The sequence below is a fragment of the Stenotrophomonas sp. Steno-C18 genome (genome assembly GCF_056393195.1).
Map to the genome: position 1 here is coordinate 287230 of NZ_JBWJOX010000003.1, position 115343 is coordinate 402572.

A 115343-nucleotide genomic window follows, 5' to 3' on the forward strand; every position below is an offset into this window, starting at 1 on the left:
GCCAGCAACGGGCCGATCTACCTGCGCATCGTCGATACGATCGAGCGCACCGTGAACACCGGCGAGCTGGCACCCGGGCATCGCCTGCCTTCGCAGCGTGCACTGGCCAAGCAGTTGGGCATCGACCTGACCACGGTCACGCGCGCCTTCGATGAAGCGCGCCGGCGTGGCTTGATCGAGGCACGCGGACCGCAGGGCAGTTTCATCGCACCGCCCAAGGCCGCCTTCGGGCAGCCGGTGGACATGAGCATGAACGTGCCGCCGGTACCGGATGCCGCCGCGTTGAATGACGCGCTGCGCCGCGGTGCCGCCGCCGTGCTCGCGCGCAGCAATGCGCCCAACCTGATGACCTACCACCTCACCGGCGGCAGCCGCACCGACCTGCACGCGGCGACCGGCTGGCTGCAGCCGATGCTGGGCAAGGTGGATGACGCCCGGCTGGTGGTCGCCGAAGGCGCGCAGTTCGCCCTGGCCGCGCTGCTGGTCAGCCAGACCCGCGAAGGTGACGCGCTACTGTGCGACCGGCTGGTCTATCCCGGCCTGCTGCAGTTGGCCGACTCGCTCGGGCGCCGCCTGATCGCGGTCGATGCCGATGCCGACGGCATGCGCCCGGACCAGCTGGAGCGTGCCGCGCGGTTGCACGACGCACGCCTGGTGTACTTCAACCCGACCTGCAACAACCCGACCGCGCTGACCATCCCGCCGCTGCGTCGCGCCGAACTGGCGCGCGTGCTGCAGCAACACGACCTGCTCGCCATTGAGGACGACCCGTACTGGCACCACGATGCCAGCAAGCCGGCGCCGATCGCAGCCTTCGCCCCGGCGCACGTGCACTACGTCTCCACCTTGTCCAAGGCGATCAGCCCCGGCCTGCGCACCGCCTTCGTGCACTGCCCGTCGGCCGCGCACGCCGAAACATTGGCGCGCGTGCTGCGGGCGCTGTGCCTGATGGGGCAGCCGTTCGGCATGGCGCTGGCCAGCCAGCTGCTGCTGGACGGCTCGGCGCAGGCGCTGCTGGCGCAGGCCCTGGCCGAGGCACGCGAGCGCGCTCGCCTGGCCGATCACCTGCTCAGCCCGTACCTGCGTGCGCAGGTCGGCGGCCTGCATGCCTGGTGCACGATGCCGCCGCCGTGGACTGACACCGCGTTCGCACATGCCGCGCAGCTGCAGAGCCTAGCGGTCTCCCCGTCGTCCACTTTCAGTACCGTGGACCAGCCCCTGCACGATGGTGTGCGGCTCTCCCTCGGGCTGGCGCCGGACCGCCGCCAACTGGAAAGTGCCCTGCGCCGCATCAACCAGCTGCTCACCGACACCGCGCCGACACGCCTGCAGGGCTGAAACGCACGCCGCTCAGACCACCGCGTCGGCCTGCTGCAGTGCCTGCCAGGCGGCCTGCGTGCGCGCCTGCCAGTCCCCGTGCAAGGTCTGGTAGGGCACGCCGCGTGCGTCCAGCTCGCGCACATACCAATCGTGTTGCCACTGCCGGAATGCCGGGTCACGGCGGGTGCCGTCCTGCACGAACGGCACGTCCGGCCCGCACAGCAACACCAGGTCATAGCGGCGCATGGCCAGCGCGACCAGTGCCGGCTCAGCACGGTCGAACATCGCCTGCGCATACAGCAGCGTGGTCAATGGCGAGGTATCGCAGACCAGCCAGCGCTGCGCATCGGCCAGCAACTGCGTTTCACGCGCCACCTGGGTGCGCGCGATCCGTAGCAGGTCCGCTTCCTGTAGTACGCCCTCCTGCGCTTCCCACAGCTCGCGGCCGTACTCGGCGGCATGCACGCTGCCGCAGCGCTGGGCCAGATGGACTGCCAGCGTCGACTTGCCGGTGGATTCCCCGCCCAACAGCACCACCCGGCGCACGAAGTCGCCATACACCTGCGGTGCCAGCAGCTGCCGGTGCGCGTGCAGGTCACTGCGGATCGCGGTGCCCGAGGTGGGCACGCGCACGCGCGCCGGGTCCACCGCGACATGCACGACCGCGCGCCCACCGCGCTGTTGCTGCTTCTGCGACAACACCGCGGCGAAGCCCGGCCCGTAGGCCTCGCTGGTGAACACCGCATCGACGTCGCTCCGTACGATCTCGCGCAGCAGCCAGGCCACGAAATGGCGGTGGGTGGCATCGTCCTCGTCGTTGTGCGGCAGCGCCCGCACCGGCACGCCGCGTTGTTGGCAGAGCACGGCCAGCCGCGCGTCATCCAGCACCCAGTGCTGTGCCTGCGGATACAGATTGCGCAACCACTGCTCGCGCCGCGCCGGCCACAGGCCATCGAACTCGGGCCGGGTGTAGCTGACCACGACCAGCCGCTCGCAGGCGGCCTGCGCATGGTCCAGCAGCACCTGGTGGCCGCGGTGCAGCGGGCAGAACTTGCCCACCACCAGCCCCACGCGATGCGGCTTCACACGCGCGCTTCCTGTGCCCGCCACAGCCGGTGCCAATGCCGCCACGCCAGCCAGGCGTTGATCCAGTACGCGGCATACAGCACCGAGGTCAGGCTCAAGCCGCGCGAGGCGTACAGCGGCACGGCGATGCTGTTGACCAGTATCCACACCGGCCAGGTCTCCACCCGCCGCTGCATCAACAGCAGCTGCGCCAGCACCGACAGGCACAGCACCGCCGAGTCGGCGAACGGCGCATAGGCGTCGGTGAAACGGTGCAGCAGCGTGCCGTAGGCCAGCGCGGCCAGCACCGCGGCCACGCTCATCAGCGCAAAGCTGCGCAGCCGCGTGCGCTGGATCGGCAGCGCGGCATGGTTGGCGCTTGCATGCCAGTTCCACCAGCCGAACAGGCTGGCCACGACGAAGAACACCTGCAGCAGCACGTCGGCGTACAACTGGGTCTGCCAGAACAACAGGCCGAACAACGAGCAGCCGACGATGCCGGTCCACCAGGTGTGCACGCTGTTGCGCGCGGCCAGCAGGATCGAAGCGGCAGCCATCACGTTGGCGGCGATTTCAAGAACGGTCATGCGGTGAAGCCTTCCGGTAAGTCAGTGGTGTATTGCAGCAGCTTGTCTTCGGCATGCAGCCGCTGCACCTGCACGGCGCGTCCGTCCAGGGCCTGTTGCAAGCGGGCGACGGCATCGTCGGCCAACCCGGCTTCTGCCACCGGCAGGTGCAGGGTGATGCCCGCATCGGCGTGCTGGTGCACGCGGTAACGCGACAACGGCAACGGGGCCAGCGCGTGGCTCACGTCGATGTTGTTGATCCAGCGGCCGTTGGCAGTGAGGTAGCGCACCGGGCGCCGGCCCTGCAGGCCGACGATCATCGGCACCTCGCCGGCCATCGCCAGCGCGCCGCGGTCACCGGTGCGGTAGCGCAGCAGTGGCAGGCAGAAGTTGAAACCACCGGTCAGGGTGATCTCGCCTTCCTGCCCGGCCGGCAATGCCCGGCCCGCCGCATCCACCACTTCCACGTACATGCCCGGCTGCAGCAGCACATGGCCACCATAGGCATCGTCATGCACCGCCAGCGGGCCGGCTTCATTCATCGAATACAGGTCCAGCACCGGGCAACCGAAGCGCGCTTCAAGCGCGGTGCGCAGCCCGTTCGACAAGGCCATCGACACCGACAGCAGCACGCGCGGGCGGTGCGAGAGTGGCAATTGGAGCAGGGTGGCGAAGGAGATCGGGTCGCCGGCGATCACTTCCGGCTGCATCTGGTCGATGTAGCGCGCGCGGTCGTCCACGTCGCGCCAATCGTTGGGGTGCAGGTTGATCTTGGCCAGCCCCGACTCATCCATCGTCGGCGTCACCGACACATAGGTGAAGCAGCGTTGCTGCATGCCCAGCAGCATCACCCCCATCTGCCCGCGCCCATGTTGCAGGCCGATGCCGAACCGGGCCAATGCACGCTTGTGGTAAGCCAGGTAACGCGCGGCCACCACCGGGTGCGACGGCAGCACCAACGGATGGCCGGTGGTGCCGGTGGTACGGAAGTTCATCATCCGCTCCAGCGGCACCGGGTCGGGCGCGAAGCGGGCGATGTCGGCGGCCAGGTCGCCCCGATCGGTGGTCGGCAGCGCCTCGAACGCCGTGCCACGGCCGCGCGCACGAAAGTACGGCACCTGTGCATGCACCGCATCGAGGAACCCCGCCAACCACGGCGGCGGCACACCGGGCTGCCATTCAAACCGTGCCGCCATCACCTGCTGCTCATAGGCACGCAGCTGCGTCACCTCCTCGGCCAACAGGCGGTTGCCGCTCTGGTTGCGGAAGATCGGCGCGGCCGGATGCTCGCGCATCCGCTGCAGCAGGCGCCGGCCCTCCTCGCTCAGGGTCGGATAGCGCTCGGCATCGGTGGGCGCCTGGCTCACTCGCGCGTCCACTTGTCCGCCGATTCCTCGGCCGCCTTGCGCGCCAGGGCTTCACGGATGGCACGTGCACGCGCTTCGGCGGCGCGGCTGGCCTCGAGCAGGCGGCGCCGCTCCACCCCGCTGACGCTGGCCAGCCGGTCGGCCGCCTGTGCCGCGGTTTCGCCGGCGGGCAACAGGCCCAGCCGCGCGATGGTGGTACGTGCCAGCTCCTCGCGCCGGTCCGGCTCCAGCACGTAGCGCGTCGCCGCCGCCTCGGTCGCCAGCGCCGGCACCGCCTCGCTGAACAACGCCTGCAACTGTTCGCCGTCGCGATCGAACGACTGCCACGTCGCATCGGCCAGGAACCAAGCCATCACCGCCGACAGGCTCAACTGGTTCGCGTTGACCCCCTGCAATCCGCCCGACAAGGTCACACGCAGCGACGATGCCATCGCCGTGCCGTGCATCGCCAGCACGTCGTTGACCACGGCGGCAACGTGCAGCTGCCCTTCGCGGCCGCGCTGTGGCGGGTCGAGGAAGTCCGGAGGCGTGTCGAGCAAGCGACGCAACAGGACGTCGAGCGACGGGCCGGTGGTCATGGGCATGTCAGGCATGAAAACAGGTTTCCTATCTGCCGGCTCATCGCCGCGCCTCCTGCTGGTAGTGACGGCGGCTGAAATCGCGGGCGAAGGCCAGCAGATCGGCCATGTCGCGCACCACATGGATGTCCCAGCCGGCGTCGCGGGCGCGCAGCAGGTCGGCGGTCCAGCCCTTGGCACCGGCCAGGTGATCGGGCAACGGGCTGTACAGGTTCAGTGCCATCGTGCCGCCGGCGCGGCCCGCGCGCAGCGCCTGCGCGGCCACGTCCCAACCGCTGTTGCCGCGTTCGTCGTCCTCGAACATCGTGGTGATGCCGTCGTCGGAGATATGCAGGATGTGCACGGCGCGCCCGGTGCGGCTGCGTTGCGCGTAGGTATCGCGCAGGCGATGGATCGGGAAGGCCGTGGCGCCGCCGAAGTAGCCGACCAGCACCTCCAGGATCGCATTCTCGTCGCGGACGAAGCCCTCGGTGTGCAGGTACTGGTGCTTGCCACTCCACAAGGTCACCTGCACCCGTGCACCTGCGCGCAGCGCCGACAGCGCGATCACCGCGCCGGCCAGGGTCAGCCATGACGTTACCTGCTGGGGATTGGGCATCGAGCCGGAGCTGTCCACGTACAGGTCCAGGTCGATCGGCTCGGCCGCCGGCTCGTTGCCGGGAGCATCGCCATAAACGCGCCGCACCGTGGTCACGCCCGGCACCACCCGGGGCGACTGCATCAGCGTCTGCAGCCAGTCCACCGCATCGAGCGGGTCGCCCGGCTCCCACGGCTCCAGGCCTTCCATCTCCGGTTCCATCGCCTGGGGTTGTGCACGGACCGGGAAGCGGATCAGGTGCGGCAACGCACGTTCGCGGTAGTAGCGGATCGCCAACTGGCTGGGGTCCAGTTCCAGCCCCGCCGCGCGCAGGATCTCGCCATACTCGAAGGGCTCGCGCGCCTGGCCCACGCTGTGCGCGGTGGCCGGCTCGGCCTCGGGCTCGGCCCGGGCAGCGGCGTCCGATGCCTCGCCGGTGACACGCGGGTCGTGCGCCGGGTGCACAGGCGGCTCCAGCTCGTCTTCCTCCAGTCGGTCCAACCCGGACGGCTGGCTGCCACGCCCGGCGTGACGGGTATCCATCAACGCATCCACGCGCGCGTCGCTCACCGTCTCCAGCAGGTAGGGCAGCAGCAACGCCGAAAAGCGGCCGGCACCGATCATCCATTCGTTCGCATAAGTGCGGATCACCCGCGCGCCGAGCCAGGCATCGCCGCGCAGGGCCGCATCGTCCACCGGTCCGCCCAGGCTGCCGGCCGGCTGCTGCCAGAGCTGCTCGTAGATGCCCATGTACAGGGTCCACAGCGGGGTGCTGCCCTGTGCGCCGGCCGCCAGGCGCTGGTAGACCCCGGCCATGCGCAGGCCACACTGCCGCTGCAGGCGGTCGTTGATCAGCAGGTCGGTGTAGAGGTTGGCCACCATCGGCGCATGCGCCTCCAGCGTCGGCAACGCGCGATGGATGCGCGCCAGCAGGCGGGCATGGTCGGTGGCGGTGGCCGGCGCCAGGACGTGGTGGCCGATCTCGTGGGCGAGGATCTCGCGGGCGAACGCCTGCAAGCCGAGCTGCTGCACGCGCGGCAGGTCGATCACCACGCGCTGGTCGGCCAGCCGGATCATCGCGAAGCTGCCGGTCAGGCCTTCGGCGGCCGCGTCCACGCTGGAATCGCACAACCGTGGATCCTGCAGCCGGGTGAACCGGCTCCAGTCGGCCAGCGCCTGCGGCCAGGCGGTACGCCAAGCGGCCAGCAATGCGTCGTGATCAGGCGAATTCACGCGACCTCCGGCACCACGCGCACGTGATGCGAATACGGCGAATGGATCGCGATGCCGGCCGGCCCTGCCACCAGCTGCAGACCTTCGTCGGGTGCCGCAAACCGCACGTGGCGTGCGCCGACCTGCACGCCCTGCGCATCCACCACCGCGGCCCGTGCCGGCACCGCACTGGCCGCGGCGAACTCCGCCGCACTGGCGGGCAGCACCACGGCGCCGAAGGCATCAGCCAGCAACAGGTGGTGGCGCTCGCCGCTGCGCGCGATGAAGCCCAGCGCGCAGGCGCGCAGTTCCGGCGGCGCGGCGAACGGGCCGCCCAGGCCGGTGAAACCGCCCAGGAGTTGTCCCTGTGCCTCCACCGCCTGCGCGCGCGGGTTCCACCAGCGCTCCCGCTGCAGCTGTTGGCGCACCGCGTCCACCTGCCCGCCTGCGACGCCCAGGGCCTCGGCCACCAGGTCATCGTGCAGCTGCGCCGATTGCGCCAAGGCCGCCTCGCGCAGCTGCACCATGCCCGCTTGCCAGGCGCACAGCGCGCCGACAGCGCGCAGTTGCGCGCCGGAGGTGCAGCGCGCGGCCAACGGCTGCATCGCGGCGATCCATTCCGGTACGCGCACACCGGGCACGCTGTCCATCCGCACCACCGCATTGCTCAACGCGCCCAGCACCTGCAGCGGCGCGCGGGCAATCAGCGCCGCCGCCGGCGTGGCCAGTTGCTGCCAGGCCGCGTCCACCCACGACAGGCGTGCGGCCGGGCCGGCCAGCCCCTGCGCGACCAGTTCCAGCCCGACGTCGAAGCCGGTCTCAGCCACCGCCAACGTGGCCGCCGCATCAACCTGCGCGACCGCCACGCACACCGGGTCCAGCGTCTGGGTGATGAAGGCCGACAAGGCCGCCGCATCGAAGCCGGGCCAGCGATGCCGTGCCTCGGCCACGCGCTGGTTGAACAGGCTGCGCCGCGCGGCCAGTACACCGGCCAGTACCGACGACACCATCTCAGCGTGCCCGCAGCCAGTGCAGGTAATTGGTGTAGCGCTGGTGCAGGTACTTGAGCTTGAGCAGGTCGTCGTAGAGATGGCCGTACAGCTTGCGCCCCTTCACCCGCTCCTCGATCAACCGCTCGATGCGGGTCAGGCGCGCGCGCGTCTCGCGCTCGGTCACGCCGTCCAGCCCGCGTGCGAACTGCGCGGACAACTCCCCGACCGGATCGTTGCGATCCAGGTCCAGGCGGTCGTACTCGGCGTTGGACGCATCCAGCAGCCAGCGCAGCCAGCTCAGTCGGTCGCTGCGGTAGGCCGCGTTCTCCGGCAGCGCGAAGAACGGTGCGTCCAGGTCGGGCTGCAGCTTGTCGTTGAGCACGAACGGCAGCACCTGGCGCACGTCGTCCAGCGCCACCGCCTGGTTGCCGCGGAACCACGCCAGCGCCTTGGCGTATACCAGCAACGTGCCCAGGTTGCGCACCGACAAGCCGTTGCGGGTCTGGCAGCCCAGGTCCTTCATGCGGTCGCGGCCGCTGTCGGCGGCGGTGGCCTGCGCCCAGTCGGTGCCGGCCAGGCGCACGGTGTCCTTGGTCAGGTACTCGAACTGCGCGCCGGCGGTCTCCATCAGCTCGAACTGGCTGCTGAAGAACTCGATGCGGCGGCGCACGTCGTCGGGCACGTCCACCGCGCGGATCTGCGCCATCATCTGCTCGGACTCGGCCTCGCTGAAGATGATCTCGCGCGGCACCAGTTCCTCCGGCCGCAGGTTCTGCTCGATGCGCAGCAGCATCTCGTCCAGGAAGCGCGGATTGAACGCCAGCGCCTGCACCACCACGTCGATGCGGTCGCGCAGCGCCTCGATCACCTGGTAGGTGCCGCCGCCGCGGTCGTCGTTGGCGGTCAGGTACCACGCCGATTCCGGGCATTCGTAGACCTGGTTGAGGATCTCGGCGTAGTTGTCGCCCATCACCGTCAGCAGCGCGCTCTGGGTGCGGGTCGGGATGCGGTTGTACTCGTCGATGATCTTGACCCGCATGCCCAGCCAGTTGCGCCAGGCGATGCGGATCTGGCCCATGTCCTGCGCCGCCACCAGGTCCGCCGGCAAGGGGTTGCCGAGCAGGTCGGCGATGGTCATCTGCGGATGGCCATGCTGCATGGCGCGGCGCACCTCGCGCACCGGGTAGCCGGCCAGCACGCCCATCAGGATCGCGCTGGCGGTCTTGCCGCGGCCGGGGCCACCGACGAACAGGCATTTGCGCCGCGTGGCGAAGGTCAGCAGCGGCAGCAGCACGTAGCTGGAGTAGCTCTGTGCCGAGGGCAGGGTCAGGGTACGGCGGGTATCGCCGACGCTGAAGCTCGCCGATGGGCCATCGTGGTACTCGATGTCGTAGTGCGGGCTGATGATGGCGTTGTTGACGATCCAGAAGTACGCCTGGCGCAGCTTCTCATCCAGCGCCAACGGCGCGGCCTCGCCGGAGCCCTGCAACTGCACCGGCCCTTCGTACAGCTCGGCCACGTCGAAACTGCGCGCGACCGGCTCGGCGCGGGGGTTGGTGGGCGCCTGCGACAGGCGCTGGAACAGGTTGAATGGCGACACCGGGCATCCCTTCGACAACGTGCCCGGATTCTAGCGTGGCCGCAATGATCCGCCGGTCATGTCCTGCACGGCAGGCTGCCTGCCAGCGCCGAGCCCTGCCCGGCGAGGCATTCCCGCTCCCGCGCGGCACCGCCACGCGTTACCCGCACGTCACCCGCGCGGCGGGATCAGGGCATCATCCAGCGCCGTCGCACGCTGCCACGCCGCGCGCTCGCGCAGGCGCTGCCCGTACTCGGCGAAGGCCGTGCGCTCGGGCAGGGTCTTGAACATCTGCCCCCACAGGATCTGGCTGCCAACGTAGACATCGGCCGCGCTGAACTGCTCGCCGAGCAACCACGGCCGCGCATCGGCCGCCACCTGCTCCAGCGTGTCGACCACCTGCTCGAAGCTGCCATAGCCCACCATGCCCGACCGCTCGGCCGGTGCCAGCAGGCCCAGTGCCTTGGCGCTGACCGCCGCCTCCACCGGGCCAGCGGCGAAGAACAGCCAACGCAGGTAGCTGCCACGCAGTGGATCGTCATTGGCCGGGGCCAACCCGGCCTGTGGGAAGGCATCGGCCAGATAGGCGCAGATGGCCGCCGCCTCGGTCACCACCACGCCCCGATGGACGATGGCCGGCACCTTGCCCATCGGGTTGATCGCCAGGTAGGCCGGGGCCTTGATGCTGTCGCCAAAGCTCAGCACCTCGGCCTGGTAGGGCTGGCCCACCTCCTCCAGCATCCAGCGCACGATGCGCCCGCGCGACATCGGGTTGGTGTAGAAGACGATCTCGTCGCTGCTGTTGCCCATGCCGGTTGCTCCGCGAAAGGAATGCGGAGTCTAGCGCCGGGCCTGTGCATCCGCCGCGGCGGGCATCTCAGTCGCGCGGCGGCGGCGGGGGTGGCGGCTGCACGCCCTTGTCCTTCAGGCAGGCGTCCATGGCCTCGCGGTCATGGCCCTGCGGCGGTGCCGGCGGCTTGCCGCCCGTGTCACCGGGCTTGGGCAGCGTGATCCCGAGTGCGGTGGCGCATTCCTCCAGCGCCTGGGTGAATGCCGGATCCCGCGGCCGATGCCCGGGGGGCGGCGCACCCGGTGGCGGCTCGCGGTGTTCGCCCGGCGGGGCCTGGTCCGGCGCGCTGGCGCTGGCATCGTTCATCCAGGCACCGGCCACCAGCGCCAGCCCCAGCAGTGCGGCGGTGGCCGGTGCATGCCCGCGCAGGGTTTCCATTGGCTTCATCGTTGTTGTCTCCGTTGTGGGCTAGGCGGCCGCAGCATGCTGCAACGCGCCGGGAAGCGGCAGCAGGCGTGCGCGGATGCGGGCCTGCTGCCGTGGGGTGAACATCTGCTCGAACTTGCGGTGATCGCGCAGCGGGCCGGTGGCATCACGCTTCCAGGGTTCGTCGGCGCGTACCAGCGGCAGGCCGTGCGACGGGTGCCGCGGTGCGGCCGCGTCGCCGGGCAGGCCAAGGAAGGCACGCAGGCGCGCCAGCGTGGGGCCCGGTGCCTGCAGCACGTGCTCGTAACGCAGCAGCAGGTGGGCGGGATGTCCCTGCCAGCGCAGGCTTTCCTGCAGCGCGCGGTTCCAGCGGTCCACCGCCAGGTCCAGGTCGAGGAACGGTCGCCATGGCCGATAGCGGTGTGCGGCGGCATGCAGTGACGCCACCACTTCCGCGCCATCCCGCACCAGGTGGATCACCCGCGCGCCGGTGACGTGGCGCTGGATCTGCGCCAGGTAGAACAGGTGGTCAGGCGTCTTCTCCAGCCACGCACCGGCGCCGTGCCGCGCGCAGTACGCATCGAGCGCGGCCACGAACGCCTGCAGCTGCCGTTTCGCCGGCTGCCAGCGCGCCCTGGTGTCGATCGGACAGGCCAGCTCCGGGACGCCTTGCCATGCCCGCTGCACCTGGTGGCGCGGCACCCAGCCCAGGCCGGTCTGGCAGCGGCGGCGCAGCTGCTGCAGCTGATGCCACGGCGGCCCTGCCGCGCGCGCCTGCCTCCGGTGGTCCTCGCTGCGCAGCAGCCGCTGCACGAAATGCGTTTCAGGCAACGACACCACCTGCGCCTGGGTGGCCAGCAGGTGCTGCAGCAAGGTGGTGCCCGAGCGCGGACACCCCACCAGGAAGCACCGGCCCGGCACGGCCGCGCTCATCGCTCGACCTCGGCCAACGGCAACGCCGCCGCACTGCGCGTCCAGGCCAGGACCTCACGCTGGAAGCGCCGGGCGAAGGCCTGGTCATTGCACAGGTAGTAGCTGCGCGCGGCGTGCGAGAGCCGCGCCAGCGCCGCCGCGTCCAGGGCCAGTGCCTGCTCGACCGCGGCGGCGATGCCTTCGCCATCGACGAAGTAGCGGCGCGCCAGTCCGTCGGTCCGGCTGCCCGCCACCGGGATGTGGATGCCACGCTGCGCCGCCACCAGTTCGGCCATCGGCTCGGCGTCGGTCGTCAGCACCACCGCCCCCACGCTCAGCCCCTCCATCAGGTAGTGGCCGAAGCCCTCGGTCTCGGACGGGCACACATGGAACAGGCACTGGTTCTGCAGGGCCTGCAACGCGGCATCGTCGAGGTAGGCGATGCGGTGGTCGATGTTCGTCGCCACCACCTTGGCCGTGGCGATCTTCGGGTGCTGCACCACCACCAGCAGCGGCCAATGCGGATGCCGCTGCCAGGTGGCCAGCAGCGCCTGCGTACCCTTGGCCGAACTGCGCCCGGCCAGGTGCAGGAACACCCGCTGGCGTGGCACCGCCGCCTGCATCCGGTCCGGGCTGGTGAAGCCGATGTAGCGTGCGTCGCAGCCCAGCGCGTGGAAGATGCGTTCGGCATGGCGGGTCTTGCACAGCACCGCGTCGAAGGCCGGCAGCAGTGGCAGCCAGCGCTCCAGGAACCATTCCGGGTTGGGCACCAGCAGGTTGCGTTCGGCCAGCGGCAGGCAACGGCGGTAGACCCGCTCGGCGAACAGCTGCAGCGGCGCCTTGCCGTGCAGCAGCCGCCGACCCCACAGGCCCAGCTCCTGCAGCCGCATGCGACTGCGCCCACCGATGCCCAGCCGCTCGACCCGGGCCTGCCCGGCCAGCAGGCCCGCCATCAGGTCCAGGTCCCGGCTCAGGCCCACCCCGTTCTCACGGCTGATCAGGCGTACTTGCGGAAGCCCCATCGACTGCACCCGGCGAAAAGAGGGCGCAGTCTGCGTACCCCCGATGGCCATGCGATGGCCCGCCCCTGGCACCGGCCACAAGCACTGACAAGCATTGACAAAGAGCGGCGCTATGATCGGCGGTCCGCCATACCGGCGCGGATGCCGGCGCTCTTCCCTTCGCTGAAGGAACCCCATGTCCAGCCATATCCTGGTGGTCGACGATGATCCGGACCTGCGCCGCCTGATCGCCGATTTCCTTGCCCAGCACGGCTTCCACGTCGCCACCGCCGAGAACGCCGCCCAGCTGCGGCTGGCCGTGCGCGACCAGCGCCCCGACCTGATCGTGCTGGACGTGATGATGCCCGGCGAGGACGGCCTCAGCGCCGTGCGCCAGCTGACCAGCGAACGCAACCCCCCGCCGGTGATCATGCTCAGCGCGCTGGGCAGCGACACCGACCGCATCATCGGCCTGGAAGTCGGCGCCGACGATTACCTGTCCAAGCCCTGCAACCCGCGCGAGCTGCTGGCGCGCATCCGCGCCCTGCTGCGGCGGGCGCAGACCAGCGTGGAGCCGACCTCTTCGGCGCCGCACCCGATCTACGAATTCGGCGGCTGGCGGCTTGATGCCCTGCACCGCGACCTGCGTGACCCGGAGGGCACCTACATCTCGCTGTCCGACGGTGAGTTCACCCTGCTGCGCAGCTTCGTCGAGCATCCCCAGCGGGTGCTCAGCCGCGACCAGTTGCTCACCCAGGCCCGCGGCCAGGACTGCGAGGTCTACGACCGCGCCATCGACAGCCAGATCAGCCGCCTGCGCCGCAAGCTCAACGAGCGCGGCCACCCGGAACTGATCCGCACCGTCCGCAACGAAGGCTACCTGCTGCTGCCCACGGTCCGCCGTTTGTGAAGCCCCTGCCGATCTTCGCCCGCACCTTCCTGCTGCTGCTGGGCGCGCTGCTGGTGGCGCTCGCGCTGGGCTTCGGGTTGTTGCTGACCCGGCCGCCGGTGCGGCCGGTGGGCGTGCCGCTGTCCGAGGTGGTGGCGCTGCTGTCCAGCCAGTTGCCACCCACCAACAGCCGGCTGACCGTCACCGACAGCGCGCAACGCCCGGCCTGCCCGGATGGCCAGCAGGAAGACTGGTTCATGGGCCGGCGCCTAGCCGGCTGGATGAACGTCGACGTGGATGCCCTGCACTACTGCCGCGGCATGCGCCTGCCGGTACCGGTGGACGTCCTGCGCCAGAGCCGCCAATGGCAACGCCCGTTCGATCCGACCCGCCCGCCAGGACATGGCCCCGGGCCCGGCCCGGGTTTCGATCCGGACGACCGCCCGCCGCCGGCGGCCGGCCAAACCCCGCGGCAGCCGCCCTCGCCCGACGACATCCGTCGCGCCAACGCGCCGCTGTTCGGCGACTTCTTCGTGGCGGTGCGCAAGCCGGACGGGCATTGGCGCAGCGTGACCCACCGCATGCCCGGCGCGCTGCCCAGCGTGGCGCGCCACGTGCTGGTGCTGTTCCTGCTCGGTGCGGCGGTGATGCTGCCGTTGGCCTGGTGGTTCTCGCGCGCGCTGTCGGCACCGATCCGCCGCTTCGCCCAGGCCGCCGACCGGCTCGGCAGCCATCCCGGCGCGCCGCCGCTGGACCGCAGCGGCCCGGCCGAGCTGGCCCGCGCCGCCGATTCGTTCAATGCCATGCAGGCCCGCATCAACCGCCTGCTGGACGAACGCACCCGCACCATCGGCGCGATCGCGCACGACCTGCGCACGCCGTTGGCGCGGTTGTCGTTCCGCCTGCATGCGCTGCCGGACGAGGCCCGCGACAAGGCCAGCGCCGACATCGCCGAGATGAACACCATGATCACCGCCGCGCTGGATTTCCTGCACGGGCAGTCACAGCGCGGCCCACGCAGCCGCCTGGACTTCGCCTCGCTGGTGGAAAGCGTGGCCGGTGACCTGGCCGACACCGGCCACGATGTCACCGTCACCGCCTCCGAGCCGGCGCTGGTCAGCGGCGACCCGCTGGCGTTGCGCCGCGCCCTGTCCAACCTGATCGACAACGCCCTCAAGTACGGCCAGCACGCGCGGCTGCGCCTGCAGCGCGAGGGCTGCAACGTGGTGCTGGACGTGGACGATGATGGCCCCGGCATCGACCCCGCGCGCGAGGACGAGTTGTTCCTGCCGTTCGCGCGTGGCGAGGAATCGCGCAACCGCGATACCGGCGGCATCGGCCTGGGCCTGTCGGTGGCGCACAGCGTGGTGCTCGACCACGGCGGCACCCTGCGCCTGCGCAATCGCGACGATGGTGGGCTGCGGGCGACGCTGAGCCTGCCCTGCCTGTCGCCGGACCTGGCCAACGGCTGAGCCGCCCATCGCCGCGCTCAGCCGTGCACGGGAAGGCAGGGCTGCACCGGCAGGCAACGGTCGGAACGGAGCGGCGGCGGGAAGCGGATTGCGCCCCGCGCCGGCTCAATAGGCGAAGGTCGTGAACACCGGGTCGATGTTGCCGTTCCATTCCCCATGGAACAGTTCCAGCTTGCGCTCGGCCGCGGTCTTGCCGGAATCCACGATTTCCTGCAGCACATCGAGGAAACGGGTTTCATCCTGGCCATCGCCATTGAGCGCGGCACGACGGCGCAGGCCGTCGCGTGAGATCTCCAGTGCGCGGCGCGCCAGGTCACGCACCGTGCCGTCGCGGAACGGCAGGTGCATCGCGTGCTTCGGCACGCCGTCACGCAGCGCGTGGCGCTCGGCCAGGCTGAAATCCTTGACCAGGTCCCAGGCCGCGTCCAGCGCGGTCTGGTCGTACAGCAGCCCCACCCAGAACGCCGGCAGCGCGCAGATGCGGCTCCACGGGCCGCTGTCGGCGCCACGCATCTCCAGGTACTTCTTCAGCCGCACTTCCGGGAACGCGGTGGTCATGTGGTCGGACCAGTCGCGCAGGGTCGGCAACGCGCCCGGCAGCACCGGCAGCCTGCCCTGCAGGAAGTCGCGGAAGCTCTGCCCGCTGGCATCGTGGTAGATGCCGTCGCGGTAGGAGAAGTACATCGGCACGTCGAGCAGGTAGTCCACGTAACGCTCGTAGCCGAAACCGTCCTCGAACACGAAGTCGAGCATGCCGGTACGGTCGGCGTCGGTGTCGGTCCAGATGTGCGAGCGGTAGCTCAGGTAGCCGTTGGGCTTGCCCTCGGTGAACGGCGAGTCGGCGAACAGCGCGGTGGCGATCGGCTGCAGCGCCAGCGACACGCGGAACTTCTTCACCATGTCCGCTTCGCTGGCGTAGTCCAGGTTGACCTGCACCGTGCAGGTGCGGGTCATCATGTCCAGGCCGAGCGAGCCGACCTTGGGCATGTAGCTTTTCATGATCTGGTAGCGGCCCTTGGGCATCCACGGCATGTCCGCGCGCGTCCACTTGGGCTGGAAACCCATGCCCAGGAAGCCCAGCTGCATCTCGCCGGCCACCTGCGCCACCTCGTTGAGATGCGTGCCGGTTTCCACGCAGGTCTGGTGCAGGGTCTCCAGTGCCGCGCCGGACAACTCCAGCTGCCCGGCCGGCTCCAGCGACACCGACGCGCCGTCGCGCAGCAGCGCGATGGTGCGGCCGTTCTCCAGCACCGGCTCCCAGCCAAAACGGGTCAAGCCGGTCAGCAGTGCCTCGATGCCGCGGTCACCGTCGAAGGTCGGCGGGCGCAGGTCATCCAGCCGGAAGCCGAACTTCTCGTGCTCGGTGCCGATCCGCCATTGCGCCTTGGGCTTTTCGCCGGAAGCAATGCTCTGGACCAGTTGGTCGCGGTCAGTGATGGGGGTATCGGCGACGTGGCTGGGGCTCGACAAGGGCAGGCTCGCAAGGTTCTGTTCTGGGCGGGGATGTGGGGACCCGGCCCCGGCATCACAAGTGCGCACTATATCGCGGAGCCCGTTATCCACCGGTCACCGTGGCGGTTTTCAGCATCCCACCGGCAACGGCTTGACCGGCCCCTGCCGGCGCCCCGGACGCGCCGCCGGCACGGCATGCAGCTGATAACGCGTTTGATTCCGCTGGCCCCGGGCCATGCGTCCTACACTGCCCGGCATGACCCGCACCCCGCATCGCGAAATCCACCGTTCCGACCGCGTCGGCTGGCTGCGTGCCGCCGTGCTGGGCGCCAACGACGGCATCGTCTCGGTCGCCGGCCTGGTGGTCGGCATCGCCGCCAGCGGCGCCCCGGCCTCCACCGTGCTGGCCACCGGCGTGGCCGGCACCGTTGCCGGCGCGATGTCGATGGCCGCCGGCGAGTATGTCTCGGTGCAGTCCCAGGCCGACACCGAACACGCCGACCTGGCGGTGGAGCGCCGCGAGCTGCACGAGGACCCGCACAGCGAACTGCAGGAGCTGGCGATGATCTACCGCCAGCGCGGCCTGTCGCCGGAACTGGCCCAGCAGGTCGCCGAGCAGCTCACCGCGCACGACGCGCTGGCCGCGCATGCCCGCGACGAACTGGGCATCACCGAGGAACTGCGCGCCCGCCCGCTGCAGGCCGCGTTGGCTTCGGCCGGTGCCTTCATCGCCGGCGCGGCCCTGCCGGTGCTGACCACGGTGTTGGCCCCGCATGCGCACGTGGCACCGATCACCACCGTGGCTACCCTGGTCGGGTTGAGCATCACCGGCGCGCTGGCCGCGCAGGCCGGCGGCGCACCCGTGCTGCGCGGTGCCTTGCGGGTGATGTTCTGGGGTGCGTTGGCTATGTCCGCAGCCGCCGGCATCGGTCAGTTGTTCAATACTGCGGTCTAAGCCATGAACCTGCCCGCCGACCATGCCACCCAGGTGCTGGCCCAGTTTGCCTCGTTGGCCGACTGCCAGTTCGCCAATGGCTACGCCTGCATCACCGCCCGACGCGAACACGGTGCCAGCTCGGTGGAGATTCCACAGCCGCAGTTCGCCATCCTGCTGCAGGGGCGCAAGCAGGTCCGTACCGCCCAGCAGTCGCTGGATCTGGGGCCGGGGGATCTGTTCGTGGTCACCCGCCGCTGCCGCTTCGACGTGGTCAACAGTCCCGACCCCGACACCGGCAGATATGTGAGCGCCATCGTGCCGTTCTGTCCCGATGTACTCAGCGCCGCGCGGATGTTGTGGAACGAACCGCTGCCCGAACCCGGGCAGGCGCTGGCCGTACAGTTGCTGCACGAACACGCCCCGATCCTGCTGCAATGGCGGCAGGCATTGCGCGAAGCCCGTTACAGCGAGGCCCGCTCGGCGCTGGCCACCTTCACCCTGACCCTGTGCCGGCGCGGTCTGGGCGGCCTGCTGATTCCCCCCGAGCCCGGCCTGGGCGAACGCATCCGCGATCTGGTCGCCGCACAACCGGAACGCGTCTGGCAGTCGCGCGATTTTGAACAACACCTCGGCATCAGCGGCGCCACCCTGCGGCGACGTCTGGCAATGGAAAAACTCGGACTGCGCGAGCTGGTCGTCGATGCCCGTCTGGCCCATGCCATGCAGCTGCTTTACACCACCCGGCTGCCGCTCAAGACGGTGGCCGCACGCTCCGGCTACAGCTCGCTGGCCAGCTTCAACAAGCGCTTCGTCGACCGCTACGGCATGGAACCGGCAGACATCGGCAACGACTGAGCACCACGAGCGGTTCGCGCACCATTCTGAGCGGAACGCTCGCCGCAACCGACGCACCATGCAGACACCGCGGCGCCGCCGCAAACGGATGAAACCTGCATGTCCCCACGTTCAAAGCGCCCACTGACAGCTCTCCTGCTATTGGCCGCCACCTGCGCCGGCAGCGCCCAGGCCGGCACCTCGCACACCCCCGACCGACAGGTCCCGGGCGTCTATCACCAAACAATCGGCTCGCTGCGGATCACCGCGCTGTTCGACGGCACCGTGGCGCTGGGCCGACGGGAAATGGCCGGCGTGGACACCGCGACCGTCACCCGACTGCTGGACCACCGCTACGTCCCGGAGAATGATCAGGGCCTGCAGACGGCGGTCAATGCCTTCCTGATCCAGAACGGCAATCACCTCACGCTGATCGACACCGGCACCGCCCAATGCTTCGGCCCGGGGCTGGGCCAGGTACTGGGCAATCTGCGCGCCGCCGGTTACGACCCGGCCGAAGTCGATGAGGTACTGCTGACCCACGCGCACCCGGACCATATGTGCGGGCTGCTCGACGCCGACGGCAAACCGGCCTATCCGACCGCCACGGTCTGGCTGTCACGCGCCGATGCCGACTACTGGCTGGACCCAGCCAGCGAGACCGCCGCACCGAAGCGCGTGCAGGCCGCGTTCCCGCTCGCCCGCAAGGCCGTCGCCCCGTACGCGGCCAGCGGCCGCCTGCATCGCTTCGTACCGGCCGATACTCTGCCCGCCGGTATCAGCGCACTGGACAGCCACGGTCATACGCCCGGCCACACCTCCTACAACGTGGACGCAGGCAACGGCCAGCAACTGCTGGTGTGGGGCGATCTGGTGCATTTCCATGCCGTGCAGTTCGCCCGCCCCGACGTGTCCTTCGAGGCGGACAGCAATCCCGAAGCGGCCATCGCCAGCCGCCGTCGCATGCTGGCCGAGGCCGCCGACAAGGGATGGTGGGTCGCCGGTGCGCACCTGCCTTTCCCGGGCCTGGGCCACGTCCGCCGTGAAGGCGAGGCCTACGCCTGGGTACCGGCCGAGTTCTCGCCGCTGACGCCATGACAGACCGGCCCTGCCCCCTCGCTTCCGTACGGCGAGGGCCATGACCGGCCCCTCCCTTTCGCGCAGCGAAGGGGAGGGTCGGGGAGGGGCGCCTAGGCGGAAACCGCCGCCCGGCAGCACCGGGCCGCGCGGCGGCGGCCCTGCCGATGGCCTACGTGCCGGGCAGGGCTCAGCCCTGCGGGGCCGGCGCTTCCTCGGCCGGCGGGTTCAACCCCAGCCAACCACCGATGATCGTGCGGGCCTCTTCCACGCCCTGCTTCGACTCACCGGAGAACACCTGCACGCTGACCGTATCGCCGAACTTGGCGTGCAGCTCCTTGCGCACCTTCTGCAGCGTCTGGCCCTGCTGGCCACGGCCGAGCTTGTCGGCCTTGGTCAGCAGCGCGTGCGCGGGCAGGCCGCGCTGTACCGCGTAACCCAGCATCTGCAGGTCGTATTCCTTCAGCGGGTGACGGATGTCCATCACCACCACCAGCCCCTTCAGGGCATTGCGGGTGCGGAAGTACTTGTCGATGAAAGCCTGCCAGTGCGCCTGCAGCTCCAGCGGCACCTTGGCGTAGCCGTAGCCGGGCAGGTCGACCAGATGCGCCTCGGGCGTGATCTGGAAGAACACCAGCTGCTGGGTGCGGCCCGGTGTCTTGGAGACGCGGGCCAGGGCGTTCTGGCGGGTCAGGGCGTTGAGGGCGCTGGACTTGCCGGCGTTGGAGCGGCCGGCGAAAGCCACTTCGGCCCCTTCGTCGTCCGGCAATTGCCGGGCATTGTGGGCCGAGAGCAGGTAACGGGCGCGTTCGATGAGCTGTGACATGCGCATAGGATCGCATGTTGCGGTGCCGCGCGTGGTTCACGCTGCCCTGCAGCACCGCCCTGCCCCGGCTTTTTTGCTGCACTGCTTCGTTGACCCTGCCGCAAAACGGCGTTGATAATCCGACCGATGCCGGCGCACAGCCCCGCCCGGCCGGTCCACACGGAGCTTCCGCATGCGCCATGCTCGTGTTCTTGCCGTTACCGCGTTAGTCGTTCCCGTCATTGCCGCTGTTGCCTTTGCCCAGAGTTCGGTCGTCCCGGTCCCGGACAACGCGCCGGTGCAGACCGCCTCGCTGGAGGTCGATTTCAGCAAGACCAAGCCCGGCGACGCCAAGGCCGGCGAAGCCAAGGCCTCCACCTGCGCCGCCTGCCATGGCGCCGACGGCAACTCCGCGGTGGAGATCTACCCCCGTCTGGCCGGCCAGAGCGAGCGCTACATCGCCAAAGAAATGGCCCTGATCGCCAACGGCCAGCGCAACGAAGGCGCGGTCGCGGCGATGCTGCCCTTCGTGCAGGGCCTGACCCCGCAGGACATGCGTGACATCGGCGCGTTCTTCGCCACCCAGAAGCCCGGTGCCGGCGTGGCCGACGATGCCGCTGTCGCCGAGGGCCCGTATGCCGGCATGAAGTTCTTCGAGATCGGCCAGAAGCTCTACCGCGGCGGCGACGCCAGCCGCAACATCCCGGCCTGCATGGCCTGCCACGGCCCTACCGGTGCCGGCAATCCCGGCCCGGCCTACCCGCATATCGGCGGCCAGCACGCCGGCTACGTGGCCCAGCGCCTGCAGCGCTACCAGTCCGGCCAGACCCAGGAAACCGACGCGGCCCAGTTCAGGATCATGCAGCAGGTCAGCCATGCGCTCACCGAGCAGGAGATCCAGGCGCTGGCCAGCTACATCCAGGGCCTGCATGATCGGGCTTCGGACGCCAAGGTGGTTGCCGCCGCCTCGCAACCCTGACCCTGCCGGTCGCTCCGGCGACCCGGCAACTGCACGATACGCAGACACGCCGGCCGCAAGGTCGGCGTCGCTTTTTCCACTGGAGACTCCCCCATGACGTTGTTCCCCCGACTGATCCTGCTGTTGTGTGCCCTGCTCCCCCTGGCCGCCTGCGCGGCCAGCAATGCCACCCCGGTCGAGGGCCAGGACTACGAGTTGATCGAACAGCCCGGCCCGTTTGCGCCGCTGGCCGGCAAGATCGAGGTGGTCGAAGTGTTCGGCTACACCTGCCCGCATTGCGCCCACTTCGAGCCGCAGTTGGAAGCCTGGGCCGCCAAGCTGCCGGCCGACGTGCGCTTCACCCCGGTACCGGGCGCGTTCGGCGGCTATTGGGATGCCTACGCCCGCGCCTTCTACGCCGCCGAGCAGGTGGGCGTGCTCAAGCGCAGCCATGCCGACGTGTTCAAGGCCCTGCATGAGCAGCGCAGCCTGCCGGTCCAGAATGTCTCGCCCAGCGAACTGGCCAACTTCTACGCCAGCTACGGTGTGCAGCCGGACCGCTTCATCGAGGCCCTGCGCAGCGAGGCGGTCGAGCAGAAGGTCCGCAATGCCCGGACCTTCGCCCAGCGCGTACGCGTCCCGGGCACCCCGGCGCTGATCGTCAACGGCAAGTACCTGGTGCGGGGCGCGACCTTCGATGACCAGCTCCGCATCGCCAGCGCCCTGATCGCCCGCGAACGCGCCGGCGGCGGCAGGGCCCGCTGAGACATTGCGATCCATGGCTGGGCCGATCTGCCGGTTCAGCCAAGCCTGTCGATAATGGCATCATGCGAGCGCCGGCCGCGACGCTGCGGCCTGAATGCATCCAAGAATCCCGCTGGAGATCCCACCCGATGAAGATCCGCTTCGCCCTGGCCCTGACGGCCCTGCTTCCGTTGATGGTTGCCTGCAAGGCCCAGGACGGCACCGCCGACACCACCGCCCCGGCCACCACTCCGGCAGCCCAGACCACCCCGGAAGCGGCCCCGGCCGCCACCGAAGCCGCTCCGGCAAGCGAGGCCGCCCCGGCCGACGCTGCCGCCAACACCCCGGTGCCGGCACCAGCGCGTCCGGTCGGCCCCGAGCCGGTGGCAGGCACCGACTACGTCGCCATCGAAGGCGGCCAGCCGTTCCAGCCGGCCACCGGCAAGGTCGAGGTGACCGAGATCTTCGGCTACGTCTGCCCGGCCTGCGCCCGCTTCCAGCCGCTGGTGAACTCCTGGAAGGCCGGCCTGCCGGCTGACGTGAACTTCGTCTATGTCCCGGCCGCCTTCGGCAGCATGTGGGACAACTACGCCCGCGCCTTCTATGCCGCCGAAACCCTGGGCGTGCAGGAAAAGACCCATGACGCGCTGTACTCGGCCATCCACATCGAGCAGACCCTGAAGGGCGAGCGCGGCATGGACACCCCGGAAGACATCGCCAACTTCTACGCCAAGTACGGCGTGCAGCCGAAGACCTTCACCGACACCATGGCCAGCTTCTCGGTGGCCGCCAAGGTCAACCGCGCCAAGCAGTTCGCCCAGCGCAGCAAGATCACCGGCACCCCGTCGCTGATCGTCAACGGCAAGTACCTGGTCAAGGGCAAGAGCTATGAAGACATGCTCCGCATCGCCGACCACCTGATCGCGCGCGAACGCGCCGCCAACGCCCAGTAAGGACACCAGGGCCTCGGAAACGGGGCCCTTGGTTTTGCACGTCGTGAAATCCCAGACCCAGACATTGCGGTTGCTGACGGCCAACATCCAGGCCGGCTCCAGTACCCGCCGCTACAGCGACTACGTCACCCGCAGTTGGTCCCACGCCCTGCCCGCCGGACAGAAGCGCTCCAGCCTGGACGCCATCGCCAAGCTGGCCAGTGGCCGCGACATCGTGGGCCTGCAGGAAGCCGACCCCGGCAGCCTGCGCTCGGGCTTCACCAACCAGACCCACTACCTGGCCGAGCGGGCCGGCTTCAATTACTGGAGCCACCAGCCGAACCGGCGCATGGGCGGCGTCGCTTCCAGCGCCAATGGACTGCTCAGCCGGCTGGAGCCGGTCGAAGTGCAGGACCATGCCCTGCCCGGCCGCCTCGGCGGGCGCGGCGTGCTGGTCGCCCGCTTCGGTGATGGCGACCAGGGCCTGACCGTGGCGGTGGCGCACCTGTCGCTGGGCATGGCCTCGCGCCTGTCGCAGCTGGACTTCATCTCCGACCTGCTGTCCGACCTGCCCAATGCCGTGTTGATGGGCGATTTCAACTGCATGGCCGACCGGCCCGAGATGCGCGTGCTGTACCACAAGACCCGCTTGCAGCCGCCCAGCTGCAACGTGCTGACCTTCCCGAGCTGGGGGCCGGACCGCGCCATCGACCACATCCTGCTCACCGACAACCTGAAGATGGTCGACACCCGCGCGGTCGCTGCGGCGCACTCGGACCACCTGGCGGTGGAAATGGAAGTCCAGGTCCCGGGCGAGAGCCTGCGCTGAGGCCGGGCAACGCGGCAACGAAACGAAGGCCGGCATTGCCGGCCTTCGTCATTTCATGGCGGTTCCCGCCGGCTTTGGCGGGCCTGTCCGCGTGCGCCACCCCGCCTGCTCAGCGCACGAAGCTGATCCGCTGCATGTGCGCGTTGCTGGCATCGGCCAGCACCTGCGCCATCACCTCGTACTGCGCGTCGGGCGAAGCGTCGATCCGCAGCTCCGGCAGGTTGCCGGCATGCGCCTGCGCCTGTTCCTGCAGTTGCGCCTGCAGCGTGGCGCGGCCGATCGGCTGCCCGTTCCAGAACAACTGGTTGCCGGCATCCACGCGCAGCTCGATCGGCGGCGGTGGATCCGGGCGCTGGACCAACCGCTCGCTGCGCTGCGGCAGGTCGACCGGGATGGGAACGGCCACCATCGGCGCGGTGACGATGAAGATGATCAACAACACCAGCATCACGTCCACCAGCGGGGTGACGTTGATGTCGGCCAACGGACGTCCGGAATTGCCTGCCGCACTGAATGCCATGTCCAGTTCCCCGGGGCGAGGCCGGTTGCCTCGGATCCAACGCTACGCCGCTGCCGGAGCAATGCCATCGCGGTTGGCATGCCCGTTCAGCCCGCGTTGGCGTGAGGAGGCCCGTTCCATTCATCCACCAGTTGGAATGTCGCTCGGTCGTTGACGCCGCGGTCGGTATCCTTCGGCCATGAAGCATTTTTTCCTGACGCCACTGGCCGCCCTTTCCCTGCTGACCGGCTTTGCCGCCTGCGCACAGAACCTTGATGCCCAGCGCGCGACGATGCGCAGCGCCATCGACAACGCCGAACGCGGCCAGTTCGATGCCAATGCCGCCGCCAGCCTGCGCAATCACCCGCTGTACGGCTGGCTGGAGTACAGCGCCCTGCGTCGCAACATCGACACCTTGGGCACGCCGCAGGCGCAGGACTTCCTCAAGCGCTACCAGGGCCAGGCGGTGGCCGAGACCTTCCGTGCCGCCTGGCTGCCGGCGCTGGCCCGCCGCCAGGATTGGCCGACCCTGCTGGCCAACTGGAAACCCGGCAACGATGCCGGCCTGCGTTGCGCCGAACTCAACGCCCGCCAGGCCACCGGCAAGGCCGACGCACAGTGGACCAGCGATGCGCAGGCGTTGTGGCGCAGCAGCGGCAAGTCGCTGCCCGATGCCTGCGACCCGGTGTTCGCGGTGCTCGCCAGCCGCGGCGGCCTGTCACCGGCGCTGCGTTGGGAACGCATCGATGCGGCCGCCGATGCCCAGCAACCGGCGGTGATGCGCGCCGCCGCACGTGGTCTGCCGGCCACCGAGTTGGCCCAGGCCAATGACTACGCCGCCTTCGTCGACAAGCCCGACGCCCGTGCACTGAACTGGCCGAAGAACGAGCGCAGCCGCCGCATCGCCACCGACGGCCTGCAGCGGCTGGCCAAGGCCGACCCCGGCGCCGCCGAGCAGCAGTTGCCACAGTACGCGCAGGCGCTGGGATTGAGCGCCGAACAGCAGGGCCAGGTGCTGTATGAGATCGCACTGTGGACGGTGGCCTCCTACCTGCCGGATTCGGCACGCCGGCTGGCTGCGGTGCCCGAATCGGCCTACGACGAACGCCTGCACGAATGGCGCACCCGCGAAGCCATGGCCCGCGGCGACTGGCCGGCGGCATTGGCAGCCATCCGCAGGATGCCGGCGACGCAGCGCAATGATTCGCGCTGGCGCTGGTTCGAGGGCCGGCTGCTGGAGAAGACCGGCCGTCCCGGCGAAGCCACCGCGCTGTACCGTGCCGCCGCCACCGAACCGACGTTCCACGGCTTCCTGGCCGCCGACAAGCTCAAGCAACCCTACGCGCTGTGCCCGTGGAACCCCGGCGACAGCGCACAGGCCAAGGCAACGGTGGCACGGGACCCGGCACTGGTCCGTGCGATCGAACTGTTCAAGATCGAACGCCCAACCTGGGCCGCGCGTGAGTGGGCCGACGCGCTGACCCGCTTCGATGACACCCAGCGCCGTCTGGCCGTGGAAGTGGCCAGCACCAACGGCTGGTTCGACCGCGCCGTGTTCGCGCTCAAGGGCGCGCAGGAACAGCGCCTGTACACGCTGCGCTTCCCGCTGCACCACGACGACACCATCCGCCGCGAAGCCAGTCGCAATGCGCTGGACCCGGCCTGGGTGGCCGCCGAGATCCGTGCCGAGAGCATCTTCAACCCGAAGGCCCGCTCGCCGGCCAATGCCATGGGCCTGATGCAGGTGCTGCCGGCCACCGGTGCCAGCGTCGCCAAGAGCATTGGCCTGAGCGGCTACGGCGGTGCGGCCAGCCTGTACGACTCGGACACCAACATCACCCTGGGCACCGCCTATCTGCGCCAGTTGATGGACAAGTACGGCGGCCAGCCGTACGTCACCATCGCCGCCTACAACGCCGGCCCCACCCCGACCGCGCGTTGGCAGACCCAGCGCCCCAACTACGACCCGGATTTCTGGATCGAGACGATCAGCTACAAGGAAACCCGCGAGTACGTGGCGCGCGTCCTGGCCTTCAGCGTCATCTACGACTGGCGCCTCAACGGCAACGCGTTGACCCTGAGCGACCGCATGGTCGGCAAGGTCGACGGGGCACGCAAGACATTCACCTGCCCCACGCCCTGACCGACGCCGCATGGCCAAGCGCAGCCATGCGGTGCTGAAGCGTTGCCCGGGAGTCCTGCCGGGCACGGCCCGGCACTACCGTTGACGCGCCCTGCGCCGCATCATGTCGGCATGAAGATCTATCTTGTAGGCGGCGCAGTCCGCGACGCACTGCTCGGCCAGCCGGCCGGTGACCGTGACTGGGTGGTGGTCGGTGCCACGCAATCGGACATGGAAGCGCGCGGCTTCAAGGCCGTGGGCAAGGATTTCCCGGTGTTCCTGCACCCGGACAGCGGCGAGGAATACGCGTTGGCACGTACCGAACGCAAATCCGGGCGCGGCTACCGTGGCTTCGTGGTCGACGCCGACCCGTCGGTGACGCTGGAAGAAGACCTGCAACGCCGCGACTTCACCATCAACGCCATCGCCCGCGACGAGACCACCGGTGAGCTGGTCGACCCCTGGGGCGGCGTGCGCGACATCGAGCGGCGCGTGCTGCGCCACGTCGGCCCGGCCTTCATCGAAGATCCGCTACGGGTGCTGCGCGCGGCCCGTTTCATGGCCCGCTTCGCCCCGCTGGGTTTCACCCTGGCCCCCGAAACCGCCGAATTGATGCGGCAGATGGCCGCCAGCGGCGAACTCGACGCGCTGGTGCCCGAGCGCATCTGGCAGGAACTGCGCCGCACCCTGGCCCTGCCACGGCCCTCCGCGTTCCTGCGCTGCCTGCACGATACCGGCGCACTGAAGGCGATCCTGCCCGAACTCGATGCGCTGTACGGCGTGCCGCAACGCGCCGAGTTCCACCCGGAGGTGGACACCGGCATCCACCAGGAAATGGTCAGCGACATGGCCGCGCGGCTGGCGCCGGGCGACGACCTGATCGGCTTCGCCGCGCTCACCCATGACCTGGGCAAGGCCCTGACGCCCAGCGACGAACTGCCGCGCCACATCATGCACGAGCAGCGCGGGCTCAAGCCGTTGGCGGCGCTGTGCGAGCGCCTGAAGGTCCCGACCGACCATCGCCAACTCGCCGAAGCAGTGTGCCGCGAGCACCTCAACGTGCACCGCATCGATGAACTGCGCGATGCCACCGTGCTCGAGCTGATCCAGCGCTGCGACGGCTTCCGCCGCCCCGAGCGGATCGCGCAGATCGCACTGGCCTGTGAATGCGACAAGCGGGGCCGCCTCGGCTTCGAGGACAGCGGCTATCCGCAGGGCCAGGCACTGCAGCGCCTGCACGCCGCCGCATTGGCGATCAACGCCCGCGACATCGCCACCGCAGGCCTGCAGGGCCCGGCGATCGGTGAAGCATTGAACAAGGCGCGCGTCGCCGCGATCCACAAGGCCCGGAGCCAACCGTAGCCGGGGATGAACTCCCGGCTCGTGGCGCCCGCCACGCGGTCAACACCGCGCCGCTGCAGGAGCGGCTTCAGCCGCGAAGCCCGGGATGAAGAGGCAAGTGCTGCCGCATGCAATTGCATGATCCTTGGCGAGTTGTCGCATCAGCGGCTTCGCGGCTGAAGCCGTTCCTACGTGGAACTCGCATGAAGCCTGCGAAAAGGTCATCCCGACAGCACCGCGATGCCGGGCGCCCCTGATGCGCGACGTCAGATCTTCAGATAGATCTTCCGCCGGTCCATCCATGCCATTGGCAGCCACCACAGCGCGACGAACGCCAATGCCATCGCCAGCGACGCGCCCTGCGCGCCGGCCAGCGGCGTGATCCAGCGCTCGAATACGTGCGTGTACAGCCAGCCCCAGCTACCGGTGGCCATCATCGCCAGCACCATCGCTGAGGAGCCGGCGTAGGCGGTGATCGCGTTGACGCCGAAGCGTCGGCCCAGCGCAGGCCAATGGCGGATATCGATCAGCACGTGCGCCAGCCACAATGCCGCGAACGCCCAGCCCGCGGTCCACAGCACGTAGGAGGGTGTCCACAGGTTCTTGTTGAACGGCAGCCACATCGACCACACCGCGCCCAGCGCCAACAGCACGCCTGCACCCAGCAGCAGGCGCGCGGGGCGTGTACGCAGCAACGCACCGGCCTGCAGGCCGATCAGCGTCGATGCCAGTGCGCCCAATGTCGACATCAGGCCCTCGGGATCATGGCCGTGACCGATCACCGGGTCGTATTGGTACAGCAGCGAACCAAACAGCGCGGTGTCCACGCGACTGGGCAGGTTGAGCCACGGCGCCAATGAACCGCCCGCTGCCAGCAGCAGTGCGTAGCCCGCCAGCAGGCCGAACAGGCACAGCCACTGGGCGCGCGGTCGCAGCCAGATCGCGGCCATGCCCGCCACCGCGAAACAGAGGCCGATCCGCTGCAGCACGCCCCACGGCCGGTAGTGGGCCAGGTCCAGCCACCACCAGGCCAGCAGGTGCAGCAGCAGGCCCAGGCCAAGGATGCGCAGTGCGCGCACCAGCACCGTGCGGCTCAGCGCCGCGCGGTCGGCGCCCTGCTCCACCCGTGGCACCACGCCCAGCGCGATCGACACGCCGACGATCACCAGAAAGAACGGGAACACCAGGTCGGTCGGCGTGCAGCCGTTCCACTCTGAATGCAGCAGCGGCGCGAACACATGCCCCCAGCTGCCGGGGTTGTTGACCAGCAGCATCGCGGCCACGGTGAGGCCACGCAGGGCGTCCACCGAGGCATAACGCAGGGGTTTGCTCATGGCGATCAGGCCTGTTCGGGTTGACCGGCAATCCAGGTGGCCCGCACCTGCAGGGCCTCATCCAGCAACACGAAGTCCGCAGCGTAGCCGGCGGCGATATGCCCGTACCGCTCGCCCAGGCCAATGAACCGGGCCGGGTAGGTCGAAGCCATGCGCGAGGCTTCTGCCAGCGGCAGGCCCAGCAACTGCACGGTGTTGCGCACGGCCGTGGCCATGTCCAAAGCCGAGCCCGCCAGCGAGCCGGCGGCATTGCGCACCACGCCATCGACGGCGGTGATCACCTCCCCGTACAGCTCGAAGGCCGGGCTGTCCGAGCCGACCATCGGCATCGCATCGGTCACCAGGAACACCTTGCCGCGCGGCTTGGCCGCCAAGGCCACGCGCAGGCTGGCCGGGTGCACGTGCACGCCGTCGACGATCACGCCACACCAGCTATGGGGGTCCTCCAGCGCGGCACCGACGGTGCCGGGGTCACGCCCCTGCAACGGCGACATCGCGTTGTACAGGTGGGTGAAGCCGCTGACACCGGCATCCAGCCCGGCGCGGATTTCCTCGTAGGTCGCCGCGGTGTGGCCGGCCGCGACGATGGCGCCGTTGGCCACCATCTGCGCGATGGTTTCCACCGGCACGCGTTCGGGTGCCAGCGTGATCAGGGTGACGCCGTTGTCCAGCGCGGTGGCCATGCGTACTTCATCGGCATCGGGCACGCGGAACTTGCCGGCATCGTGCGTGCCCTTGCGGGCCGGCGCGATGTACGGGCCTTCCAGGTGGATGCCAAGCACGCCGGGCACCTTGGCGGCGATGGCATCGCGGGTGGCCTGCACCGCACGCGCCATCACCTCGGCGTCGTCGCTGATCAGCGTCGGCAGCATGCCGGTGGTGCCGAACCGGCGGTGGCCGGCCATCATCGTGCGCAGCGCATCGACATCGGTCTGGTTGTTGAACAGCGCGCCACCGCCGCCGTTGACCTGCACGTCGATGAAGCCCGGCATCAGCCAGCCACCGCCCAGATCGACCTGGACATCGGCCGCCTGCAGCGACGCGTCGTCATCGGCGAGCACCGCGACGATGCGGCCGCCCTCCACCACCACCGCGACGTCGTCGCGGAAGTCCTCGCCGGCAAGGATCCGGCCGTTGCGCAGTACGGTGTTCATCAGACCGTTTCCGTGACCTTGTTCAGGTGCGGCGGCAAATCCGGATTGTGGCCACGGCGCAGGGCCAGCGCGTTGATGGCCCGGTAGAAGCTCTGGATGGTGAGCAGCGGCGCGCACAGCGGGTGCGGCGCGACGACGGTCGGCAGGCTGCCGCCTTCGCCGGCCAGCCACACCTGCGCGCCACGCGCGGCGAACTCCTCGGCCACGGCGCGGGTGCCACTGCCGGTTTCATCCGGCTGGGCGAAGGCCAGCACCGGGAAGTCGCGGCCGACCAGCGCCATCGGGCCGTGCTTCACTTCCGCCGAGCTGTAGCCCTCGGCGTGCAGGCCACAGGTTTCCTTGAACTTGAGTGCGGCCTCCTGCGCGGCGGCCAGGCCCGGGCCGCGGCCCAGCACGAACAGGTTATGGGCATCGACCAGGCCATCGGTCAGCGCGGTCCAGTCGCATTCCCAAGCCTGGGACATGGCGGCCGGCAGGGCGTCGAGCGAAGCGATCAGCGCCGGATCGTTCTTCCAGTAAGCGCCGAGCTGCAGGATCGCGGCCAGCGAGGCCAGGTAGCTCTTGGTCGCCGCGACGCTGCGCTCGGCACCGGCGCCCAGCGGGATCACCGTGTCGGCCAGCTGCGCCAGCGGCGAATCCTCGACGTTGACCAGCGCCACCACGCGTGCGCCGCCGGCCTTGGCGGCCTCGGCGTTGCGCAGCAGGTCCGGGCTCTTGCCCGACTGCGAAATCACGATGTACAGCGCGCCGCGCACCTGCAGCGGCGCTTCGTAGACCGAGCCCACCGACGGCGACGCCGAGGCCGTCACCAGGCCCAGCTGGGTCTCGAACAGGTACTTGCCGTAGGTTGCCGCGTGATCGGAACTGCCGCGTGCGCAGGTGACCACGAACGGCGGCGGGTTCTGCCGCAGGTCGCTGGCCAGTGCCTGGACCACCTCGCGGTTGCGCGCGAACTGGGCGGCGATGACCGAGGCGCTTTGCGCGGCCTCGTTGAACATCAGGGTTTGCGTCTCACTCGGCAGTGCCATGGATCGTTACTCGGAAAGGTCGGGGGGGGATGAGGGAGGCCGCGCCGGCTGCTGCCGCAACGGTGCGGTGGAACCGCGCACCACCAGCTGCGGCACGAAGCCCTGGTTGTGCAGCTGCACCGGGGCGTCGTCATAGGCGTCGGTGCGCAACTGGCTGATCAGCAGCCGCGCGGCATGCCGGGCGATGTCGCCGGTGGCCTGCTTGGCGGTGGTCAGCGCCGGCCACGACTGGCGCGAGAACGGGCTGTCCTCGAAGCCGGCGATGGACAGGTCGTACGGCACGTTGAGCCCGGCCGAATTGGCCGCGGCCAGCACGCCGGCGGCGATCTCGTCGTTGGAGCCGAAGATGGCGGTGGGCGGCTCGCGCAGCGCCAGCAGGCGGCGTGCCCCCCGGAAACCATCGTCGAAGGTGTAGTCGCCCGGGATCACCAGGTGCTTGTCCAGCGGGATGCCGTAGTCCTTCAACGCGGCCTCGTAGCCGGCGTAGCGCTCGCCGCTGGAGTGGTGCGAGGTACCGCCCCACAGGAAGCCGATGCGCTGGTGGCCCAGCTGGATCAGGTGCTCGGTGATCTCGTAGGCGGCGTCGCGGTCGTCGACGAACACGCACGGGCCATCGCCCGGGTCCTCGGTGGCGGCGATGATGCGCACGTTCTTGATCCCGCGCGCGTTCAACGCGGCGACCAGCTCCGGCCGCTCGGACATCGGCGCGGTCAGCACCAGCCCGGCCAGGCGCGAGCGCTGCACCCAGTCGGCCAGCTCCTCGGCCAGCATCGGCGAGGTGGAATCGCAGGGGTGGATCTGCAGGCCGAAGCCGGTTTCACGGCAGGCCGAGAGCACGCCGTTCTGCACGCCGATGATGTGGTACGGGTTCGGGTTGTCGTAGACCAGCCCGATCACGAAGGTGGTGTTGCTGCGCAGGTTGCGTGCGGACGGGTCCGGCTCGTAGTCCAGCTCGGCCACGGCCCGCAGCACCCGTGCCCGGGTGGCCTGCATCACCGAGGGTTCGTTGTTGATCACCCGCGACACGGTCTTCAGGGAGACCTTTGCCCGCTCGGCGACGTCCTTGATGGTGGGTCTGCGCATTACCGGTTCCCGCGTTGGCTCGATGGTCGCCATGATGCTTGATTCACGCGCCACGCGCCCTGCCCGCGTTGTGGCCCAGGGTGCCGAAGAACAGGATGTACAGATAGCACGGGACCATCAGCGCGGCGAACACCAGCTGGAAGTGTTCCGGGTACGCATGCTTGAGCAGGGCGAAGGCCTGCGGGATGATCGCGCCGCCGGCGATGCCCATCACCAGCAGGGCCGAGCCGGTCTGGGTGAAGCGGCCCAGGCCGCGGATGGCCAGCGGGAAGATCGCCGGCCACATCATGGCGTTGGCGAAACCCAGCGCGGCGACGAACCCCACCGAGACATAGCCGTGGGTGAAGTAGGCGCCCAGGGTGAACACCACGCCCAGCACCGCCGACACCGCCAGGTACTTCTCCTGCGAGATGAAGCGCGGGATCAGCACCAGCCCGGCCACGTAGCCGACCAGCATCGCGAACAGGGTGTAGGACGTGAACAGCTTGGTCTGGTCCAGCGGCAGGCCGAAGGCATTGCCGTAGGTGCCGATCGCGTCGCCGGCCATCACTTCCACGCCGACGTACACGAACAGGCACAGCACGCCCAGCCACAGGTGCGGGAACTGGAAGATGCTGCGCCGGGCGGCCTTGCCATCATTGGCGGCGGCATTGGCCTGGTCCGGCTTCACTTCCGGCAGCGGCGAGAACAGCACGCCCACGGCGACCAGCAGCAGCACGCCGGCGATGACCATGTACGGGGTGTGGATCTTGGCGGCGAAGGCATTCAGCAGCTCGGTCTTGGTGGCCGCGTCGGCCGCCTGCACCTGGGCTTCCAGGTCACCGATGCCGTGCAGCACGAGCGAGCCGATCACCACCGGCGCGAGGATGCCGGCGATCTTGTTGCAGATGCCCATCAGCGCGATGCGCTGGGCCGCCCCCTCGATCGGGCCGAGGATGCTGATGTACGGGTTGACCGCGGTCTGCAGCAGCGCCATGCCGCCACCGATCACGAACAGCCCGCCCAGCGCGCCGCCGAACCAGCGGCGGGTGGCGAACTCGCCGAAGGCCATCGCACCGACCGCCATCACCGCCAGGCTCAGCGCCAGGCCCTTCTTCATGCCGGTGCGGTTGAGGATGAACGAGGCCGGCAGGGCCAGGAAGAAGTAGGACAGGTAGAACACCATCAGCACGAGGAAGGCCGAGACCTCGCTGACGTCGAAGGCCAGCCGCACGAAGGTGATCAGCGGCCCGTTGATCCAGGTACAGAAGCCGATGATGAAGAACAGCACGCCGACGATGGCGATGGACGACAACGTACTGGTGCGCGGCGGATAGGCGGGAACAGCAGACATGGGCAAGGCTCCTGCGAATGCGGGATACGGATCGGGGCCGCTCGGGAAGACGTGGGAACAACGTTGTCACATTTATGGTTTGCTGCTGACGGATTTGTCAACAACGCGTGATCGCCCGGCCGATACTTGCATTTGAGAGCAATCGGCGCGAACGCCGGAGGGATCAGGCTTTCCCTCGCAAAACCCCTATACGTCGGCATGCCATCGCCGAGGACGGCGGAAAATCGCTTTCCCGCGAGGTTTGCGCAATCGCGCTGCGGCGCAGCATCGAAAGTTTTAATTATTCGTTGACATCGTTGTCAGAACGATTACAGACTCGGCCCCCGAACGGCGCCCCCGACGGGCGCTCCCATGCCATAGGGAAACCGAGTGACTGCAGTCGCCCCCCCGCTACAGAGCACCCGCCCTGCGCTCGCGCCCCGGCCCTTCTTCGCGGCCGACGTCGGCGGCACCCACGTCCGCGTGGGCCTGATCCAGGCCGGCAGCGGCCTGGGCCCGGCCGTGGAGGTGCTGTCCTATCGCAAGTACCGCAACGCCGATTACCCCGGGCTGGGCGCGATCCTGGCCGACTTCGCCAGCAGCCAGCCGCCGGTCTGCGAGTGCGTCATCGCCACCGCCGGCTACGCGCTGCCCGATGGCACCGTGATCTCCGCCAACCTGCCCTGGCCGCTGTCGTCCAACCGCATCCGCGAGGACCTCGGCTTCGACGCCGTCCATCTGGTCAACGACTTCGAAGCCGTCGCCCATGCCGCCGCGCACATCAACGGCAGCCAGGTGCTGCAGCTGACCGGCCCGGCCGAGGCCCCGCGCGGCCCGACCCTGGTGGTCGGCCCCGGCACCGGCCTGGGCGCGGCGGTGTGGATCCCGGTCGGCAACCGCTCGGTGGTGTTGGCCACCGAGGCCGGCCAGGCCTCGCTGGCCGCCAGCACCGAGCTGGAGATGGCGGTGCTGCAGCAGATGCTGCGTGGCCGCAGCCACGTCTCCATCGAGCACGGCGCGCTGTCCGGCCCGGGCCTGCTCAACCTCTACACCGCCCTGTGCGCGGTGCGCGGCGTCGCCCCCACGCATGCCACGCCGGACGCGGTCAGCGCCGCGGCCTGCGACGGCAGTGACCCACTGGCGGTGGAAACCCTGGAACTGTTCTGCGGGATCCTCGGCTCCACCACCGGCGACATGGCCCTGCTCTATGGCGTGCAGGGCGGCATCTATCTGGCGGGCGGGATCCTGCCGAAGATCAGTCAGTTCCTCTTGAACAGCACCTTCGTCGAACGCTTCCTCAACAAGGGTCCGATGGGCAAGGCGCTGCAAAGCATTCCCGTGAAGCTGGTAGAGCACGGGCAACTGGGCGTGATCGGCGCGGCCAGTTGGTATCTGGAAAAGTCGGCCACCTGAGCCTTCGCAGCATAAGCAACAGATCCACCAGCAATACCCAGCAGTAACGCGGCACCCCGGTGCCATCCAATCTGATGTTGAGGAGAGACAACATGCATCGCAAGACCCTGCTTTCGGCAGCGATCGTCAGCTGCCTTGCTTTCAGTGCCCACGCGCAGGAAGCCGCCCCCACCGCCACCGACCTGGACACCGTGGTCGTCACCGGCATCCGCGGCTCGATGGAAAAGTCGCTGGACACCAAGCGCGAAGCCAATGCCCGCGTTGAAGTGGTGACCGCAGAAGACGTCGGCAAGCTGCCGGCGCACAACGTCGCCGACACCCTGCAGCGCCTGCCGGGCGTGAACATCAGCTCCTCCAGCGCCGACGAAGGCGGCTTCGACGAAGCCGACCGCGTCAGCCTGCGCGGCACCAGCCCGAGCCTGACCCAGACCCTGATCAACGGCCACACCGTCGGCTCGGCCGACTGGTTCGTGCTGTCCCAGGCCGGCAACGTCGGCCGCAGCGTCAGCTACTCGCTGCTGCCGTCGGAGCTGGTCAGCTCGGTGGAAGTGAACAAGTCCTCGCAGGCCAAGCTGATGGACGGTGGCACCACCGGCACCGTCAACATCATCACCCGCAAGCCGCTGCAGTTCGCCAAGCAGTTCACCGCCGAAGCATCGATCGGTGCGGTGCGCTCGGACCAGGCCGAATCGACCGACCCGCAGCTGTCGGCCCTGTTCAACTACAAGAACGAAGACGGCACCTTCGGCGTGATGGTGCAGGGCTTCAGCCAGAAGCGCGAGCTGCGCCGCGAAGCCCAGGAGTTCCCGGGTGGCTGGTTCAAGATGGGCCGCAATGCCGATGGCACGGTCAACGCCCTGGGCCAGAGCAATCCGGACCTGCTCGATGTGTGGGCCCCGAGCCTGCTCGGCTCCACGCTGTTCGAACAGACCCGCGAGCGCAAGGGCGGCCTCGTCGAGATCCAGTTCAAGCCCAACGATGACCTGACCCTGGGCGTGAGCGGCTTCAGCTCCAAGCTCGACGCCAACAACTACAACCGCAACTTCATGCTGTGGGGCGGCAACTTCGCCAACTCGCAGGCCCCGCAGGCCGGCTACGTGGTCAAGGACGGCGTGCTCACCAACGCCACCTACGCAGGCGTGGCAGGCACCAACTACGGTGTCTACGACATGATCTATCGCGAGTCGTCGGCCAAGACCAACTACCTGACCTTCGACGCGGACTGGCAGATCAACGACAGCCTGACCTCCAGGTTCCAGGCCGGCAGCACCAAGGGCGAAGGCAAGACCGCCCGCCAGTACATCGCCGAGGTCACCCTGGCCAATGGCGGCGGCGCCAGCTGGAGCACCCATGGCAACAGCTCGCCGACCGACTGGAGCCTGGGCGGCGACCTGAGCCCGTCCGGCGTGACCAGCTTCGGCACTTGGGGCAACCAGCAGATCGTGGCCGAGGACAAGGAGAAGTGGGCCACGCTCGACTTCAACCAGTACATGGATACCGGCGTGCTGAGCTCGCTGGACTTCGGCCTGCGCTTTGCCAAGCACAGCCGTGAAGCCATGTCGCCGGAAGGCGCCAGCCCGGGCGACATCTGGTCGGACCTGCAGAACGGTGCCACCGCCAACTACCCCAGCGGCTTCGCCAGCGGCATCGGCGGCAACTTCCCGCGCAACCTGTGGTACTTCACCCCGGGCGCGCTGAAGGAAGCCATCACCAACAACTCCACCTGGCTGTCCAACAACGACGGCCCGACCGGCCGCCACAACTACGGCTCGGAATGGAAGGTCGAGGAGAAGAACCTGGCCGCCTACGTCCAGGCCAACTTCACCGGCGACAACTGGGCCGGCAACATCGGCCTGCGCTACGTCAGCGTGAACCAGGACATCGACTCCTACCGTGCGGTCAGCAATGCCGCCAACGCTGACGTGAGCAGCCTGTTCGGCATGTGGGAGGCGCTGGCATACAGCAACACCCACCGTCGCCTGCTGCCCAGCGCCAACTTCAAGTTCGACCTGGCCGAGAACCTGGTGTTCCGCGTCGCCGCTTCGCAGACCCAGACCCTGCCGGACTACTCGGCACTGGGTGCTTCGGCCTCCGGCTCGGACCTGGACAAGACCGGTTCGGCCGGCAACCCGAACCTGAAGCCGGTGGTCTCCACCAACTTCGACGCCAACGTGGAGTGGTACTTCATGCCGCGCGGCCTGCTGTCGTTCGGCGTGTTCTCGATGAACATGAAGGACTATGTGGCCTACGGCACCGAGAAGCAGATGCTGTTCAGCGAGCTGACCAACCAGCTTGAGCAGTATGAGATCTCGCTGCCGACCAACGCCAACGCGCAGGTGCAGGGCCTGGAAGTGGCTTACCAGCAGCCGATCGGCGAGTACTTCGGCATCGATGCCAACTACACCTACTCCGACGGCAGCACCTCGCACACCTGGGCCGACGGCAGCAACAACCTGCTCGGCAACTCGAAGGACACCTACAACGTCGGTGCCTACTTCGAGAACGACACCTTCGGTGCGCGCGTCGGCTACACCTACCGTTCCTCGTTCCTGATCGGCCTGTCCTCGGTGAATCCGTACTACCAGGATTCGTTCGGCACCGTGTCGGTCTCGTTGAACTACAAGGCCACCGACTGGCTGAGCTTCAGCCTGGATGCGCTGAACCTCAACGACCCGACCTACAAGTACTACCAGAGCTCGGCCATTCCGGTTGCGTTCTACAACAACGGTCGCCAGTACTACTTGAACGCCCGCATCAAGTTCTGATCCATCCCGGCACGCAACATCGCCGGACAGCGTGACGCGCCGGGCCTGGATCACTCCGGGCCCGGCGTTTTTCGTTGGGAGTGCGCGACGTCCCTCCACCGGCATGCCGGCCGATGGCGGGCGTCACGCAACGTGCCCCCTTGGGCACCTTCCGCGCAGGGTCCGGCGCTGCCGTTGCACAATCCTGCTTTCGTCGTGCCGCGCATGATCCGGCACTGCACTGCCCGCAATCCCGCACCACCTGCCAGGCCTGGCCCGGCACCACCGCCTTACAACAGGAGCTCCGCCCCGATGACGAAGTCCCTCCGTGCGCGCCGTCGCGCAACCCTGCTCGGCAGTTGCATGCTGCTCGGCCTCACCACCGTGCAGGCCCACGCCGCCGCCGGCGCACCGTCGCTGATCCCCCTGCCCGCCAGTTACCAGGCCGACGGCGGCAAGGACTTCGTGCTGAAGCATGCCGCCCGGGTCGGCGGCAATGACGAAGCCTCGCGCCGCGTCGCCGCTCAGTTCGTAGAGCTGCTCAAGCAGAACGGCGGGCCCACGCTGGCCGTGGCCGAGAACGCCAACAAGGCACAGATCCGCTTCCGCCTGGACCCTTCGGCCACCAATCCGGCCGAGGCCTACACGCTCAAGGTCTCCAACACCGGCATCGACGTCAGTGCCAGCGATGACCGCGGCCTGTTCTACGGCGCCGTCACCGCCGCCCAGCTGCTGACCGACCAGACCCCCGGCGAGGTCGCCGCGGCCACCATCACCGATGCGCCGCGCTTCGTCTGGCGCGGGCTGATGCTCGACTCGGCCCGCCATTTCCAGAGCATGGAGGAGATCAAGAAGCTGCTCGATGCGATGGCCCAGCACAAGCTCAATACCTTCCACTGGCACCTGACCGACGACCAGGGCTGGCGCATGGAGATCAAGCGCTACCCGAAGCTCACCGAAACCGGCAGCTGCCGCGTGCCGCTCGGTGATGCCGGCCGCAACGAGGCCACCGGCCAGCCCCGCACCTACTGTGGTTTCTACACGCAGGAGCAGATCCGCGAGATCGTCGCCTACGCCGCGCAGCGGCATATCCAGGTGATCCCGGAGATCGACGTCCCCGGCCACGCCACTGCGGCCATCGTCGCCTACCCGGAGCTGGGCGTGACCGACCAGAAGCTGGTCATCGACAACCAGTGGGGCGTGTTCCCCAACCTGTTCAACACCGAAGAAAGCACGATGCAGTTCCTGGAGAACGTGCTGCTGGAAGTGATCGACATGTTCCCGGCAAAGTACGTGCACGTGGGCGGCGACGAAGCGGTCAAGGACCAGTGGATCGCTTCCCCGCGCGTGCAGGCGCACATGCGCCAGCTCGGCCTGAAGGACGAGATGGAAATGCAGAGCCACATGATCAAGCGCCTGGAGAAATTCCTGGAGCAGCACGACCGCCGCCTGATCGGCTGGGACGAGATCCTCGAGGGCGGCCTGCCGCCGGAAGCCACGGTGATGTCCTGGCGTGGCACCGAGGGCGGCCTGAAGGCAGCCAGCGAAGGCCACGACGTGATCATGTCGCCGGTCACCCACATGTACATGGACTACCTGCAGACCGAATCGCCGAACGAGCCGCCGGGCCGCCCGACCACGATCCCCCTGCAGAAGGCCTACGAATTCGAACCGGTGCCCGCCGAACTGGCCGCCGACAAGCGTTCGCACATCCTGGGCCTGCAGGCGAACATGTTCGTCGAGCACACCCGCAACAACCGCCACCTGGAACACAACCTGTTCCCGCGCGTGGCGGCGGTGGCCGAGACCGGCTGGAGCCCGCAGGACAAGCGCGACTTCCGTGGCTTCACCCAGCGCCTGCCGCGCCAGCTGCAGCGCTACCGTGCGATGGACATCGCCTACGCGCAGACACCGTTCCAGGTGGACCTGCGCGACAAGGGGGATGCTGCCACCGGCAACGTCACCGTCACCCTGGACAATCCGCTGGGCTACCCCGTGCATTACACGCTCGATGGCAGCGCGGTCAGCAGCCGCTCGCCGCTGTACAGCCAGCCGCTGCAGCTGAAGGTTCCCGTGCAGGTGCAGGCAGCGGCCTTCTTCAACGACCTGCCACTGGCCGCGGCCAGCAACTTCGCGCTTACCGCCGACTCCCTGCGGGTGCGCGAGGACACCCAGCTGGGCCTGTGCCCGAACGGCGGCAAGCTGCTGCTGCGCCTGGAAGACGACGGTCCGGCCGAGGGCGAGCGCGAAGTGTTCAACGTCAACATCTTCAACCCGTGCTGGTTGTGGGAAGACGTGAACCTGGCCGGCATCAGCAGGATCAAGGTGCGTGCCGGCCGCATCCCGTACAACTTCCAGCTGGCCCACGACGAACCGGCACGCAAGTTCGCTCCGGCGCACAGCAGGTACGGCGAGATGGAGATCCTGGCCAACTGCGAAGGCACGCCGCTGGCCTCGGTGCCGCTGCCTGCCGAACCCGGTGCCGACGGCTTCCTGGAACTGGAGGCACCGATCACCGCGCCAGCCGCACGCGGCGACCTGTGCGTGCGCTTCACCGGCGATACGCGACCGAACATGTGGACGCTGGACTGGATCCGGCTCGAACCGGCCCGCTGACCGTCCCTGCCGTCGTCTCCTGGAAGGCCACCGCTCGCGGTGGCCTTCCGCGTTTCCAGCCCTCGCAGGGGCCACCCGCACCAACCCGCGCGCCGCTTCCTGCATGTCGCAAGGCGTCTGCATGCCCCGCCGGAGGGTGGCTTTGCAGGCCCCGGACGGCTTGCCAAAAAATTTCACGGATATCCCGTTCAACCCGCCCGCCGGCGGCAAGACGCCGACACCCATTGCAATGAAATCTAAATTTCCATTGAAATCATCAGCCTATGGATGACCAAAGTCATGCTCGGCACATGAAAATTTTTTGCAACACAGCTTGACATCGTTGTCACACAGCACGGAAACTCCACCTGCCGTAGCGCCAAAGGGGGCCGCACGGACTTCGGGGGAACTTCGTGGTTGCCAGTCTTCCAGCAGCGTCCAAGCACACCACCGCCACGGCCCGGCCCTTGCTGGCTGCGGACGTCGGCGGCACCCATGTGCGCGTGGGCCTGGTCTGGCCGGCCAGCGGCGGCCAGCGCCTGCAGGTGCAGGACTATCGCCAGTACCGTTGCGCCGACCACGATGACCTGGCCGCGATCCTGCGCCAGTTCCCGGTCGACCCTGCCTCGCTGTCCGCCTGCGTGATCGCCAGTGCCGGCCATGCCCTGGCCGATGGCACGGTGATCTCGGCCAACCTGCCGTGGCCGCTGTCCACCACCGCCATCCGTACCGCGCTCGGCACGCCGGCCGTGCACCTGGTCAACGACTTCGAGGCCGTGGCCCATGCCACCGCCCACATCGACCACGACCAGTCCACGCTGCTTTGCGGCCCGGCCCAGGCGGCCGAGGGCCCGGTCCTGGTGGTCGGCGCCGGCACCGGCCTGGGCGCGGCGCTGCGGGTTCCCTTCGGCGGCCGCTCCCTGGTGCTGGCCACCGAGGCCGGCCAGGCCGCCTTCGCCGCCACCACCGAGCTGGAGATCGCGGTGCTGCAGCAGCTGTTGCGCAGCCGTCCGCATGTCTCCGTCGAGCAGGCCCTGTCCGGCCCCGGCCTGCTCAACCTGTACGGCGCGCTGTGCGCCCTGCGCGGCCAGTCGCCCCGCCATGCCACCCCGGACGCGATCAGCCACGCCGCCTGCGAAGGCAGCGATCCGCTGGCCGTGCAGACGCTGGAACTGTTCTGCGGCCTGCTCGGCTCGGCCATCGGCGACATGGCGCTGGTGTACGGCCCGCACGGCGGCATCTACCTGGCCGGCGGCATCGCCCCGCGCATCGGCCACTTCCTTGCCAACAGCACCTTCGCCGATCGCTTCCTCAACAAGGGACCGATGCGCAAGGCGCTGGAACGCATTCCCGTGCGGCTGGTCGAGCACGGGCAACTGGGCGTCATCGGCGCCGCCAGTTGGTACCTGGAACGCAGGGAACTCGAGCCTTGCACTCCACCAAGCGCAGCAGTCCCCGTGCACGCGAACGCATCCCGCCCCTGCATCGGTCCACGTCAAGCCACTGCCGGCTGAGCCGCCGGAATCCATCAATGATGAGGAGAGACATCATGAGGTACCGCAAGTCCGTACTATCCGCCGCCATCGTCACCTGTCTGAGCTTCTCCGCGCACGCGCAGGAAGCGGACAAGAGCGCCACCGACCTTGACCGCGTCGTCGTCACCGGCATCCGCGCCAGCCTGCAGCAGTCGCTGGAAACCAAGCGCAACGCCGACGCCATCGTCGACGTCATCACCGCCGAGGACGTGGGCAAGTTCCCGGCCACCAACGTCGCCGAAGCGATGACCATCATCCCCGGCGTGACCATCGACCGCGCCTACGGCCAGGGCGAGAAGGTCAGCATCCTCGGCACCGACCCGGCGCTCAACCGCACCCTGCTCAACGGCCAGTCCATCGCCTCGGGCGACTGGAACATGTCCGACTTCCCGACCCGTACCTTCAACTACTCGCTGCTGGCGCCGGAACTGGTCGGCAAGGTGGAGGTGTTCAAGTCGCCGGAAGCACGCATCGACGAAGGCTCGATCGGCGGCACCGTGATCGTCTCCACCCGCAAGCCGCTGGACATGCCGGAGAAGGTCAGCATCTCCGGCCGCGTCAGCTACGGCCGCAACGACCGCGTCGAGAAGACCGATCCGAGCGCCTCGGCCGCCTTCGCATGGAAGAACGCCGCGGAGAACTTCGGCTTCATCGTGTCGGCGCAGGCCTCGAACGAGAGCATCCGTCGTGACGGCATCGAGTCCTACGGCACCGTGCGGGCCAAGGATTACATCGCCGGCGTGGGGGGTGCCAACGGCTCGATCACCAACCTGCCCACCGACTGGTCGGTGGCGCCGAACCCGGACGGCTCGCAGCCGACCTCGCCGGCCACCTGCGTCGGCGCCTGCGCCGACACCGTCTACGCCAACCCCGACGCGATCGGCCCGAACTCCACCAGCGCCCACTTCTTCGAGCAGGAGCGCAAGCGCAAGACCTACTCGGTGGCGCTGCAGTTCAAGCCGGTCGAGCAGATGAACATCGAATTCAACGCACTGAAGATCGACGCCAACTTCGACCACATGGCGCAGTCGATGTTCACCCACCAGGGCAACACCTGGAACAGCCTGAAGACCCTCAGCGGCCTCACCGTCAAGGACGGCCTGATCACCAGCGCCAGCCACAAGAACGGCCTGGTCGTGTTCGACATGCAGAACCGTCGCGCGCAGGTCGATTCGGAAACCTACGACATCAAGCTGGACTGGAACGACGAACGCTGGTTCGCCTCCACCCACATCGGCCGCACCAAGGCCGAGGGTGGCCCGAAGCAGGTGTTCGGCGAATTCCTGGCCCGCACAGACTACACCTGGTCCATCGCCGATGCACCGGGCAAGCCGGGCAGTGTGCACTTCACCGGCGCCAACCCGTTCCAGAACCCGGACCAGTTCCAGATGGACGGCGGTTGGGGCGCGGACCCGAACCAGCCGAGCTGGAACACCGGCTGGGGCGGCAACCTGGTGGAGAAGCCGACCACCGACAAGGAAACCTACGGCCAGGTCGACTTCGGCATCAAGCTCGATTCGCCGGTCTACCTGCTGCGCTTCGGCTACAAGCAGCGCAAGCATGAAACCACCCAGATCCAGCGCGGCATCGGCCTGGCCTCGGTGGCCGGCTACGGCGACGCCAAGGCTTCGGACTTCGACCCGCGCAAGCTGCCGGGCAACTACCTGAAGGGCTTCAGCGGTTACGGCGACCTAGGCAACCGCTTCACCATCGATGGCTGGAAGCTGGCCGACTACATCACCAGCGGTGATTGGCTGGCCCCCTGGCAGACGATGCCGGTGATGTCGCAGTTCAGCGCCGAGGAGTTCGCCCGCAACAACTGGTCGATCAACGAAGACATCGGCGCCGCCTACCTGCAGGCGGACTTCAGCTTCGACCGCCTGCGCGGCAACATCGGCGTGCGCTACGTGCGTACCGACCTGGAGTCGGGCAGCTTCGCCTGCAACACCGGCCTGGCCGGCTGCACCCAGGCCGGCTGGTCGGCCGAGAAGCTGGCCGCCTCGTACAGCCCGGTCGTGGTGAAGAACAAGTACAACAACGTGCTGCCCAACCTGAACCTGGCCTACGAGGCCACCGACAAGCTGGTGCTGCGTTTCTCCGCCGCCAAGACCATCGCCCGTCCGAACTACACCGACGTGTCCTCGTACCTGTGGCTGTCCGACACCGCGCTGACCGGCGGCGGCGGCAACCCGGCCCTGAAGCCGTACCAGTCCACCAACCTGGACTTCTCGGCCGAGTGGTACTTCTCCGACAACGCCATCCTGGCCGGTTCGATCTTCTACCGCGACGTGGCCGACTACATCCTCACCGAGTCGACCCCGGAAGTGCACTGGAACCAGAACCAGAACAAGGACGACACCTACATGGTGGACCGTCCGCGCAATGCCGGCGATGCGAAGATCAAGGGCTACTCGCTGGCATGGCAGCAGAACTTCGGCTACGGCTTCGGCGTGATCGCCAACTACACCTACTCCGATGGTGAAGCCACCGGCGATCGCCCGCTGCCGTTCAACTCCAAGAACCAGTTCAACATCAGCCCGTTCTTCGAGAACGACACCTGGAGCGCGCGCGTCACCTACGGCTGGCGTGACAAGTACTTCACCCAGGTCAGTGGCGGCCGCCAGCTGTGGACCATGGACTACGCCTCGCTGGATGCCTCGGTGGCCTTCAAGATCACCGACAACCTGTCGGTCGGCCTGGATGCGATGAACCTGCTCGATGAGGAATACCACTCCTACTCCGGCGTGGAACAGCTCACCCGCGGTGCCTACCTGAGCGGCCGTCGCTACAACGCCTCGCTGCGTTTCAACTTCTAAGCATTTCTCCCTGGCAACATCGTTTTTCCGCTGTTTTTCTCCTCCAGCGGGCCTGGGTTTTCCAGGCCCGCTTTTTTTTGCGATAACGCTTGTCCACCTGGAGCTCCCATGACCCGACTGCATACGCGCACGCACGTCCGCAGCCTGCTGGCCACCGGCTTGCTGCTGGGCGCCGGCCTGACCGCCGCCCACGCAACCTCCGCACCGCCCTCGCTCGCCGTTCCCCTGATCCCGCTGCCGCAGCAGGTACAGCCCGGCGCCGCTCCCTATCGCGTGGATGCCACCACCACGGTGAGCGTGGACGGCGAAGGCGCACGCGCCGTCGCCGGACAGTTCATCGCCCTGCTGGGCAAGACCAGCGCGCTGCACCTGCAGCCGGCGAGCGTCGGCAAGCCGGTACGCGGCATCCGCTTCGAGCACGATGCGTCGCTGGCAGGCAACGTGGAGGGCAGCTATCGCCTGCAGGTTGGCGCCCAGGGCGTGCGCATCCGCGCCGCCACCGACGCGGGGTTGTTCAATGGCGCGATGACGCTGGTGCAGCTGCTCAGCGGTGGTGATGGCCAGGACGGCCAGGTCCCGGCCGTGGACATCACCGATGCCCCCCGCTTTGCCTGGCGTGGTTTCATGCTCGACTCGGCGCGCCACTTCCAGAGCATCGAGCAGATCAAGCAGTTGCTCGATGCCATGGCGCTGCACAAGCTCAACACCTTCCACTGGCACCTGACCGACGACCAGGGCTGGCGCATGGAGATCAAGCGCTACCCGAAGCTCACCGAAGTCGGCAGCTGCCGCGCGCCGGCCGGCCAGGCCGGGGTCGGGCCTGACGGCAAGCCACACCTGTACTGTGGCTACTACACGCAGGCGCAGATCCGCGACGTGGTCGCCTACGCCGCCGCGCGCCACATCACCGTGGTGCCCGAGATCGACGTGCCGGGCCACGCGCAGGCCGCGGTCGCCGCCTATCCCGAGCATGGCGTGGTCGATGGCCCGACCCAGCCGTCGGCCAACTGGGGCGTCAACCCCTACCTGTTCAACCCGCGCGAGGAAACCCTGCAGTTCCTGGAGAACATCCTGGCCGAGGTGCTGGAGATGTTCCCCGGCCAGTACATCCATATCGGTGGCGATGAAGCGGTCAAGTACCAGTGGCAGGCCTCGCCGGCGGTGCAGGCGCACCTGCGCGCGCTGGGCCTGAAGGACGAGGAGGCCCTGCAGTCGCACATGCTCAAGCGGCTGGAAACCTTCCTGGAGGATCGCGACCGCAAGCTGATCGGCTGGGACGAGATCATCGAAGGCGGCCTGCCGCCGCAGGCCACGGTGATGTCCTGGCGCGGCATCGAGGGCGGCATCGAGGCCGCCACGCATGGCCACGACGTGGTGATGTCGCCGGGCAACACGCTGTACCTGGACTTCCTGCAGACCAACCTGCCCGACGAACCGCCGGGGCGCCCCAAGTTCACCTCGATGCAGCGCGTCTACGCCTTCGACCCGGTGCCGGCGCAGCTGACCGCCGAGCAGCGCAGGCACATCCTCGGCGTGCAGGCCAACATGTGGACCGAACACACCCGCACCTGGGAGCGCCTGCAGCACAACGTGTTCCCGCGCATGGCCGCGCTGTCGGAAATCGCCTGGACGGCGCCGGAGCGCAAGAGCTACGACGATTTCCTCGCCCGCCTGCCGGCACAGCTGCAGCGCTACAAGGCGCTGGACATCGCCTATGCGCAGACGGCGCTGTCGGTGGCGATGAAGCGCCAGGACGACCGCGCCGGCAACAAGGTCACGGTCGAGCTGTCCAACCCGCTCAGCTACCGCGACATCCGTTACACCACCGATGGCAGCACGCCCACCGCGCAGTCAGCGGCCTATCCCGGCGCTCTGACGCTGCCGGTGCCCACCGAGCTGAAGGCGCTGACGTTCTTCAACGGCAAGCCGGTGGCCGATGCACCCAGCCGCTGGAACCTGGATGCCGAATCGCTGCTGACCCGCACCGACAAGACCCTGGCGCAATGCCCGCAGGGCGGCCGCCTGCTGCTGCGGCTGGAAGACGACAACCCGCTGCAGGGCGCGCGTGACAACTTCGACGTCACCATCTTCAACCCGTGCTGGTTGTGGGAGGACGCGCAGTTGCAGGACATCCGCGCGTTCAAGGTGCGCGCCGGGCGCATCCCCTACAACTTCGGCCTGCTGCGCGAGGAAGAGGCCAAGCGCGGCTACCGCAAGCCGGTCGCCGCGCATGGCGAGTTCGAAGTCCGCGCCGGCTGCGAAGGCCGCGTGCTGGCCTCGGTGCCGCTGCCGCGCGAGGCCAGCGCCGATGGCTTCATCGAGCTGGAGGCGCCCTTGCGCGCCGGGCCGGAACAGGTCACCGACCTGTGCATGACCTTCAGTGGCGACACCCGCTCGCAGATGTGGGTGCTCGACCAGGTTCGCCTGCAACCGGCGAAGTAGTGGCCGGGAAGGCGCGGTGCGGTCCGCATGGTCCTCTCCACCCTGCGGCCCGCACCGCGCCATCTTTGCAGCAGCGCCAACGGGGTCACGACAGGGCCCCGATGGCCTGGCGACGGTATCAGTCCCGGGCTCGCCGAAGTAAGTGCCAAAAGGCAGAAAGGCACTGTTTTGAAAGGAAATTTCGGTTTCAGCCGCAACTACGCGCGTGCGCTCAGGAGGCGCGGCGGGGCTGCAGCCGCAACAGCAGGTTCGCCAGCGGCGTCAGCGCGGTGAGCATGCCCGCCACCACGCCACTGGTATTGGCCAGCGCATCGATCGGGTCGGCCATCCGGTTGTCGGTCAACGCGCCCTGCGCCCATTCGATGCCCACGCCCATCAGCACCAGCCCCACGCCCGCCACCCACAAGGCGCGACGGGTGGCGAACACCTGCACCGCGCTGGCGGCCAACAGGAAATACGCCAGGAAGTGCTCGACCTTGTCGCTGTTCTGCGGCAGGTCCAGTGGCGGCGGCGGGATCAGGCATACCACGATCACCGCCAGCACCGCCGCCCCCCACAGCGACAGCCAGAACCGCGCATGCCGCAACGGCTTGATCGGGCTTACAGCCGCCACGTCAGGTCGCCCATCAGGAACGCGGCACTCATGTCCACGTCGCGGCTGAAGGCCATCACCTGGAAGCGCTCGCCCATCTCGGTCGGCAGGGTCAGCCGCTTGAGTTCCTCGCGCAGGCGCATGCGGCCCACGTCGTCGGTGCGCTCCTCCGCCGCTTCAAGCAGGCCGGTGATGCCGTTGCCGAGCAGGAAGCTGGCCTGGTTGCTGTAGCCGGCCAGGTCGAAGCCGGCATGGGTGCCGGCCTCGGCCAACGCAGTGAAGTCCACCGAGGCGGTGATGTCCTGCAGGCCCGGCCACAGGAACACGTCGTTGTGCACGCGGTGGCGGTAGAAGGCGCGGATCGTGCCGTCGTCGCGGTCGTGCTGGTAGAACTCGCTGCGCGGGTAGCCGTAGTCGACGAACAGCATCGCGCCGCGCTGCATGCCACCGGCCACCGCCTGGATCCAGTACGGCAGCTGCGGCAACACCTCCGAGCGGTAGCCGTGCGCGAACGGGCGCTCCAGGTAGTGCTCCAGGTGCCGCACCGCCGCGGCGGTCAGCGCATCGGCCGGCTTGGCACCGCGCACGAAGCGGCCCTCGCCGTCCAGCTCCACGGTTTCCTCGTAGATCTCGCCATCGCTGGCAAGGAAGCGCGGGGTCGGCAACGCGTCGATCACCTCGTTGGCGAACAGCACGCCGTCCCAGTCGTCGTCGAACGGGCGGTCCAGCCATTCCACCAGGGCGAACACCGGCGGGATCAACGCCTTCTCCAGGCGCTCGCGCTGGCGTTCGCGCAGGTCCGCGCTGGGTTCCAGGATGGCGTAGCGCTCCGGCAGCGCGTCCAGCTCCAGCAGGCGCTTGAGCAGGATCTCGGCGAACGCGCCGCTGCCGCCGCCCAGCTCCAGCATCCGCGCCTGCGGCCCGAGCTGCTGCAGCACCGGGGCGACCACGTTGGCGGTGGTGGCAGCGAACAACGGCCCCATTTCCGGCGAGGTGACGAAGTCACCGGAGGCACCGAACTTGCTCGCACCGGCGCTGTAGTAACCCCAGCCCGGGGCATACAGGGCCAGCTCCATGAACCGCGAGAACGGCACCGCGCCACCCTGGGCGCAGATGTCCGCGCGCAGGTGCGCGGCCAACTGCTCGCTGTGTTCAAGCGCTTCGGGTTCGGGCGTGGGCAGGTCGGAATGCATGGTGCGGCCGTTTACAGGGACAATGCACAGGATAGCCGAGTGAGGAAAATGCAGATGACAGATTACCAACGGGTGGCCCTGGTCACCGGCAGCGCGCGCCGCATCGGCGCGGCCATCGCCCGCCACCTGCACGCCCACGGTTACCGCATCGCCCTGCACGCGCATTCATCCACCGAAGAGATGCAGTCGCTGGCCTTCGACCTGGAAAGCGAACGGCCCGGCAGCGTGCTGGCGGTGGAGGCCGACCTGCGTGACCCGGCCGCGCTGCCGGACATGCTCGAACAGGTGGTCAGCCATTTCGGCCAGCTCGATGCGCTGGTCAACAACGCCTCCAACTTCTTCCCCACCCCGTTCGGCCAGGTGCAGCCGGCACAATGGGACGAGCTGCTGGCGGTCAACGCGCGCGCACCGTTCTTCCTGGCCCAGGTGGCCGCCCCGCACCTGATCCGGCAGCGCGGCGCCATCGTCAACCTGACCGACCTGCATGCCACCCAGCCGTTGCGCGACTACCCCGCCTACAGCATCGCCAAGGCGGCGCTGGAGATGGTCACCCGCTCGCTGGCGCTGGAACTGGCACCGCACGTACGGGTCAACGCCGTGGCCCCGGGTGCCATCCTGTGGCCGGAGGAAGGCAAGAGCGAGCAGGCCAAGCAGAAACTGATGGAGCGCACGCCGCTGGGCCGCATCGGCACCCCGCACGAGATCGCCTCGGCGGTACGCTGGCTGCTGGACGATGCCGGCTACATCACCGGCCAGACGTTGCGACTGGATGGCGGGCGGACGTTGACGTAAGCCAGGGATCAAGGCCGCGGCAAACCCGCCGCCCTCCCTTGGCACCAGCCGGGGGAGCCGGCGCAAAGCCGCACGGAAGCGTTTGCGCTTCCCCGTGGGGCGTCACTCCCCTTCCAGCGCCACCACATCGAAATCCTGCCCGAACTGCGGATGCTCTGCCCACATCTGCGCCAGGTTCAGCCCACGCACCGGGTCGATGAATTCCGGCGCGATATCGGCCAGCGGCTTGAGCACGAAGGCGTGCTTGAGCTCCGGGCGCGGGATGCGCAGGTGCTTGGGGCCCTCGACCACCAGGTCGCCGTAATACACCACGTCGATGTCCAGGGTACGGTCGCTGAAGCGCGGACCGGAACGGTCACGCCCGTGCGCGTCCTCCACCGCGTGCAGCCATTCGTCCAGGGCCAGCAGCGGCATGTCGGTTTCCAGCAGCACCGCGTTGTTGAGGAAGTCCGGGCCGTCGAAGCCCACTGCGGGGGTGCGGTAGGCCGGCGATACGCGCAGGGTGCCGAAACGTTCGCGCAGCACGTCCACGGCGGCCTTGAGGTAATGGCGTGGATTGAGGTTGCTGCCCAGGCTGAGGAGCACGGTGGTCATCGGTGGCTTTGCCTGCGGGCCTGCCCGCACCGGTCAGGGCGGACCACGGCCCTGCATCAGGAGTGGGGGCGACAATGATAAGGCCAGCAGGCGTCGGCCAGATGCGTGCCGGAGTGCTTTCAGTCGCTGCCCAGCGCATCGGCCACGGCACGGAACACCCGCTGCATCTCCAGCGGCTTGGGCAGCACGTGCACGCTGATGCCGGACGGGGCCTGGCCGTCGGCGAATGCCGGGGCATTGGCGTCCTCCAGCACGATGGCCGGCCCGCGGTAGCCCATCGCCTGCATCTCGGCCAGCAACTGCCCGGCCGACAGCAGCGGGATGCCGCTGTCGACGAGCACCACGTCGGGCAGGCCGGCTTCCTGCAGGTGCCGCATCGCGACCGCGCCATCGCTGGCCAGGCGCATGCGGTAGCCCTGGCTGGACAACGCATTGCCCAGCAGCGAGAGCCGGGTGGCCTCGTCATCGACCACCAGCAGGCGTTCGCCGCGGCCGGCGCGGATCGCCGGCACCTCGCCCTCGCCTTCGGCCAGCAGGGCATCCTGCATCGGCAGCAGCAGTTCGAACGAGGTCCCCTCGCCCTTGCAGCTGTGCACGCGGATATGCCCGCCAACGCTCTCGATGATGCGCCGGCATGACACCAGCCCCAGCCCGGTACCGTTGGTCTTGGTGGTGAAGAACGGGCTGAACAGACGCGCCTGGGTCGCCTCGTCCATGCCGATGCCTTCATCGCTGACGCGGATGCGCACGCACTCCTCCTGGCCCTGGCCACCGCGTTCGGCGACCAGGCTCAGGCGCCCGCCGTCGGGCATCGCCTGGATGGCGTTCAATGCCAGGTTGAGCAGCACCTGCTGCAGCTCGGTGTAGTTGGCCTCGATGGCCATGCGGTCATCGGAGACTTCCAGGTGCAGGTCCACGTTGCGCGGCAGGCTGCTCTTGAGCAGCATGCCGACCGCCTGGAACAACCGCTGCAGCACGATGCGCTCGCTGGGCTGGCGCGAACCGCGCACGAAGGACAGCATCGACTCGACCATCTCGTGGCCACGCCGGCCGCACTCGGCGATCACGTCGGCCAGGCGCACGATCTTGGGATCGTCGCTGCGCTCGCGGATCAGGTCCGGCACGATCAGCAGCGGCTGCAGGATGTTGCGCAGGTCGTGGCTGAGACCGGCGGCCAGCAGCGCCAGGCTCTCCAGGCGCTGCGAACGCATCAGCTCGTCCTCCACCCGGGCGCGCTCGATCTCGCTGCGCGCCTCGCGGATGGCCCGCGCCACGGCTGGCGGCAGGCGTGCCGGCAGGTGCTTGATGATGTAGTCGTTGGCGCCCTTGCGCAGCGCCTCCACCGCGGTCTCCTCGCCCATGGTGCCGGAGACGAAGATGAAGGGAACCTTCGGGTGCAGCTCGCGCAGTATCTGCAGCGCCTGGTAGCCGGAGAACCCGGGCATGCTCAGGTCCGAGAGCACGATGTCGGGCATGTACTCGGTCAGGGCGCGGCGCAGCCCGGCCTCGTTGTCGACCCGCTCGAATTCGGCCTGCAGGCCAGCGTCGAGCAACTGGTCACTGACCAGCTCGGCATCTTCGGGCGAATCCTCCACCAGCAGGATCCGCAACCGCCCCAGTGGTGCTCCCTTGTTAGGCATGCACGCTCACTCGCCTTCCGGTGCCTGGTTGATGACCGCCCAGAACGTGCCGATCGTCTTGACCGCGTTGAAGAACTGGTCGATGTCCACCGGCTTGACTACATAGGCATTCACGCCCAGGTCCCAGCTGCGTGCCAGGTCGCTTTCCTCGCGCGAGGACGACAGGATCACCACCGGCAGGCGCTTGAGCTCCTCCTCGGCACGGATGCGCTGCAGGACCTCCAGCCCGTCCATGCGCGGCATCTTGATGTCCAGCAGCAGGACCGCCGGCAGCCCTTCCTCGCGGTCGGCGTAGGCCCCGCGGCGCAGCAGGAAGTCCAGCGCTTCCACGCCGTCCTCGCAGTGCACGATCGGGTTGGCCAAGCGCGCCTCGCGCAGGGCGTCGATCGCCATTTCGGCGTCGGCCGCGCTGTCTTCGGCGATCAGGATGGTGCGCAACGTGGTCATGCCGGGAGATCCTTGTGGTGTGCGTCGTTGAACGGGGGAATGATGAAGCTGAAGGTGGCCCCCTTGTCCACCTGTGCCTCGGCCCAGATGCGCCCGCCATGGCGGGTCAGCACCCGTCGCACGCTGGCCAGGCCGATGCCGGTACCGGCGTACTCGGAGGCCTTGTGCAGGCGCTGGAACACCCCGAACAGCTTGGAGGCGTACTGCATGTCGAAACCGGCGCCGTTGTCGGTGACGCTGAACTGCTGGCTGCCGTCGGGCAACTGCCGCGCCGACACCTCGATCACCGCCTTCTCGCGCCCGGCGCTGTACTTGATCGCGTTGCCCAGCAGGTTCAACCACACCTGCCGCATCATGTTCTCGTCGGCCACCAGCACCGGCAGCGTGCCGATGTGCCACTCCACCTCGCGCGGCGTGCCGTCGGCACCGGCCTCGGCGCGCAGGTTGGAATCCAGCAGCGCTCGGGTGTCGGCCACCAGCGACTGCATGTCCACCGGCTGCAGGCGCATGGCCCCACGCCCCAGCCGCGAATAGACCAGCAGGTCGTCGATCAACGCCGCCATCCGCTGCGCCGAGCTGCCGATCACGTCCAGGTAATGCTGCGCCTTCTCATCGGCGCCCTCACCCAGGTGCCGGCGCAGCTTGTCCGAGAACCCGGCCACGTGGCGCAGCGGCGCGCGCAGGTCGTGCGAGACCGAGTAGCTGAAGGCCTCCAGCTCGCGGTTGACGTCGGCCATCTGCTCGACCTTGCCTTCCAGCTGCCGGTTCAGCTCTTCCACCCGCACCTGCACCGCGCGCTGCAGGGTGATGTCGCTGATGGTCATCAGCACCACGTCGTCGTTGGCATCGGGCAGCGACATGCGCCGCGCATTGATCAGCATGGTGCGGGCCAGGCCGTCCACGCCCTGCTGCTGGTGCTCGTAGTCCCACAGCTCGCGCCCGCGCAGCAGCACGTCGGCCAGGCGCTGGCGCACGATGGGGTCCTCCCAGGCACCCTCGCCGATCTCCTGCAGCGGACGCTGGTTCACGTCCTGGCCATCGACGCCGTACAACTCGGCGAAGGCGTTGTTGTGCAGCACGATGCGCAGCTTCTCGTCGAGCAGCACGATGGGCTCGCGCACGGTCTGCAGCACCGAGTTGGCGCGGGCGGTGGACTTGCTCAGGCGCAGCTCGGCATCGGCGCGGCTGCCGATCTGCCGGTTCAGCAGCCACAGCACCAGTGCCAGCAACAGCAACTGCACCACCAGCGCACTCCAGCTCACCAGCGAGGACATCCGCTGCTGGCGCTGCGCCTGCAGGCCGCGCTCGGCCAGCAGCGCCTCTTCGTGCTGCTGCAGCTCGACCACCATGTCGCGGATCGGGTACTCGAAGGTCATCTGCTCGATCAGCTCGCGCTGGCGCGGCGAATCGGTGCTGACGGCGATCTCCTTGGCCAGCGCCATGCGCCGCTCCAGCATCGACTCCATCTTGCCGATGCGGACCAGTTGCTCGGGGCTGTCGCTGACCAGCCCGGCGAGCTCGCGTAGGTTGTCGGTCACCCGGTCGGCCTGGTCCATGCGCTGCTGCAGCGCCGGCGAGTCGATGCCCTTGGACAGCGTCAGCGCCGCTGACTCGACGTCGCGGATGTCGGCCTGCAGGTTGTACAACCGCGCCCCCACCGCGTGGGTGTGCGCCACCCAGTTGGCCGACTCCACGCTCTGGGTGGACAGCCGCTGCAGGGTCAGCGCCGGGACGATGATGATCAACAACGCAGCCAAGGCCAGCCCCATCAGGCGCCAGCGGCTCCACCCCTCATCGCTCAATCCCAGTGCCATCCCGTTTCCTTCGTCACGCGTGGACGCCCCCTGCGTCACACCAACCGCCATCGACGGCCGTTTCCGTCAATCGGCAGAAACCGCGGCCGTATCCAGGCGTTTGCCTGACAGGCGCCAAGGATTGCATGAAACCTGCGGGGAGTGAACGCCTCGCGCCCTCCTCCCCACCGTGCTCCGGTTCAGCCGTCGCTACGCTTGATCGCGTGACCACCGAACTCGTTGCGCATGGCCGCCAGCATGCGGTCGGTGAACGAGTTGTCCTCGCGCGAACGCAGCCGTTCCAGCAGCGACAGGGTGATCACCGGTGCCGGCACGTCGAGGTCGATGGCCTCGCTGACCGTCCAGCGCCCTTCGCCGGAATCCTCCACGTAGGGCGCGATGCCATCCAGCGCCGGGTTCTGGCGCAGCGCATCGGCGCTGAGGTCCAGCAGCCAGGACCGCACCACGCTGCCATGGCGCCAGACCTCGGCGATCTGCGCCAGGTCCAGCGCGAACTCGGCCTTTTTCTCCATCAGCGCGAAGCCTTCGGCGTAGGCCTGCATCATTCCGTACTCGATGCCGTTGTGGACCATCTTGCTGAAGTGGCCCGCCCCGACCGGCCCGACATGGGCCCAGCCACGGTCCGCGGCCGGCGCCAGCGCCTGGAACAGCGGCGACAACCGCGACACCACCGCCTGCTCGCCACCGATCATCAGGCAGTAGCCCTCCTGCAGCCCCCACACCCCGCCGCTGGTGCCGCAGTCGACGAAGTCCACCTGGTGCGCTGCGCAACGCCCGGCCCGCTGCTGCGATTCCCGGTACCAGGAGTTGCCGCCGTCGACCACCACGTCGCCCGGCGACAGCAACGGCAACAACGCCTCCAGCGTCGCGTCCACTACCTTGGACGGCACCATCAGCCACAGCACCCGCGGTGCCGGCAGGGCCTGCACCAGCGCCTGCAGCGAGGTGACCACCGCCACGCCCTTGGCGCCCACCTGCGCCCTGGCCTGCTCGCCCGGATCGAAGCCGGTGACGCGGATGCCGCCGCCCTGCAGTCGCTGCGCCATATTGGCGCCCATCCGGCCCAGTCCGATCATGCCCAGTTCCATTTCTCACCTCGGGTTGTGTTGAAGGAAATTCCGTCCGCGCACGCCCGCAGGCGCGCATCGATCCAGCGCCGGTACAGGGTGGTGTGCAGGTTGTGCAGCGTCAGCTCGATGCTGAAGGGGGTGCGCGGGTTGCGGTCGAGCAGGCGGGCGATGTGGTAGCCCAGCGGGCGCACGCCCCTGGGATGCACGTACAGCATCAAGCCGCCATACACCGGGTCGGCCATCAATGCATCGATGCGCGCCAGCAGCACCTGCTGCTCCGCCGGCAGCGCGGCCCGCAGCGTCGCATCGCGCTCGTGAAGCAGGCGTTCGAAGCGGCGCCGGCCATGCCCGGGCATCTGCCGCGCCAGCTCCCATATCCGCGCGTTGAGCGCGTCGTAGTGCGCGAAGCCGCCATGCCGGGCCAACGCCTGGGCGGCGGCCTCGCTGATGTCGGTGATCACGAAGTTCTCGGCCTGGTTGTTGATGTCGTCCAGGTAGCGCTTGTCGTAGACGTGGCTGATGTAGCCCGGCAGGCCCATGAACGCCTGCCGCCCCATCGCCGCGGTGCGGACCGCCTTGCCATCGGCGAAGAACTCGCCGGCGTTGCTGCCCAGCAGGATGCTCGGCGTATCGTGCAGGGTCAGGAAGGTGCCGATGGACAACTCCCCGGCGCTGAACTCCGCATCGAACGCCGCATCGCCATACAGCTCGCGCTGGGTGGCGAGCTGGGCCACCTGCCGGCCCACCCCGCACTCGGAGCGCACCCGCCCGCTGTAGAAGGCCTCCAGCGCCCGGCTGTTGCTGCCGCTCGGCGCATAGCCACGGCCAAAACTGCGGAAGCGCTGCCAGCCCTGCGCACCCGCGCCGCGCGCGCCGAAGCCGATCCAGCCCAGTTGCAACGCCGAGAACCGGTAACCGGGATTGTCCTGCAGGCGACGGGCCGCCGCGCGCGTGGCATCCCCCAGCCGGAACGCATAGGCGCACACGCTGGCCTGCTGTTGCAGCAGGGCTTCGGCCATCCGCTCGCGCTGCGTGGCATCGAAACCCTCGGGCACCTGCACGCGCAGATCACCCCGGGCCTGCGCCTGCTGCAGCGAGGCGCGCTGGCAGGGCCGCCCGGCATTGACCGTGACCCCCTGCTGCGAGCCCGATTCGACCCGCCACCCCAGCTCGCGCAGCAGCCGCATCGCGCAGCCGTCGGCGGCCTGCGCCGTGGATGCCAACACCCACATCAACGCAGCGCCGACGCGAACCATCGCGTGCCGGCGCCACGTCACCGGGCCGGCGCCCCGTCGGTCGGTGGCGGCACCAGCGCGGTGGCGAACTGCTGCACGCGCGCGAAGAAGTTCCGGTAGAACTGCGCATCCTGCACCGTGCTGCTGGCCACCCGCACCAGCGAGTCATCGTTGCTGCCGAACGGCAGCGACACCGACCCCAGCGCCCCCACGCCCACGCTGGCCGAGGTGGGCGACTTCTTCAGTGCATAGCGGTCCTGCACCGCGCTGGCGAACACCTGTGCATGGCCGTCGCCACGCGCCGCGCAGGACACCCGCAGCACCAGCTGCTCATGCACGTCCTCCTTGGGCTGGAAGTTCTTGTTGGCCTCCACGCTGCCGGCATCGGCGCGGGTGATCGCATAGCCCTGCCCCAGCAGCGCGCGGCGCGCCGCCTCGCAGGCCTGCGCCGGCGATACCTCGAAGTCGCGCGAATAGGTGTCGCCGGAATCGAACGACTCGCGCAGCAGCGTGCTGTTGACGGCCTTGCCACCGCAGCCCGCCAGCGCCAGCAGCATCAGCCCGGCCAGCGCACGAAGCCCGTAAGCGCGCATGGACGCCTCCATCCATCATCGAATGGCCCACAGCATAACGCCGCCAACGTCCAGGGACGTTGACGGCGTTTTCAACACGCTGTTGCGTTGTTGCTCAGTCAGCCCAGCGGCCGGGACCGGTGGACTGCGGCAGCACCTGCGCCGACAGCGGGCGGTCCGTTTCCAGCAGGTTGAGCGCATCGGCCAGGATCGAGGCCGACTCCTTCAACAGCGGGTCCGGACGCTTCTCGGCGGCCTTCTCGCGTGCGGCATCCTTGACGATGTCGCGCTCGTTGCCGGTCAGGCCGTCGTCGCTGCTGTCCTCGGCCAGCGGGTCCAGCGGCAGGCCCAGCTCCCTGCGGGTGGCCTGGCGCTGCTTGCGCTGCGTTTCCTGGCGGTCACGCTCGGCGCGGCGGTCGGCCTCGTTGAGCGAGACGTACTTCTTGGCCGCCTCGGTGCGGAACTGGTTGACGTCCTCTTCCCACCACTGGAACTCGCGGTCGTTCTGGATGCGCTGGCCATGGCGGGTTTCCAGGCGCGGCAGGATCGGCGCGAAATTGCCGTACTGGGTGTGCGGCACCGCGGCGATGCGCGTCCACGGCAGCGCGTTGTCGTAGGTGCTCTCGCCGAACTCGCTGGCATCCACGCTGGCCGGGAAGGCCAGGTCCGGTACCACGCCCTTGTGCTGGGTGCTGGAGCCGCTGACGCGGAAGAACTGGGCGATGGTCAGCTTCACCTGGCCGAAGCGCTCCTTCTCGCTGGCCGGCCAGCGGTCCAGCGGCACCACGTTCTGCACGGTGCCCTTGCCGAAGGTGGTTTCACCGATGACCAGGCCACGCCCGTAGTCCTGGATGGCACCGGCGAAGATCTCCGATGCCGACGCCGAGCCACGGTTGATCAGCACCGCCAGCGGGCCGTCCCAGGCCACGGCCGGGTTGCGGTCGCTGTTGACGGTGACGCGGCCACCGGATTCGCGCACCTGCACCACCGGGCCCTGCTCGATGAACAGGCCGGTCAGTTCGATCGCCTCGTCCAGCGAGCCGCCGCCGTTGTTGCGCAGGTCCAGCACCACGCCGTCGACCTTGTCGGCCTTGAAGCCGGCCAGCAGCTTGGCCACGTCGCGGGTCGCGGAGGCATAGTCGGCCGCGTTGCGGCGACGGCCTTCGAAATCCTGGTAGAAGGTCGGCAGCTTGACGATGCCGATGCGGCGCTGCGCCTCGCCGGCCGCGCCGGGGATGGTCATGGTCTCGCCCTTGGCAGCCTGCTCGGACAGGCGGATCTTCTGCCGGGTGATGGTCACCATGCGGTGCTTGCCGTCCACGCCTTCGGCCGCCGGGATGTACTCCAGCCGCACCTGGGTGTCCTTGGCACCGCGGATCTTGGACACCACGTCATCGATGCGCCAGCCGATCACGTCCTCGATCGGACCGGAACGGCCCTGGCCCACACCGACGATGCGGTCACCGGCCTTGAGCGTGCCGTCCAGGTCCAGCGGACCACCGGGCACCACCTCGCGGATCACCACCACGTCGTCCTGGCGCTGCAGCTGGGCACCGATGCCCTCCAGCGACAGCGACATGGCCTGGTTGAAGTTCTCGGCCGTGCGCGGGGTGAAGTAGTCGGTGTGCGGGTCGACGGCGCTGGTATAGGCGTTCATGTAGAACGAGAACACGTCGTCGTTCTTGAGCTCGTTGATGCTCTTGCCCAGCGTCTCGTAGCGCTTGTCCAGCGTCTTGCGGATGTCGGCGGCCGACTTGCCGGCCAGCTTCAGCCGCAGCCAGTCGTTCTTGACCGACTTGCGCCACAGCTCGTCGAGCTCGGCGCTGGTCGCCCACGGCACGTCCTTGCGGTCGTAGTCGAAGCGTTCCTGGACGCTGAAGTCCGGCTCCTGGCGCAGCAGGCGGCGGGCATAGGCCACGCGCTCGGTGGCGCGCTGGCGGTACACGCTGAACACCTGGAACGCCGGGTCCAGCTCGCCGGAGCGGATCGCATCGCCGGTGCGCGCGGCCAACGGCGCAAAGCCGTCCACGTCGTCCTTGGTGAAGAACTGCTTGCCGCTGTCCAGCGACTCCAGGTAACGCTTGAACACGTCCTGCGAGGTGGCCGCGTCCAGCGCGCGCGGGCGGTAGGCGTAGCGGCTGTCCGACAGCAGCCCGTAGACCAGCTTGGAGGTGGTGGTCTGGTCGAGCGTCGGGGACGACGGCAGGGCCGGGGAATCGGCGCGCGCCAGCATCGCGGCGGGCGCGGTCAGCGCGAAGGCCAGCAGGAAGGCGGGAACTCGGTAAGTCATCAAAGTACTCGGGGCACCGGACGTTGGGGGGAGGTTGCGGACAGCTCGGACACTTCGACAGTGCCGAAAGTTTCGGCCGTTGTCACGCTGTCCACGGCCAGACTAGCCGCAGCCCCGTAGCAGAATGTGAATCGCCCGGACACGGGCTGGCGGCGACCGCCCTGCCCACGCCTGCGCTGCGGCAGGCGCTGGGCACTCAGGCCGCGCTCAGACGTGGACGCCGGCACCGGCCGCCTGCTGGTCGGCGTGGTAGGAGGAACGCACCATCGGGCCGGAGGCCACGTGGGTGAAGCCCAGCGCGTAGCCGTAGTCCTCGAACGCCTTGTATTCCTCCGGCGTCCAGTAACGCAGCACCGGGTGGTGGTGCGCGGTCGGCTGCAGGTACTGGCCGATGGTGACCATCTCCACGTCATGCGCGCGCAGGTCGCGCAGGGTGGCCTGCACCTGCTCGAAGGTCTCGCCCAGGCCGAGCATGATGCCGGACTTGGTCGGCACGTCCGGGTGCTGCGCCTTGAAGTTCTTCAGCAGGGTCAGCGACCACTGGTAGTCCGCGCCCGGGCGTACGTTGCGATACAGGTCCGGCACGGTCTCGATGTTGTGGTTGAACACGTCCGGCGGGTTGGTCGCCAGGATCTCCAGCGCGCGCTCCATGCGGCCCTTGCCACGGAAGTCCGGGGTGAGCACCTCGATGCGGGTGCCCGGCGACTTGGCGCGGATGGCCGCGATGCAGTCGACGAAGTGCTGGGCACCGCCGTCGCGCAGGTCGTCGCGGTCGACGCTGGTCACCACCACGTACTTCAGGCCCATGTCGGCCACGGTCTGGCCGAGGCTGGCCGGTTCGTTGGCATCCGGCGGCTTGGGCCGGCCGTGGGCCACGTCGCAGAACGAGCAGCGGCGGGTGCAGACCTCGCCCAGGATCATGAAGGTGGCGGTGCCGTGGCCGAAGCATTCGTGGATGTTCGGGCAGCTGGCTTCCTCGCACACGGTGACCAGGCGGTTCTCGCGCAGCTTGGCCTTCAGGTTGGCCACCGCATTGCCCGAGGGGATGCGCACGCGGATCCACGACGGCTTGCGCAGCACCGGGGCGTCGGCGAACTGCACCGGCGAGCGGCCGATCTTGTCACCGCCGATCTGCTTGACACCGGCCTGCAACGGCGCGGACGAGGTATCGGCCTGCACGACCTGCAGGGGAATGGAGCGCGTGGTGGATTCAGTCATGGCGTTACCGGCGGCGTCAGGGCCGCGTAGTCAGGTCGGGCAATTCGGGCGTCGGCTGCAGCGCCAGCCCGAACTGCTGGGCCAGATGGGACAGCAGCACCGACTTGACCGCCTCGATGCCCGAGGGACCGCCCAAGTCTAGCACCGAGGTCACCTGCATCCCGGCGTAACCGCAGGGGTTGATGCGGTGGAACGGTTCCAGGTCCAGCGAAACGTTGAAGGCCAGCCCGTGGAAGCTGCAGCCGCGCCGCACGCGGATGCCGAGCGCGGCGATCTTGGCCCCGCCGACGTAGACGCCCGGGGCGCCCTCCAGCCGTTCGGCGCCGATGTTCCACTCGTCCAGCGTGTCGATGATGGCCTGCTCGATGCGGCACACGTAGTCACGCACGCCGATGCCGAGCCGGCGCAGGTCCAGCAGCGGGTAGACCACGATCTGGCCGGGGCCGTGGTAGGTCACCTGGCCACCGCGGTCCACGTGCAGCACCGGGATGTCGCCAGGGGCGAGCACGTGCTCGTCCTTGCCGGCCTGCCCCAGGGTGAACACCGGGTCGTGCTCGACCACCCAGACCTCGTCGGTGGTGCCGTCGTCGCGGCCGTCGGTGAACTGCTGCATCGCATGCCAGACCGGCGCATAGCCCTGCCGGCCGAGGTCACGCAGGACGGCGGGCCGCTGGCGCGCGGACGCCGCCGGTACCGCGCAGGCGGTCACAGCGTCCACTTCACTTCCGGATGGTCACGCAGCGCGGCATGCGCCGCGTCGTACTGCTCGCGGCTGTCGGCCCGGAAGGCGATGCGCACGGAGACGTACTTGCCGTTGGACGAATGCTTCCAGGCGATGCGCTCGTTGAGCACTTCCACCCCGGCGCTCTGCAGCAACCTGGGCAGTTCCTGCTCCAGCCCGATGTTGGCCGCGCCCATGGCGCTCAACTCGAAGGTACCGGGGAACTGGAAGCCGTGTTCAGGATTGTCGGACTTGATTTCCATGGCGGACATTATCGGGGCGTGGCGCCCCAAACCCAAGGCCATGGCCGGTTTACAGCCTTCCAAAACGGGAAGGGCCGCTTTCGCGGCCCTTCCGGCAGGCATCGGCAGCTTACCTGGACAGTTCCAGCAGGGTCGAGGAGACCCAGCCACGGTTGCCCAGTTCATCTTCCACTTCCCACATCACGCCTTCCTTGGTGCCGGTCGGGTACAGCATCATGCCCGGATCCAGGGTGCGCACCGGGGCACCGGTGCCGCGGGCGTTGGCCAGCAGGCGACCGGCACGGGTCACGGTCACGGCCTGCTGCGCGTTGGAAGCGGCGGCATTCTCCGGCAGGCCACCCAGCTGGGCGACGATGTCGGTGTAGGCCTGCAGGTAGGCCATGGTGATCACCTGGCCGATTTCGGTGTTGGCGTAACCGCCCACGCCCGCCGCGCCCAGGCCGCTGCCGCCGAACAGGCCGCCGCCGGCACCAAAGCCCATGTCGCTCTTGCGTGCGGAGCCTTCGGCCATGGCCACCTGCTCGGAGGAACGCACGTCGGTCACGGTCAGGACCACATCGGCGGTCTTGCTGGTGAAGTTCAGGCCACCGACGATCGCGCCGGCGCGGCCGCCGATCAGGCCGCCCAGCAGGCCACCGATGGCATTGCCACCGGCGTTGCTGTTCTGCGAGATCAGGTCCGGGATCATCACGTAGTCGGCGGCCTTGATCTGGCCCTTGCCGACGTTGGAACGGCCACGCAGCTCGCCGCTGGCGGCCAGCTCACGCTCGAACTGGCCGGCGGCCATGCCGGCGCCACGGTCGACCAGGGTGAAGCAGCGCGAACGGTTGACGAACACCTTGATCAGGCGGCTCGGCGCCGGCAGCTGCTGGCCGGTCCACCAGTTGGTGGCATCTTCCGGCTCGATCACCGACATCGAACCGATCGGGCGCTGGCAGGTCGGAATCTGGGCGACCGCAGCCTTGCGCTGTTCCTGCGCCTGGGTGCCCCGGTTCTTGAATGATGCTTCGGCGGGCTGGCTGGTGACAGCCGCGGCAATACCTACGGTGAGCGCCGCTGCAACGAGCGGCGAAAAGACGTTACGCATATCAGTTACTTCCCCGTTACCTGCACCTATCGAGGTGCGTTCCTTTGGCGTTTGCGACCTAGCGGCAAAATCCTGTTCCACCCCACTTTCGGGCAGGCGAGCGCGGGCCGGTCGCGCCGATGCTACCGCACGAAGATCAAGGGATTCCATCAAAGTCTTGTGGGAAAACCCCGCGACTTGCGCCTCCCAGGGTGTGATCGTCCGCAAATTTCGATGGACGTCACGTTGCAAACCCCCATTCATCTTGTTGGAAACCACCAGCAGCCTGCCCGCGCCTTCCACCGGTATGCGCGGTCATTTCCCCTTGCTCCCGAAACAATTTGTCCGTTCAGGGCCCGATGTTCAAACCGGCCCGCGCCGCTAAGCTGGTCCGATCTTACGAACGACATCATGGAGAACGCCGCATGAGGGACGGCAAGGGCTTTCCTCTCGCCGCGCTGCTGGCCGGCACCCTGCTCGCCAGCACCGCCCAGGCCGCTGAACAATGCGCGCAGAGCGCCTTGGCCGAGCACCCGCCGGCGATCAACTTCCGCGTCGACAACGACCTGTTCGGCGGCGCCCAGCAAGACCAGGGCTACACCAATGGCGCGATGTTCACCCTGGTCTCGCCGAACCTGAAGGACTACACCGACGACCCCTGCCTGCCGCGCCTGGCACGCTGGACCAACCGGCACCTGGAACGCCTGCATCCGGGCGGGTTCGAACAGCAGAACATGATCTTCAGCTTCGGCCAGGGCCTGTTCACGCCGACCGACAACACCCGCTCGGACCTGATCCGCGACGACCGTCCGTATGCCGCCGCGCTGCTGGTGAACTTCGGCTACAACGCGCGCAGCGGCGCACACCTGCGCACCACCCAGCTGGCGGTCGGCATGGTCGGCCCGGCGGCCATGGGCAAGCAGGTGCAGCAGGCGGTACACAGCGTGCTGGGCGACGAGAAGTTCAAGGGCTGGGACAACCAGCTGCACAACGAGCCGGTGTTCAAGCTGGTGCATGAGCGGATGCGCCGGTGGCCGGCCGAGCCCAGCACCGCTGGCTGGGGCTGGGACGCGATCAGCCATTGGGGCGGCGCGCTGGGCAACCTCGCCACCTACGCCAACGCCGGTGGCGAAGTCCGCTTCGGCTGGAAGCTGCCCGACGATTTCGGCAGCTCGCCGATGCGCCCGGCCGGCGAGAACACCGCGCCGACCCGGCTGGGCCGCGCCGCGGGCTGGTCCGGCCACCTGTTCCTCACCAGCGACGCCCGCTGGGTGCTGCGTGACATCACCCTGGACGGCAACACCTTCCGCACCAGCCACCGCGTGGACAAGCGCCCGTTCGTCGGCGACATCGGCTATGGCGTGGCGGTGATGCGCGGGCGCTGGAAGTTCGCGCTGGCCCGCTACCACCGCACCCGCGAGTTCGAAGGCCAGAAGGAAACCCCGGTGTTCGGCAGCTTCACGGTCAGCCGCACGCTCTGACCCGCCTGCGGCTTCGCTGTGTAGCCGCGCGCCAGGCAGGCTCGGGCAGCGAGGCCCCCAAACAAAAGCGGCGCTGCCGCGTCCGACGAATCGTCGAGCGCGGCAGCGCCGCCTGGCCGTTCCGGCCGGTGGCCGCCCTTACTCGGACTTCCACCACATCATGAAGGCGTCCCACAGGCGCTTGAAGAAGCCACCCTCTTCCACCGCCTGCACCGCCACCAGCGGCGCCTCGGCGATCACCTTGCCATCCAGCGACACCTTGACGGTGCCGATCTGCTGGCCAGCGGTGATCGGGGCGACCAGCTGCTTGGGCACGTCCATGCTCGGCTTGAGGTCGTTGTAACGGCCGCGCGGCACGCTCACCAGCATCGGCTGGGCAACGCCCAACTGCACCTCATCGGCCTTGCCCTTCCAGACGTGCTGGCTAGTCACGGCCTTGCCCGGCTCGTACAGGCGATGGGTTTCGAAGAAGCGGAAGCCCCAGTTCAGCAGTGCCAGGCTGTCATCGGCACGCTGCTTCTCCGAGGCACCGCCCATCAGCACCGCGATCAGGCGCTGGTCGCCGCGCTGGGCCGAGCTCATCAGGCAGTAGCCGGCCGCCGAGGTGTGGCCGGTCTTGATGCCGTCCACGCTCGCATCACGCCACAACAGCAGGTTGCGGTTGGGCTGGGTGATGTTGCCGACGGTGAATTCCTTGATCTTGTTGTACGCGTAGGTCTCCGGGTAATCGCGCACGAAGGCGCGGCCCAGCAGCGCCAGGTCGTAGGCGCTGGACTGGTGGCCTTCGGCGTTGAGGCCGTGCGCGTTGACGAAGTGCGAGTCCTTCATGCCGATCTTGGCGGCGTAGCTGTTCATCAGCGCGGCGAAGGCCTCCTGGCTGCCGGCGGCATGTTCGGCCAGGGCGATCGCGGCATCGTTGCCGGACTGGATCGCCATGCCCTTTTCCATGTCCTCCAGGCGCGCGGTCTGGTTGACCGGGAAACCGCTGTAGCTGCCGTCGGTGCCCGCGCCGCCTTCACGCCAGGCGCGCTCGCTCATCATCACCTGGTCGTCCGGCTTGATCTTGCCGTTCCTGGTCTCGGCAGCGAGCACGTAGGACGTCATCACCTTGGTGATGCTGGCCGGCGGCACCGCCATGTGGACGTTCTCGCCGGCCAGCACCTGGCCGGTGGCGTAATCCATCAACACCCAGGCGGTGGCGGTGGTCGGGACCGGTGCCGGCGGCGTCGCCACCTGGGCCGGAGCGGCCGCGGCAGCGGGGGCTGGGTTCGGCGTGGGGGTGGGCGTCTGGGCGGATGCCAGGCCAACGACGAGCGTCGTGGCCAGCGCGGCGGCGGCAAAACGGAATTTCATCGGAAATCGGTTCCTGCGGGACGAGGAAAAAAGAAACGGACGATCATTGTAGGACGGGCGCACCGCCATTGCGGTGCGACATCCGGCGTCAGTCGCGGACGATCTGCGGACTGCCAAAGCCCAGACCCGCAATGCGCCCGGCGAGTTCCGCCGCACTGCTCTGGTCGCTGGCCGGTACACGCAGGCGCCACAGGGTACGCCCGCCGCTGACGATATCGCTGAGCGAGGCGCCGACGATACCGGCGGCCGACAACTGGCTCAGCGCCCGTGCAGCATTGTCGCGGCTGGAAAAGCTGGCCACCTGCAGCAGGATGGCGCCCAACGCACGCGTGGCCGGGTCGGCCGGAACCGCCGGCGTGGTGGCCGCGCGCACGGCCGGTGCGGGCGCCGTCGCCGGCAGCGGTTGTACGGCCACCGGGGCCGGTTCGGCACCGGCGGCGCGCGTGGCGGCCGGGCGACCGGTGGCCACGCGCACGCCGTTGTCCTTCATCCACGCGTCGAAATGATCGGCACTGGCGACCGCGGTGGTGGCCGTCGGCGGGGTCGCGGCAGGCGGGTTCGGCAGCTTTTCCACCAACTGGTCCATGCGGCTTGGTGCCACCGGTCGGGCCGGCGCACTGACCGTCGCCACCACCGGCGCGGCCGCGCGTTCGCCGCGGCCACGGCGGCTGCCGGCCAGCACGTTGTCGCTGCCCGGGGTCAGGCCACGCACCTCGACCCGGCCGGTGCCGCGCTGGGTGATGCCCAGGCGCACCGCGGCCGCGTAGCTCAGGTCGATCACGCGGCCGTCGTGGAAGGGCCCGCGGTCATTGACCCGCACCACCACCGACTCACCGTTGTCCAGGTTGGTGACACGGGCGAAGCTGGGCAGCGGCAGGGTCTTGTGCGCGGCGGTGAAGGCGTACATGTCGTACACCTCGCGGTTGGAGGTCAGCCGGCCGTGGAACTTCTGGCCGTAATACGAGGCCGTGCCCTGCTCGACGTAGCGGCTGACGTCGTCCATCACCTGGTACTGCTTGCCCAGCACCACATAGGGCGAGCGGTTGCCCACCGCCGAACGCGGCTCGCTGGTCACCACCGGTTCGGGGATGCAGTCCACGTTGGGGATGTAGCTTGGCGTGCTGTCCCTGACGCCCGGCTTGTACAGGCCTCCGGCGGTGTAATTGCCGCGCGTGGAGAGGTCTTCCTGCGCCTTGGCGTACGGCGAGCCTTCCGGGCAACCGGCACGGGCGTCACCGCGGCCATGCACCACCGTGCCGGCATGCGCGCTGGCAGCGGCACTGCCGCCGCCGGCCTTCTTCGAGGCGCTGCTGCAGGCGGCCAGCCCGAGCACGATCAACGCAGGGACCAGCCACTTGATGTTCATGCCGGGGGGAGCTCCTTGCCGGCGATGGCCTGGGACAGCTGGAACACGGCCATCGCGTACATCTTGGAGATGTTGTATCGGGTGATCGCGTAGTAGTTCTGGAAGCCCAGCCAGTACTGCTTGCCGTTGCTACCTTCCAGGGTCACCGGCGTGGCGGTGGCGTTGGCCGCGCGGATCGGCGTCACCGCGTGGTAGCCGCGCGCGGCCAGGTCATCGATGGTCCAGGTCGGGGTCCAGTCGGTCGGGTTGAACTCCTCGCGGCCGGCGTCGAGCGTGGCCGGCACCGCGACGGTGCCACCGCGCACCCAACCGCCCTTCTTCACGAAGTAGTTGGCGATCGAGGAAAACACGTCGTCATAGCTGTTGAACAGGTCCCGGCGGCCGTCACCGTTGCCGTCCACGGCGAAGTCCAGGTAGCTGGACGGCATGAACTGGCCCATGCCCATCGCGCCGGCGTAGCTACCCTTGAGGGTGGTGATGTCCAGCTTCTCCATGCGCGCCAGTTCGAACAGCTTGGCCAGCTCGTCGCGGAAGAACAGCTCGCGGCGCACCTCGCGCTCGAGCTTGGCCGGGTCGCCGCTGCGCGGGTACTTGAAGGCCAGCGTGTACAGCGCATCGAGCACGCGGTGGTTGCCGGCATTGCGGCCGTAGCTGGTCTCCACGCCGATGATCGCCACGATCACCTCGGCCGGCACGCCGGTGCGTTCCTGCACCCGCATCAGCTCGTCGCGGTGCTGGGCCAGGAAGGCACGGCCGCCGTCGATGCGGGCCTGGGTGATGAACATCGGCCGGTATTCGTTCCACGGCTTGACCCGCTCGGCCGGCCGCGACATCGCCGCGATGATCGGTTCGCGGATCTGCGCCTGCGCCAGCGTGGCTTCGATGTAGGCCGGATCGATGCGGTAACGCGCCGCGGTGTCACGGACGAAATTGGCACGGGCGGTTTCGAAGGGCACCGGGGTCAGGTCGACCGGGGGCAAGTCCTGCTTGCTTTCCGGAGTCGCCTCGGCCGGACCGGTGCCTGGCTTGGCCGGCGTGGCGGGTGCCTCGGCCGGAACCGGCGACGGCGTGGGGGCATGCGGCTGGGTCGCGCAGGCGACCAGACCGAACGTGAGACAGCAAATCAGAGCGCGTCGAATCATCGGCCGAGATTAGCAGGTCAAAGATGAATTTCCATCAATAAGACCATGAATCCCAACGAGATTGAAGGGGAAAATCCGTCCACGGATGGCACCCTGCGGCGCCCCTGGAAGATGAATGCGGCCACGCTTTGCCGGCCCTGCCCGTCCACCGGGCATAAAAATGGGCGTCGGCCATCCCCCCATCCCGCAGAGATGACCGACGCCCGGATTGGTGTGGGGGAACCGGGTCGTCATCTCCCCATGCCGACCCGCCAACAACCAACCGGTTGTCGCGGCGCGACAGCTGCCAGCGACGCTGACATTGTGAAGAACTCGTAAAGCCTTGTGTTTGATCTCGATCAAAAGCCGGGCAATCAACCCAACTCAGCCACCGTGGACCGGTCGGTGCGCACGCACCGCCATCACCAGGCCGAAGCCAGCCAGCAGCGAGACCGCCGAGGTGCCGCCATAGCTGATCAGCGGCATCGGCACGCCCACCACCGGCAGCAGGCCGGAGATCATGCCGCCGTTGACCAGGATGTACACGAAGAAGGCCAGGCCGGTGGCGCCGGCCAGCAGCCGCGAGTAGGTATCGCGCGCCTCCACCGCGATCCACAGGCACCGGCCGATCACGAACAGGTACAGGGCCAGCACCACCGCCACCCCGACCCAGCCGTATTCCTCGCTGAGCACGGAGAAGGCGAAATCGGTGGTCTGCTCGGGGATGAAGTTCAGGTGCGACTGCGAGCCCAACCCCCAGCCCTTGCCGGTCAGGCCACCGGAGCCGATCGCGATCTTGGACTGGATGATGTTCCAGCCGGCCCCGAGCGGGTCACTCTCCGGGTCGAGGAACATCATGATGCGGTCCTTCTGGTAGGGCCGCAGCAGCCACAGCCACGCCACCGGCGCGGCCGCGGCCACGCCGCCCACGCCGATGCCCACCCACCACCACGGCAGGCCGGCCAGCAGCAGCACGAACGCGCCGCTGGCGGCGATCAGCACGCCGGTGCCGAAGTCCGGCTGCAGCATCACCAGCCCGGTCGGCACGCCGATGATCACCGCCGCCACCAGCACCACCGGAATGCGCGGCGGCAGCGGCATGCGATTGAGGTACCAGGCCACCATCATCGGCAGGCTGACCTTGAGCAACTCGGCCGGCTGCAGGTAGAACAGCCCCAGGTTCAGCCACTGCCGGCCGTACTTGCCGGTGCCCAGCACGAACACCGCCAGCAGCGGCAGCATGGAGACGGCATAGATCAGCGGCGTCCAGGCGCGGATGCGCAGGATGGAAACCCGCGAGATGGCCCACATCGCCACCAGGCCCACCGCGAAGCGCACGCCCTGCGCCATCACCAGCCCGCCACCGCCGGCGCTGTCCAGCACCGACAGGCCGATGCCCATCAGCACGGCCAGCGCGATCAGCAGCGGCCAGTCCAGGCCGCGGGTCAGGCGCTGGCCCATCTCCAGTGCCCAGCGCAGGAAGTCCCTCATCGTTGTGCCTCCGGGCCGCGCGCCTCGGGCCCGGCCGGACGCGATGGCGCCACGGCGGGGGATTCGGGAGAGGACGGTGCCTGTGGCGGTGGCGCGGGCGCGCCCACCATCACCGGCATGGCATCGAACAGCAGTGCCGCCTGTTCACCACGGGCGCGTGCGGTCGGGTCCTCGGTATCGAAGGTGGCGATGCCGACCGCGACGGTGCCGCGCTCGGCATCCAGCGGCTGCAGGCCCTCGGGCATCACGCCCAGGAGCCACGCATCGAACACCTTGCGCGCGATCGGCGCGGCCGCCGAACCACCGTAACCACCACCCTCCACGGCGATGGCGATGGCGATGACCGGGTCCTCGGCCGGCGCAAAGCCCACGAACAGCGCGCGGTGGCGCAGGTGCATCGGCAGGCTCTTGGGGTTCAGCGCGGCGGTGCCCTTGCGGCTGATCACCTGCGCGGTACCGGTCTTGCCGGCCATCCGGTACTGCGCCCCGGCGGCGACACGCCAGCCGCTGCCACCGGGCTGCATGGTGCCCATCATGCCTTCGCGCACGGCCTGCAGGTTGGACGGGTTGGGGCTGATCGACCGCGGTGCCGGCTGCGCCATCGCCATCCAGTCGTGGTCGAAACCGGCGCGCTGTTCGGTGACCAGGTGGGGGCGCCGCAGCTGTCCGGTGGCCAAGCCGCCCACGCCGCGCGCCAGCTGCAGCGGCGTCACTTTCCACAGGCCCTGGCCGATGCTGGCATTGACGGTATCGCCCGGGTACCAGCGCTCGCGGTTCGCCTTGGCCTTGGCCGCCGGCGAGGGCAGGATGCCGCCGATCTCGCCGAGCAGGTCGATGCCGGTGGGCTGGCCGAAGCCGTAGTGGCCGCCCATGTACTCGTCATAGCGCTCGATGCCCATGTCGATGCCGAGCTGGTAGTAATAGGTGTTCACCGACTGCGAGATCGACTTGCGCAGGTCGGTCCAGCCATGGCCGCCACGGTTGGCGTCACCCCAGCCACGGCTGACGCCGGGCAGGTAGAACATGCCGCGCGAGAGGATCTTGTCCTCCGGCCGGCGCAGCCCGCTGTCCAGCCCGGCCAGGCCGAGGAACGGCTTGACCGTCGAACCCGGCGCCACGCCGCCCAGCACCAGCCGGTTGAACTGCGGCCGCGACGGGTTCTCGTTGAGGCGCCTGAAGTCGGCGTGCGAGATGCCGTTCACGAACAGATTGGGGTCGTACGACGGCAGGCTGACCATGGCCAGGATCTCGCCGGTACGCGGGTCGATCGCCACCGCCGAGCCTTCCTGCTCGCCGAAGGCGGCCACCATCGCCCGCTGCAGGTCGGCATCGATGGACAACCGCAGGTCGGTGCCCGACTGCGCCGGCACCCGGCCGACGGTGCGGATGGCGCGGCCCTGCACATTGGTCTCGACCTGCTCGTAGCCGATCTTCCCGCGCAGCTGCTGCTCGTAGTAGCGCTCCAGGCCGGACTTGCCGATGTGGGTCAGCGCGGCATTGCCCTCGCCCAGCTCCTCCAGGTCCTTGTCGTCGACCCGGCCGACGTAGCCGATGATGTGCGCGAACAGGTCGCCGTAGGGGTAGCGCCGGGTCAGGTACGGCTCCAGCTCCACGCCCGGGTAGCGCCAGCGGTCCACCGCGAAGCGCGCCATCTCGTCGTCGCTGACGCGCAGCTTGAGCGTCACCGGCATGAAGCTGCGGCGCGCCTTGCGCGACTGCCGGAAGCGCTCGATGTCCTCATCGCTCAACGAGAAGATCTGGCGCAGGCCGGCCAGGGTGGCCTCCATGTCCTGCACCTTGTCCGGGGTCACGTCCAGGCGGAAGGCCGGCACGTTCTCGGCCAGCAGCCGGCCGTTGCGGTCGTAGATCAGCCCGCGCCCCGGCACCACCGGACGCGCCTTGATGCGGTTGGCCTCCGAGCGCGTGGCATAGATGTCGTGGTCCAGCACCTGCAGCTTGAAGTACCAACCGCCCAGGAAGCCCAGCGCCAGCAGCACGCCGAGGAAGCCCAGTGCCGCGCGCCGCCGGAACTGTTCGGCCTCGGCGTGCGGGTTCTTGGTCTGGCGCCGGTTGTACATGCTCAGCGCCCGCGCTTGCCCAGCCGCACCGCATCCAGCAGCACATACAGCGGCAGCCACAGCGCCATGCCCAGCAGCGGCGCCCACCAGTAGCTCCAGGGCAGCAGCGGCGCATCACCGAGCAGGTGGATGGCCGCGTCGATGACGCGGTCGTTGAACAGCAGCCCGCCGATCGACAGCGCCTGCTGCGACAACGGGAAGAACCGGATCCGCGCGCGGAAGCGTTGCAGGATGAAGGCCATCACCACCAACCGCAGCGCCTGCTCGCCGAGGATGCCCCCGGTCAGCACATCGGCCAGCAGGCCGATGCAGAAGGCGAAGCCCAGCCCTGCGCGCTCGGGGGTCTCGATCACCCAGTACGCCAGCACCAGCGCCAGCCAGTACGGGCGCAGTGGCAGCAGCAGGTCAGGCAACGGCACCAGTGCCAGCAGGAACGCCAGCACGATGCTGACCGGCAGCACCCAGCCCTTGTTGCGTAGGCGGCTCATCGGCGCTGCTCCGGCGTGGCCTGCGGCGGCGGTACTTCGGCCGGAGCCGTGGAGGCATCGGCGGCGCCCGCCGGAGTGGCCGGGGCTGCTTCGGTGGGCGACGGGCCTGCCGGCGGTACGGCCGTGGCACCGGTCGGGGCCGGATGCGCCGACGGCGTGACGGTACCGGTCGCGTCGGCCGGGAGCTCCAGGCCCTGGGTCACCGGCAGGCGCGGGATGGCCGGCACCGAGCGCAGCAGCAGCACGTTGCGGCCACGGTCCAGCTTGGCCGCCGGCTCCAGTTCACCGACCAGGAAGGCATGGGTATCGTCCGGGCGCAGCTTGAGGATCCTGCCGACCGGGAAACCGGCGGGGAAACGCCCGCCCAGGCCCGAGGTCACGATCTCATCGCCCACCTCGACGCCCGCGCTGAGCGGGATGTCGCGCAGCTCCAGGCGGTCGCCGCGCCCGTAGGCGATCAGCCGCACCCCGTTGCGGGCCACGTTCACCGGCACCGCGTGGTCCGGGTCGGTCAGCAGCAGCACGGTCGAATGGCTGGCATTGACCGCGATCACCTGCCCCATCAGGCCGCCGGCATCGATCACCGCCTGGCCGACGTGCACGCCGTTGCGGCTGCCCGAATCCAGCACCACGCGCTGCTTCACCGGGTCCAGGTCGATGTCCAGGATCGGCGCCAGCTGCACGTCCAGGCCATTGCGTTCGGCGGCATTGAGCAGCTCGCGCAGTTGGGCGTTGTCCAGCGCGGCGGTCTGCAGGCGGGTCAGGCGGGCATTGGCCAGCAGCAGCTGGTTGCGCAGCTCGCGGTTCTCCTCGACCAGCTGGCCGTGGCTGGCGGCATGGTCCTTGACCGTGGCGCCGACGCGGCCGGGCAGCCCGGCCAGTGCCCAGACCGGCTGCACCACCACGCTGGCCTGCGCACGCAGGCGCGACAGCCAGCCGCCCTGGATGTCGAGCACGATCAGGGTGATGGCCAACGCTAGGTAAGCCAGCAGTCGCAATGTGCTGCTGGCGTCACCCTGTCGGGAGGCTACGGGAGGGCCGGCGTAAGGAGGCACGGATCAGGCGCTGGGAGCAGGGAAAGGGAAAAAGGGAATGGGGGCCGCAGGAGCCCCCGAACGTCAGCGCGCACACCGGATGTCATCTGCAGCGGGGGCAGGAACACGCGGACCGGGGCAGATCGCAGCAACCCACGCATCGTCATTCCCGGCTCCCCACCCCGATCCCGGCCTCACTCCGGCGCGAAGAACTCGTTGCCGTGCATGTCCACCAGCTCCAGCGCACGGCCGCCACCGCGGGCCACGCAGGTCAGCGGGTCATCGGCCACCTGCACGTGCAGGCCGGTCTCCTCGGAGATCAGGCGGTCCAGGTCGCGCAGCAGGGCGCCACCACCGGTCAGCACGATGCCGCGCTCGGCGACGTCGGCGCACAGTTCCGGCGGGGTCTGTTCCAGGGCCAGCTTGACCGCCGAGACGATGCCCGACAGCGGTTCGTGCAGGGCCTCGAGCACCTCGTTGGAGCTGATCTTGATCATCTTCGGCACGCCCTCGGCGAGGTTGCGGCCGGAGATCTCCATCTCGATCACTTCCGCCTGCGGGTAGGCACAGCCCAGCTCGACCTTGATGCGCTCGGCGGTGGCTTCACCGATCAGCATGCCGTGGTTGCGGCGCACGTAATTGGTGATGGACTCGTCGAAACGGTCGCCGCCGATGCGGACCGAGGCCGAATAGACGATGCCGTTCAGCGAGATGACCGCCACTTCGGTGGTGCCGCCGCCGATGTCGATGACCATCGAGCCACGCGCCTCGGTCACCGGCATGCCGGCGCCGATCGCCGCGGCCATCGGCTCCTCGATCAGGAACACGTCACGCGCACCGGCCTCCTCGGCCGACTCCTTGATGGCGCGGCGCTCGACCTGGGTCGAGCCGGCCGGCACGCAGACCAGCACGCGCGGGCTCGGGCGCAGCACGCGCGACTTGTGCACCTTCTTGATGAAGTGCTTGAGCATCGCCTCGGTGTAGGTGAAGTCGGCGATGACGCCGTCCTTCATCGGGCGGATGGTGGTGATGTGGCCCGGGGTACGGCCAAGCATCTGCTTGGCCTCGGCGCCGACGGCGGCCACCGAGCGGGTACCGCCGATGGCACGGTCCTGGCGCACGGCCACGACCGACGGCTCGTTCAGCACGATGCCCTGGCCGCGCACATAGATGAGGGTGTTGGCCGTGCCCAGGTCGATGGACAGGTCATTGGAGAACATGCCACGCAGCTTCTTGAACATCTGGGAAGTGATCCTGACGGGTGTCGTGCCCACGCCGGTTGGCGAAAAAATGGGCAGAAAATGAGGGCCGCTAGCCTATCAACCCACCATGGCCCGGGCAAGAAAAATCCTTGGAAAATCCGGGTTCCGGACCACATCAGGCAGACGCGGTACAGATTCGGTTGTGGCCGTCCGCCGCGGCACCCGGTAACCTTATGCGCTTTGGCGCGCTGCGCGCCGGCCCGCCTGCGGCCGCACGGCGGCGTTTTCCTTTTCCCGTATAGGCCTGTTCGCGATGTCCGCTTTGATCTGTGGTTCCCTTGCCTTCGACACCATCATGGTGTTCCCGGACCAGTTCAAGAACCACATCCTGCCGGACAAGGTGCACATCCTGAACGTGTCCTTCCTGGTCCCGCGCATGCGCCGCGAGCTGGGCGGCTGCGCTGGCAACATCGCCTACAACCTGAAGCTGCTCGGCGGCGACCCGATCCCGATGGGCACCGTGGGCCAGGACTTCGGCCCGTACCGCGAGCATTTCGAGCGACTGGGCATCAACCTGAGCCAGGTGCGGGTGCTGGAGGAGATGTTCACCCCGCAGTGCTTCATCACCACCGACCACGACAACAACCAGATCACCGCCTTCCACCCGGGCGCGATGATGCGTTCGCACGAGAACCACGTGAAGGACGTGCCGGGCGTCACCTTCGGCATCGTCGCGCCGGACGGCCGCGAGGGCATGATCCAGAACGCGGCCGAGTTCCTGGAATGCGGCATCCCCTTCATCTTCGACCCGGGCCAGGCGCTGCCGCTGTTCAACGGGCCGGAGCTGCGCCAGTTCATCGAACAGGCCGACTACGTGGTGGTCAACGACTACGAGTCCAACCTGCTGCAGCAGCGCACCGGCTGGAGCGAGAAGGAAATCGTCGAGCGCACCCAGGCCTACATCACCACCCAGGGGCCGCGCGGGGCGATCATCCACACCCCGGAAAAGAGCTTCGACATCCCGCCGGCGCACGAGCGCCGCGTGGTCGACCCGACCGGCTGCGGCGACGCCTTCCGCGCCGGCCTGATCTACGGCATCGAGAAGGGCTACGACTGGCTCACCATCGGCCGCATGGGCAACCTGATGGGCGCGCTGAAGGTCGAGCACCCCGGCACCCAGAACCAGCGCTTCGACTTCACCGAGTTCAACGACCAGTTCAAGCAGCAGTTCGGCTACGCGCTCTGAACCCGAAGCGCGAAGGCACCCGGGAAACGGCGCTTCGGCGCCGTTTTTCGTTGCCCCCGCCACCGCCCGGGCAGGCACCGGTTAGCCTTGTGGCCTGACCCGACCGCCACCGCCAATGTCCCTGGGCCTTTTCTGCGCGGTGCTGCTGGCCGCCCTGCTCCACGCCAGCTGGAACGCCATCGTCAAGCTCGGCGGCGACACGCTGCTGACCACCCTGCTGGTCACCGGCTGGGCGGCGGTGCTCGCGGCCCTGCTGCTGCCGTGGTTGCCCGCGCCCGCGGCGAGGAGCTGGCCCTGGCTGGCGGTATCGGCGGTCCTGCAGGCCGGCTACTACGTCCTGGTCGCGCGCGCCTACCGGGTGGCGGACATGAGCCTGTCCTACCCGCTGATGCGTGGCTGCGCGCCGCTGCTGGTGGCCCTGGCCGGCAGCCTGGTCTTCGACGAGCACCTGCCCGCTGCCGGCTGGGCCGGCATCGCCCTGGTCTGCGGCGGCATCGTGCTGATGGCCGGCAGCGGCAACCGCCGCAACCTGCAGCTGCCCCTGTTCATCGCGGTGGTCATCGCCACCTACACCCTGGTCGACGCCCGCGGCGCACGCCTGTCCGGCAACGCGCTCAGCTACACGCTGTGGCTGTTCCTGCTGTCCGGGCTGCCATTGCCGCTGTGGGCACTGGCGCGGCGACGCGCCGAGCTGGGGGACTACCTGCGCCGGAACTGGGCACGCGGCCTGGTCGGCGGCATCGGCACCACCACGTCCTACGGCATCGCGCTGTGGGCGATGACACTGGCGCCGGTGGCGATCATCGCCGCGCTGCGCGAAACCTCGATCCTGTTCGCGTTGGCGCTGTCGGCGCTGCTGCTGAAGGAGCGGATCAGCCGGCGCCGCCTGCTGGCCGCGGCGGTGATCCTGATCGGCGTGGCCTTGCTGCGGCTGGCCTGATGCCCCCGCCGCTCAGAGCGGCGGCATGCGGGCGATGTCCTCGTCCACCAGCTCCATCGCCATCACCAGCGCGTCCTCACGGCCGTTGTCGGCGGGGTAGTAACGCGGTCGCCGGCCGATCTCGTTGAAGCCTTCGCTGTGGTACAGCGCGATGGCCGGGGCATTGGACGGGCGCACCTCCAGGAACACCCGCACCGCGCCGCGCTGGCGCGCCACCCGCACCAGCTCGCGCAGCAGCCGCCGGCCATGGCCGCGCGACTGCACCAGCGGGTCCACGCAGACATTGAGCACGTGCGCCTCGTCGGCGGCGAGGCTGAGCATGCCGTAGCCGACCAAGCCGTCGTCCACCTCGAGGATCCGCCCGGGATAACCGGCGCGCAGGCAGTCCTGGAAGATGCCACGCGTCCACGGGAAGGGGTAAGCGCGCAGCTCGACCTCCATCACCGCGTCCAGGTCGTCTTCCTGCATCGGCCGCAGTACCGGGCCGGCCGGTCGGGCCTGCGCGTTCATTGCCGCTGCTTCCGCCGCAGGCTGCGCAGTTGCGGCCACAGCGCGCGCTTGGCGGCCGGGTTGGCACGCAGCTCGTCCAGCGGCCAGCTGTCCATCAATGCCCGCGTCTGCGGGTCATTCGGATTGCAGCCGGACGCGCGCAGCAGGGCGATCTGCAGGCGGTCGGGCATGCGCAGGCCACCGCCGCGGCGGTGCAGGGTCGCCGCCGATGCCGGGGAGGCGGGCCTGTCCGGCGTGGTCGCCGGGGCCTCTGGCGCGCGGGCAGCCTGCTCACGGCGGGCGGGCGGGGCGGCCGGGCGCGGCGGCGTCGGGGTACGCGCCGGCGCGATCTCCAGGGCGACCGGCGGCGCGGCGGCCTCCATGGCAGGCGGTGCGTCCAGCGCACTGCCCTCCAGGTAGACCGTGTAGCCCATCGCCTGCAGCAGCGCCTGCTGCTGCGCGGACCACAACGGCGCGGGCGCGAGCCCGGTCATTCCACCTTGCCGGCCGGCGCGCGCCGGCGCAGCAGCAGCCACATCACCGGCCCGGAGATGGCATACAGGATGCCCACCACGAACAGGGTGCGCGGCAGGTCCACGACCATGATGGCGATGATGATCGGCACCAGCGCCAGCACCACGAACGGCACGCGCTCCGAGCGCGGCCCCTTCTCGTTGCCGCCCTTGAAGCTCCAGAAGCGGATCCGGCTGACCATCAGCAGGCCCGAGACGATCGTCACCGCCAGCGCCACGTAGCGCAGCTGCTCGCCGCTCCAGCCCAGGTTGCCGTCGGCAAAGGCCCAGACGAAGGACATCATCAGGCCCGCCGCGGCCGGGCTGGCCAGGCCGACGAACCAGCGCTTGTCGACCGTGCCGACCTGGGTGTTGAAGCGCGCCAGCCGCAGCGCAGCGCAGGCGGCGTACAGGAACGCGGCCGACCAGCCGACGCGGCCGAGGATCTCGCCGTCGAACTTCAGCGAGGACAGCGCCCAGTGGTACATGACCAGCGCCGGCGCCATGCCGAAGCTGACCAGGTCGGCCAGCGAGTCGTACTGCACGCCGAACTCACTGCTGGTGCCGGTCAGGCGCGCCACGCGGCCGTCCAGGCCGTCCATGACCGCCGCCACAAACACGGCGATGCTGGCGTTGACGAAGTCCCCGTTGGCGGCGGCGATGATCGCGTAGAACCCGGCGAACAGGCCGGCGGTGGTGAACAGGTTCGGCAGCAGGTAGATGCTGCGCGAACGCGGTGGGGGTCTCAATTCGTCCATGCCGCCCAGTTTAATCGACTTGCCAGCCGCGTCACCGGGTGCTGCAATCGGCGCCTTGCCCGTCCGCCCTGCCCGGAGTCGCCATGCCCGTCCTGCCCCGCCTCTGCTGCCTGCTCCTGCTCGCCAGTTCCGCCGCCAGCGCCGGGCAGCTCTACAAGTGGAAGGACGCCAATGGCGTCACCCAGTATTCGGAGCGGCCGCCGGTCGGGCAGAAATACGAGACCCGGCAGATCACCCAGAGCGGCGCGCCCAGCGTCCAGGCCGAACCTGCGGCGGCGGCTGCACCGGCGACGGTCGACAACCTGCAGTGTGCCTCGGCCCGCCACAACCTGGAGCTGCTGTCCAAGCCCAACCCGGTGATGCGCGATACCGACGGCGACGGCAAGCCCGACCAGACCCTGGACGACGGCCAGCGCCAGGCCCAGAAGCGCCTGGCCGAGTCGATGGTGGCCACCTACTGCAAGCCCGCCGCGAGCCCCTGAGCAGGCAGGTCGGGCACGGCCTGGCGGCGCAGCCACCCCAGCGGGCCGCGAGGCTGGCAAAATAGGCGATTCCGCCGTTTTGCGAAGCCCCTCCCATGCGCCTTTCCCGCTTCCACCTGCACACCACCAAGGAAACTCCCGCCGACGCCGAGCTGGTCAGCCACAAGCTGATGCTGCGCGCGGGCATGATCCGCAAGCTGGCCTCCGGCCTGTACACCTGGTCGCCGCTGGGCCTGCGCGTGCTGCGCAAGGTGGAAGCCATCGTCCGCGAGGAGATGAACCGCGCCGGGGCGGTGGAACTGCAGTTGCCGACCATCCAGCCGAAGGAACTGTGGGAGGAGACCGGGCGCTGGCAGAAGTTCGGCGGCCAGTTGCTCAAGATCAAGGACCGCAAGGAGCAGGAGTATTGCTACAGCCCCACCGCCGAGGAAGCCATCACCGACTTCGCGCGCCAGGAGCTGTCCAGCTACAAGCAGCTGCCGGTCAACTTCTACCAGGTGCAGACCAAGTTCCGTGACGAGATCCGCCCCCGCTTCGGCGTGATGCGCGCGCGCGAGTTCCTGATGAAGGATGCCTATTCCTTCCATCTGGACGACACCAGCCTGGTCGCCGAATACGAGAACATGAAGGCCGCCTACACCCGCATCTTCACCCGCCTGGGTCTGGAGTTCCGTTCGGTGCAGGCCGACTCCGGCGCGATCGGCGGTGATGCCTCGCAGGAATTCCACGTGATCGCCGATTCGGGCGAGGACGCGCTGGTGTTCTCCACCGGCTCGGATTACGCGGCCAACGTCGAGGCCGCCATCGCCGCCGACCCGGCCGCGCGTGCCGCCGCCGCCGAGGAACTGCGCAAGGTCGAGACCCCGACCCAGAAGACCTGCGAGGACGTCGCCGCGCTGATGGGCATCGCCCTGCTGCGCACGGTCAAGTCGGTGGCGGTGATGACCACCGAGGATGAATTCGTGCTGGCCCTGGTCCGCGGCGACCACGAGATCAACGAGATCAAGCTGGCCAAGGTGACCGGCCTGCGCGATTACCGCATGGCCAGCGAAGCGGAGATTGCCGACCACCTGGGCAGCGAGCCGGGTTTCCTGGGCCCGCTGAATCCGCGCAAGGCCATCCGCGTGGTCGCCGACCGCGAGGTCGCGGCGATGGCGGATTTCGTCGTCGGTGCCAATGAAAAGGGATTCCATATTGCCGGCGTCAACTGGGGCCGCGACCTGGTCGAGCCGGAAGTGGCCGATATCCGCAACGTGAAGGCCGGCGACCGCGCCCGTGACGGCGGCGAACTGAAAATCGCGCGCGGCATCGAAGTGGGCCATGTCTTCCAGCTGGGCCGCCAGTATGCGCAGGCACTGAAGGCCACCGTGCTGGACGAGAATGGCAAGGCCGCGGTGATGTCGATGGGCTGTTACGGCATTGGCGTATCGCGCATCGTCGCCGCCGCCATCGAACAGAACCACGACGACGCCGGCATTATCTGGCCGGTGGCGATGGCACCGTGGCAGGCGGTGGTATGCATGATCAACCCGAAGCAGGATGCCGCCATCACCGCGGCCGCCGAATCGCTGCTGGCCGAACTGCAGGCCGCCGGCGTCGATGCGGTGCTGGATGACCGCGGCCTGCGTCCGGGCGCGATGTTCGCCGACATGGAACTGATCGGCATCCCGCACCGCATCGTGGTTTCCGAGCGCGGCCTGGCCGCGGGCACCTTCGAGTACCGGTCCCGCACCGCCAGCGAGGCGGAGAATCTGGACAAGGCGGCGGTCCTGCAGAAAATCGCAGGCTGAGCAGAAAAAGGCCGGGATATATTCCCGGCCTTTTTCATTCCTGCATCACACAACGCACGTTATGTAGTTTGTCATCCGTACATATGGCCCGGTATGCTGTTTGCCGCTGCCACGGAGTGGCTGTCTCGAATCCATTTCCCTGGAGTAACCCATTAGATGAGTATTGATCTGTCCGGCCTGTCGGCCAAGGAACTTGCCACCCTGATCCGCGACGCGCAGAAGCGCAAGACCGTCGTGGCCAAGCGTCTGCCGATCACCAAAGTCCGTGCACAGCTGACCGCTGCCGCCAAGAAGGCCGGTTACACCATCGAGGAACTGTTTGGCGGCGCCGCGCCGAAGGCCGGCCGTCCGGCCAAGGCCGCCAAGACCAGCGCCCCGAAGGCGGGCCGCAAGCTGGCCAAGGTTGCCCCGAAGTACCGCAATCCGGCCAATGCCGAGGAAACCTGGACCGGCCGTGGCAAGCAGCCGCGCTGGCTGGCCGAGCTGACCGGCAAGGGCCGCAAGGTCGAGGATTTCCTGATCCAGAAGTAATCGGGTAATCGAAATCAAAAACGCCGGCGCAAGCCGGCGTTTTTATTTGGCCCCGTCCTGCCCGCGCACTACCGGATATATATGAATCTGAAATTACAGATTCTGGTTCTTGCGCGCCGGGATCAGCAGGTTGCCAAACAGCAGCCCGGCCACCAGCGCCATCACCACATTCACCACGGTCAGCAACGCGGATTCACCGGCATTTACATTCTGCTGCTGGATCAGGCTGAGCACCCCACGCAGGCTGATGCTGCCCGGCACCAGCATGATGATGCCGGGCAGGCGCACGATCGCGCCGGGGCGCTTGGCCAGCCGGCCAAACAGGTTGCCGGCGGCGGTCAGCAACATGGCCGCCAGGAAGATCCCGGCCGGCCCGCCCCATAGCAGCCCGCCATAACGCGAGATCGCATAACCGGCCACCGAGGCGGCGATCACCCACGGATAATCGCGGACACTGGCGCGGAACAGCATGGCGAAGGCGAACGCCGCCACCAGCACCGAGCCCCACTCCACCCAGTTGGACTGCGGGCGCGAGGCCCGCACCACCGGCTCCAGCCCGATGTAATGGGCGATGGTGACCGCGATCATCGCGCCCACGGTGAGTTTCATGATGGTGGTCAGGGCACCGGCGAACCGCGCCGTGCCCGATACCCAGTGCTGGCTGGCCAGCTCGTTGACCGCATTGGTCAATGCCATGCCGGGCAGCAGCACCACCAGCGAGGCGATGATGGTGGAGTTGAGGTTGAGCGGGCCGATGAAGCTGGCCACCAGGACCGCCACGAAGCCGGCCAGCAGCGCCGCCAAGGCTTCGCTGGCCTCGCGCGTGGCCACCCGCCGGTCGGTATAGAACAGCAGCAGGCCGATCAGCAGGCCGGTCACGCCGGCGGTGGCGATATCCAGCCATGGCAGCCGCCACAGGCCCGCCACGCCGGCCGAGCCCAGGGTGAAGGAGGTCAGCATCGCGATCCGGTCGCTCAGGCCCGGGTCACTGTCCAGCTGGCGCAACGCGGTATGGCCCTGGGCGATGCTCATGCGCCCCCCGGCCACCGCGTCGGCGATCTCGTCGGCGATGGCCAGCTTGTGCAGGTCGGTGCTGCCCGGCCCCATCCGGATCACGCGGGTGATGTCGCTGGAGCCGATCGCGCGGGTCGGGTCGCTGAAGCTCAGGATCAGGCCGGTCGGGTTCGACCACGGCTCGCAGTCCAGGTCCAGCTGCTGGGACAACGCGACCACCGAAGCCTCCAGCCGTTGCGCGGTGGTGCCGTAACTGTGCAGCCGCCCGGCCATCTCCGAGACGAAGGCCACGCGCTGTGCATAGGTGGCCCGAGGGGGCGCGGGAGCAAGGGTTTCGGCAGACATGGCCATTAGTATCGCCTGAAGCCGATGCAATACTCATCCGGGTTGTACGGACGTCGGGTTATCCTCGGCAGCGGATGCCACCAATGACAGACATTTCCCCACCCCAGTGCGCGCAAGACCCTGATGCCGAAGGCCGGTTGCGGCTTTCCGGCAGCTGGACGCTGTCCACTGCGCTGCGCTCGATGGAGGCGCTCAAGGCCAGCCCGTCGCCGGTGACCACCATCGATGCGCGCGGCATCGACCAGCTGGATTCGGCCGGCGTACTGCTGTTGCTGCGCTTTGCCAGCAAGGCTGGCCTGCAGGAACATGCCCTGCAGTTCCGCGACGAGCATCAGGCACTGGTCTGCACCATCGACGAGGTCGCCGACGAGCGCCCCAAGCCACAGCGCGACTACGGCGTGGCGGCGGCACTGGAACGCCTGGGCCGCTCGGTCCACGCCATCGGCCGCAACATCGTGGTGCTGGTCAGCTTCCTGGGCGAGAACCTGTCCAAGCTGGCGCGCCTGGTGCGCCAGCCGCGCCGCTTCCGGATGACCGCCGCGGTCAACCAGATGGAAGAGGTCGGGCTGGACGCGGTACCGCTGGTGGCCCTGCTGTCCTACCTGGTCGGCGCGGTGATCGCCTTCCTCGGCTCGACCATCCTGCGCGACTTCGGCGCGGAGATCTTCGTGGTCGAGCTGGTCAACATCGCCTTCCTGCGCGAATTCGCGGTGCTGCTGACCGCCATCGTGCTGGCCGGCCGCACCGCCAGCGCCTTCACCGCGCAGATCGGGGCGATGAAGGCGCGCGAGGAGATCGATGCCATCCAGACCCTGGGCCTGGATCCGGTCGACCTGTTGGTGCTGCCGCGCGTGGTCGCCCTGCTGCTGATGCTGCCGTTGCTGACCTTCATCGCGATGATCGCCGGTCTGGCCGGCGGCATCACCGTCGGCGCCTTCGACCTGGGCATCCCGCCGCAGATGTACCTGGCGCGCATGCACGAGACGATGGAACTGCGGCACTTCCTGGTCGGCATGTCCAAGGCCCCGGTGTTCGCGCTGATCATCGCGCTGATCGGCTGCCTGGAAGGGCTCAAGGTCGAAGGCACGGCACAATCGGTGGGCGAACGCACCACCTCCAGCGTGGTGCAGACCATCTCGCTGGTCATCATCCTCGACGCGCTGGCCGCGTTGTGGTTCATGCACATGGGCTGGTGACGATGGCCATCGCATCCAGGAACGACGAGCGCACTTCCGAACTGGCCATCCGCGTGCGCGGGCTGGTCAACCGCTTTGGCAGCCAGACCGTGCATGAGGGCCTGGACCTGGACGTGCGGCGTGGCGAGATCCTCGGCGTGGTCGGCGGCTCGGGCACCGGCAAGTCGGTGCTGATGCGCTCGATCCTGGGCCTGCGCAGGCCCGACGAAGGCCAGATCGAGGTCTTGGGCGTGGACGCACGTTCCGAGCATCCGGCCGACCGCCTGCAGATCGAACGCAACACCGGCGTGCTGTTCCAGGACGGCGCCCTGTTCTCCTCGCTGACCGTGGGCGAGAACGTGCAGGTGCCGCTGAAGGAACACCATCCCGAGCTGGACGAGCGCTGGCACTACGAGCTGGCGCTGCTGAAGGTGAAGCTGGCCGGCCTGCCGGCCGATGCCATCAACAAGCTGCCCTCGCAGCTGTCCGGCGGCATGCGCAAGCGTGCCGGCCTGGCACGCGCACTGGCACTGGACCCGCCGCTGCTGTTCCTGGACGAGCCCACCGCCGGGCTGGACCCGATCGGCGCGGCCGCCTTCGACCGCCTGATCAAGACCCTGCAGGAAGCGCTGGGCCTGACCGTGTTCCTGATCACCCACGACCTGGACACGCTCTACGCCATCTGCGACCGCGTCGCGGTGCTGGCCGACCGCAGGGTCGTGGCCAATGCGCCGCTGCCGGAAATCGAACAACTCGACCACCCGTGGATCCGCGAATACTTCCACGGCCCCCGCGCCCGCGCCGCGCGCGGCCTCCAGCCCGAGCACGTGTGACCATGGAAACCAAAGCCAATTACGTCCTGATCGGCGCCTTCACCCTCATCGTCGGGGTGGCCCTGCTGGCCTTCGGCCTGTGGGCGGCGAAGTACTCCTCTGACCGCACCTGGCAGGAGTACCGCGTGGTCTTCACCGAGGCGGTCACCGGCCTGTCGGTCGGCAGCCCGGTGCAGTACAACGGCATCGCGGTCGGTTCGATCACCGAGCTGACGCTGGCGCCGGACGACCCGCGCAAGGTCATCGCCAAGCTGCGCCTGAACTCGACCACGCCGGTCAAGACGGACACCACCGCCAAGCTGGCCATCACCAGCCTGACCGGCCCGTCGATCATCCAGCTCAGCGGCGGCAGCCCGCAGGCCACCGCCCTGGCCGTGGCCAGCAAGGAACCCATCCCGACCATCGCCACCGCGCCCTCGGCCCTGCAGAACATCACCGACGTGGCCAACCGCGTGGTCGAGCGCATGGACGAGCTGCTCAGCGACGAGAACGTCGGCAAGATCTCGGCCACGCTGAGCCACCTGGAAACCATCAGTGGCGGCCTAGCCGACCGCGACAAGGGCACGCAGGCCCTGCTGGTCGAGGCCCGCGACGCGGCCCGCAACCTCAACGCCACCTTGAACACCGCCAATGGCGCGATCGCCCACCTGGACCAGAACGTGCTGCGCCAGCTGCCGGCCACGCTGGACAAGCTCGACACCAGCCTGTCCAAGCTGGATTCGGCCGCCGGCAACGCCGATGCGATCCTTGGCGAGAACCGCGCCGCGATCAACAGCTTCGCCAATGACGGGCTGGCCCAGCTCGGCCCGACCCTGACCGAACTGCGCGGCCTGATCCGCGACCTGCGCCGGGTCAGCGACCGGCTGGAGAACAACCCTGCCCGCTACCTGCTCGGCCGCGACGCACCCAAGGAGTTTGAACCGAAATGACCGTCCTTCCCTCGATCAAGCGATTCGCTCCGCTGTGCCTGCTGGCGCTGGCCGGCTGCTCGGTGCTGGCCGGCGGCGACCGCCAGTCGGTCACCATCTACGCACCGCAGGTGCGCGTGCAGGCCGACCCTGCCTGGCCGCAGGTCGACTGGCAGCTGGTGCTCGCCAAGCCCAGCGCGGCGCGGCTGGTGGACAGCCCGCGCATCAACGTCCGTCCCAGCCCGGGCGAACTGGAGGTCTACCGGGGCGCGACCTGGTCGCAGCCTGCCACCGACATGCTCGAGGACACGCTGCTGCGCGGCTTCGAGGACTCCGGGCGGATCGCCGCGGTGGCACGCATCGCCACCGGCATCCGCTCGGACTACAAGCTGACCACCGACCTGCGCCGCTTCGAGGCCGACTACCGCGGCGGTGACACGCCCGCGGCCACCATCGAGCTCAATGCCAAGCTGATCCACAGCGTGGACCAGCGCGTGGTCGCCGCACGCACCTTCGTGGTCGCCGAACCGGCCGCGTCCGCCGACATCCCCACCGTCGCGCGCGCCTTCGAAACCGCGCTGGACAAGGTCTCCACCGACCTGATCGGCTGGACGCTGCTCAGCGGCCAGCACGATGCGACGCGGCAGCCGGCGCCGCGATCCAGCGGAAAGTAAGGTTGATCCGCTCGCCCATCGGGCGGGCGGTCTTCGGCAGGGCGTGCTGGTAGTGGCGCTGGGTATCGCCGGCCATCACCAGCAGGTCGCCGTGGCCGAGCACGAACTCGGTGACCTGTGCCCGGTCATCACGCCGCCGCAGCAGGAACCGCCTTGCCGCCCCCAGGCTCAACGAGGCGATCAGCGGCTGCGTGCCGAGTTCCGGCTCATCGTCGCTGTGCCAGCCCATGCTGTCGCGCCCATCACGGTAGCGATTGGCCAGCACGCTGTTGAAGCGCGCGGCGCAGCTGTCCTGCAGGCGTCCACGCACCGCCTGCAACACCGCCGGCCACGGATGCGGCACGAAGTCGGCGCCGGAATAGCGGTAGTGGGCCTGCGGATCACCGATCCAGCAGCTCAGGCGCGGCGAATCCACCCAGCGGCCGAACATGCGGATGCGGTGCACCTCCCACGGCACGCCATGCTGCAGGTCGTGCAGCAGAGCATCGGCGTCGGACTGCGGCAGCCAAGCCGGAAGATGGCTGACGTCTGCGCCGGGGAGGTCGGGGGCGAACAACATGCGATATGCGAAGGGACGGCACCGCCGTCCCTCCGGACTTTGCTCAGGCGCGCTGGAACGGCACGCCGGTCTTTTCCTTCAGCTCGTCATCGCTGACGCCCGGCGCCGCCTCGACCAGCACCAGTCCGTCGTCGGTGACGTCGAACACGGCCAGGTCGGTGATGATGCGATCAACCACGCCCACGCCGGTCAACGGCAGCGTGCATTCCGGCAGCACCTTGTGCTCGCCGTTCTTGGCGGTGTGCTCCATCAGCACCACCACGCGCTGCACGCCGGCCACCAGGTCCATCGCCCCGCCCATGCCCTTGACCATCTTGCCGGGCACCATCCAGTTGGCCAGGTCGCCCTTGTCGGTGACCTGCATGGCACCGAGGATGGCCAGGTTGATGTGGCCGCCGCGGATCATCGCGAACGAATCATGGCTGCCGAAGTAGCTGGCGCCGGCACGTGCGGTGACGGTCTGCTTTCCGGCGTTGATCAGGTCGGCGTCCACCTCGGCCTCGGTCGGGAACGGGCCGATGCCGAGCAGGCCGTTCTCCGACTGCAGCCACACGTCCACGCCTTCGGGGATGTGGTTGGCCACCAGCGTCGGCAGGCCGATGCCCAGGTTCACGTAAGCACCGTCGGTCAGCTCACGGGCCGCGCGGGCGGCCATCTCATCACGGGTCCAGGCCATTTCAGTTCCCCTCCTGACGCACGGTGCGCTGTTCGATGCGCTTCTCCGGCGTTGCATTCAAAACGATGCGGTCCACGTAGATGCCCGGCAAGTGCACCTGGTCCGGGTCGATCGCGCCCACCGGCACGATTTCCTCCACCTCGACCACGCAGACCTTGCCGGCCATCGCGCAGGCCGGGTTGAAGTTGCGGGCGGTCTTGCGGAACAGCAGGTTGCCGGCTTCATCGGCCTTCCACGCCTTGACCAGCGACACGTCCGCCTTGAGCGCGGTCTCCAGCACGTAGTGCTTGCCGTCGAACTCGCGGGTTTCCTTGCCCTCGGCGACCACGGTGCCGTAGCCGGTGGCGGTGAAGAAGGCCGGGATACCGGCCCCCCCGGCGCGCAGGCGCTCGGCCAGGGTGCCCTGCGGGTTGAACTCCAGCTCCAGCTCGCCGGACAGGAACTGCCGCTCGAATTCCTTGTTCTCGCCCACGTAGGACGAGATCATCTTCTTGATCTGGCGGGTCTCCAGCAGCTGGCCCAGGCCGAAGCCATCGACGCCGGCGTTGTTGGAGATGGCCGTAAGACCCTTGACCCCGCTGTCACGCAGGGCGGCGATCAGCGCCTCGGGAATACCGCACAGGCCGAAACCGCCCACGGCCAGGGTCTGCCCATCGGCCACGATGCCGGCCAGGGCCTCGGCGGCGCTGGCGAATACCTTGCCGCGTTTGCCGGTCGGGGTTGGGAGATCACTCATCGCTTCTTGCCCACAGTAACCAAGGATGAGCGCATTCTAGCGGCGTTGCGGTGACGGCTACCTTGGACCTTCGTCCAGCGCGCAGACAGCCAACGGCCCTGCAGCCGACTAAACTAGGCGGCATCTCTCCCTCGCAGGATGCAAGCATGCCCCTTCCCGCTTTCAAGGCCTATGACATCCGTGGCCGGGTTCCGGAAGAGCTCAACGAGGACCTGGCCCGCAAGATCGGCAAGGCCCTGTCTGCCCAGCTGGCACCGGGCACCGTGGTCCTGGGCCATGACGTCCGCCTGGCCAGCCCGGCCCTGCAGGATGCGCTGGCGGCAGGCCTGCGCGGCGAAGGCCGCGAGGTCATCGACATCGGCCTGTGCGGCACCGAGGAGGTCTACTTCCAGACCGGTCACCTGCAGGCGGCCGGCGGCGTGATGGTCACCGCCAGCCACAACCCGATGGACTACAACGGCATGAAGCTGGTACGTGAACAGGCACGCCCGATCAGCTCGGACACCGGCCTGTTTGCCATTTCCGATGCGGTGGCCGCCGATGACAGTGCCCCGCAACCGCCGCGTGCTGGCCAGCGCGCCGAGCATGACAAGAGCGCCTACATCCAGCACCTGCTCAGCTACGTGGACGTCTCCGCGCTCAAGCCCCTGAAGCTGGTGGTCAACGCCGGCAACGGCGGCGCCGGCGCCATCGTCGACCTGCTCGCCCCGCACCTGCCGCTCGAGTTCGTGCGCATCTGCCATGAACCGGATGGCAATTTCCCCAACGGCATCCCCAACCCGCTGCTGCCGGAGAACCGCGCCACCACCGCCAATGCGGTGCGCGAACACGGCGCCGATTTCGGCATCGCCTGGGACGGTGACTTCGACCGCTGCTTCTTCTTCGACCACAGTGGCCGCTTCATCGAAGGCTATTACCTGGTCGGCCTGCTCGCCCAGGCCATCCTGTCGCGCAATCCGGGCGGCAAGATCGTGCATGACCCGCGCCTGACCTGGAACACCGTGGAGATGGTCGAGGCGGCCGGCGGCGTGCCGGTGCTGTGCAAGAGCGGCCATGCGTTCATCAAGGAAAAGATGCGCGCCGAGAACGCCGTGTATGGCGGCGAGATGAGCGCGCATCATTACTTCCGCGAATTCGCCTATGCCGACTCGGGGATGATCCCGTGGCTGCTGATCGCCGCCCTGGTGTCCCGCAGCGGCCAGTCGCTGGCCGAACTGGTGGAGGACCGCATGGCCCGTTTCCCGTGCAGCGGCGAGATCAACTTCAAGGTCAGCGATGCCAAGGCCGCCGTGGCACGGGTGATGGCGCACTTCGCCGACCAGTCGCCGGCGCTGGACCATACCGACGGCATCAGTGCCGATTTCGGCGCCTGGCGTTTCAACCTGCGCAGCTCCAACACCGAGCCGCTGCTGCGCCTGAACGTGGAAACCCGCGGGGACGCCGCGCTGCTGGCGCAGCGCACCCGCGAGATCTCCGAACTGCTCTCTGCCTGAGGACACCCATGAGTTCGATCCTGCCCGTCATCCTGTCCGGTGGTTCCGGCACGCGCCTGTGGCCGCTGTCGCGCGAGGCCTATCCCAAGCAGTTCCTGCCGCTGACCGGCGAGCGCACCATGCTACAGGCCACCTGGCTGCGCGTGGCCGACGTCGCCGCGCATCCGCCGATCGTGGTGGCCAACGAATCACACCGCTTCGTCGCGGCCGAACAGTTGCAGCAGGCCGGCACCGCGCCGTCGGCGATCCTGCTCGAGCCGATTGGCCGCAACACCGCACCGGCCATCGCCGCCGCCGCGCTGGAAGCCCGTCGCAACGGCGATGACCCGTTGTTGCTGGTGCTGCCGTCCGATCACCTGATCAACGACATCACCCGTTTCCACCAGGCCATCGCCCAGGCCGCGACCATCGCCGAGCAGGGCAAGCTGGTCACCTTCGGCATCCAGCCCACCGCGCCGGAAACCGGCTATGGCTACATCAAGGCCGTGGCCGGTGATGGCCCGCGCGCGATCGAGCGTTTCGTCGAGAAGCCCGACCTGGCCACCGCCGAAACCTATGTCGCCTCCGGTGAGTACTACTGGAACAGCGGCATGTTCCTGTTCCGCGCCTCGCGTTACCTGGAGGAACTGGAACGCCTGCAGCCGCAGATCCTGACCGCGTGCCGCACCGCATGGGAAAAGGCACGCCGCGATACCGACTTCATCCGCCTGGACGCCGACGCCTTCAAGGCCAGCCCGTCCGACTCCATCGACTACGCGGTCATGGAAAAGACCGGCGATGCCGCCGTGGTGCCGCTGGATGCCGGCTGGAGCGACGTTGGTTCGTGGACCGCGCTGCGTGATGTCTCCGAGCAGGACGCCGACGGCAATGCGCATCGTGGCGACGTCATCGCCATCGACTGCCGAAACACCTTCGCCTATGGCGACCGGTTGATCGCGATGGTCGGGCTGGAGGACGTCATCGTGGTGGAGACCAATGACGCGGTGCTGGTCGGCAAATCCGACCGCATGCAGGAGGTCAAGGACGTGGTTGCCCAGCTCAAGGCCGATGGCCGCAGCGAGGCCACCTGGCACCGCAAGGTCTACCGCCCGTGGGGCGCCTACGACTCCATCGACCATGGCGAGCGTTTCCAGGTCAAGCGCATCACCGTCAAGCCCGGCGGTACGCTGAGCCTGCAGATGCACCACCATCGCGCCGAGCACTGGATCGTGGTCAGTGGCACTGCCGAGGTCACTCGTGGCGATGAGGTGCTGCTGCTCACCGAGAACCAGAGCACCTACATCCCGCTCGGCGTCACCCACCGCCTGCGCAACCCCGGCAAGCTGCCGCTGGAACTGATCGAAGTGCAGTCGGGCAGCTACTTGGGCGAAGACGACATCGTGCGTTTCGAGGACACCTACGGCCGCGCCTGAGCACGGCGTGGCGATGGCATGAAAAACCCCGGGATTCCCGGGGTTTTTCTTCTCACGTCATTGCCCGGAACGCAGCTCGGCAATCACCTTCCGCAGGCCGTCCTGCCAGGGCGGCAGCACGATATCGAAGTCGTGCTGCAGCTTGTGGTTGTCCAGCACCGACCACGACGGTCGCTTGGCCGGCGTCGGATACTCCGCGCTGGAAATCGCCTCGACCGCCGGCACCTTGGCCATCAGCCCGGCAGTCACCGCTTCGGCGAAGATCGCCTCCGCGAAACCGTGCCAACTGGTCTGCCCCGAAGCCGTCAGATGCCAGGTACCGGACAGCCCCCCCGGATGCTGCAGCGCCTTCACCGTAACCTCGGCGATCAAGGCCGCGCTGGTCGGCGTACCGATCTGGTCAGCCACCACGCGCAGCGCATCGCGCTCGGCGCCAACCCGCAGCATCGTGCGCAGGAAATTGCCACCGTGCGAGGCGTACACCCACGCCGTACGGAAGATCAGGTGCCGGCCACCGGCCGCACGCACCGCGGCTTCGCCATCGCGCTTGCTGGTGCCGTAGACACCCAGCGGCGCGGTCGGCTCGTCCTCACGGTACGGCGCCGTGCCCTGGCCATCGAACACATAGTCGGTAGAGTAATGCACCATCGGTACGCCGTGCGCTGCGCACCACCGGGCGATCACGCCCGGGGCCTGCGCGTTGGCGGCAAACGCGGCCTCCGGCTCCTGCTCGGCGCGGTCCACGGCGGTGTAGGCCGCCGCGTTGATCACTACGTCCGGACGGACGCGATCAAGCAAGGTCGTCAGGTGCTCCGGCTGGGTGAAGTCGGCCGTTTCGCAGTCGCGCCCATCGGGCAACCGGCCGCTGCGCGTGGTCGCCACGACCTCGTCCACGTCGTGCAACGCGCGCAGCAGTTCCTGGCCAACCTGGCCATTGCCACCGAACACCAGCACGGTCATGCGACGTAAACCGGAAGACGGTCTTCGGGGATGTCCTTCAGGAACGGCGCGGCCTCGTCCTTGCCGGACAGGGTCGGGTCGCTGATCGGCCAATCCACGGCGATGTCGGCGTCGTTCCAGCGCACGCCGGCGTCGAACTCCTTCAGGTACACCTCCGTGCACAGATAGCTGAATACCGCACGCTCGGACAACACGGCGAAGCCGTGTGCAAAACCTTCCGGGATCCAGAACTGGCGCTTGTTTTCCGCACTCAACACGACGGCTTCCCACTGACCGAAGGTGGGCGAACCACGGCGGATGTCCACCGCCACGTCGTAGACCTCCCCTTCCAGCACGCTGACCAGCTTGCCCTGCGGGCGCGGCCACTGGTAATGCAGCCCGCGCAGCACGCCCTTGCTCGAGGAAGAGACGTTGCTCTGCACGAACCGGTCCGGCAGGCCTGCGGCCTTGAAGCGCTCCGCATTCCAGGTCTCGAAGAAGAAGCCACGCTCGTCGCCAAACACCGCCGGCTCGATGACCACGCAGCCCGGCAACTTGGTTTCAATCACTTTCACGGAACAATTCCTCGTTCAACCAGCTTCTGCAGATACTGCCCATAACCGTTCTTTGCCAACGGCGCTGCCAGCGCCTCCAGCTGTTCACGGTTGATCCACCCCTGCCCGTATGCGATCTCCTCCGGGCAACAGACCTGCAGCCCCTGCCGGGTCTGGATGGTCTCGATGAAATTCGATGCTTCCAGCAGGGATTGGTGCGTACCGGTATCCAGCCATGCGTAGCCACGGCCCAGCGGCTCCAACTGCAACGTGCCTTCATCCAGATAACGCTGGTTGAGATCGGTGATCTCCAGCTCGCCGCGCGGTGAGGGCTTCAGCTGCGATGCGTAGTCACTTGCATTGCCGTCGTAGAAATACAGCCCTGTTACCGCATAATTCGAACGAGGATTCTCCGGCTTTTCCACCAGACCGACGACCTTTCCGCTCTTGTCGAATTCCGCCACGCCATAACGCTCCGGATCATTGACCCAATAGCCGAAAACGGTCGCACCCATGTCACGGGCACCCGCGCGCTTTAATACTTCGCGCAGACCAGTGCCATGGAAGATGTTGTCCCCCAAAACCAGGCAGCTCGGCTTTCCGGCGACGAACTCACGCCCGATCAGATAAGCCTGCGCCAAGCCATCAGGGCTCGGCTGGACGGCATATTGGATGTTCATGCCCCATTGCGAGCCATCACCCAGCAGATGCTGGAAGAGCGCCTGCTCGTGGGGCGTATTGATGATCAGCACATCGCGAATGCCCGCCATCATCAAGACGCTCAGCGGGTAGTAGATCATCGGCTTGTCATAGACAGGCAGCAACTGCTTGCTGACGCCCTTGGTGATCGGATAAAGGCGGGTACCGGAGCCACCGGCGAGGATGATGCCCTTGCGTTGCGTCATTTCTGTAATCCTTGTCGAAGCATCACGTCATTGCCGACCTGAATCCCGGACGGCGCCTGATCGATCACGCCACGGTTCCAATGCGCTGCAGGCGATAGCTGCCATCGAGCACGCTCTGGACCCACTCCTGGTTTTCCAGATACCAATCAACCGTGAATGCAATGCCCTGCTCGAATGTGTACTTCGGTTCCCAGCCCAACTCACGCTCCAGCTTGGACGCATCAATGGCATAGCGCCTGTCGTGACCCGGACGATCGGCCACGTAGGTGATCTGGCTGCTGCGCGACTGACCATCCGCGCGAGGTCGACGCTGATCCAGCAACGCGCAGATGGCCTGCACCACCTCGATGTTCTGCCGCTCGGAATTGCCCCCCACGTTGTAGGTTTCGCCCACCTTGCCCTTCGCCAACACTGTTCTGATCGCCTCGCAGTGGTCGGTCACGAACAACCAATCCCGTACTTGCCTGCCATCGCCATAAACCGGCAGCGGCTCCCCGGCCAACGCCTTGGCGATCACCAGCGGGATCAGCTTTTCCGGAAAATGGTAAGGGCCGTAGTTGTTGGAGCAGTTGGTGGTCAGCACCGGCAGGCCATAAGTGTGGTGAAACGCGCGCACCAGGTGGTCCGACGCGGCTTTCGATGCTGAGTAAGGCGAGTTCGGCGCGTAGGGGGTGGTTTCGCTGAACTTGCCGGTTTCCCCCAAGGTGCCATAGACCTCGTCGGTGGAGACATGCAGGAAACGAAACACCTGCGCTGCGCTGTCAGGCAACGCCTTCCAGTAGTCACGCACCGCTTCAAGCAGGCCGAGCGTGCCCACCACATTGGTCTGGATGAATGCACCTGGCCCATCGATTGAACGATCCACATGGCTTTCAGCCGCGAAGTTCAGCACCGCTTCCGGTTCGTACTCGGCAAGCAAGCGGGCAACCAGTGCTTGGTCACCGATATCCCCCTGGACGAACACATGGTCTGGATTTCCCTCAAGCTTCGCCAGCGTCTTCAGGTTGCCCGCATAGGTGAGTGCGTCCAGATTGATGACACGCACACCCTTGGCAACGGCCTCCAGAACAAAGTTGCCGCCGATAAAGCCGGCGCCGCCGGTCACAAGCCATGTGGTCACTCGATGGTTCTCCTGATATTCGGCCGCCAAGACCAGCGGGCCAATCGCACAAGGATATAACGAGCCCTCTTCCACAGCCTGCACGATTGCCAACAACACGCGCCAAGCACCCAATTGTCCGGACATAAAATGATGGACCGCAGTGCTCCATACGCATTCGCATGGAGCATGCTTCCCAGCTAGAATCGGGAAAAACCTTAACTCCCGGCCCGGCCGGCCCCCTCAGCAACCGAAGGACTCCGCAGCACATGAAAATCCTCGTCGCGTACAAGCGCGTGGTGGACTACAACGTCCGCATTCAGGTCAAGCCGGACGGCTCCGGCGTGGTGACCGATGGCGTCAAGCTGTCGCCGAACCCGTTCGACGAAATCGCCCTGGAAGAGGCCCTGCGCCTGCGCGACAAGGGGATCGCCACCGAGGTCGTGGTCGCTACCATCGCCCCGGCCGACGCTCAGGCGCACCTGCGCAATGGCTTGGCCATGGGCGCCAACCGCGCCATCCACGTGGTTACCGACCAGGCCATCCAGCCGCTGACCGCCGCCCGCACCCTGCTCAAGCTGGTGGAGAAGGAACAGCCGGACCTGGTGATCCTCGGCAAGCAGGCCATCGACGACGACGCCAACCAGACCGGCCAGATGCTGGCTACGCTGTGGGCGCGCCCGCAGGCCACCTTCGCCTCCAAGGTCGAGATCGCCGACGGCAAGGCCACGGTCACGCGTGAAGTCGACGCCGGCCTGGAGACGCTGGAAGTCGACCTGCCGGCGGTGATCACCACCGACCTGCGCCTGAACGAGCCGCGCTTCATCAAGCTGCCGGACATCATGAAGGCCAAGGCCAAGCCGCTGGAAACCCTGCAGCTGGCCGACCTGGGCGTTGAAGCCGCCGACACGTTCAAGACCACCCACTACGCCGCGCCGGCAAAGCGCAGCAAGGGCGTGATGGTGAAGGACGCCGCCGAACTGGTGGCTGCACTCAAGCAGAAGGGGTTGCTGTAATGGCCAAGATTCTCGTTATCGCTGAGCACCTGGACGGCAAGCTCAACAGCGCCGTCGCCAAGACCGTTTCGGCCGCTGCCGCCGTCGGTGGCGACATCGACGTGCTGGTGCTGGCCGCCGACCCGGCCGGCATCGCCGCCGAAGCCGCGCAGATCGCCGGCGTCAGCAAGGTGCTCACCCTGGCCAACCCGGCCAACGCCCATGCCCTGGCCCAGGTGCAGGCACCGCAGATCGCCAAGGCCGCCGCCGGCTACAGCCACGTGTTCGGCGCCTCGACCACCACCGGCAAGGACCTGGTCCCGGCCGTGGCCGCGCTGCTCGGCGTCAACCAGGTTTCCGACCTGATGAGCGTGGAAGGCCCGCACACCTTCAAGCGCCCGATCTACGCCGGCAACGCCATCATCACCGTGGAAGTGCCGGCCGACCAGTTGGTCGTGGCGACCGTCCGCGCGGCTTCGTGGCCGGAAGCGGCCAAGGGCAACAGCGCCCCGGTCGAGGCCATCAACGTTGATACCGCCCTGCCCTCGCACACCCGCTTCATCGGCCTGGCCGCCGGCAAGAGCGACCGCCCGGACCTGCAGAGCGCCAAGCGCGTGGTTTCCGGCGGCCGTGGCGTCGGTTCGGAAGAGAACTTCAAGGTGATCTACCAGCTGGCCGACAAGCTCGGTGCCGCCGTCGGTGCCTCGCGCGCCGCGGTCGATGCCGGCTACGTGCCCAGCGACATGCAGGTCGGCCAGACCGGCAAGATCATCGCCCCGGAGCTGTACATCGCCGTGGGCATCTCCGGCGCGATCCAGCACCTGACCGGCATCAAGGACGCCGGCACCATCGTGGCCATCAACAAGGACGGCGACGCGCCGATCTTCGAAGTGGCCGATATCGGGCTGGTGGGGGACCTGTTTGCCCTGCTGCCGGAGCTGGAAGCAGCGCTGTAAGCGAGCGCCAGAAAGTCCAAGCTGAACCTGGGAAGCAGCCTCTTACGAGGCTGTTTTCTTTAGGGACACAGTGAAAACCATCCACTCCGGCGCCAGCGTAGAATGCGCGGAGCAAGCGGTTCTTTTTTCCGGCTTGGCTGGTCAGAACGTTATTTCAAGGAGTGGCAGGCAACATGACGCGTCGCAAGAAGGTAATGGTAGTCTTCGGCACCCGCCCCGAAGCCATCAAGATGGCTCCGTTGGTCACGGCGCTGAAGAAGCATCCCGAGCTGGAAACCATCGTCGCGGTCACGGCCCAGCATCGTCAGATGCTGGATCAGGTACTGGAGTTGTTCGAGATCAAACCCGACGAGGATCTCAACGTCATGCAACCCGGCCAGACCCTCTCTGAACTAACGTCACGCATCGTGCAGGGCATGCAACAGCTCATTGCAAAGCATGCGCCTGACATGGTCCTTGTTCATGGCGACACCACCACCACGTTCGCCACGTCCTTGGCTGCGTTCTACCAACGCACCGCGATTGGTCATATTGAAGCCGGCCTACGCACCGGCAATCTGTATTCACCATGGCCAGAGGAAGCAAATCGCAGATTGACTGGCGTACTGGCCTGCCTGCACTTCGCTCCAACGCAGAAGTCTGCCGACAACCTGCGCGCGGAAAATGTTGACCCAAGCAGTGTCCATATCACCGGCAACACGGTGATTGATGCGTTGCTGGCCGTGGTTGAGAAGATCGAAAGCAGCACTGCCTTGAAGCGCGAACTTTCTGCCCGTTTCCCGTTTCTCGATGACTCCAAGCGCCTGATCCTTGTAACTGGTCACCGCCGTGAGAACTTTGGCGACGGTTTTGAGCAGATATGCCAGGCACTCAAGGAAATCGCTGCCCGCGGCGATACGCAGGTGGTGTATCCCGTGCACCTCAACCCCAATGTCCAGGAACCCGTCAAGCGCATCCTTGGTGATCAGGCGGCAGTACACCTTATTGAGCCGCAGGAATACCTCCCGTTCGTCTACCTCATGAGCCGCTCGCACATCATCGTCACCGACTCCGGCGGCATCCAGGAAGAAGCCCCTTCATTGGGCAAACCTGTGCTCGTGATGCGCGATACGACCGAGCGCCCGGAGGCTGTCGATGCAGGCACGGTGAAGCTCGTCGGTACCAACGCAAGCCGGATCGTCGCCGAAGTCACCGAATTACTGGACAACCAGACCGCCTACCAAACGATGTCAAAGGCACACAATCCGTATGGTGACGGCCTTGCCTCCCATCATGTCGTCGAACTGATTGCCCGCGTCCTGAGCTGATACCGAAGACCCCTGCCGACTATCCGCTGTCCTCGACGCATTGTGTGACGCGAGCCTGCCAGCACGCCATCTTCCCATCTCCGTGGTGTTCAGCATGCTGGCAGACTCGGGCGACTTGCGACTGCGGCCTTTCCACAACTGCCGCCGTGCCCGGATCGTCTGAACATGGGGTTGGCACTGCCCTGTCCTGGCAGAAACGGAGAGAAGATGAATGCCCGCGCACCTGCGGGCAGTCCGTCACCACCGCATGACCGGCTTTGGGTCCTGGCCACGTGCAATAGATCGCTTCCCTCTTCATCTCCTGAGACGGTATCTGCCTGTTCAATCTGGGGGGCCAGTCGCGGTTGGCCAGTTGCCGGCCCATAAACCCTGCCGGCAAAGCCACGGCCATACCCCCTCGGATGCCGGATCCGTCCGCAAATTACCCCCACGCAAGCCAGTGGCCCGGTTCTCCCTGCCGGAAGGCCTGCATTCTTCTTGATATGTCATTAAATGCGGTTAACCTTTCACGCACCCACCGTTGGGCCATCGGCGCTGATCCGCCTCCTTCAGAACGTCCCTCACCATGCATATCCGCCTCCCTGAGGTTGCCCCCTTCCGCTATGCGCTTCCTCTCGCGGCATTCGTCCTAACGGTCATTGGATATTTCAGCCAGTCGATCTTTGACCCCATGCAGGTCAAACCTCTCAAACTGCTGTTCCATATAGCCCTGATCCTCAACGCCATCGCCGCCCTTGTCTGGCTGCTGAAGCGTCAGATCCCATTGACCATCTTTGTCAGCGTCGCGTGGCTGGCCGCCTTGGTCTACTTCGCCGGACTGGGACCGAGCGCCGCCGTGCTCCTGCTCGCGGCCAGCGCGGTGGGGCTTGGCACACTGCTAGTTCCTGCCAACAGGAGCAGCCTGGCAGTTGTAGCCCTGTGTGGACTTGCACTGATAACCACGGTGATCAGTTGGTCTCTGCCTTTCCGCATTCACCATCCCTGGGTCTATTTCCTCGCTGGCTCCATCATCGTCGCGTTGCGACTTCAGCCCATCATTGATGCGGCGGCAAAAGGAAATCAGGAGTTCCAGAGGATTCTCCGCACCTATCCCTGGGCGGCGTTCCTCGTCGTCAATGTAGTGGGAGCGTGCTCCACCCCGCTCTGGCTGCCCACCATGCAGTCGGACGATATTGCCTACCACCTCGCCCTGCCTACCCAGCTCCAGCTCCTGTCCTACTACCGCATGGACATCGACGGCTCGATCTGGGCGCTTTCGCCTTGGGCGACCGACATCGTACAGGCCATTCCCCAGGTCCTCACCGGCACGGAGAGCCGCGGCCCCGTCAATCTGGTATGGATGCTATGTCTCTATGGAGGCATGTGGAGGCTGGGGCGCCAGCTCGGCCTTGCTCCTTCGCTCAACCTGCTGACCATCGCCTTGCATGCCAGCCTGCCGATATCCAGCTCGATGTTGGCGGGCATGCAGACCGAACTGCCAAGCTCGGCGGTGTTCATCAATCTTCTGTGCCAGATCGGCGGACGTCGCGTACTGAACGCAAGGACCTTGTCCAGCATTGCCATACTTGCAGGCCTGCTGCTGGCAATAAAGCTGTCCAATGCCCTGCTTCTGGCACCGGCAGCCCTTTGGCTTGTTGCTCGCCATCACCGCCAGTTCCCGTATCGAGGTCTGCCAGCGGCAGTCCTGTTGGGTGCATTTGTCGCGCTCCCCAGCTTTACCTATGCGGCGATCGTGGCTGGCAATCCCTTCCTGCCATTCCTGAACGGATACTTCGAATCCCCGTACCTGCCGATCAAGAACTGGACAGACACGTCCTGGCAACGCGACATCAACCTGATGTTGCCATGGCTGCTTACATTCAAGACGTCGGATTATCTCAGCGCCACCAATGGAGCCACTGGCTTCATCTACATATTCTGTGCCGCCGGCTTGTTTCCCGGGCTCTACTTCCGCCGGACCCGTGCGGTCACACTGGTCGCAGTTGGCGCATTTGCTGCAGTCTTTTCCCAGATCCAATATGTCCGGTACACACAGCCTGCGACAGTTGCGCTGCTGATTGCCGCCGCGACGGGCCTTCAACTGCTTGTTCGTGGAAGCAAGCCGCTCGCCATCGGCATGACAGTGCTATGCGCCCTCAACGTGAGTGTCGTCGGAAGCGGCTACTGGCATCTTCGCCATGGGGCCCTGAGGATGTTCATCAAGGATGGCCCGGTGGCGACACTGGATCACTTTGCTCCCCAGAGATCCATCGCGGCAATGCTCGCCGCATCGGGGGAGTCGAACATGCAGGTCATCTTTCATAATGTCGACTCACAGGGAAATGCCGAACTTGTCATTCCCACTCTGACCACATCCTGGTACAACCCCGATGTCGCCGCGGAACGCAGCGATGCCGATGCCGACCCGACCGGCAATACCTGGGCAGCCTTGATGGCGAATCACGGCACCACTCACCTGGTGACGAATCGGAACCAGATCACCCCTGGGCTGAAGGCAGCGCTGGGCACCGTGGGTGACGGCATCATTTACAGGGCTGGCGTCTACGACGTCTGGCGCATCAACTCCAGAACCGCGCTTACCTATGAAACCATCCACAGCGGCGATGACTACATCAAGCTGCGCTATCCCTCGTCAGTTCATCCCGGACTCGTCGCGATTGATGCCCAGTTCTCCTGCTCCCTCCCCGGCGAACCCATCGTAATCAGCATATCCTCGCGCAGCACCATGGGTGGCAAGGACCGCAACCTCCTTTCCCGATGGGCTGTATGCGGCCCGGACATGATTGCCAAGGGAAACATGGAGACATCCCTCACTGACCAGAGTCAGGTCATCTTGTTTACGGCTGTGCCACGCAAGCCCATGCATTTTGAGCTGCAACATATTTCCACCCATCTCAGCGCCAATAGCCCTGGTGCCTCCACCGACCCAGCGACACAACTGGTGCAGCAGATCACACGGTCGATCGGCTTTGACGAATCCAAGTGAGTAAACCGATTATGCGCCCCCATATTCTTCCCACCCCGTCCGTCGCCGTAGTGATTCCATGCTTCCGCGTGGGGAAGCTGGTGCTCGATGTCATCGCCCGTATCCCTGAATCGGTAACGGCCATTTATGTCATAGATGACTGTTGCCCCGTCGCCACAGGGCAGTTGGTGCAGCAGAGCTGCGACAACCCCAAGGTCAAGGTTCACTTCCACGAACAGAACCAGGGTGTCGGCGGCGCAGTGATAACCGGCTATCGTGCCGCTCTGCAGGATGGCCACGATATCGTCGTGAAGATTGACGGTGACGGCCAGATGGATCCCATTCTGATCGACGGATTCATTGCTCCCATCATCGAAGGTCGGGCGGACTACACCAAAGGCAACAGATTCCACCGGCTGCGCAATGTTCGGCGCATGCCTCCCGTACGCCTGTTCGGCAACGCGGCGCTCTCCTTCATGACCAAGCTCTCCAGCGGCTATTGGCAGGTATTCGACCCAACCAACGGCTACACGGCATGCCATCGCCTCGCTTTGCGGGAGCTGGACTTCGACACACTGTCACGCCGATATTTTTTCGAGTCTGACATGCTCTTCCAGCTCAACCAGGCAAGAGCCGTTGTAATCGACGTCCCCATGGTTGCAAAGTACGAGGACGAACCAAGCAGCCTCAGGCCATCGCGCATCCTGCTCCCGTTCATGCGCGGGCATCTGCGCAATACCGTGAAGCGCCTCTTCGGCAGCTATTTCCTTCGGGGTTTTTCTGTCGCTTCGGCTGAGTTGATCGCTGCAGGCCTGTTGATAGCGTTCGGCAGCATCTATGGCAGCCATGCATGGATACGCTCGATACTCGACGATGTGCCTGCCACTGCCGGTAGCGTCATGCTGGCGGCCCTGCCATTGATCCTCGGGATGCAGCTGCTGCTTTCCTGGCTGCACTTCGACGTTTCTTCCGAACCCAAGACTCCGTTGCAGCGGATCATAGGCAACTACCCGAGGAACTGATCGGCCGGTGCCCAGCATCCCCTGGGCACCGCGACACCGTCGCAGGGCGCTGCATCAGCTCGTTCTGGCGCAGGAGCGAGGCTAGAAGGAAAGCTGCAAGGATCGCCGCTTGAATCGAACGCTGGCGAATATTCGCCAGCAGCCAAATCCGAATCAATACCTGTCAGAAGGTCAACTGCCTGCGCCCTTGGCCGAACACCCTCCCGGCCCCGATCCGGGGCATCGATTGGCAACCCGCATCAGGTCGGCCTATCGCACGGAATCGGACGATGGAGCCGCGGCGGTGGCAGGGGACTGTGCGCAGCCCCCTGCCAGCTCTGATCGCGTACAGCGCCCCGCTCCCAACCTTGCCAGCGGAGCCTTCGCTGCCATTGATGCTTACTTCGCGGTGATCGTCAGCTTGCCGAACGCCACCGGTGCTTCATCCTCACACTGATAGCTGACCCGATGCTCGCCTTCTGCATGGATGAACTGTGGTGCAGCGTATGAAGCCGAAGCGCTGCCGCTTGCGACGACGATATCCGCCCGCTCATCGTCCACGAACAATACCGGATCTCCACGAACGCGGCGCACCTTGAACCAGAGCGCGGAGTTGCCGCTGGGCTGCTTGTTCATCGGCTGCCCCTTGGATCCAACCTGCGGCCCCCATGCTTCCACATCAAACACACAACCGTAGTGATCGCGGTTGATCGTCATGCCGTGCTTGCCCACGTTGGGCGTATCCCACATCTGCAGGGCGTACTGATGGCCCCATACGAGATCATCGCGCAGTGCCCTGAGCTCGTTCCGACTATCCCGTCCTGCTTCACAGGACTTGTCATCGTCACGGGAACACCTTCTCCAGCCCTCATTACCCGGAACCAGCATGGACGCAAGAAAGTTCCGGGTCCGCATGTCCGGATGGAGGATTGCTTCGGCGTGAGGCAGCGATACCTGCCCGGCAGTCGCCATTTCCACAATCTTTGGCGCCAACTCGTACAGTGGCTGGGTCCCCATCGACTTGGGCCCGTTCTTTCCGTCGATCACAATGAGCGGCGTAAGGCTCAGACGAGCGTAGCCTTCGGGCAAGGTCGTCCCACCCTCGCGCAAACCCGCAATTTCATAAGGATCAGGGGAAGAATCCAGCACGGGAGCATGGTCGCCAAAGATGACGATCAACGCGTCCGGATCCATATCCCGCAGTGCGTCAACGTAATCGGCAAGCGCCTCGGTGCTGTAGGAAATGGCATTCGCATAGTTCCCCAACGCCACTGCAGCCGGCGTCACCTGTATCCGATCCGGGCGCTTGGTTCTGTCCCGCTCGTAGGGGTAGTGCGAGCTGAGGCTGACGACATAGGAAAGATGAGGACGATCCTTCTTGAGGAGATTCAGTCGCGCGAGCGACTGGAACAACAACGATCGATCATTCAGGAACATTCCATCCCGATCGTCCATTTCAAATGCCTGATCAGGAAGATACTGTTCAAAACCTACCTTTGCGTAGGCCGTATCGCGGTTCCAGAAGGTCTTCTTGTACGGATGGCTTGCCGTCGTCAGATAGCCATACTGGCGCAGGACGGCCGGCATGCACGGCAGATCATTGGTGATGCCCTCGGAAAAAACTACTCGCCCGGCACCGGTGGCGGGCAAACCACACAGTACTTCGAACTCGGCATTCGCGGTTGCACCACCAAAAACCGGGCTCAGCACACCTGAACGCCCGCCAGCATTCCACCAGTCACGAATACGCCCATCCCATGGATCCGAGCTCATTTTGAAGCCATCCAGGGCAGTCACGTCCCAAAAGCTCTCCACAAGAATCAAATGGATGTTCCGCGCATGAGTCGGCATGGAGGATCCGCGCGCTTTGGTCGCCGCCAAGGCATGGGCCACCTTTGATCTGCTTGGAATCCTGTCATTGCGCATGTATCTGACCGCGTCGCTGGCCAGGTACAGGAACCCCCCGCGCTGCTTCAGCACGTCAACACGACTGACCCCGCTTTCGCTGCTGAGTATCTCGTCACCATTTACCAGCCAGACCGCACCCAGAATGGTAGCCACCAGCAAGGGCGGCAGGAGAAGCCACTTCAGGCGATTTTTCCCCGGCCACAGCCCCCAGAGCGCCAGGCCGAGCAGTACCACGATGCCGGCAACCGCTCCGGCAAGCCGCGCGCCCTCAAGCACGCCGAGCAAAGCCACCGCGGGCTTCAAGTCCGCAAGGCCCAGCGGCATACCGAGCATGATGCTCTTGACGCCATTGCCGGTGATGAAGAATGCGGCAAGAGCGAAGCCCAATGCCACTGTCGCAACCGTTCTCCGTGTCACCCAGTGCACAACAGCCATTACTGCAAACAGGAGCAGGGAGTCCCAGAACACCGCCAAGGGTGCGTAGCTGAACCCCACGATCAATCTGGCAGCGCATACCGCCAGCAGAACCATCAGTATCGATACAACAAGGGAAGCAGCCAGCTGCTTCCAGAGAGTCGTCCTCTCAAAATTCATCCACTTGCTCAACGCACTTCCCCCCCGAAGTAGTTCGTCGCCTTCATCGCGGCGAACGCCGGTAATCATGAGGAACCCAAGGGCCCCATTTGGCTTCATACAAAGCCCGATTTTTATCGAACAACGCCTGCTTCGCCTCAGCCTTCAGCTTGTTGAAACTGGCTGACAAGTGATGATGCACGAAGACGTCTTCAGCACATAGCCTGCTGAACCCCGCCTGCTCGAGGCGACGGCAATAGTCATCATCCTCAAAGAAGCCGACACCAAACTGCTCATCCAGCCCACCCACGCACTCATATGCCTGCCGGCTGAACATCACGCAGAAGAATGCACTGGTATGTATGGGAAATGACTGGCCGGCATGCCTGCGCGTGTACTCGCCGGCAAGTCTCAACATCTCATCCATCGATTCATAACTGATTTCGATACGAGCCTCATTGCCGATGTTGTTGGTAACCGGACCGACCAGACCCGCTTCCGGGTGGCGATGAAGTTGATTGCGCAGGGTACGCAGCCAGCCAGGCGTTACATAGGTATCGTTGTTGAGGACGACAAGATAGTCACCCTTTGCCACACGGAGCCCAACATTGTTGCCTGCGGAGAAGCCAAGATTGGCTTCATTGGGCAGGAACACCCGCCGGGGATCGTGCTTCACCCATTCCGCGAGAAACTCTCGGCTACCATCGGACGAGGCATTGTCCACCACGATGATCTCGAGGTTCCGGTAATCCGTATAGGACTCCAGGCTATGCAGGCATTGCTTGGTGTAATCGAGATTGTTGTAGGTAAGCACGATGATGCTGATCAACGGCTCAGCCAGGGAATCCAGCGCCTCATCCAGCGCTGCTGCACGGTGCAGCCAGGTCTGCCGTGAACCGAACTCCCTGCGAGGGGACTCCAGTGAAACATCCCCAACCGGCTCAGCCAAAGCCAGCTTGACCTGGTGCAGGAAACCCTCGTGGTCCCCGGCCAGCCGCACAAGCCCTTCAAACTGGCTCAACTCCGGCAGGTCAACCGATACGACCGGCTTGCCTGCGCTCAGGTATTCATAGACCTTGACGGGATTCGTGGCCAGCGTCAGTGGAATCACCTTGAATGGCAACAGGCATACATCAAAGCCGTACAGCCAGTAAGGTAGTTCGGCATAGGCGACTTCACCCACGAAACGGATGTTCTTCACATCGGAGACCGCCTCTGCGACGCCCGCCGTGTCACGCCCAACCATCAGCACGAGTGCGTCGGGATTGTCGCGCGCAACCTTGCGCAACAGATCCACATCAAACCATTCAGCGATGGCACCGTAGTAGCCGATCACACGGCGATGCTCCACGTCGGCAAACACCTTGGCCGGTCGGGACGAGAAGTGCTCGTACTCGGCCGCGTTGCGCACCATCGCAATACTGCGCGCCGAGGGGCTCAGCTCATCATGGAGCCACTGCGAGGTGACGATCAGCAAATCCGCTGTTCGGATCAGTTGATTCTCGCCGGACAGGATCTCGTCGGCATTGTCCTCGAATCCCCCATGGTGATCCATGCAGTCATAGACCAGCCTGCTGTTCGGAAGACATTGTGCCGGCTCCAACCAGTAGGGATGCTGGACAAAGGAAATGCAGCTCTCCGAACGGGTCCAGCCCAACAACGCGGCCAGACTGGAGCGGATCGCGTCCACGTCCGCCACCTTGGGCATTGCATGGTAGATCTGCGGCGAACCAGCCAGGTTCAAGTTGACCTGGAATAGCCTGCCCGACTCACCAAGAGGCTCAACTTTGAAGCCTGCAGCCGAACTATCGGCAAAGTTGTTGGATATGTAAAAGACGCGATGTCCCTTGGCTGCCAGCGCTGCAGCCAAGTGCTGAGGCCGCTGGATCCGGAAATTCCAATCGATCACGGCCCACACGAAAACGTCTGCAAGCGTGCCATCCGCCTTGGCCAGCTTCGGCAGACGGGAATAATCGACCTGCGCAGCGGGATCGACCACAGCCGCCTTGGCCGATGGTGACAGCAATTGCTTCAACCGCGCCTTGTCATTGGGGTCTACCCTGCCGGTACGGACTGTCCGGGCGCTGAAACGTGCCGCAGACTGCACCGGACGGGGCAATCGCTTGAACAGATGCCTGAGCTCATCAGCCGGATGAGACAACAGCCGACGCAGTACGCGGACTGGCCTTGTCACCCGCCAGGAGTTGCTTGCGTAAACCCCCTTCAGCTCCCGGTCCATCGATGCCATGCGCAATCGCGCGCGATGGTATGTCTCCGTCGGATCCTCATTTCCGCCTTCTGCTTCCGACCAGTACTCCGGCTCTGGCCCCACGTGCGCCACCACCTCCTCGCCCAGGCGTAGTGTCAACTTCAAGGCATGGTCAGCGTCAAAACGTTGCTCTTCAGCCATGCGACGCTGCGCCTCGGCTTCCACGCGTTGCGCTTCGGCTTCCAAGCGTTGTGCTTCGGCTTCCACGCGTTGTACTTCGGCGGCCGCCCGCTGGGTCCGTGCCTCCTTGCGCAGAGCGGACTCCTGTTCCACAAGCACAGCCTGGCGATGGACCAGCTGCCGTACCTCGTCAAGGACACGCCTGTTTTCCTTTGCAGCGTATTGCAGCGATTCCAGCAAGTGCGTACCTGCCAGTAGCGGCGCAATCACCTGCAGGGCATTCTCGAGCACGGCGGCATCCCGCCCATCCCGCGACACCAGATCCCCACGCCATGCTGGGCTGGCATTGGCCAGCGCCGTCTCCCGCACCAAGCGCCATCTATCCAGATCAACCCGAACCCCATCCAGAACGGTCAGTTGCTCCTTGTCAGCAGGCACACCTCCCCGAAGCCTCCCCAAGGCACCACCCAACTCCATGGCCAATTGCGCCACCGCGTCGGCCTGGCCGATCAGAGTACTGGCTGGCTCCTGCTGCAGCGTCAGGTCCTCCAGGTAAAGCCCTTGCTCTTTCAACCACGCAGGATCCGCCCATACCAGCAGAATCTGCTCACCGGGCCAGAAACAGGGTTGGTCACCACGCGTATCAACGGCACTGGCGTGGACAAGGACCTTGCCGTCGATCACCTGCGGGATGTTCTCCGGCATGAAGGAGGCATGATGCTCCTCAATACGAAGCCGTTCACGGTAGGGAAGCATGAGCACGACACAGTGACGCGCTCGCGCGGCAATGGAATCAAGAACCTTCCATGGCTCATGGAAGTGCTCCAGGGTATTCGAGCTGAAAAGTACGTCATACCTGCGCGTTGACGGCGACTGCCCCCCCTCAAGCCAGTCCTCACTGACAAAGCGCTGTCCAGGGAAGCGAAGCGCCGCATCTGCAATCGCCACCTGCGAGAAATCCACGCCTGTGAAATCCACGCCAGGCAGGCCCTGGGCGAGCTCATTGGTTCCGTCGCCCAATGCACAACCCCAATCGCACCAGGCCAGACGCTCGCGCTTGCTTGCCTGGACAAGCCATGCCGGCAGCACTTTCAGTGCCAGTGCACCGAAATAGCGGGATTGATCACGCCCGCCCAGCGTTTCCCAGTCCTCCCCAAACCGGTCATCCCAGTAGCCTTCCGAGTTGATGGCCTTGTCAGACACTGGATGCTCCCTTGTATACCTGCGTGATCTTCGGCTGATAGATACCGAAATGACGAAATTGACTGATGACGGAAAAAAAGCGAACGCCTTCGATGTATTCGTAATACTCCACAACAGCCCCTGCACGTCTTTCGACGGCAGCGACCAGGAAGTACTTGCCTTCCACCAGACCATTCACGAACTCGAATCCTATTTCCACCACCTGGCCGGCACGCCAATCGCTCGGCGGGGTCTTACCGGTGTCCGCCGTACTGGAAACGATGATGTCATGCCCGCGCAGATCCTTGATCGAGAACGCCACACAGAAGGTATCCGGGGTGTAATCGTCAGGAAGTGCAACCGCGAGTGTCACGGTGCAGGTCTCACCCCACCCCAGCATTTCGACGTCGGCACCGGTTCCCCCGGACAATGCCACTGCGCGGATCAGGCCGATCTGCTGCCCCCAATGTGCCAGGGGTTTGCCCTTGCCCATACTCGTGTCCGGAAGTGGGCTGACTGGCTCGTCCATCGGCAATTCCGCCTGCACATCAGGATGATCCTCCTCCGGTGCCTGAAGTGCCTCCGGGTCATCAGCGAAGATCGATTCCATGTAACGGGAACTGACCTGCAATACCGGCCCGATATCCTTCAGCGACCCACGCTCGAGCCACAGAGCGCGCTGGCACAGCGTGCGTACCGCAGCGACGTCATGGCTGACAAAGAGAACCGACGCGCCATCATCCTGGATCCGACGGATGCGCTTCATGCAGCGCGCCTGGAAGCGCGCATCACCGACCGCCAACGCTTCGTCCACCACCAGCACATCCGCATCAACGGAGGTGGCTACAGAAAAGGCGAGGCGCACGAACATGCCACTGGAGTAGGTCTTGGTCGGCTCGTCAATGTAGGCGCCGATATCGGCGAATGCGCAGATATCATCAAAGCGCGCCTCGATGGCTGCCTGGTCAAGCCCGAGAAGCCTGCCATTGAGGAAAACGTTCTCACGTCCAGTGAACTCGGGATTGAATCCCGCGCCAAGCTCCAGCAGCGCGGCAATGCGACCGGCAACCTGCACCTGCCCTTCAGTGGGAGTCAGCGTGCCGCACAGCATCTGGAGCATGGTGCTCTTGCCGGAACCATTGCGACCCATGACGCCAAGCGCCTCGCCACGCGGCACCTCAAAACTCACATGACGCAGCGCCCACACTTCCCGGCTGTGCTCCTTCGGCGCAAGCCCCAGCCCTTTCCTCAAGGGATCGGAGATCAGTTGCACCAACCGATCCACGGGCTTGGCAAACATGTCGTAGCGTTTGCCCAGCCCGTTTACGCGAATGATCGGCTCAGATGACATCTGCAAACCCCTTGCGGACATACTGAAACACCGCAAGCCCGCAGAACATGAGCAACAGCCCCACAGCAAACTGCCACAGCAGCAGGCTGTAGTTGGGCCAGACGCCAAAGATCAGGGTATCCCGCACCCCATCCATCACGCCGGTGATCGGGTTGAGTGTGACCACCTTGCGAAAAGAAGCCGGGACTGCGGTTATGGGATAGAACACCGGTGATAGAAAAAGCAGCATCGTCGTTGCAAGCGGCATGATCTGGCTCAGATCACGAAGATACACACCCAGTGCCGAAAAGAACCAGGTCAATCCCAGTGTGGCAAAAATCAGCGGTGCCACCACCAACGGAAATGCAACCGCTGTCACCGGGATGCTTCCCTTGAGCACAAGCATGGCCACCAGAAGAACCAGCAGACTGACCAGCATGTGGAACAACGCAGCCAGTGCGGCCGACAGCGGCAGGACTTCCAGAGGGAACACGACCTTCTTCACGAACTGCACATTCACCGTGATGAGTGCCGGCGCCTTGTTCAGGCACTCGGAGAAGAAGCCATACACGACCAACCCCGAGAACAGGATGAGAGCAAACTCCGAGGTCAGTGGCGTCTCACCAGCGGTTGTCGACCACCGGGAACGGAAAATCACGCCAAAAACGAAGGTGTAAACACCGAGCATCAGGACTGGATAGAAAAACGACCACGCCAACCCGATCACGGACCCTTTGTAGCGCGCAAATACCTCGCGCTTGGCCATTTCCCAGGCCAGGCTGAAACGTGCTGTCATCCTGCTCCCATCCTGCATCCGAGCGCCCCTGCTCAACCCAGCGCCCGTTCCAGATCCGCCCGCAGATCCACGACATCCTCCACGCCCACGCTCAACCGCACCAGCGCGTCGCTGATGCCGAGCTGCTCGCGACGAGCGACGGGGATGGATGCATGCGTCATCACCGCCGGGTGGTTGACCAGGCTTTCCACGCCGCCGAGCGATTCGGCCAGGGTGAACAGTTCGGTCCTCTCGCAGAAACGCTTGGCGGCTGCGAAGCCCCCCTTGAGCACGATCGAGACGATGCCGCCGAAGCCGTTCATCTGGGTTGCCGCCAGCGCGTGCTGCGGGTGCGAGGGCAGGCCCGGGTAGATCACCTTCTCGATGGCCGGATGGGTTTCCAGCCACTTGGCCAGTTCCAGCGCATTGGCGCAATGTGCCTTCATGCGCAGCGGCAGAGTCTTCAGGCCGCGCAGCGCGAGGAAGCTGTCGAACGGGCCCTGCACGCCACCGACGGAGTTCTGCAGGAACGCCATCTGCTCGGCCAGCTCGGCGTTGTCGCCGACCACGACCATGCCACCGACCATGTCGGAGTGGCCATTGAGGTACTTGGTGGCCGAATGCAGCACCAGGTCCGCCCCAAGTTCCAGTGGACGCTGCAGCATCGGCGAGGCGAAGGTGTTGTCCACCACCACGACCAATCCATGGCGCTTGGCGATGGCGGCCACCGCGGCGATGTCCACGATCTTCAGCATCGGGTTGGTGGGCGTCTCGATCCACACCATCTTCGTCTTCGGCGTGATCGCCGCTTCGAAGGCCGACAGGTCGGTCAGGTCGACGAAGCTGAAGTCCAGCCCGGCGGTGCGGCGACGCACCCGCTCGAACAGGCGGAAGCTGCCGCCGTAGATGTCGTCCATCGCCACCACGTGACTGCCAGCGTCCAGCAGCTCGATGACAGTGGAACTGGCAGCCATGCCCGAAGCAAAGGCGAAGCCACGCGAACCACCTTCCAGCGACGCCACGCAGCGCTCGTAGGCGAAGCGGGTCGGATTATGGGTGCGCGAGTACTCAAAACCCTGATGTTCGCCCGGGCTGGACTGCGCGTAGGTCGAGGTCGCGTAGATCGGCGGCATGACGGCGCCGGTGCTGGGATCGGGCGATTGCCCGCCGTGAATGGCCAAGGTGGCAAGCGACAAGCTGCGCTCGCCCTCCTGGCTGCGTGAGTGCTGATCCGTCATAAGTACTTCCAGCGAAAGGGGCGGAATTCTATCAGTCTGGCCTGAACCTGCCGTGGTGCCCTCCCCCTGGTGGGCACCACGCCAGAATCACTGAACCCTGCGACGCAGGTAGTTCAGCAGGTCGATACGGGTAATCAGGCCCAGGAAGGCGTCACCATCGGTGACGATGGCCACCTGGCCACGGTCGAACACCGGCAGCAGCGCCTCGATCGGCGACTTGACGTCCAGCCGGTCCAGCTTGCTCACCATCGCCACCGACACCGGGTCGCGGAAGCGGGCTTCGTCACCGTATACGTGCAGCAGCACGTCGCTTTCATCGATGATGCCGACCAGCTGGCTGCCTTCCATCACCGGCAGCTGCGACACGTCGTACAGCTTCATGCGCTGGTAGGCGGTGGTCAGCAGGTCGTTCGGGCCGACCACGACGGTGTCGCGCTGGCTGTAGGGGCGCAGGATCAGGTCACGCAGGTCGCCGTACTGCGGGCGCTCCAGGAAGCCGTTGTCCAGCATCCAGTAGTCGTTGTACATCTTGGACAGGTACTTGTTGCCGGTGTCCGGCACCAGTACCAGCACCTTCTTCGGCGTGGTCTGCTCGCGGCAGTACTTCAGCGCGGCGGCCAGCAGGGTGCCGGTCGAGGAGCCCCCCAGGATGCCTTCCTTGCCCAGCAGTTCACGCGCGGTATGGAAGCTCTCCGCATCGCTGATCGCATAGGCCTTCCTGACCCGGCTGAAGTCGGAGATGTCCGGCAGGAAGTCCTCGCCGATGCCTTCGACCAGCCAACTGCCGGACTTTTCGTTCAGGGTGCCGTCGTTGATGTATTCGGCCAGGATCGACCCGACCGGGTCGGCCAGCACCAGTTCGGTGTTCGGCGAAAGCTTTGCGAAGGCGCGCGAGAGGCCGGTCATGGTGCCGGAGCTGCCGCAACCGAACACGATCGCGTCCAGGTCACCGCCCATCTGTTCGATGATTTCCGGGCCGGTGCCGAACTCGTGGGCGGCCGGGTTGTCCGGGTTGCCGAACTGGTTGATGAAATAGGCGCCCGGGGTCTGCTCGGCCACGGTCTTGGCCAGGTCCTGGTAGTACTCCGGGTGGCCCTTGGCGACGTCCGAACGGGTCAGCACCACGTCGGCACCCATCGCCTTGAGGTTGAAGATCTTCTCCCGGCTCATCTTGTCCGGGACCACCAGGATCAGCTTGTAGCCCTTCTGCTGGGCCACCAGTGCCAGGCCCAGGCCGGTATTGCCGGCGGTGCCTTCCACCAGCGTCGCGCCGGGCTTGAGGTCGCCGCGCTTCTCGGCGGCCTCGATCATCGACAGGCCGATGCGGTCCTTGATCGATCCACCCGGGTTCGAACTCTCCAGCTTCAGGTACAGCTCGCACACGCCGGCATCCAGGCGCTGGGCCTTGATGATGGGCGTGTTGCCGATGAGTTCGAGGACGGAGGAGTGGATTGCCATGTGTCGGATTCGGATCACGCCGTCAAGCGGCTGGACCCTCGATTATCCGATGGATATGCCAGAAAGTCAGGCAAACCGTCCGAAATGCTGCAGGTACATGAATGCGCATGGACCGCTGGCGCGGACAATGACGGCCGACGAGGAGGCCGCCATCGCCCGCGACATGACGGTCAAACGCGGGGGAGCGTCAGTTGGGTCGGTTCTCGTACATCCTCAGGAGTCGTTGCTTTGCCAGCAGCTTCTCCCGCTTCATCTGCCCCAGTGTGCCATCGCTGATGGGTAGCACTCCCAGTTCCGCATCCATGCACTTCTTGTTCAGCTTCTTGTGCTGTTGGTAGAGCTGCTTGAACTCGGGGTTGGCCTTCATCAAGGCTTCGATTTCACTCTGCGGCTGCCCTTCAAACATGACTTACCTCCTCATGCAGAAACAAGAACGCCCCGGCCTTGACGGCACGGGGCGTTGCAGGATGGAGCGCCGGGCCCGCATGCGACGGAACCACCCGGGATCATCCGGTCGACCGACCGGAAGCCTTCGGAACCTGGTTCGCGCCTGGATTGCACCGGCTCGGCCCTCCGCTGTCCGGGTGGCGGAAGTACCACCCGGACAATTGACCCTACGCCTGCAAAAAGGTTCCGGCAAGGGCTCAATCCATGCAGTGGCTGAATCAGCGATTTGACGCACATTCAGCCGGAGGCAGACAACAAAAACCTAACAATCTCAGCCAGTTAGGTTTATCAAGGCGCAACAATGACCTCGGCCGAGCGCGCCCGCGTGGAGGCGGCCTTCCTGCCGGTGACCTGGATGCGGTTGGCGGCCACCCCAGCGGCGACCAGGGCGTCCTTCAGCGCCTGCGCGCGGCGCTGGCCGACCCCGTTGGCGCTGTCGTAGGCCTCGATGGTCACCCGCCCCTTCTTGCCGATGTTCAGGTACTCGGCCAATGCCTTGGCCTGGTTGCCCGCGCCTGCCGACAGCGCAGCCTGGCCGGCGGCGAAAGCGTCGCCGGCGAAGGTGAACACCTCACCGCGGTTGTCGAACTTCGAGCCCGGCAGGCGCTGCCCGGACACCAGCTCGGCTTCCTCGCGGGCCAGCTTGGCCGCGTTCTGCTGGGCCGCGCTCAGGCGCTGCTGCTGGCGGCCGGCGACGCTGGTCAGCGCGGTTTCGGCGTCCTGGCGGGCCAGGGTCTCCGCTTCGGCCGCCTGGCGCAGGCGTTCGGCCTCCTCGGCCTGGATCTGGGTCTGCACGCGCAACCGCTCGGCCTCCTGCCGGGCACGCAGCGCATCGCGGCGGCTGGCCTCGATCAGCAGCTCGCTGCGGGTGCGTTCGAGCTCCTCGATCTCACGGCGGGCCAACGCGGTACGCGCGGCCGCCTCGGCGATCGCCACCCGGCGTTCGGCCAGGTAACGGGCATTGTCCAGGTCCTTGCGCTTGGCCTTGGCCAGCGCGCCGATGGCCTGCTGGGCCTGCAGCTTCTCGTAGGCGGCGACCTCGGCGGTACGCATGTCCGCCTGCAACGCCACCAGCCGCTGGTTCAGCCCGGCCACGGCCGGATCCTCGGCGGCCACGGCCGCCATCGGCAGGGCCAGTAGCCCGACCACCACCAGATTCCTCAGTGCCATCACCGGCCCTCCCCCGTTGCCAGTTGCCGTTGCAGTTGCTCGACCTCGGCCTTGCGCTGGGCCAGCTGGGCCTGCGCGACCGATTCCTCGCTCTGCACCCGGGCCAGGTCGGCGTCGGCGGCGGCACGCTGGGCCAGCACCGGGGCCTGCTTGCGCTCGCGGCGATCCAGCGCGGCGCGCTGGGCCTGTTCCAGTTGCTGGCGGGCCATGGCCATGGTGTCGGGGGCGTACTGGTCGGCGTCGGCGCGGTCAGCGCGTTCCACCGCCTGCTGCGCGGCCATCAGGTCGGCCGAGGCCGGGTCCTGCGCCAACGCGGCACCGCAGAACAGCGCGGTTGCGCAGGCCGTCACATACAGGATTCGTCTTAAGTGTGCGAAGCTAGCTTTCATTGGGGAGCCGTTGCCGGAGTGACTGAGCGCGGCCATTGTGGTCAAGCCTATGGCGTGCTTGCAACGGCACGCTGCCGTTTGTTGGGGAACTATTGCGCATGGATATCGGCTACTTCCTGAAGCTGATGACCGAAAAGAACGCTTCGGACATGTTTTTGACGACCGGGGCGCCGGTCTACATCAAGATCGAGGGCAAGCTGTATCCGCTGGGGAGCACCGGCCTGCCGCCCGGGATGGTCAAGAAGATCGCCTATTCGCTGATGGACGAGGGCCAGGTCCCCCAGTTCGAGCGCGACCTGGAGCTCAACATGGCCATCGCCCTGGCCGATGCCGGGCGTTTCCGCGTCAACGTGTTCAAGCAGCGCGGCGAGGTCGGCATGGTGATCCGCGCGATCAAGAGCCGCATCCCCAGCATCGAGGAGCTCAACCTGCCGCAGGTGCTCAAGGACGTGATCATGACCCCGCGCGGGCTGGTGCTGGTGGTCGGCTCGACCGGTTCGGGCAAGTCGACCTCGCTGGCCTCGATGATCGACCACCGCAACAGCACCTCCACCGGGCACATCCTCACCATCGAGGACCCGATCGAGTTCCTGCACAAGCACAAGCAGTCCATCGTCAACCAGCGTGAAGTGGGCCTGGACACCCATGCCTTCCACAACGCGCTGAAGAACGCGATGCGCGAGGCGCCGGACGTGATCCTGATCGGCGAGATCCTCGACGCCGAAACCATGGAGGCCGCCATCGCCTTCGCCGAGACCGGCCACCTGTGCCTGGCCACGCTGCACTCCAACAACGCCGACCAGACCATCGAGCGCATCCTCAACTTCTTCCCGGAAAGCGCGCACAAGAACGTGCTGATGAACCTGTCGCTGAACCTGCGCGCGGTGATCTCCCAGCGCCTGGTCAAGGGCAAGGACGGCCGTCGCCGGCCGGCCACCGAAGTGCTGATCAACACGCCGATGATCCGCGACCTGCTGCGGCGCGGCGAGGTGCACGCGATCAAGCAGGCCATGGAAGAGTCGCTGGAGGAAGGCATGCAGAGCTTCGACCAGTGCCTGTTCCGGATGGTCAAGGACGGCATCATCGAGCAGGAGGAAGCGCTGCGCGCGGCCGACTCGCGCGATGGCCTGGCCCTGAAGTTCCGCCTGTCCGAGGGCGCCAGCGGCGAGCACGACCCGTACGCGGACTTCAACATGGGCGCGCCGGCGACGATCAGCCACGGCTTCTGAACGTTGGGATGGCTGCCTGGCAAAAGCCCCGCCAAAGCGGGGCTTTTGTTTTGCGGCAGCAACGAGCTTGCCCGCGGGGCCAGTGGACCCCACTCCTGCACCTCGGGC

Annotated in this window: 97 protein-coding genes and 1 pseudogene (1 of these 98 running past the window's edge); 37 read left to right on the top strand and 61 right to left on the bottom strand. The window is 67.1% G+C overall.

What is annotated here, in order from left to right; genetic code table 11:
- A protein-coding gene (locus AC06FE_RS08570; RefSeq protein ID WP_478072796.1) for an aminotransferase-like domain-containing protein crosses the window boundary here: on the top strand, nt 1-1338 show its 3' portion. 24 nt of this gene lie to the left of the window's left edge; 1338 of the gene's 1362 nt are visible here — the last part of the coding sequence; its start codon lies off the left edge, out of view; its stop codon occupies nt 1336-1338.
- Nucleotides 1339-1350: 12 nt separating this feature from the next.
- Here AC06FE_RS08570 and AC06FE_RS08575 read toward each other — a convergent pair whose 3' ends face one another.
- The 11 genes from AC06FE_RS08575 to AC06FE_RS08625 form a co-directional block, all read right to left on the bottom strand.
- Nucleotides 1351-2406, bottom strand: a complete 1056-nt coding sequence (locus AC06FE_RS08575) for an AAA family ATPase (RefSeq protein WP_478072797.1) — start codon at nt 2404-2406, stop codon at nt 1351-1353.
- The gene (pnuC, locus tag AC06FE_RS08580) at nt 2403-2972 is read right to left on the bottom strand and encodes a nicotinamide riboside transporter PnuC (protein WP_478072798.1); all 570 of its coding nucleotides are present in this window, start codon (nt 2970-2972) and stop codon (nt 2403-2405) included. Before pnuC ends, AC06FE_RS08575 begins: the two co-directional genes overlap by 4 nt.
- Entirely contained in the window at nt 2969-4318 is a 1350-nt protein-coding gene (locus AC06FE_RS08585; protein ID WP_478072799.1) for an AMP-binding protein, read from the bottom strand. The genes pnuC and AC06FE_RS08585 overlap by 4 nt, the downstream gene beginning before the upstream one ends.
- Entirely contained in the window at nt 4315-4911 is a 597-nt protein-coding gene (locus AC06FE_RS08590) for a hypothetical protein (RefSeq protein ID WP_478072800.1), read from the bottom strand. The genes AC06FE_RS08585 and AC06FE_RS08590 overlap by 4 nt, the downstream gene beginning before the upstream one ends.
- 25 nt (nt 4912-4936) lie before the next feature.
- Entirely contained in the window at nt 4937-6706 is a 1770-nt protein-coding gene (locus AC06FE_RS08595) for a hypothetical protein (protein WP_478072801.1), read from the bottom strand.
- Nucleotides 6703-7695, bottom strand: coding sequence for a hypothetical protein (locus AC06FE_RS08600; RefSeq protein WP_478072802.1), 993 nt, complete (start codon nt 7693-7695; stop codon nt 6703-6705). Before AC06FE_RS08600 ends, AC06FE_RS08595 begins: the two co-directional genes overlap by 4 nt.
- Before the next feature lies 1 nt (nt 7696).
- The gene (locus tag AC06FE_RS08605; RefSeq protein WP_192287652.1) at nt 7697-9277 is read right to left on the bottom strand and encodes an AAA family ATPase; all 1581 of its coding nucleotides are present in this window, start codon (nt 9275-9277) and stop codon (nt 7697-7699) included.
- A 150-nt stretch (nt 9278-9427) separates the two neighbouring features.
- On the bottom strand, nt 9428-10066 hold the full coding sequence (locus AC06FE_RS08610; RefSeq protein WP_478072803.1) for a glutathione S-transferase family protein: 639 nt from the start codon (nt 10064-10066) through the stop codon (nt 9428-9430).
- 67 nt (nt 10067-10133) lie between these two features.
- Nucleotides 10134-10493 carry a hypothetical protein gene (locus AC06FE_RS08615; RefSeq protein ID WP_478072804.1) on the bottom strand — a complete coding sequence of 120 codons (360 nt, stop codon included), beginning with the start codon at nt 10491-10493 and terminating at the stop codon, nt 10134-10136.
- Between the two features lie 21 nt (nt 10494-10514).
- Nucleotides 10515-11405, bottom strand: a complete 891-nt coding sequence (locus AC06FE_RS08620) for a sulfotransferase family protein (protein ID WP_478072805.1) — start codon at nt 11403-11405, stop codon at nt 10515-10517.
- On the bottom strand, nt 11402-12457 hold the full coding sequence (locus AC06FE_RS08625) for a glycosyltransferase (protein WP_478072806.1): 1056 nt from the start codon (nt 12455-12457) through the stop codon (nt 11402-11404). Before AC06FE_RS08625 ends, AC06FE_RS08620 begins: the two co-directional genes overlap by 4 nt.
- A gap of 124 nt (nt 12458-12581) precedes the next feature.
- Between AC06FE_RS08625 and AC06FE_RS08630 the strand changes: the two genes are divergently transcribed.
- Both AC06FE_RS08630 and AC06FE_RS08635 read left to right on the top strand, forming a co-directional pair.
- Entirely contained in the window at nt 12582-13295 is a 714-nt protein-coding gene (locus AC06FE_RS08630) for a response regulator (RefSeq protein WP_132865631.1), read from the top strand.
- Nucleotides 13292-14746, top strand: a complete 1455-nt coding sequence (locus AC06FE_RS08635; RefSeq protein ID WP_446539978.1) for an ATP-binding protein — start codon at nt 13292-13294, stop codon at nt 14744-14746. The genes AC06FE_RS08630 and AC06FE_RS08635 overlap by 4 nt, the downstream gene beginning before the upstream one ends.
- Nucleotides 14747-14851: 105 nt before the next feature.
- On the opposite strand, the gene AC06FE_RS08640 is transcribed toward AC06FE_RS08635, so the two are convergent.
- The gene (locus tag AC06FE_RS08640; RefSeq protein ID WP_478072807.1) at nt 14852-16216 is read right to left on the bottom strand and encodes a glutamate--cysteine ligase; all 1365 of its coding nucleotides are present in this window, start codon (nt 16214-16216) and stop codon (nt 14852-14854) included.
- 238 nt (nt 16217-16454) lie between these two features.
- Between AC06FE_RS08640 and AC06FE_RS08645 the strand changes: the two genes are divergently transcribed.
- The 3 genes from AC06FE_RS08645 (at nt 16455) to AC06FE_RS08655 (ending at nt 19067) form a co-directional block, all read left to right on the top strand.
- The gene (locus AC06FE_RS08645; protein ID WP_478072808.1) at nt 16455-17153 is read left to right on the top strand and encodes a VIT1/CCC1 transporter family protein; all 699 of its coding nucleotides are present in this window, start codon (nt 16455-16457) and stop codon (nt 17151-17153) included.
- A gap of 3 nt (nt 17154-17156) precedes the next feature.
- Nucleotides 17157-17990 (top strand): helix-turn-helix domain-containing protein, encoded by an 834-nt coding sequence (locus tag AC06FE_RS08650; protein WP_478072809.1) that lies wholly within the window; start codon nt 17157-17159, stop codon nt 17988-17990.
- A gap of 99 nt (nt 17991-18089) precedes the next feature.
- Nucleotides 18090-19067: an MBL fold metallo-hydrolase gene (locus tag AC06FE_RS08655; RefSeq protein ID WP_478072810.1), complete on the top strand. Its 978-nt coding sequence runs from the start codon at nt 18090-18092 to the stop codon at nt 19065-19067.
- 169 nt (nt 19068-19236) lie between these two features.
- On the opposite strand, the gene yihA is transcribed toward AC06FE_RS08655, so the two are convergent.
- A complete protein-coding gene (gene yihA / locus AC06FE_RS08660; RefSeq protein WP_192287662.1) occupies nt 19237-19872 on the bottom strand; it encodes a ribosome biogenesis GTP-binding protein YihA/YsxC in 636 nt (211 codons plus the stop codon).
- Nucleotides 19873-20044: 172 nt separating this feature from the next.
- Here yihA and AC06FE_RS08665 point away from each other — a divergent pair, with 172 nt between their 5' ends.
- The 4 genes from AC06FE_RS08665 to AC06FE_RS08680 all read left to right on the top strand — a co-directional run bounded on the left by AC06FE_RS08665 (nt 20045) and on the right by AC06FE_RS08680 (nt 23314).
- A complete protein-coding gene (locus AC06FE_RS08665) occupies nt 20045-20830 on the top strand; it encodes a c-type cytochrome (protein WP_132865638.1) in 786 nt (261 codons plus the stop codon).
- A 93-nt stretch (nt 20831-20923) separates the two neighbouring features.
- Nucleotides 20924-21574, top strand: a complete 651-nt coding sequence (locus AC06FE_RS08670; RefSeq protein ID WP_192287663.1) for a thiol:disulfide interchange protein DsbA/DsbL — start codon at nt 20924-20926, stop codon at nt 21572-21574.
- 128 nt (nt 21575-21702) lie between these two features.
- On the top strand, nt 21703-22506 hold the full coding sequence (locus AC06FE_RS08675) for a thiol:disulfide interchange protein DsbA/DsbL (protein ID WP_192287664.1): 804 nt from the start codon (nt 21703-21705) through the stop codon (nt 22504-22506).
- A 70-nt stretch (nt 22507-22576) separates the two neighbouring features.
- The gene (locus AC06FE_RS08680) at nt 22577-23314 is read left to right on the top strand and encodes an endonuclease/exonuclease/phosphatase family protein (protein ID WP_132866222.1); all 738 of its coding nucleotides are present in this window, start codon (nt 22577-22579) and stop codon (nt 23312-23314) included.
- A gap of 109 nt (nt 23315-23423) precedes the next feature.
- Here AC06FE_RS08680 and AC06FE_RS08685 read toward each other — a convergent pair whose 3' ends face one another.
- Nucleotides 23424-23834 (bottom strand): ExbD/TolR family protein, encoded by a 411-nt coding sequence (locus AC06FE_RS08685; RefSeq protein WP_478072811.1) that lies wholly within the window; start codon nt 23832-23834, stop codon nt 23424-23426.
- A gap of 178 nt (nt 23835-24012) precedes the next feature.
- On the opposite strand from AC06FE_RS08685, the gene AC06FE_RS08690 reads away from it, so the two are divergent.
- Together AC06FE_RS08690 and AC06FE_RS08695 are read left to right on the top strand one after the other, a co-directional pair.
- A complete protein-coding gene (locus tag AC06FE_RS08690) occupies nt 24013-25956 on the top strand; it encodes a transglycosylase SLT domain-containing protein (RefSeq protein ID WP_478072812.1) in 1944 nt (647 codons plus the stop codon).
- A 111-nt stretch (nt 25957-26067) separates the two neighbouring features.
- Nucleotides 26068-27297 carry a multifunctional CCA addition/repair protein gene (locus AC06FE_RS08695; protein ID WP_478072813.1) on the top strand — a complete coding sequence of 410 codons (1230 nt, stop codon included), beginning with the start codon at nt 26068-26070 and terminating at the stop codon, nt 27295-27297.
- Nucleotides 27298-27542: 245 nt separating this feature from the next.
- Here AC06FE_RS08695 and AC06FE_RS08700 read toward each other — a convergent pair whose 3' ends face one another.
- The 5 genes from AC06FE_RS08700 to AC06FE_RS08720 are packed head-to-tail and all read right to left on the bottom strand — an operon-like array spanning nt 27543 to nt 33208.
- A complete protein-coding gene (locus AC06FE_RS08700; RefSeq protein WP_478072889.1) occupies nt 27543-28616 on the bottom strand; it encodes an acyltransferase family protein in 1074 nt (357 codons plus the stop codon).
- Nucleotides 28616-29764 (bottom strand): N-acetylglucosamine-6-phosphate deacetylase, encoded by a 1149-nt coding sequence (gene nagA / locus AC06FE_RS08705; protein ID WP_478072814.1) that lies wholly within the window; start codon nt 29762-29764, stop codon nt 28616-28618. The genes AC06FE_RS08700 and nagA overlap by 1 nt, the downstream gene beginning before the upstream one ends.
- Nucleotides 29764-30792: an SIS domain-containing protein gene (locus tag AC06FE_RS08710; protein ID WP_478072815.1), complete on the bottom strand. Its 1029-nt coding sequence runs from the start codon at nt 30790-30792 to the stop codon at nt 29764-29766. The genes nagA and AC06FE_RS08710 overlap by 1 nt, the downstream gene beginning before the upstream one ends.
- A 6-nt stretch (nt 30793-30798) precedes the next feature.
- On the bottom strand, nt 30799-31875 hold the full coding sequence (locus AC06FE_RS08715; RefSeq protein WP_132865647.1) for a LacI family DNA-binding transcriptional regulator: 1077 nt from the start codon (nt 31873-31875) through the stop codon (nt 30799-30801).
- A 43-nt stretch (nt 31876-31918) separates the two neighbouring features.
- A complete protein-coding gene (locus AC06FE_RS08720) occupies nt 31919-33208 on the bottom strand; it encodes a sugar MFS transporter (protein ID WP_478072816.1) in 1290 nt (429 codons plus the stop codon).
- 369 nt (nt 33209-33577) lie between these two features.
- On the opposite strand from AC06FE_RS08720, the gene AC06FE_RS08725 reads away from it, so the two are divergent.
- The 6 genes from AC06FE_RS08725 to AC06FE_RS08750 all read left to right on the top strand — a co-directional run bounded on the left by AC06FE_RS08725 (nt 33578) and on the right by AC06FE_RS08750 (nt 46732).
- Nucleotides 33578-34600, top strand: coding sequence for a glucokinase family protein (locus AC06FE_RS08725; RefSeq protein WP_446539969.1), 1023 nt, complete (start codon nt 33578-33580; stop codon nt 34598-34600).
- A 92-nt stretch (nt 34601-34692) separates the two neighbouring features.
- Nucleotides 34693-37365, top strand: coding sequence for a TonB-dependent receptor (locus tag AC06FE_RS08730; protein ID WP_192287672.1), 2673 nt, complete (start codon nt 34693-34695; stop codon nt 37363-37365).
- Between the two features lie 291 nt (nt 37366-37656).
- A complete protein-coding gene (locus AC06FE_RS08735) occupies nt 37657-39960 on the top strand; it encodes a family 20 glycosylhydrolase (protein ID WP_478072817.1) in 2304 nt (767 codons plus the stop codon).
- A gap of 392 nt (nt 39961-40352) precedes the next feature.
- Entirely contained in the window at nt 40353-41453 is a 1101-nt protein-coding gene (locus tag AC06FE_RS08740; protein ID WP_313252235.1) for a glucokinase, read from the top strand.
- Nucleotides 41454-41488: 35 nt separating this feature from the next.
- Nucleotides 41489-44290: a TonB-dependent receptor gene (locus tag AC06FE_RS08745; RefSeq protein WP_132865653.1), complete on the top strand. Its 2802-nt coding sequence runs from the start codon at nt 41489-41491 to the stop codon at nt 44288-44290.
- A 108-nt stretch (nt 44291-44398) separates the two neighbouring features.
- Nucleotides 44399-46732 carry a beta-N-acetylhexosaminidase gene (locus tag AC06FE_RS08750; RefSeq protein ID WP_478072818.1) on the top strand — a complete coding sequence of 778 codons (2334 nt, stop codon included), beginning with the start codon at nt 44399-44401 and terminating at the stop codon, nt 46730-46732.
- Nucleotides 46733-46943: 211 nt separating this feature from the next.
- Here the strand turns inward: AC06FE_RS08750 and AC06FE_RS08755 are convergent, their stop codons facing one another.
- Nucleotides 46944-47345 carry a VanZ family protein gene (locus tag AC06FE_RS08755; protein WP_478072819.1) on the bottom strand — a complete coding sequence of 134 codons (402 nt, stop codon included), beginning with the start codon at nt 47343-47345 and terminating at the stop codon, nt 46944-46946.
- Nucleotides 47333-48517, bottom strand: a complete 1185-nt coding sequence (locus AC06FE_RS08760) for a class I SAM-dependent methyltransferase (RefSeq protein WP_478072820.1) — start codon at nt 48515-48517, stop codon at nt 47333-47335. Before AC06FE_RS08760 ends, AC06FE_RS08755 begins: the two co-directional genes overlap by 13 nt.
- A gap of 54 nt (nt 48518-48571) precedes the next feature.
- On the opposite strand from AC06FE_RS08760, the gene AC06FE_RS08765 reads away from it, so the two are divergent.
- The gene (locus AC06FE_RS08765; protein WP_192287678.1) at nt 48572-49309 is read left to right on the top strand and encodes a pteridine reductase; all 738 of its coding nucleotides are present in this window, start codon (nt 48572-48574) and stop codon (nt 49307-49309) included.
- A 102-nt stretch (nt 49310-49411) separates the two neighbouring features.
- On the opposite strand, the gene folK is transcribed toward AC06FE_RS08765, so the two are convergent.
- The 12 genes from folK to AC06FE_RS08825 form a co-directional block, all read right to left on the bottom strand.
- Nucleotides 49412-49903, bottom strand: a complete 492-nt coding sequence (folK, locus tag AC06FE_RS08770) for a 2-amino-4-hydroxy-6-hydroxymethyldihydropteridine diphosphokinase (protein ID WP_478072821.1) — start codon at nt 49901-49903, stop codon at nt 49412-49414.
- A gap of 119 nt (nt 49904-50022) precedes the next feature.
- On the bottom strand, nt 50023-51543 hold the full coding sequence (locus tag AC06FE_RS08775) for a two-component system sensor histidine kinase NtrB (protein ID WP_478072822.1): 1521 nt from the start codon (nt 51541-51543) through the stop codon (nt 50023-50025).
- Nucleotides 51544-51549: 6 nt separating this feature from the next.
- Nucleotides 51550-51990, bottom strand: a complete 441-nt coding sequence (locus AC06FE_RS08780) for a response regulator (protein ID WP_132865660.1) — start codon at nt 51988-51990, stop codon at nt 51550-51552.
- Nucleotides 51987-53804, bottom strand: a complete 1818-nt coding sequence (locus AC06FE_RS08785; RefSeq protein WP_478072823.1) for a sensor histidine kinase — start codon at nt 53802-53804, stop codon at nt 51987-51989. Before AC06FE_RS08785 ends, AC06FE_RS08780 begins: the two co-directional genes overlap by 4 nt.
- A 179-nt stretch (nt 53805-53983) precedes the next feature.
- Nucleotides 53984-54892 carry a phosphogluconate dehydrogenase (NAD(+)-dependent, decarboxylating) gene (gene gnd / locus AC06FE_RS08790; protein ID WP_478072824.1) on the bottom strand — a complete coding sequence of 303 codons (909 nt, stop codon included), beginning with the start codon at nt 54890-54892 and terminating at the stop codon, nt 53984-53986.
- Nucleotides 54877-56106 carry a hypothetical protein gene (locus AC06FE_RS08795; protein WP_478072825.1) on the bottom strand — a complete coding sequence of 410 codons (1230 nt, stop codon included), beginning with the start codon at nt 56104-56106 and terminating at the stop codon, nt 54877-54879. Before AC06FE_RS08795 ends, gnd begins: the two co-directional genes overlap by 16 nt.
- Before the next feature lie 41 nt (nt 56107-56147).
- On the bottom strand, nt 56148-56714 hold the full coding sequence (locus tag AC06FE_RS08800) for a DUF2242 domain-containing protein (protein WP_478072826.1): 567 nt from the start codon (nt 56712-56714) through the stop codon (nt 56148-56150).
- Between the two features lie 82 nt (nt 56715-56796).
- Nucleotides 56797-58971, bottom strand: coding sequence for a carboxy terminal-processing peptidase (locus AC06FE_RS08805; RefSeq protein ID WP_192287684.1), 2175 nt, complete (start codon nt 58969-58971; stop codon nt 56797-56799).
- A gap of 207 nt (nt 58972-59178) precedes the next feature.
- Entirely contained in the window at nt 59179-60189 is a 1011-nt protein-coding gene (lipA, locus tag AC06FE_RS08810; RefSeq protein ID WP_132865666.1) for a lipoyl synthase, read from the bottom strand.
- 16 nt (nt 60190-60205) lie between these two features.
- Nucleotides 60206-60907, bottom strand: coding sequence for a lipoyl(octanoyl) transferase LipB (gene lipB / locus AC06FE_RS08815; protein ID WP_478072827.1), 702 nt, complete (start codon nt 60905-60907; stop codon nt 60206-60208).
- Nucleotides 60895-61173: a DUF493 family protein gene (locus AC06FE_RS08820; protein WP_132865668.1), complete on the bottom strand. Its 279-nt coding sequence runs from the start codon at nt 61171-61173 to the stop codon at nt 60895-60897. The genes lipB and AC06FE_RS08820 overlap by 13 nt, the downstream gene beginning before the upstream one ends.
- Before the next feature lie 109 nt (nt 61174-61282).
- Nucleotides 61283-62260 (bottom strand): CsgG/HfaB family protein, encoded by a 978-nt coding sequence (locus AC06FE_RS08825; RefSeq protein WP_132865669.1) that lies wholly within the window; start codon nt 62258-62260, stop codon nt 61283-61285.
- Nucleotides 62261-62664: 404 nt separating this feature from the next.
- Between AC06FE_RS08825 and AC06FE_RS08830 the strand changes: the two genes are divergently transcribed.
- Nucleotides 62665-63720: a lipid A deacylase LpxR family protein gene (locus tag AC06FE_RS08830; protein WP_192287685.1), complete on the top strand. Its 1056-nt coding sequence runs from the start codon at nt 62665-62667 to the stop codon at nt 63718-63720.
- A gap of 138 nt (nt 63721-63858) precedes the next feature.
- On the opposite strand, the gene AC06FE_RS08835 is transcribed toward AC06FE_RS08830, so the two are convergent.
- From AC06FE_RS08835 to AC06FE_RS08870, 8 genes are all read right to left on the bottom strand, one after another.
- Nucleotides 63859-65073 carry a D-alanyl-D-alanine carboxypeptidase family protein gene (locus tag AC06FE_RS08835; protein ID WP_478072828.1) on the bottom strand — a complete coding sequence of 405 codons (1215 nt, stop codon included), beginning with the start codon at nt 65071-65073 and terminating at the stop codon, nt 63859-63861.
- 88 nt (nt 65074-65161) lie between these two features.
- The gene (locus AC06FE_RS08840; RefSeq protein ID WP_478072829.1) at nt 65162-66439 is read right to left on the bottom strand and encodes a septal ring lytic transglycosylase RlpA family protein; all 1278 of its coding nucleotides are present in this window, start codon (nt 66437-66439) and stop codon (nt 65162-65164) included.
- The gene (mltB, locus tag AC06FE_RS08845; protein ID WP_132865673.1) at nt 66436-67581 is read right to left on the bottom strand and encodes a lytic murein transglycosylase B; all 1146 of its coding nucleotides are present in this window, start codon (nt 67579-67581) and stop codon (nt 66436-66438) included. The genes AC06FE_RS08840 and mltB overlap by 4 nt, the downstream gene beginning before the upstream one ends.
- A gap of 363 nt (nt 67582-67944) precedes the next feature.
- Nucleotides 67945-69051 carry a rod shape-determining protein RodA gene (rodA, locus tag AC06FE_RS08850; RefSeq protein ID WP_132865674.1) on the bottom strand — a complete coding sequence of 369 codons (1107 nt, stop codon included), beginning with the start codon at nt 69049-69051 and terminating at the stop codon, nt 67945-67947.
- Nucleotides 69048-71129 (bottom strand): penicillin-binding protein 2, encoded by a 2082-nt coding sequence (gene mrdA / locus AC06FE_RS08855; RefSeq protein WP_478072830.1) that lies wholly within the window; start codon nt 71127-71129, stop codon nt 69048-69050. The genes rodA and mrdA overlap by 4 nt, the downstream gene beginning before the upstream one ends.
- 2 nt (nt 71130-71131) lie before the next feature.
- Nucleotides 71132-71617, bottom strand: coding sequence for a rod shape-determining protein MreD (gene mreD, locus AC06FE_RS08860; protein ID WP_132865676.1), 486 nt, complete (start codon nt 71615-71617; stop codon nt 71132-71134).
- On the bottom strand, nt 71614-72672 hold the full coding sequence (gene mreC, locus AC06FE_RS08865; protein ID WP_478072831.1) for a rod shape-determining protein MreC: 1059 nt from the start codon (nt 72670-72672) through the stop codon (nt 71614-71616). Before mreC ends, mreD begins: the two co-directional genes overlap by 4 nt.
- Before the next feature lie 173 nt (nt 72673-72845).
- A complete protein-coding gene (locus AC06FE_RS08870; protein ID WP_005419402.1) occupies nt 72846-73892 on the bottom strand; it encodes a rod shape-determining protein in 1047 nt (348 codons plus the stop codon).
- 274 nt (nt 73893-74166) lie between these two features.
- Here AC06FE_RS08870 and AC06FE_RS08875 point away from each other — a divergent pair, with 274 nt between their 5' ends.
- Both AC06FE_RS08875 and AC06FE_RS08880 read left to right on the top strand, forming a co-directional pair.
- Nucleotides 74167-75099, top strand: a complete 933-nt coding sequence (locus AC06FE_RS08875; RefSeq protein WP_478072832.1) for a carbohydrate kinase family protein — start codon at nt 74167-74169, stop codon at nt 75097-75099.
- Nucleotides 75100-75214: 115 nt separating this feature from the next.
- Nucleotides 75215-76039: an EamA family transporter gene (locus AC06FE_RS08880; RefSeq protein ID WP_478072833.1), complete on the top strand. Its 825-nt coding sequence runs from the start codon at nt 75215-75217 to the stop codon at nt 76037-76039.
- A 12-nt stretch (nt 76040-76051) separates the two neighbouring features.
- On the opposite strand, the gene rimI is transcribed toward AC06FE_RS08880, so the two are convergent.
- Genes rimI through pssA form a run of 3 tightly spaced genes read right to left on the bottom strand, consistent with a single transcriptional unit; the run spans nt 76052 to nt 77798 of the window.
- The gene (rimI, locus tag AC06FE_RS08885; RefSeq protein ID WP_132865680.1) at nt 76052-76549 is read right to left on the bottom strand and encodes a ribosomal protein S18-alanine N-acetyltransferase; all 498 of its coding nucleotides are present in this window, start codon (nt 76547-76549) and stop codon (nt 76052-76054) included.
- Complete coding sequence (locus AC06FE_RS08890) at nt 76546-77022, bottom strand: alanine acetyltransferase (RefSeq protein ID WP_478072834.1); 477 nt, start codon at nt 77020-77022, stop codon at nt 76546-76548. The genes rimI and AC06FE_RS08890 overlap by 4 nt, the downstream gene beginning before the upstream one ends.
- On the bottom strand, nt 77019-77798 hold the full coding sequence (pssA, locus tag AC06FE_RS08895; RefSeq protein WP_132865682.1) for a CDP-diacylglycerol--serine O-phosphatidyltransferase: 780 nt from the start codon (nt 77796-77798) through the stop codon (nt 77019-77021). Before pssA ends, AC06FE_RS08890 begins: the two co-directional genes overlap by 4 nt.
- An 83-nt stretch (nt 77799-77881) precedes the next feature.
- Between pssA and AC06FE_RS08900 the strand changes: the two genes are divergently transcribed.
- From AC06FE_RS08900 to AC06FE_RS08910, 3 genes and pseudogenes are all read left to right on the top strand, one after another.
- Entirely contained in the window at nt 77882-78280 is a 399-nt protein-coding gene (locus AC06FE_RS08900; protein ID WP_132865683.1) for a DUF4124 domain-containing protein, read from the top strand.
- A 95-nt stretch (nt 78281-78375) separates the two neighbouring features.
- Complete coding sequence (locus AC06FE_RS08905; protein WP_478072835.1) at nt 78376-80070, top strand: proline--tRNA ligase; 1695 nt, start codon at nt 78376-78378, stop codon at nt 80068-80070.
- A 156-nt stretch (nt 80071-80226) separates the two neighbouring features.
- A pseudogene (locus AC06FE_RS08910) lies at nt 80227-80598 on the top strand (H-NS histone family protein); the annotation flags it as partial.
- 96 nt (nt 80599-80694) lie between these two features.
- On the opposite strand, the gene AC06FE_RS08915 reads toward AC06FE_RS08910, so the two are convergent.
- The gene (locus tag AC06FE_RS08915; RefSeq protein ID WP_132866223.1) at nt 80695-81960 is read right to left on the bottom strand and encodes a threonine/serine exporter family protein; all 1266 of its coding nucleotides are present in this window, start codon (nt 81958-81960) and stop codon (nt 80695-80697) included.
- An 83-nt stretch (nt 81961-82043) separates the two neighbouring features.
- Between AC06FE_RS08915 and AC06FE_RS08920 the strand changes: the two genes are divergently transcribed.
- From AC06FE_RS08920 to AC06FE_RS08935, 4 genes are read left to right on the top strand one after another with little or no spacing between them, the layout of a single operon-like run.
- Entirely contained in the window at nt 82044-83156 is a 1113-nt protein-coding gene (locus AC06FE_RS08920) for an ABC transporter permease (RefSeq protein ID WP_192287695.1), read from the top strand.
- Nucleotides 83157-83158: 2 nt separating this feature from the next.
- A complete protein-coding gene (locus tag AC06FE_RS08925; protein ID WP_132865687.1) occupies nt 83159-83968 on the top strand; it encodes an ABC transporter ATP-binding protein in 810 nt (269 codons plus the stop codon).
- A gap of 2 nt (nt 83969-83970) precedes the next feature.
- Nucleotides 83971-84897, top strand: a complete 927-nt coding sequence (locus tag AC06FE_RS08930) for an MlaD family protein (RefSeq protein ID WP_132865688.1) — start codon at nt 83971-83973, stop codon at nt 84895-84897.
- On the top strand, nt 84894-85550 hold the full coding sequence (locus AC06FE_RS08935; protein WP_478072836.1) for an ABC-type transport auxiliary lipoprotein family protein: 657 nt from the start codon (nt 84894-84896) through the stop codon (nt 85548-85550). Before AC06FE_RS08930 ends, AC06FE_RS08935 begins: the two co-directional genes overlap by 4 nt.
- On the opposite strand, the gene AC06FE_RS08940 is transcribed toward AC06FE_RS08935, so the two are convergent.
- Genes AC06FE_RS08940 through AC06FE_RS08950 form a run of 3 tightly spaced genes read right to left on the bottom strand, consistent with a single transcriptional unit; the run spans nt 85495 to nt 87521 of the window.
- Nucleotides 85495-86109: an alpha-ketoglutarate-dependent dioxygenase AlkB family protein gene (locus tag AC06FE_RS08940; RefSeq protein WP_478072837.1), complete on the bottom strand. Its 615-nt coding sequence runs from the start codon at nt 86107-86109 to the stop codon at nt 85495-85497. The two genes, AC06FE_RS08935 and AC06FE_RS08940, sit on opposite strands and share 56 nt — an antisense overlap.
- Before the next feature lie 43 nt (nt 86110-86152).
- Entirely contained in the window at nt 86153-86785 is a 633-nt protein-coding gene (locus AC06FE_RS08945) for a CoA transferase subunit B (protein ID WP_478072838.1), read from the bottom strand.
- Between the two features lies 1 nt (nt 86786).
- Entirely contained in the window at nt 86787-87521 is a 735-nt protein-coding gene (locus AC06FE_RS08950) for a CoA transferase subunit A (RefSeq protein ID WP_132865693.1), read from the bottom strand.
- 146 nt (nt 87522-87667) lie between these two features.
- Here AC06FE_RS08950 and AC06FE_RS08955 point away from each other — a divergent pair, with 146 nt between their 5' ends.
- A complete protein-coding gene (locus tag AC06FE_RS08955) occupies nt 87668-89014 on the top strand; it encodes a phosphohexomutase domain-containing protein (protein ID WP_478072839.1) in 1347 nt (448 codons plus the stop codon).
- 8 nt (nt 89015-89022) lie between these two features.
- The gene (locus AC06FE_RS08960; protein ID WP_478072840.1) at nt 89023-90426 is read left to right on the top strand and encodes a mannose-1-phosphate guanylyltransferase/mannose-6-phosphate isomerase; all 1404 of its coding nucleotides are present in this window, start codon (nt 89023-89025) and stop codon (nt 90424-90426) included.
- 57 nt (nt 90427-90483) lie between these two features.
- Here the strand turns inward: AC06FE_RS08960 and rfbD are convergent, their stop codons facing one another.
- From rfbD to rfbB, 4 genes are all read right to left on the bottom strand, one after another.
- Nucleotides 90484-91386, bottom strand: a complete 903-nt coding sequence (rfbD, locus tag AC06FE_RS08965) for a dTDP-4-dehydrorhamnose reductase (protein ID WP_478072841.1) — start codon at nt 91384-91386, stop codon at nt 90484-90486.
- Nucleotides 91383-91940, bottom strand: coding sequence for a dTDP-4-dehydrorhamnose 3,5-epimerase (gene rfbC, locus AC06FE_RS08970; protein WP_478072842.1), 558 nt, complete (start codon nt 91938-91940; stop codon nt 91383-91385). Before rfbC ends, rfbD begins: the two co-directional genes overlap by 4 nt.
- Nucleotides 91937-92824, bottom strand: a complete 888-nt coding sequence (gene rfbA / locus AC06FE_RS08975) for a glucose-1-phosphate thymidylyltransferase RfbA (RefSeq protein ID WP_478072843.1) — start codon at nt 92822-92824, stop codon at nt 91937-91939. The genes rfbC and rfbA overlap by 4 nt, the downstream gene beginning before the upstream one ends.
- Before the next feature lie 64 nt (nt 92825-92888).
- A complete protein-coding gene (gene rfbB / locus AC06FE_RS08980) occupies nt 92889-93944 on the bottom strand; it encodes a dTDP-glucose 4,6-dehydratase (protein ID WP_192287937.1) in 1056 nt (351 codons plus the stop codon).
- Nucleotides 93945-94192: 248 nt separating this feature from the next.
- On the opposite strand from rfbB, the gene AC06FE_RS08985 reads away from it, so the two are divergent.
- The 5 genes from AC06FE_RS08985 (at nt 94193) to AC06FE_RS09005 (ending at nt 101168) form a co-directional block, all read left to right on the top strand.
- Nucleotides 94193-94939: an electron transfer flavoprotein subunit beta/FixA family protein gene (locus AC06FE_RS08985; RefSeq protein WP_057627298.1), complete on the top strand. Its 747-nt coding sequence runs from the start codon at nt 94193-94195 to the stop codon at nt 94937-94939.
- Complete coding sequence (locus tag AC06FE_RS08990) at nt 94939-95874, top strand: electron transfer flavoprotein subunit alpha/FixB family protein (protein ID WP_478072844.1); 936 nt, start codon at nt 94939-94941, stop codon at nt 95872-95874. The genes AC06FE_RS08985 and AC06FE_RS08990 overlap by 1 nt, the downstream gene beginning before the upstream one ends.
- Nucleotides 95875-96047: 173 nt before the next feature.
- On the top strand, nt 96048-97181 hold the full coding sequence (gene wecB, locus AC06FE_RS08995; RefSeq protein ID WP_192287707.1) for a non-hydrolyzing UDP-N-acetylglucosamine 2-epimerase: 1134 nt from the start codon (nt 96048-96050) through the stop codon (nt 97179-97181).
- 565 nt (nt 97182-97746) lie between these two features.
- Entirely contained in the window at nt 97747-100167 is a 2421-nt protein-coding gene (locus tag AC06FE_RS09000) for a hypothetical protein (RefSeq protein ID WP_478072845.1), read from the top strand.
- An 11-nt stretch (nt 100168-100178) separates the two neighbouring features.
- Nucleotides 100179-101168 carry a glycosyltransferase family 2 protein gene (locus AC06FE_RS09005; protein ID WP_192287938.1) on the top strand — a complete coding sequence of 330 codons (990 nt, stop codon included), beginning with the start codon at nt 100179-100181 and terminating at the stop codon, nt 101166-101168.
- 378 nt (nt 101169-101546) lie between these two features.
- On the opposite strand, the gene AC06FE_RS09010 is transcribed toward AC06FE_RS09005, so the two are convergent.
- The 9 genes from AC06FE_RS09010 to AC06FE_RS09050 all read right to left on the bottom strand — a co-directional run bounded on the left by AC06FE_RS09010 (nt 101547) and on the right by AC06FE_RS09050 (nt 114006).
- Nucleotides 101547-103661: an LTA synthase family protein gene (locus AC06FE_RS09010; protein ID WP_192287709.1), complete on the bottom strand. Its 2115-nt coding sequence runs from the start codon at nt 103659-103661 to the stop codon at nt 101547-101549.
- Between the two features lie 31 nt (nt 103662-103692).
- The gene (locus tag AC06FE_RS09015; RefSeq protein WP_478072846.1) at nt 103693-107220 is read right to left on the bottom strand and encodes a glycosyltransferase; all 3528 of its coding nucleotides are present in this window, start codon (nt 107218-107220) and stop codon (nt 103693-103695) included.
- Complete coding sequence (locus AC06FE_RS09020; RefSeq protein WP_192287711.1) at nt 107213-108550, bottom strand: ABC transporter ATP-binding protein; 1338 nt, start codon at nt 108548-108550, stop codon at nt 107213-107215. Before AC06FE_RS09020 ends, AC06FE_RS09015 begins: the two co-directional genes overlap by 8 nt.
- Complete coding sequence (locus AC06FE_RS09025; RefSeq protein ID WP_225591816.1) at nt 108540-109325, bottom strand: ABC transporter permease; 786 nt, start codon at nt 109323-109325, stop codon at nt 108540-108542. The genes AC06FE_RS09020 and AC06FE_RS09025 overlap by 11 nt, the downstream gene beginning before the upstream one ends.
- A 32-nt stretch (nt 109326-109357) precedes the next feature.
- The gene (locus AC06FE_RS09030; RefSeq protein ID WP_478072847.1) at nt 109358-110542 is read right to left on the bottom strand and encodes a cystathionine gamma-synthase; all 1185 of its coding nucleotides are present in this window, start codon (nt 110540-110542) and stop codon (nt 109358-109360) included.
- A gap of 87 nt (nt 110543-110629) precedes the next feature.
- On the bottom strand, nt 110630-112000 hold the full coding sequence (locus AC06FE_RS09035) for a pyridoxal-phosphate dependent enzyme (protein WP_478072848.1): 1371 nt from the start codon (nt 111998-112000) through the stop codon (nt 110630-110632).
- Between the two features lie 187 nt (nt 112001-112187).
- Nucleotides 112188-112406, bottom strand: a complete 219-nt coding sequence (locus AC06FE_RS09040; protein WP_132865713.1) for an HP1242/YdcH family protein — start codon at nt 112404-112406, stop codon at nt 112188-112190.
- Between the two features lie 329 nt (nt 112407-112735).
- On the bottom strand, nt 112736-113617 hold the full coding sequence (locus AC06FE_RS09045; RefSeq protein WP_132865714.1) for an OmpA family protein: 882 nt from the start codon (nt 113615-113617) through the stop codon (nt 112736-112738).
- Complete coding sequence (locus AC06FE_RS09050) at nt 113617-114006, bottom strand: DUF4398 domain-containing protein (protein ID WP_132865715.1); 390 nt, start codon at nt 114004-114006, stop codon at nt 113617-113619. Before AC06FE_RS09050 ends, AC06FE_RS09045 begins: the two co-directional genes overlap by 1 nt.
- 98 nt (nt 114007-114104) lie before the next feature.
- On the opposite strand from AC06FE_RS09050, the gene AC06FE_RS09055 reads away from it, so the two are divergent.
- The gene (locus tag AC06FE_RS09055) at nt 114105-115235 is read left to right on the top strand and encodes a PilT/PilU family type 4a pilus ATPase (protein WP_132865716.1); all 1131 of its coding nucleotides are present in this window, start codon (nt 114105-114107) and stop codon (nt 115233-115235) included.
- Nucleotides 115236-115343: the final 108 nt, after the last annotated feature.

Excerpts from the sequence above, each read along its gene's own strand:
- pnuC (WP_478072798.1), bottom strand. The coding sequence starts at position 2,972 with ATGACCGTTCTTGAAATCGCCGCCAACGTGATGGCTGCCGCTTCGATC.
- AC06FE_RS08590 (WP_478072800.1), bottom strand. The coding sequence starts at position 4,911 with ATGCCTGACATGCCCATGACCACCGGCCCGTCGCTCGACGTCCTGTTG.
- AC06FE_RS08600 (WP_478072802.1), bottom strand. The coding sequence starts at position 7,695 with ATGGTGTCGTCGGTACTGGCCGGTGTACTGGCCGCGCGGCGCAGCCTG.
- AC06FE_RS08610 (WP_478072803.1), bottom strand. The coding sequence starts at position 10,066 with ATGGGCAACAGCAGCGACGAGATCGTCTTCTACACCAACCCGATGTCG.
- AC06FE_RS08615 (WP_478072804.1), bottom strand. The coding sequence starts at position 10,493 with ATGAAGCCAATGGAAACCCTGCGCGGGCATGCACCGGCCACCGCCGCA.
- AC06FE_RS08620 (WP_478072805.1), bottom strand. The coding sequence starts at position 11,405 with ATGAGCGCGGCCGTGCCGGGCCGGTGCTTCCTGGTGGGGTGTCCGCGC.
- AC06FE_RS08625 (WP_478072806.1), bottom strand. The coding sequence starts at position 12,457 with ATGGCCATCGGGGGTACGCAGACTGCGCCCTCTTTTCGCCGGGTGCAG.
- AC06FE_RS08630 (WP_132865631.1), top strand. The coding sequence starts at position 12,582 with ATGTCCAGCCATATCCTGGTGGTCGACGATGATCCGGACCTGCGCCGC.
- AC06FE_RS08645 (WP_478072808.1), top strand. The coding sequence starts at position 16,455 with ATGACCCGCACCCCGCATCGCGAAATCCACCGTTCCGACCGCGTCGGC.
- AC06FE_RS08650 (WP_478072809.1), top strand. The coding sequence starts at position 17,157 with ATGAACCTGCCCGCCGACCATGCCACCCAGGTGCTGGCCCAGTTTGCC.
- AC06FE_RS08655 (WP_478072810.1), top strand. The coding sequence starts at position 18,090 with ATGTCCCCACGTTCAAAGCGCCCACTGACAGCTCTCCTGCTATTGGCC.
- yihA (WP_192287662.1), bottom strand. The coding sequence starts at position 19,872 with ATGTCACAGCTCATCGAACGCGCCCGTTACCTGCTCTCGGCCCACAAT.
- AC06FE_RS08665 (WP_132865638.1), top strand. The coding sequence starts at position 20,045 with ATGCGCCATGCTCGTGTTCTTGCCGTTACCGCGTTAGTCGTTCCCGTC.
- AC06FE_RS08670 (WP_192287663.1), top strand. The coding sequence starts at position 20,924 with ATGACGTTGTTCCCCCGACTGATCCTGCTGTTGTGTGCCCTGCTCCCC.
- AC06FE_RS08675 (WP_192287664.1), top strand. The coding sequence starts at position 21,703 with ATGAAGATCCGCTTCGCCCTGGCCCTGACGGCCCTGCTTCCGTTGATG.
- AC06FE_RS08685 (WP_478072811.1), bottom strand. The coding sequence starts at position 23,834 with ATGGCATTCAGTGCGGCAGGCAATTCCGGACGTCCGTTGGCCGACATC.
- AC06FE_RS08690 (WP_478072812.1), top strand. The coding sequence starts at position 24,013 with ATGAAGCATTTTTTCCTGACGCCACTGGCCGCCCTTTCCCTGCTGACC.
- AC06FE_RS08695 (WP_478072813.1), top strand. The coding sequence starts at position 26,068 with ATGAAGATCTATCTTGTAGGCGGCGCAGTCCGCGACGCACTGCTCGGC.
- nagA (WP_478072814.1), bottom strand. The coding sequence starts at position 29,764 with ATGAACACCGTACTGCGCAACGGCCGGATCCTTGCCGGCGAGGACTTC.
- AC06FE_RS08710 (WP_478072815.1), bottom strand. The coding sequence starts at position 30,792 with ATGGCACTGCCGAGTGAGACGCAAACCCTGATGTTCAACGAGGCCGCG.
- AC06FE_RS08715 (WP_132865647.1), bottom strand. The coding sequence starts at position 31,875 with ATGCGCAGACCCACCATCAAGGACGTCGCCGAGCGGGCAAAGGTCTCC.
- AC06FE_RS08720 (WP_478072816.1), bottom strand. The coding sequence starts at position 33,208 with ATGTCTGCTGTTCCCGCCTATCCGCCGCGCACCAGTACGTTGTCGTCC.
- AC06FE_RS08730 (WP_192287672.1), top strand. The coding sequence starts at position 34,693 with ATGCATCGCAAGACCCTGCTTTCGGCAGCGATCGTCAGCTGCCTTGCT.
- AC06FE_RS08735 (WP_478072817.1), top strand. The coding sequence starts at position 37,657 with ATGACGAAGTCCCTCCGTGCGCGCCGTCGCGCAACCCTGCTCGGCAGT.
- AC06FE_RS08745 (WP_132865653.1), top strand. The coding sequence starts at position 41,489 with ATGAGGTACCGCAAGTCCGTACTATCCGCCGCCATCGTCACCTGTCTG.
- AC06FE_RS08750 (WP_478072818.1), top strand. The coding sequence starts at position 44,399 with ATGACCCGACTGCATACGCGCACGCACGTCCGCAGCCTGCTGGCCACC.
- AC06FE_RS08760 (WP_478072820.1), bottom strand. The coding sequence starts at position 48,517 with ATGCATTCCGACCTGCCCACGCCCGAACCCGAAGCGCTTGAACACAGC.
- AC06FE_RS08765 (WP_192287678.1), top strand. The coding sequence starts at position 48,572 with ATGACAGATTACCAACGGGTGGCCCTGGTCACCGGCAGCGCGCGCCGC.
- folK (WP_478072821.1), bottom strand. The coding sequence starts at position 49,903 with ATGACCACCGTGCTCCTCAGCCTGGGCAGCAACCTCAATCCACGCCAT.
- AC06FE_RS08775 (WP_478072822.1), bottom strand. The coding sequence starts at position 51,543 with ATGCCTAACAAGGGAGCACCACTGGGGCGGTTGCGGATCCTGCTGGTG.
- AC06FE_RS08780 (WP_132865660.1), bottom strand. The coding sequence starts at position 51,990 with ATGACCACGTTGCGCACCATCCTGATCGCCGAAGACAGCGCGGCCGAC.
- AC06FE_RS08785 (WP_478072823.1), bottom strand. The coding sequence starts at position 53,804 with ATGGCACTGGGATTGAGCGATGAGGGGTGGAGCCGCTGGCGCCTGATG.
- gnd (WP_478072824.1), bottom strand. The coding sequence starts at position 54,892 with ATGGAACTGGGCATGATCGGACTGGGCCGGATGGGCGCCAATATGGCG.
- AC06FE_RS08795 (WP_478072825.1), bottom strand. The coding sequence starts at position 56,106 with ATGTGGGTGTTGGCATCCACGGCGCAGGCCGCCGACGGCTGCGCGATG.
- AC06FE_RS08800 (WP_478072826.1), bottom strand. The coding sequence starts at position 56,714 with ATGGAGGCGTCCATGCGCGCTTACGGGCTTCGTGCGCTGGCCGGGCTG.
- AC06FE_RS08805 (WP_192287684.1), bottom strand. The coding sequence starts at position 58,971 with ATGACTTACCGAGTTCCCGCCTTCCTGCTGGCCTTCGCGCTGACCGCG.
- lipA (WP_132865666.1), bottom strand. The coding sequence starts at position 60,189 with ATGACTGAATCCACCACGCGCTCCATTCCCCTGCAGGTCGTGCAGGCC.
- AC06FE_RS08820 (WP_132865668.1), bottom strand. The coding sequence starts at position 61,173 with ATGGAAATCAAGTCCGACAATCCTGAACACGGCTTCCAGTTCCCCGGT.
- AC06FE_RS08825 (WP_132865669.1), bottom strand. The coding sequence starts at position 62,260 with ATGCGTAACGTCTTTTCGCCGCTCGTTGCAGCGGCGCTCACCGTAGGT.
- AC06FE_RS08830 (WP_192287685.1), top strand. The coding sequence starts at position 62,665 with ATGAGGGACGGCAAGGGCTTTCCTCTCGCCGCGCTGCTGGCCGGCACC.
- AC06FE_RS08835 (WP_478072828.1), bottom strand. The coding sequence starts at position 65,073 with ATGAAATTCCGTTTTGCCGCCGCCGCGCTGGCCACGACGCTCGTCGTT.
- AC06FE_RS08840 (WP_478072829.1), bottom strand. The coding sequence starts at position 66,439 with ATGAACATCAAGTGGCTGGTCCCTGCGTTGATCGTGCTCGGGCTGGCC.
- mltB (WP_132865673.1), bottom strand. The coding sequence starts at position 67,581 with ATGATTCGACGCGCTCTGATTTGCTGTCTCACGTTCGGTCTGGTCGCC.
- rodA (WP_132865674.1), bottom strand. The coding sequence starts at position 69,051 with ATGAGGGACTTCCTGCGCTGGGCACTGGAGATGGGCCAGCGCCTGACC.
- mrdA (WP_478072830.1), bottom strand. The coding sequence starts at position 71,129 with ATGTACAACCGGCGCCAGACCAAGAACCCGCACGCCGAGGCCGAACAG.
- mreD (WP_132865676.1), bottom strand. The coding sequence starts at position 71,617 with ATGAGCCGCCTACGCAACAAGGGCTGGGTGCTGCCGGTCAGCATCGTG.
- AC06FE_RS08870 (WP_005419402.1), bottom strand. The coding sequence starts at position 73,892 with ATGTTCAAGAAGCTGCGTGGCATGTTCTCCAATGACCTGTCCATCGAC.
- AC06FE_RS08875 (WP_478072832.1), top strand. The coding sequence starts at position 74,167 with ATGTCCGCTTTGATCTGTGGTTCCCTTGCCTTCGACACCATCATGGTG.
- AC06FE_RS08880 (WP_478072833.1), top strand. The coding sequence starts at position 75,215 with ATGTCCCTGGGCCTTTTCTGCGCGGTGCTGCTGGCCGCCCTGCTCCAC.
- rimI (WP_132865680.1), bottom strand. The coding sequence starts at position 76,549 with ATGAACGCGCAGGCCCGACCGGCCGGCCCGGTACTGCGGCCGATGCAG.
- AC06FE_RS08890 (WP_478072834.1), bottom strand. The coding sequence starts at position 77,022 with ATGACCGGGCTCGCGCCCGCGCCGTTGTGGTCCGCGCAGCAGCAGGCG.
- pssA (WP_132865682.1), bottom strand. The coding sequence starts at position 77,798 with ATGGACGAATTGAGACCCCCACCGCGTTCGCGCAGCATCTACCTGCTG.
- AC06FE_RS08900 (WP_132865683.1), top strand. The coding sequence starts at position 77,882 with ATGCCCGTCCTGCCCCGCCTCTGCTGCCTGCTCCTGCTCGCCAGTTCC.
- AC06FE_RS08905 (WP_478072835.1), top strand. The coding sequence starts at position 78,376 with ATGCGCCTTTCCCGCTTCCACCTGCACACCACCAAGGAAACTCCCGCC.
- AC06FE_RS08915 (WP_132866223.1), bottom strand. The coding sequence starts at position 81,960 with ATGTCTGCCGAAACCCTTGCTCCCGCGCCCCCTCGGGCCACCTATGCA.
- AC06FE_RS08920 (WP_192287695.1), top strand. The coding sequence starts at position 82,044 with ATGACAGACATTTCCCCACCCCAGTGCGCGCAAGACCCTGATGCCGAA.
- AC06FE_RS08925 (WP_132865687.1), top strand. The coding sequence starts at position 83,159 with ATGGCCATCGCATCCAGGAACGACGAGCGCACTTCCGAACTGGCCATC.
- AC06FE_RS08930 (WP_132865688.1), top strand. The coding sequence starts at position 83,971 with ATGGAAACCAAAGCCAATTACGTCCTGATCGGCGCCTTCACCCTCATC.
- AC06FE_RS08935 (WP_478072836.1), top strand. The coding sequence starts at position 84,894 with ATGACCGTCCTTCCCTCGATCAAGCGATTCGCTCCGCTGTGCCTGCTG.
- AC06FE_RS08940 (WP_478072837.1), bottom strand. The coding sequence starts at position 86,109 with ATGTTGTTCGCCCCCGACCTCCCCGGCGCAGACGTCAGCCATCTTCCG.
- AC06FE_RS08945 (WP_478072838.1), bottom strand. The coding sequence starts at position 86,785 with ATGGCCTGGACCCGTGATGAGATGGCCGCCCGCGCGGCCCGTGAGCTG.
- AC06FE_RS08950 (WP_132865693.1), bottom strand. The coding sequence starts at position 87,521 with ATGAGTGATCTCCCAACCCCGACCGGCAAACGCGGCAAGGTATTCGCC.
- AC06FE_RS08955 (WP_478072839.1), top strand. The coding sequence starts at position 87,668 with ATGCCCCTTCCCGCTTTCAAGGCCTATGACATCCGTGGCCGGGTTCCG.
- AC06FE_RS08960 (WP_478072840.1), top strand. The coding sequence starts at position 89,023 with ATGAGTTCGATCCTGCCCGTCATCCTGTCCGGTGGTTCCGGCACGCGC.
- rfbD (WP_478072841.1), bottom strand. The coding sequence starts at position 91,386 with ATGACCGTGCTGGTGTTCGGTGGCAATGGCCAGGTTGGCCAGGAACTG.
- rfbA (WP_478072843.1), bottom strand. The coding sequence starts at position 92,824 with ATGACGCAACGCAAGGGCATCATCCTCGCCGGTGGCTCCGGTACCCGC.
- AC06FE_RS08985 (WP_057627298.1), top strand. The coding sequence starts at position 94,193 with ATGAAAATCCTCGTCGCGTACAAGCGCGTGGTGGACTACAACGTCCGC.
- AC06FE_RS08990 (WP_478072844.1), top strand. The coding sequence starts at position 94,939 with ATGGCCAAGATTCTCGTTATCGCTGAGCACCTGGACGGCAAGCTCAAC.
- wecB (WP_192287707.1), top strand. The coding sequence starts at position 96,048 with ATGACGCGTCGCAAGAAGGTAATGGTAGTCTTCGGCACCCGCCCCGAA.
- AC06FE_RS09000 (WP_478072845.1), top strand. The coding sequence starts at position 97,747 with ATGCATATCCGCCTCCCTGAGGTTGCCCCCTTCCGCTATGCGCTTCCT.
- AC06FE_RS09005 (WP_192287938.1), top strand. The coding sequence starts at position 100,179 with ATGCGCCCCCATATTCTTCCCACCCCGTCCGTCGCCGTAGTGATTCCA.
- AC06FE_RS09020 (WP_192287711.1), bottom strand. The coding sequence starts at position 108,550 with ATGTCATCTGAGCCGATCATTCGCGTAAACGGGCTGGGCAAACGCTAC.
- AC06FE_RS09025 (WP_225591816.1), bottom strand. The coding sequence starts at position 109,325 with ATGACAGCACGTTTCAGCCTGGCCTGGGAAATGGCCAAGCGCGAGGTA.
- AC06FE_RS09030 (WP_478072847.1), bottom strand. The coding sequence starts at position 110,542 with ATGACGGATCAGCACTCACGCAGCCAGGAGGGCGAGCGCAGCTTGTCG.
- AC06FE_RS09035 (WP_478072848.1), bottom strand. The coding sequence starts at position 112,000 with ATGGCAATCCACTCCTCCGTCCTCGAACTCATCGGCAACACGCCCATC.
- AC06FE_RS09040 (WP_132865713.1), bottom strand. The coding sequence starts at position 112,406 with ATGTTTGAAGGGCAGCCGCAGAGTGAAATCGAAGCCTTGATGAAGGCC.
- AC06FE_RS09045 (WP_132865714.1), bottom strand. The coding sequence starts at position 113,617 with ATGGCACTGAGGAATCTGGTGGTGGTCGGGCTACTGGCCCTGCCGATG.
- AC06FE_RS09050 (WP_132865715.1), bottom strand. The coding sequence starts at position 114,006 with ATGAAAGCTAGCTTCGCACACTTAAGACGAATCCTGTATGTGACGGCC.
- AC06FE_RS09055 (WP_132865716.1), top strand. The coding sequence starts at position 114,105 with ATGGATATCGGCTACTTCCTGAAGCTGATGACCGAAAAGAACGCTTCG.